At 55.3% G+C, this 112445-nt stretch carries 112 protein-coding genes and 1 tRNA gene (1 of these 113 running past the window's edge); 68 read left to right on the top strand and 45 right to left on the bottom strand.

Going from position 1 to position 112445, the window contains the following annotated elements; genetic code table 11:
- Nucleotides 1-61: the beginning of a hypothetical protein gene (locus tag C8N36_RS11950; RefSeq protein WP_097804482.1), read on the bottom strand. Its footprint begins 944 nt before the window's first position; the window shows 61 of its 1005 coding nt (coding positions 1-61); its start codon is at nt 59-61; its stop codon lies off the left edge, out of view.
- A gap of 106 nt (nt 62-167) precedes the next feature.
- On the opposite strand from C8N36_RS11950, the gene C8N36_RS11945 reads away from it, so the two are divergent.
- The 5 genes from C8N36_RS11945 (at nt 168) to C8N36_RS11925 (ending at nt 4098) form a co-directional block, all read left to right on the top strand.
- A complete protein-coding gene (locus C8N36_RS11945; protein WP_097804483.1) occupies nt 168-734 on the top strand; it encodes a hypothetical protein in 567 nt (188 codons plus the stop codon).
- Nucleotides 735-874: 140 nt separating this feature from the next.
- Nucleotides 875-1162: an Asp-tRNA(Asn)/Glu-tRNA(Gln) amidotransferase subunit GatC gene (gene gatC, locus C8N36_RS11940; protein WP_097804484.1), complete on the top strand. Its 288-nt coding sequence runs from the start codon at nt 875-877 to the stop codon at nt 1160-1162.
- Nucleotides 1162-2649, top strand: a complete 1488-nt coding sequence (gatA, locus tag C8N36_RS11935) for an Asp-tRNA(Asn)/Glu-tRNA(Gln) amidotransferase subunit GatA (RefSeq protein WP_097804485.1) — start codon at nt 1162-1164, stop codon at nt 2647-2649. Before gatC ends, gatA begins: the two co-directional genes overlap by 1 nt.
- A gap of 45 nt (nt 2650-2694) precedes the next feature.
- On the top strand, nt 2695-3393 hold the full coding sequence (locus C8N36_RS11930; protein WP_097804486.1) for a hypothetical protein: 699 nt from the start codon (nt 2695-2697) through the stop codon (nt 3391-3393).
- Nucleotides 3394-3405: 12 nt separating this feature from the next.
- Nucleotides 3406-4098 carry an N-acetylmuramoyl-L-alanine amidase gene (locus tag C8N36_RS11925; protein ID WP_176527080.1) on the top strand — a complete coding sequence of 231 codons (693 nt, stop codon included), beginning with the start codon at nt 3406-3408 and terminating at the stop codon, nt 4096-4098.
- Between the two features lie 2 nt (nt 4099-4100).
- Here C8N36_RS11925 and C8N36_RS11920 read toward each other — a convergent pair whose 3' ends face one another.
- Together C8N36_RS11920 and C8N36_RS11915 are read right to left on the bottom strand one after the other, a co-directional pair.
- Nucleotides 4101-5501: a helix-turn-helix domain-containing protein gene (locus C8N36_RS11920; RefSeq protein ID WP_097804487.1), complete on the bottom strand. Its 1401-nt coding sequence runs from the start codon at nt 5499-5501 to the stop codon at nt 4101-4103.
- A 44-nt stretch (nt 5502-5545) separates the two neighbouring features.
- Nucleotides 5546-6772, bottom strand: a complete 1227-nt coding sequence (locus C8N36_RS11915; RefSeq protein WP_097804488.1) for a multidrug effflux MFS transporter — start codon at nt 6770-6772, stop codon at nt 5546-5548.
- Between the two features lie 263 nt (nt 6773-7035).
- On the opposite strand from C8N36_RS11915, the gene C8N36_RS11910 reads away from it, so the two are divergent.
- The 8 genes from C8N36_RS11910 (at nt 7036) to C8N36_RS11880 (ending at nt 13615) form a co-directional block, all read left to right on the top strand.
- Nucleotides 7036-8568: an acyl-CoA carboxylase subunit beta gene (locus C8N36_RS11910; protein ID WP_097804489.1), complete on the top strand. Its 1533-nt coding sequence runs from the start codon at nt 7036-7038 to the stop codon at nt 8566-8568.
- Between the two features lie 8 nt (nt 8569-8576).
- The gene (locus C8N36_RS11905; RefSeq protein ID WP_097804490.1) at nt 8577-8945 is read left to right on the top strand and encodes a hypothetical protein; all 369 of its coding nucleotides are present in this window, start codon (nt 8577-8579) and stop codon (nt 8943-8945) included.
- Nucleotides 8942-9400: a DUF6497 family protein gene (locus C8N36_RS11900; RefSeq protein ID WP_141468031.1), complete on the top strand. Its 459-nt coding sequence runs from the start codon at nt 8942-8944 to the stop codon at nt 9398-9400. Before C8N36_RS11905 ends, C8N36_RS11900 begins: the two co-directional genes overlap by 4 nt.
- A 214-nt stretch (nt 9401-9614) precedes the next feature.
- Nucleotides 9615-9758 (top strand): hypothetical protein, encoded by a 144-nt coding sequence (locus C8N36_RS24170; protein ID WP_170125865.1) that lies wholly within the window; start codon nt 9615-9617, stop codon nt 9756-9758.
- Nucleotides 9759-9917: 159 nt separating this feature from the next.
- Nucleotides 9918-10280, top strand: a complete 363-nt coding sequence (locus tag C8N36_RS11895; RefSeq protein ID WP_097804492.1) for a hypothetical protein — start codon at nt 9918-9920, stop codon at nt 10278-10280.
- 352 nt (nt 10281-10632) lie between these two features.
- Nucleotides 10633-10836: a hypothetical protein gene (locus tag C8N36_RS11890; protein ID WP_097804493.1), complete on the top strand. Its 204-nt coding sequence runs from the start codon at nt 10633-10635 to the stop codon at nt 10834-10836.
- A 120-nt stretch (nt 10837-10956) separates the two neighbouring features.
- The gene (locus tag C8N36_RS11885; protein WP_097804681.1) at nt 10957-13002 is read left to right on the top strand and encodes an acetyl-CoA carboxylase biotin carboxylase subunit; all 2046 of its coding nucleotides are present in this window, start codon (nt 10957-10959) and stop codon (nt 13000-13002) included.
- A gap of 100 nt (nt 13003-13102) precedes the next feature.
- The gene (locus tag C8N36_RS11880; RefSeq protein WP_110767895.1) at nt 13103-13615 is read left to right on the top strand and encodes a hypothetical protein; all 513 of its coding nucleotides are present in this window, start codon (nt 13103-13105) and stop codon (nt 13613-13615) included.
- Nucleotides 13616-13619: 4 nt separating this feature from the next.
- On the opposite strand, the gene C8N36_RS11875 is transcribed toward C8N36_RS11880, so the two are convergent.
- Complete coding sequence (locus tag C8N36_RS11875) at nt 13620-14027, bottom strand: DUF4174 domain-containing protein (RefSeq protein WP_245910798.1); 408 nt, start codon at nt 14025-14027, stop codon at nt 13620-13622.
- Nucleotides 14028-14181: 154 nt separating this feature from the next.
- Between C8N36_RS11875 and C8N36_RS11870 the strand changes: the two genes are divergently transcribed.
- From C8N36_RS11870 to C8N36_RS11845, 6 genes are all read left to right on the top strand, one after another.
- Nucleotides 14182-15165 carry a hypothetical protein gene (locus tag C8N36_RS11870; RefSeq protein WP_245910797.1) on the top strand — a complete coding sequence of 328 codons (984 nt, stop codon included), beginning with the start codon at nt 14182-14184 and terminating at the stop codon, nt 15163-15165.
- On the top strand, nt 15128-17257 hold the full coding sequence (scpA, locus tag C8N36_RS11865) for a methylmalonyl-CoA mutase (protein WP_097804496.1): 2130 nt from the start codon (nt 15128-15130) through the stop codon (nt 17255-17257). Before C8N36_RS11870 ends, scpA begins: the two co-directional genes overlap by 38 nt.
- 223 nt (nt 17258-17480) lie before the next feature.
- Nucleotides 17481-18092, top strand: coding sequence for a VOC family protein (locus tag C8N36_RS11860; protein WP_097804497.1), 612 nt, complete (start codon nt 17481-17483; stop codon nt 18090-18092).
- Nucleotides 18093-18191: 99 nt separating this feature from the next.
- The gene (locus C8N36_RS11855) at nt 18192-18872 is read left to right on the top strand and encodes a TerB family tellurite resistance protein (protein WP_097804498.1); all 681 of its coding nucleotides are present in this window, start codon (nt 18192-18194) and stop codon (nt 18870-18872) included.
- The gene (locus C8N36_RS11850) at nt 18872-19879 is read left to right on the top strand and encodes an endonuclease/exonuclease/phosphatase family protein (protein WP_097804499.1); all 1008 of its coding nucleotides are present in this window, start codon (nt 18872-18874) and stop codon (nt 19877-19879) included. The genes C8N36_RS11855 and C8N36_RS11850 overlap by 1 nt, the downstream gene beginning before the upstream one ends.
- 8 nt (nt 19880-19887) lie before the next feature.
- Nucleotides 19888-20313, top strand: coding sequence for a hypothetical protein (locus C8N36_RS11845; RefSeq protein ID WP_306456912.1), 426 nt, complete (start codon nt 19888-19890; stop codon nt 20311-20313).
- 4 nt (nt 20314-20317) lie between these two features.
- Here the strand turns inward: C8N36_RS11845 and C8N36_RS11840 are convergent, their stop codons facing one another.
- The 5 genes from C8N36_RS11840 to C8N36_RS11820 all read right to left on the bottom strand — a co-directional run bounded on the left by C8N36_RS11840 (nt 20318) and on the right by C8N36_RS11820 (nt 27577).
- Nucleotides 20318-21859, bottom strand: a complete 1542-nt coding sequence (locus C8N36_RS11840) for a Ppx/GppA family phosphatase (RefSeq protein WP_097804684.1) — start codon at nt 21857-21859, stop codon at nt 20318-20320.
- A gap of 107 nt (nt 21860-21966) precedes the next feature.
- Entirely contained in the window at nt 21967-23265 is a 1299-nt protein-coding gene (locus C8N36_RS11835; protein ID WP_097804500.1) for a flagellin N-terminal helical domain-containing protein, read from the bottom strand.
- Between the two features lie 291 nt (nt 23266-23556).
- The gene (locus tag C8N36_RS11830) at nt 23557-25728 is read right to left on the bottom strand and encodes an RNA degradosome polyphosphate kinase (protein WP_097804501.1); all 2172 of its coding nucleotides are present in this window, start codon (nt 25726-25728) and stop codon (nt 23557-23559) included.
- A gap of 47 nt (nt 25729-25775) precedes the next feature.
- Nucleotides 25776-26474: a P-loop NTPase family protein gene (locus C8N36_RS11825; RefSeq protein ID WP_370739144.1), complete on the bottom strand. Its 699-nt coding sequence runs from the start codon at nt 26472-26474 to the stop codon at nt 25776-25778.
- Nucleotides 26474-27577 carry an AI-2E family transporter gene (locus tag C8N36_RS11820; protein ID WP_097804502.1) on the bottom strand — a complete coding sequence of 368 codons (1104 nt, stop codon included), beginning with the start codon at nt 27575-27577 and terminating at the stop codon, nt 26474-26476. The genes C8N36_RS11825 and C8N36_RS11820 overlap by 1 nt, the downstream gene beginning before the upstream one ends.
- A gap of 254 nt (nt 27578-27831) precedes the next feature.
- On the opposite strand from C8N36_RS11820, the gene proS reads away from it, so the two are divergent.
- Both proS and C8N36_RS11810 read left to right on the top strand, forming a co-directional pair.
- Nucleotides 27832-29175, top strand: coding sequence for a proline--tRNA ligase (gene proS / locus C8N36_RS11815; protein WP_097804503.1), 1344 nt, complete (start codon nt 27832-27834; stop codon nt 29173-29175).
- A 69-nt stretch (nt 29176-29244) separates the two neighbouring features.
- On the top strand, nt 29245-29760 hold the full coding sequence (locus C8N36_RS11810; protein WP_097804504.1) for a DUF2937 family protein: 516 nt from the start codon (nt 29245-29247) through the stop codon (nt 29758-29760).
- A 13-nt stretch (nt 29761-29773) separates the two neighbouring features.
- Here C8N36_RS11810 and glmM read toward each other — a convergent pair whose 3' ends face one another.
- The 6 genes from glmM to C8N36_RS11780 form a co-directional block, all read right to left on the bottom strand.
- Nucleotides 29774-31117, bottom strand: coding sequence for a phosphoglucosamine mutase (gene glmM, locus C8N36_RS11805; protein ID WP_097804505.1), 1344 nt, complete (start codon nt 31115-31117; stop codon nt 29774-29776).
- Nucleotides 31107-32129 carry a dihydropteroate synthase gene (gene folP / locus C8N36_RS11800; RefSeq protein WP_097804506.1) on the bottom strand — a complete coding sequence of 341 codons (1023 nt, stop codon included), beginning with the start codon at nt 32127-32129 and terminating at the stop codon, nt 31107-31109. Before folP ends, glmM begins: the two co-directional genes overlap by 11 nt.
- A gap of 51 nt (nt 32130-32180) precedes the next feature.
- A complete protein-coding gene (locus tag C8N36_RS11795; protein WP_097804686.1) occupies nt 32181-33119 on the bottom strand; it encodes a dihydroneopterin aldolase in 939 nt (312 codons plus the stop codon).
- Nucleotides 33120-33219: 100 nt separating this feature from the next.
- Nucleotides 33220-33846 (bottom strand): cell wall hydrolase, encoded by a 627-nt coding sequence (locus tag C8N36_RS11790; RefSeq protein ID WP_097804507.1) that lies wholly within the window; start codon nt 33844-33846, stop codon nt 33220-33222.
- Between the two features lie 125 nt (nt 33847-33971).
- On the bottom strand, nt 33972-36548 hold the full coding sequence (locus C8N36_RS11785) for a putative PEP-binding protein (protein ID WP_097804508.1): 2577 nt from the start codon (nt 36546-36548) through the stop codon (nt 33972-33974).
- Nucleotides 36549-36747: 199 nt separating this feature from the next.
- Complete coding sequence (locus tag C8N36_RS11780) at nt 36748-38613, bottom strand: serine protease (protein ID WP_097804509.1); 1866 nt, start codon at nt 38611-38613, stop codon at nt 36748-36750.
- 114 nt (nt 38614-38727) lie between these two features.
- Here C8N36_RS11780 and C8N36_RS11775 point away from each other — a divergent pair, with 114 nt between their 5' ends.
- From C8N36_RS11775 to glyS, 3 genes are read left to right on the top strand one after another with little or no spacing between them, the layout of a single operon-like run.
- Nucleotides 38728-39657 (top strand): glycine--tRNA ligase subunit alpha, encoded by a 930-nt coding sequence (locus C8N36_RS11775; RefSeq protein ID WP_097804510.1) that lies wholly within the window; start codon nt 38728-38730, stop codon nt 39655-39657.
- Nucleotides 39654-40220 (top strand): DUF6446 family protein, encoded by a 567-nt coding sequence (locus C8N36_RS11770; RefSeq protein WP_097804511.1) that lies wholly within the window; start codon nt 39654-39656, stop codon nt 40218-40220. The genes C8N36_RS11775 and C8N36_RS11770 overlap by 4 nt, the downstream gene beginning before the upstream one ends.
- Entirely contained in the window at nt 40220-42466 is a 2247-nt protein-coding gene (gene glyS, locus C8N36_RS11765; RefSeq protein WP_097804512.1) for a glycine--tRNA ligase subunit beta, read from the top strand. Before C8N36_RS11770 ends, glyS begins: the two co-directional genes overlap by 1 nt.
- A gap of 84 nt (nt 42467-42550) precedes the next feature.
- On the opposite strand, the gene C8N36_RS11760 is transcribed toward glyS, so the two are convergent.
- The 3 genes from C8N36_RS11760 to ilvC form a co-directional block, all read right to left on the bottom strand.
- Complete coding sequence (locus tag C8N36_RS11760; protein WP_097804513.1) at nt 42551-43117, bottom strand: hemerythrin domain-containing protein; 567 nt, start codon at nt 43115-43117, stop codon at nt 42551-42553.
- Nucleotides 43118-43192: 75 nt separating this feature from the next.
- Nucleotides 43193-44092, bottom strand: a complete 900-nt coding sequence (locus C8N36_RS11755; protein WP_097804687.1) for a DMT family transporter — start codon at nt 44090-44092, stop codon at nt 43193-43195.
- Nucleotides 44093-44188: 96 nt separating this feature from the next.
- Nucleotides 44189-45211 (bottom strand): ketol-acid reductoisomerase, encoded by a 1023-nt coding sequence (ilvC, locus tag C8N36_RS11750; RefSeq protein WP_097804514.1) that lies wholly within the window; start codon nt 45209-45211, stop codon nt 44189-44191.
- A 152-nt stretch (nt 45212-45363) separates the two neighbouring features.
- Here ilvC and C8N36_RS11745 point away from each other — a divergent pair, with 152 nt between their 5' ends.
- From C8N36_RS11745 to C8N36_RS11735, 3 genes are all read left to right on the top strand, one after another.
- Nucleotides 45364-45819, top strand: a complete 456-nt coding sequence (locus C8N36_RS11745) for an Lrp/AsnC family transcriptional regulator (RefSeq protein ID WP_097804515.1) — start codon at nt 45364-45366, stop codon at nt 45817-45819.
- A gap of 9 nt (nt 45820-45828) precedes the next feature.
- A complete protein-coding gene (locus tag C8N36_RS11740) occupies nt 45829-46284 on the top strand; it encodes an Lrp/AsnC family transcriptional regulator (RefSeq protein ID WP_097804516.1) in 456 nt (151 codons plus the stop codon).
- Nucleotides 46285-46352: 68 nt separating this feature from the next.
- Nucleotides 46353-47480: an aminotransferase class V-fold PLP-dependent enzyme gene (locus tag C8N36_RS11735; protein WP_097804517.1), complete on the top strand. Its 1128-nt coding sequence runs from the start codon at nt 46353-46355 to the stop codon at nt 47478-47480.
- Nucleotides 47481-47559: 79 nt separating this feature from the next.
- On the opposite strand, the gene C8N36_RS11730 is transcribed toward C8N36_RS11735, so the two are convergent.
- The 3 genes from C8N36_RS11730 to C8N36_RS11720 all read right to left on the bottom strand — a co-directional run bounded on the left by C8N36_RS11730 (nt 47560) and on the right by C8N36_RS11720 (nt 49743).
- Nucleotides 47560-48753 carry a UbiH/UbiF family hydroxylase gene (locus C8N36_RS11730; RefSeq protein ID WP_097804518.1) on the bottom strand — a complete coding sequence of 398 codons (1194 nt, stop codon included), beginning with the start codon at nt 48751-48753 and terminating at the stop codon, nt 47560-47562.
- Nucleotides 48754-48825: 72 nt separating this feature from the next.
- Nucleotides 48826-49005 (bottom strand): hypothetical protein, encoded by a 180-nt coding sequence (locus C8N36_RS11725; protein WP_141468035.1) that lies wholly within the window; start codon nt 49003-49005, stop codon nt 48826-48828.
- A gap of 93 nt (nt 49006-49098) precedes the next feature.
- Nucleotides 49099-49743 carry a pyrimidine 5'-nucleotidase gene (locus tag C8N36_RS11720; RefSeq protein WP_097804520.1) on the bottom strand — a complete coding sequence of 215 codons (645 nt, stop codon included), beginning with the start codon at nt 49741-49743 and terminating at the stop codon, nt 49099-49101.
- A gap of 101 nt (nt 49744-49844) precedes the next feature.
- Between C8N36_RS11720 and C8N36_RS11715 the strand changes: the two genes are divergently transcribed.
- The gene (locus C8N36_RS11715; protein ID WP_097804521.1) at nt 49845-50489 is read left to right on the top strand and encodes a GntR family transcriptional regulator; all 645 of its coding nucleotides are present in this window, start codon (nt 49845-49847) and stop codon (nt 50487-50489) included.
- A 3-nt stretch (nt 50490-50492) separates the two neighbouring features.
- Here the strand turns inward: C8N36_RS11715 and C8N36_RS11710 are convergent, their stop codons facing one another.
- Together C8N36_RS11710 and carA are read right to left on the bottom strand one after the other, a co-directional pair.
- Nucleotides 50493-52376 (bottom strand): glycosyltransferase, encoded by a 1884-nt coding sequence (locus tag C8N36_RS11710; RefSeq protein ID WP_097804522.1) that lies wholly within the window; start codon nt 52374-52376, stop codon nt 50493-50495.
- A gap of 73 nt (nt 52377-52449) precedes the next feature.
- A complete protein-coding gene (gene carA / locus C8N36_RS11705) occupies nt 52450-53595 on the bottom strand; it encodes a glutamine-hydrolyzing carbamoyl-phosphate synthase small subunit (protein ID WP_097804523.1) in 1146 nt (381 codons plus the stop codon).
- A gap of 185 nt (nt 53596-53780) precedes the next feature.
- Here carA and C8N36_RS11700 point away from each other — a divergent pair, with 185 nt between their 5' ends.
- The gene (locus C8N36_RS11700) at nt 53781-54245 is read left to right on the top strand and encodes a GatB/YqeY domain-containing protein (RefSeq protein WP_097804524.1); all 465 of its coding nucleotides are present in this window, start codon (nt 53781-53783) and stop codon (nt 54243-54245) included.
- Nucleotides 54246-54254: 9 nt separating this feature from the next.
- Here C8N36_RS11700 and C8N36_RS11695 read toward each other — a convergent pair whose 3' ends face one another.
- From C8N36_RS11695 to ctaD, 5 genes are all read right to left on the bottom strand, one after another.
- A complete protein-coding gene (locus C8N36_RS11695; RefSeq protein WP_097804525.1) occupies nt 54255-55163 on the bottom strand; it encodes a hypothetical protein in 909 nt (302 codons plus the stop codon).
- A 15-nt stretch (nt 55164-55178) separates the two neighbouring features.
- A complete protein-coding gene (locus tag C8N36_RS11690) occupies nt 55179-55718 on the bottom strand; it encodes a DUF2244 domain-containing protein (RefSeq protein ID WP_306456913.1) in 540 nt (179 codons plus the stop codon).
- Between the two features lie 32 nt (nt 55719-55750).
- Nucleotides 55751-56317, bottom strand: coding sequence for a hypothetical protein (locus C8N36_RS11685; RefSeq protein ID WP_097804527.1), 567 nt, complete (start codon nt 56315-56317; stop codon nt 55751-55753).
- 145 nt (nt 56318-56462) lie between these two features.
- A complete protein-coding gene (locus tag C8N36_RS11680; protein WP_245910796.1) occupies nt 56463-58874 on the bottom strand; it encodes an EAL domain-containing protein in 2412 nt (803 codons plus the stop codon).
- A gap of 390 nt (nt 58875-59264) precedes the next feature.
- Nucleotides 59265-60938, bottom strand: coding sequence for a cytochrome c oxidase subunit I (ctaD, locus tag C8N36_RS11675; RefSeq protein ID WP_097804528.1), 1674 nt, complete (start codon nt 60936-60938; stop codon nt 59265-59267).
- A gap of 391 nt (nt 60939-61329) precedes the next feature.
- Here ctaD and C8N36_RS11665 point away from each other — a divergent pair, with 391 nt between their 5' ends.
- A complete protein-coding gene (locus C8N36_RS11665) occupies nt 61330-61545 on the top strand; it encodes a hypothetical protein (RefSeq protein WP_097804530.1) in 216 nt (71 codons plus the stop codon).
- Nucleotides 61546-61597: 52 nt separating this feature from the next.
- Here C8N36_RS11665 and lipB read toward each other — a convergent pair whose 3' ends face one another.
- Complete coding sequence (gene lipB, locus C8N36_RS11660; protein WP_097804531.1) at nt 61598-62302, bottom strand: lipoyl(octanoyl) transferase LipB; 705 nt, start codon at nt 62300-62302, stop codon at nt 61598-61600.
- A gap of 80 nt (nt 62303-62382) precedes the next feature.
- Nucleotides 62383-62631: a hypothetical protein gene (locus C8N36_RS11655; protein WP_097804532.1), complete on the bottom strand. Its 249-nt coding sequence runs from the start codon at nt 62629-62631 to the stop codon at nt 62383-62385.
- Between the two features lie 210 nt (nt 62632-62841).
- Here C8N36_RS11655 and C8N36_RS11650 point away from each other — a divergent pair.
- Both C8N36_RS11650 and C8N36_RS11645 read left to right on the top strand, forming a co-directional pair.
- Nucleotides 62842-62928 (top strand) — tRNA-Leu (locus tag C8N36_RS11650).
- Between the two features lie 140 nt (nt 62929-63068).
- Nucleotides 63069-64031 (top strand): tyrosine-type recombinase/integrase, encoded by a 963-nt coding sequence (locus C8N36_RS11645; protein ID WP_097804533.1) that lies wholly within the window; start codon nt 63069-63071, stop codon nt 64029-64031.
- Here C8N36_RS11645 and C8N36_RS11640 read toward each other — a convergent pair.
- Genes C8N36_RS11640 through C8N36_RS11630 form a run of 4 tightly spaced genes read right to left on the bottom strand, consistent with a single transcriptional unit; the run spans nt 64015 to nt 65052 of the window.
- Nucleotides 64015-64239 carry a hypothetical protein gene (locus tag C8N36_RS11640; protein ID WP_097804534.1) on the bottom strand — a complete coding sequence of 75 codons (225 nt, stop codon included), beginning with the start codon at nt 64237-64239 and terminating at the stop codon, nt 64015-64017. The two genes, C8N36_RS11645 and C8N36_RS11640, sit on opposite strands and share 17 nt — an antisense overlap.
- Complete coding sequence (locus tag C8N36_RS11635; protein WP_211318240.1) at nt 64230-64562, bottom strand: DUF4031 domain-containing protein; 333 nt, start codon at nt 64560-64562, stop codon at nt 64230-64232. The genes C8N36_RS11640 and C8N36_RS11635 overlap by 10 nt, the downstream gene beginning before the upstream one ends.
- Nucleotides 64547-64705 carry a hypothetical protein gene (locus tag C8N36_RS24165; RefSeq protein WP_170125863.1) on the bottom strand — a complete coding sequence of 53 codons (159 nt, stop codon included), beginning with the start codon at nt 64703-64705 and terminating at the stop codon, nt 64547-64549. The genes C8N36_RS11635 and C8N36_RS24165 overlap by 16 nt, the downstream gene beginning before the upstream one ends.
- The gene (locus C8N36_RS11630) at nt 64702-65052 is read right to left on the bottom strand and encodes a helix-turn-helix domain-containing protein (RefSeq protein WP_097804535.1); all 351 of its coding nucleotides are present in this window, start codon (nt 65050-65052) and stop codon (nt 64702-64704) included. Before C8N36_RS11630 ends, C8N36_RS24165 begins: the two co-directional genes overlap by 4 nt.
- Nucleotides 65053-66121: 1069 nt before the next feature.
- Here C8N36_RS11630 and C8N36_RS11625 point away from each other — a divergent pair.
- Nucleotides 66122-67051, top strand: a complete 930-nt coding sequence (locus tag C8N36_RS11625; protein WP_141468039.1) for a hypothetical protein — start codon at nt 66122-66124, stop codon at nt 67049-67051.
- Nucleotides 67052-67242: 191 nt separating this feature from the next.
- Here C8N36_RS11625 and C8N36_RS11620 read toward each other — a convergent pair whose 3' ends face one another.
- The 6 genes from C8N36_RS11620 to C8N36_RS11590 form a co-directional block, all read right to left on the bottom strand.
- A complete protein-coding gene (locus C8N36_RS11620) occupies nt 67243-68100 on the bottom strand; it encodes a hypothetical protein (RefSeq protein WP_097804538.1) in 858 nt (285 codons plus the stop codon).
- Nucleotides 68101-68461: 361 nt separating this feature from the next.
- Complete coding sequence (locus C8N36_RS11610; protein ID WP_146227654.1) at nt 68462-68950, bottom strand: hypothetical protein; 489 nt, start codon at nt 68948-68950, stop codon at nt 68462-68464.
- Nucleotides 68951-69519: 569 nt separating this feature from the next.
- Nucleotides 69520-70887, bottom strand: coding sequence for a hypothetical protein (locus C8N36_RS11605; RefSeq protein WP_097804541.1), 1368 nt, complete (start codon nt 70885-70887; stop codon nt 69520-69522).
- Between the two features lie 120 nt (nt 70888-71007).
- Nucleotides 71008-72891, bottom strand: a complete 1884-nt coding sequence (locus tag C8N36_RS11600) for a UvrD-helicase domain-containing protein (protein ID WP_097804542.1) — start codon at nt 72889-72891, stop codon at nt 71008-71010.
- Entirely contained in the window at nt 72888-75089 is a 2202-nt protein-coding gene (locus C8N36_RS11595) for an ATP-dependent nuclease (protein WP_097804543.1), read from the bottom strand. The genes C8N36_RS11600 and C8N36_RS11595 overlap by 4 nt, the downstream gene beginning before the upstream one ends.
- Nucleotides 75090-75577: 488 nt before the next feature.
- Entirely contained in the window at nt 75578-75895 is a 318-nt protein-coding gene (locus C8N36_RS11590) for a hypothetical protein (protein ID WP_097804544.1), read from the bottom strand.
- A 330-nt stretch (nt 75896-76225) separates the two neighbouring features.
- On the opposite strand from C8N36_RS11590, the gene C8N36_RS11580 reads away from it, so the two are divergent.
- The 31 genes from C8N36_RS11580 (at nt 76226) to C8N36_RS11425 (ending at nt 101787) form a co-directional block, all read left to right on the top strand.
- On the top strand, nt 76226-76636 hold the full coding sequence (locus C8N36_RS11580) for a hypothetical protein (protein ID WP_097804546.1): 411 nt from the start codon (nt 76226-76228) through the stop codon (nt 76634-76636).
- On the top strand, nt 76620-76952 hold the full coding sequence (locus tag C8N36_RS11575; RefSeq protein ID WP_097804547.1) for a hypothetical protein: 333 nt from the start codon (nt 76620-76622) through the stop codon (nt 76950-76952). The genes C8N36_RS11580 and C8N36_RS11575 overlap by 17 nt, the downstream gene beginning before the upstream one ends.
- Entirely contained in the window at nt 76949-77161 is a 213-nt protein-coding gene (locus C8N36_RS11570; RefSeq protein WP_097804548.1) for a DUF7220 family protein, read from the top strand. The genes C8N36_RS11575 and C8N36_RS11570 overlap by 4 nt, the downstream gene beginning before the upstream one ends.
- A 364-nt stretch (nt 77162-77525) precedes the next feature.
- On the top strand, nt 77526-78170 hold the full coding sequence (locus C8N36_RS11560) for a hypothetical protein (RefSeq protein WP_097804550.1): 645 nt from the start codon (nt 77526-77528) through the stop codon (nt 78168-78170).
- Nucleotides 78171-78365: 195 nt separating this feature from the next.
- A complete protein-coding gene (locus tag C8N36_RS11555) occupies nt 78366-78953 on the top strand; it encodes a hypothetical protein (protein WP_097804551.1) in 588 nt (195 codons plus the stop codon).
- Entirely contained in the window at nt 78950-79633 is a 684-nt protein-coding gene (locus C8N36_RS11550) for a hypothetical protein (protein WP_097804552.1), read from the top strand. The genes C8N36_RS11555 and C8N36_RS11550 overlap by 4 nt, the downstream gene beginning before the upstream one ends.
- 131 nt (nt 79634-79764) lie before the next feature.
- Nucleotides 79765-80457, top strand: coding sequence for a hypothetical protein (locus C8N36_RS11545; protein WP_141468041.1), 693 nt, complete (start codon nt 79765-79767; stop codon nt 80455-80457).
- A gap of 135 nt (nt 80458-80592) precedes the next feature.
- Nucleotides 80593-81240, top strand: a complete 648-nt coding sequence (locus C8N36_RS11540; protein ID WP_170125862.1) for a terminase small subunit — start codon at nt 80593-80595, stop codon at nt 81238-81240.
- 10 nt (nt 81241-81250) lie between these two features.
- Nucleotides 81251-83386 carry a terminase gpA endonuclease subunit gene (locus C8N36_RS11535; RefSeq protein ID WP_170125861.1) on the top strand — a complete coding sequence of 712 codons (2136 nt, stop codon included), beginning with the start codon at nt 81251-81253 and terminating at the stop codon, nt 83384-83386.
- 7 nt (nt 83387-83393) lie between these two features.
- Nucleotides 83394-83594, top strand: a complete 201-nt coding sequence (locus C8N36_RS11530) for a phage head-tail joining protein (RefSeq protein ID WP_097804556.1) — start codon at nt 83394-83396, stop codon at nt 83592-83594.
- A gap of 1 nt (nt 83595) precedes the next feature.
- Complete coding sequence (locus C8N36_RS11525) at nt 83596-85023, top strand: phage portal protein (RefSeq protein WP_170125860.1); 1428 nt, start codon at nt 83596-83598, stop codon at nt 85021-85023.
- Nucleotides 85010-87106 carry a head maturation protease, ClpP-related gene (locus C8N36_RS11520; RefSeq protein ID WP_170125859.1) on the top strand — a complete coding sequence of 699 codons (2097 nt, stop codon included), beginning with the start codon at nt 85010-85012 and terminating at the stop codon, nt 87104-87106. The genes C8N36_RS11525 and C8N36_RS11520 overlap by 14 nt, the downstream gene beginning before the upstream one ends.
- Nucleotides 87107-87199: 93 nt before the next feature.
- Nucleotides 87200-87532: a DUF2190 family protein gene (locus C8N36_RS11515; protein ID WP_097804559.1), complete on the top strand. Its 333-nt coding sequence runs from the start codon at nt 87200-87202 to the stop codon at nt 87530-87532.
- Between the two features lie 3 nt (nt 87533-87535).
- Entirely contained in the window at nt 87536-87865 is a 330-nt protein-coding gene (locus tag C8N36_RS11510; protein ID WP_097804560.1) for a head-tail joining protein, read from the top strand.
- Nucleotides 87862-88269 carry a hypothetical protein gene (locus C8N36_RS11505; protein ID WP_097804561.1) on the top strand — a complete coding sequence of 136 codons (408 nt, stop codon included), beginning with the start codon at nt 87862-87864 and terminating at the stop codon, nt 88267-88269. The genes C8N36_RS11510 and C8N36_RS11505 overlap by 4 nt, the downstream gene beginning before the upstream one ends.
- Nucleotides 88270-88305: 36 nt before the next feature.
- Nucleotides 88306-88470, top strand: a complete 165-nt coding sequence (locus tag C8N36_RS24160; protein WP_170125858.1) for a hypothetical protein — start codon at nt 88306-88308, stop codon at nt 88468-88470.
- A 1-nt stretch (nt 88471) separates the two neighbouring features.
- Complete coding sequence (locus C8N36_RS11495; protein WP_097804562.1) at nt 88472-88915, top strand: phage tail tube protein; 444 nt, start codon at nt 88472-88474, stop codon at nt 88913-88915.
- A complete protein-coding gene (locus tag C8N36_RS11490) occupies nt 88915-89436 on the top strand; it encodes a gene transfer agent family protein (protein ID WP_097804563.1) in 522 nt (173 codons plus the stop codon). Before C8N36_RS11495 ends, C8N36_RS11490 begins: the two co-directional genes overlap by 1 nt.
- A 5-nt stretch (nt 89437-89441) precedes the next feature.
- A complete protein-coding gene (locus tag C8N36_RS11485; RefSeq protein WP_097804564.1) occupies nt 89442-92072 on the top strand; it encodes a phage tail tape measure family protein in 2631 nt (876 codons plus the stop codon).
- Nucleotides 92069-92695: a DUF2460 domain-containing protein gene (locus tag C8N36_RS11480; protein WP_097804565.1), complete on the top strand. Its 627-nt coding sequence runs from the start codon at nt 92069-92071 to the stop codon at nt 92693-92695. Before C8N36_RS11485 ends, C8N36_RS11480 begins: the two co-directional genes overlap by 4 nt.
- Nucleotides 92695-93555: a DUF2163 domain-containing protein gene (locus tag C8N36_RS11475; RefSeq protein ID WP_097804566.1), complete on the top strand. Its 861-nt coding sequence runs from the start codon at nt 92695-92697 to the stop codon at nt 93553-93555. Before C8N36_RS11480 ends, C8N36_RS11475 begins: the two co-directional genes overlap by 1 nt.
- On the top strand, nt 93552-93995 hold the full coding sequence (locus C8N36_RS11470; protein ID WP_245910794.1) for a C40 family peptidase: 444 nt from the start codon (nt 93552-93554) through the stop codon (nt 93993-93995). Before C8N36_RS11475 ends, C8N36_RS11470 begins: the two co-directional genes overlap by 4 nt.
- Before the next feature lies 1 nt (nt 93996).
- Complete coding sequence (locus C8N36_RS11465; RefSeq protein ID WP_097804568.1) at nt 93997-97974, top strand: baseplate multidomain protein megatron; 3978 nt, start codon at nt 93997-93999, stop codon at nt 97972-97974.
- 88 nt (nt 97975-98062) lie between these two features.
- Nucleotides 98063-98272 carry an HP1 family phage holin gene (locus tag C8N36_RS11460; RefSeq protein ID WP_097804569.1) on the top strand — a complete coding sequence of 70 codons (210 nt, stop codon included), beginning with the start codon at nt 98063-98065 and terminating at the stop codon, nt 98270-98272.
- A 4-nt stretch (nt 98273-98276) separates the two neighbouring features.
- Nucleotides 98277-98759 (top strand): lysozyme, encoded by a 483-nt coding sequence (locus C8N36_RS11455; RefSeq protein ID WP_097804570.1) that lies wholly within the window; start codon nt 98277-98279, stop codon nt 98757-98759.
- The gene (locus C8N36_RS11450; protein ID WP_097804571.1) at nt 98756-98983 is read left to right on the top strand and encodes a hypothetical protein; all 228 of its coding nucleotides are present in this window, start codon (nt 98756-98758) and stop codon (nt 98981-98983) included. The genes C8N36_RS11455 and C8N36_RS11450 overlap by 4 nt, the downstream gene beginning before the upstream one ends.
- Entirely contained in the window at nt 98967-99158 is a 192-nt protein-coding gene (locus tag C8N36_RS11445; RefSeq protein WP_097804572.1) for a hypothetical protein, read from the top strand. The genes C8N36_RS11450 and C8N36_RS11445 overlap by 17 nt, the downstream gene beginning before the upstream one ends.
- Before the next feature lie 2 nt (nt 99159-99160).
- Entirely contained in the window at nt 99161-99457 is a 297-nt protein-coding gene (locus tag C8N36_RS11440; RefSeq protein WP_097804573.1) for a hypothetical protein, read from the top strand.
- Nucleotides 99450-100097, top strand: coding sequence for a hypothetical protein (locus C8N36_RS11435; protein ID WP_141468045.1), 648 nt, complete (start codon nt 99450-99452; stop codon nt 100095-100097). The genes C8N36_RS11440 and C8N36_RS11435 overlap by 8 nt, the downstream gene beginning before the upstream one ends.
- 2 nt (nt 100098-100099) lie before the next feature.
- Complete coding sequence (locus C8N36_RS11430; protein WP_097804575.1) at nt 100100-100771, top strand: winged helix-turn-helix transcriptional regulator; 672 nt, start codon at nt 100100-100102, stop codon at nt 100769-100771.
- Nucleotides 100768-101787, top strand: coding sequence for a DUF6456 domain-containing protein (locus tag C8N36_RS11425; protein WP_141468047.1), 1020 nt, complete (start codon nt 100768-100770; stop codon nt 101785-101787). The genes C8N36_RS11430 and C8N36_RS11425 overlap by 4 nt, the downstream gene beginning before the upstream one ends.
- A 9-nt stretch (nt 101788-101796) precedes the next feature.
- On the opposite strand, the gene C8N36_RS11420 is transcribed toward C8N36_RS11425, so the two are convergent.
- Together C8N36_RS11420 and C8N36_RS11415 are read right to left on the bottom strand one after the other, a co-directional pair.
- The gene (locus tag C8N36_RS11420) at nt 101797-102984 is read right to left on the bottom strand and encodes an MvaI/BcnI family restriction endonuclease (protein ID WP_211318237.1); all 1188 of its coding nucleotides are present in this window, start codon (nt 102982-102984) and stop codon (nt 101797-101799) included.
- 83 nt (nt 102985-103067) lie between these two features.
- Nucleotides 103068-104519 (bottom strand): DNA cytosine methyltransferase, encoded by a 1452-nt coding sequence (locus tag C8N36_RS11415; protein ID WP_097804578.1) that lies wholly within the window; start codon nt 104517-104519, stop codon nt 103068-103070.
- Between the two features lie 310 nt (nt 104520-104829).
- Here C8N36_RS11415 and C8N36_RS11410 point away from each other — a divergent pair, with 310 nt between their 5' ends.
- Nucleotides 104830-105357 carry an AAA family ATPase gene (locus C8N36_RS11410; RefSeq protein WP_097804579.1) on the top strand — a complete coding sequence of 176 codons (528 nt, stop codon included), beginning with the start codon at nt 104830-104832 and terminating at the stop codon, nt 105355-105357.
- Here C8N36_RS11410 and C8N36_RS24755 read toward each other — a convergent pair.
- The 3 genes from C8N36_RS24755 to C8N36_RS11395 all read right to left on the bottom strand — a co-directional run bounded on the left by C8N36_RS24755 (nt 105335) and on the right by C8N36_RS11395 (nt 107983).
- Nucleotides 105335-105817 carry a GNAT family N-acetyltransferase gene (locus C8N36_RS24755; protein ID WP_342769578.1) on the bottom strand — a complete coding sequence of 161 codons (483 nt, stop codon included), beginning with the start codon at nt 105815-105817 and terminating at the stop codon, nt 105335-105337. The genes C8N36_RS11410 and C8N36_RS24755 overlap by 23 nt on opposite strands.
- Before the next feature lie 64 nt (nt 105818-105881).
- Nucleotides 105882-107171 (bottom strand): hypothetical protein, encoded by a 1290-nt coding sequence (locus tag C8N36_RS11400; protein WP_097804581.1) that lies wholly within the window; start codon nt 107169-107171, stop codon nt 105882-105884.
- Nucleotides 107168-107983, bottom strand: coding sequence for a uracil-DNA glycosylase family protein (locus tag C8N36_RS11395; protein WP_097804582.1), 816 nt, complete (start codon nt 107981-107983; stop codon nt 107168-107170). The genes C8N36_RS11400 and C8N36_RS11395 overlap by 4 nt, the downstream gene beginning before the upstream one ends.
- A gap of 315 nt (nt 107984-108298) precedes the next feature.
- Here C8N36_RS11395 and C8N36_RS11390 point away from each other — a divergent pair, with 315 nt between their 5' ends.
- From C8N36_RS11390 to C8N36_RS11380, 3 genes are all read left to right on the top strand, one after another.
- A complete protein-coding gene (locus tag C8N36_RS11390; protein WP_141468052.1) occupies nt 108299-108760 on the top strand; it encodes a hypothetical protein in 462 nt (153 codons plus the stop codon).
- Nucleotides 108761-110383: 1623 nt separating this feature from the next.
- The gene (locus tag C8N36_RS11385; protein WP_097804584.1) at nt 110384-111034 is read left to right on the top strand and encodes a GntR family transcriptional regulator; all 651 of its coding nucleotides are present in this window, start codon (nt 110384-110386) and stop codon (nt 111032-111034) included.
- Complete coding sequence (locus C8N36_RS11380; protein ID WP_097804585.1) at nt 111031-112059, top strand: AbrB family transcriptional regulator; 1029 nt, start codon at nt 111031-111033, stop codon at nt 112057-112059. The genes C8N36_RS11385 and C8N36_RS11380 overlap by 4 nt, the downstream gene beginning before the upstream one ends.
- Nucleotides 112060-112445: the final 386 nt, after the last annotated feature.

Raw genomic sequence — 112445 nt, 5'->3', positions numbered from 1 at the left:
GCCCCGATTGCCCAACTATGCAAATATTTACAGTTTGAGGACCGCGCGCTTTGCGTGCCATGCTGTGCCTGCCCGTGTTTGTCTTTTGCGGGTACTATAGGCACGATCCGTCAGGCTCAAAAGCATTGATCCGCCCTTAGTCCATGAATTCCAAGTAGGAGCGCGCAATGCTCGATGTTTTATTGATAGTTCTGGCAATGGCAGGTGGTGGCGGCGAAGGCGCTGAGGCGACCAGCACCGAAACCCTTGTTCTGGATACCGGAGACGCGCAAGCGCCGGTAGTTGCCAGCAGTGGAGAGGAACTTCCGCCCGGTGCCAAGCCCGAGCAAGCGCCAGAACCCGAAGTTCTTCCCCATGAGGCTGAGCAGCAGGTTGCGACAGGGCGTTTTACCACTGCGCTTGAGGTTAAACCGATCATGGATGTGACCCGATCCAATTGGGTGGCTGTGCGCGATTTCAACGGTCAGGATCTTGTTTACGTCACCCATATCTGGTCGTGGCGCTGCGGCTTGGTTGCAATGAAGTTTGCGATCAATGACAACCCGCTGGAAGAATGGCCATTGCCTGCCTGCCACGATGACACCAACAGCCCCAATGCAATGTTGCCCGAAGACGGATTGCCCTACCGTGAGTTCGCAGCGGGATCCGTGGAAACGGTGACCGTACAGCTGATTTACGACGACCTGACCACAGACCGCGCGACCTTCAACCGCAAGGGTGTGATGCTGCCCTAAACCATAGGGGGCACCGGCCCCCTTCACTTTTTCGCGGGCGGAGCCGCCGCAGAGTGCCATTTGCGGCGTAGAACCCTTGCAGGCCAAAGGCCGCCGCGCTAAAGCCAAACCCGACCCGAAACACGAAAGAGGCCTGCCAAATGTCGATCGACATCGCGACCGCCGCAAAGGTGGCGAAACTCGCCCGTATCAAAGTTGAAGATGACGCGCTGCCGGCGCTGGCGCAGGAATTCAATGATATCCTCGGCTTTATTGAGCAACTCAACGAAGTGGATGTTGACGGGGTCGAACCCATGGTTTCGGTCACGCCAATGCGCCTCAAGCGCCGCGCTGACGTTGTGACCGATGGCGACCAGCCTGAAAAAGTGTTGAAAAATGCGCCGGATGCGCGCGAAGGCTTCTTTGCTGTGCCGAAGGTGGTGGAATAATGGCTGATCTCAACAATATGAAAATTGCCGAAGCCCGCGATGCGCTGCGCAAAGGGGATGTGACCAGCCTTGAGCTGACCGAAAGCTGCCTGTCGGCGATCGAAGGCGCGGGCGCGTTGAACGCCTTTGTGCACAACACCCCTGATTTGGCGCGCGAACAAGCCAAAGCTGCCGATACCCGTATCAAAGCTGGCGATGCGCCCGACATGTGCGGCATCCCGCTGGGCATCAAGGATTTGTTTTGCACCAAAGGTGTTCCCAGCCAAGCGGCGTCGAACATCCTCAAAGGGTTCAAACCGGAATACGAAAGCAAGATTACCAGCCAGTTGTTCGACGCAGGCTCGGTTATGCTGGGCAAGCTGAACATGGATGAATTCGCCATGGGTTCGTCCAACGAAACGTCAGCTTACGGCAATGCAGTAAACCCGTGGCGCCGCGGCAATGATGAGACGGCTTTGACACCGGGCGGCAGCTCTGGCGGGTCAGCTTCGGCTGTCGCGGCGGATCTGTGTTTGGCGGCCACCGGCACCGACACCGGCGGATCTATTCGCCAACCGGCAGCGTTCACCGGCATCACCGGGATCAAGCCGACTTACGGACGGTGTTCGCGTTGGGGCGTTGTGGCCTTTGCCAGTTCGCTCGATCAAGCGGGGCCGATGACCAAAGACGTGCGCGATGCCGCGATCATGCTAGAAGCCATGTGCGGTCACGACCCTATGGACAGCACCTCGGCCGATCTGGCCGTGCCGAATTTTGAGGCAATGCTGACAGGCGACATCAAGGGTAAAACCATCGGTATTCCGCGCGAATACCACATGGACGGCATCCCTGAGGAAATCGAATCCCTATGGGCCGAAGGCCGTAAAATGTTGCAAGACGCCGGGGCCAAGATCGTCGACATCAGCCTGCCGCATACCAAATATGCGCTGCCCGCCTATTATGTGATTGCGCCTGCAGAAGCGTCTTCCAACCTTGCCCGTTATGACGGCGTTCGGTACGGCCACCGCGCGACATTGGACGCTGGTGACGGCATCACCGAGATGTATGAAAAGACCCGCGCCGAAGGCTTTGGTCACGAAGTGCAGCGCCGTGTGATGATCGGCACCTATGTGTTGTCGGCGGGCTTTTACGACGCCTATTACAACCGCGCCCGCAAAGTTCGGACACTGATCAAGAAAGACTTTGAGGATGTGTTCGCCCAAGGCGTTGACGCGATCTTGACCCCGGCAACCCCGACTTCGGCCTTTGGTCTGGGCGAGATGAAAGACGCTGATCCTGTTCAGATGTATCTCAATGACGTGTTCACCGTGACCGTTAACCTTGCGGGCTTGCCCGGCATCGCCATTCCGGCGGGTCTGGACAAAAAAGGCTTGCCCTTGGGGCTGCAACTGATCGGCCGTCCGTGGGAAGAGGGCGATCTGCTGAATACCGCTTATGCGCTAGAGCAAGCGGCCGGATTTGTAGCCAAACCCGCGAAATGGTGGTAAGCGCCGTCAATAGTTAACACCGATTGAGGTGAGGCAGGAGCGATTATGCGGTTTTTGATGTTGGGTGTGGCGGTTCTGGCCCTTACGGCTTGCGCAGGCAAAGTGCCTGACAGCGCGGCAGGCGTGGTCGACACTGGCCGCGGTGTCGGTTTCGGTGATTATGACAGCTACGAAGCACAGCGCGAAGCCAAGCTGAACGGCGACACCACCGCTATCATTGCGCCGCCCGTGGCGGTTCAAGCGACCGCGCTGGACAGCGTGGATCAAGCGGCTGTGCAGGCAGCGGCTGCCACTGCTGTTCCGGTCGCCACTGCGGCGCTTGAGAACACTCCGCCGGATCTGGTTCGCAATTCCGTGGGTATCTCGGGCGAGAACGATTTTGATGCGGTTGCCGCACAGCGTGGTATTGCTGAAGACGCCAATATGATTGCGCAAAACCGGGCACAATACACGGTGATTGCACCGACCGACTTGCCCAAGCGTCCGGGATCAAATGCCCCGAACATTGTTGAATATGCACTGCAAACGGACAATCCGGTTGGCAGCTCGCTCTATTCCCGTTCTACTTACCGGGCAGAGACCAAGTATGCCAAAGCCTGCGCTGGCTATGCGTCGTCTGATCTGGCGCAAGAGGCGTTTTTGTCCAAGGGTGGTCCGCAAAAAGACAACTTGGGCATGGATCCGGATGGCGACGGTTTTGCCTGTGATTGGAACCCGATGCCGTTTCGCGCGGCACGTGGCTAATAGGCAGACCTTATGATTGGCGCTTCGGACGCGACCCAGCATCCGTCGCAAAACTACGGGCCGCGGCGCAAGAGCGCGCGGCCCGAATTGCTGGTGCTGCACTACACGGCCATGACCGGCGCAATCGGCGCAAGGGACTGGTTGTGTAACCCCGAGTCGCAAGTCTCTGCCCATTACGTCTTGGCCGAAAATGGCAAGCTGTGGCAGCTGGTGTGCGAAACCCAGCGGGCTTGGCACGCCGGGGCAGGGGCGTGGGGCGATACCTGCGATGTAAATTCCCATTCCATCGGCATCGAGATTTCCAACACCGGATCACAGCCTTTTTCCGAACCGCAAATGGCGGCGTTAGAGCGGTTGATGACAGGTATCATGTCCCGTTGGGACCTTCCTGCAGAGCGTGTGATTGGCCATTCTGATTGCGCTTTGGGCCGAAAAATTGATCCGGGCGCACGGTTTGATTGGAAACGGTTGGCGATGCAAGGCTTGTCTGTTTGGCCTAAGGCTGCTGCAGCGGGCGATTTTGCCAAGGATTGTGCACGGTTTGGATATGTCGCCGATACTGGGCAACAAGACCTGTTGCTTGCGGCCTTTCGGATGCGCTTTCGGCCGTGGGCGATCGGCCCTTTGGACGATACGGATCGGGCGCTGGCAGCGGATCTCGCGGCGCGATGGCCTGCGCAGCCCTTTAACCCGCTGACCAGCTAAAGCTATTCCAAGCGGTAGGGTAGAATTCCGCGCATGGACGGGTCAATCGACAGGCGTTTCTCGAGAGGCGGTACAGACCGTTGATGGCATTTTGTCCGTTCGCAAATCCGGCATGAAATCCCGATTGGTTCAAAGGCTGACGCACGCGTGAATTCCATATCATCGGCATAGACCAGCGCCGCAGCGTGGCGCACTTCGCAACCCAGCGCGATGGCATAGCGCCTGTGCGGGGCTCCAAAGTGGCCGCCGGTTTTGGACACATCCCGCGCCAGTGAAATATACCGCACCCCATCAGGTGTTTCCGCCAATTGCCGTAAAAACTGCCCCGGTGTTTCAAAGGCGCGATGGACATTCCAAAGTGGGCAAGCCCCGCCAAAACGGGCAAATTGCAGGCGGGTGGCGGAATGGCGTTTGGTGATTGTACCGGCCTGATCAACCCGAACAAAGAAGAAGGGCACACCTTTTGCTCCGGGCCTTTGCAGGGTCGACAGTCGATGGGCCACTTGTTCAACCGAAGCGCCAAACCGCGCTGAAAGCAGCTCTAGGTCATGTCGGGTTTCCTGAGCGGCAAGTTGAAAACCTTTGTAAGGCATCATCGCTGCGCCGGCGAAATAGTTGGCCAGACCCAGTTTGGCGATGGCGCGGGCTTCGTCCGATTGAAAGCGGGCCAAGTCCAGAGTGGCATCCAGCAATTGATATTGCCCCATCAAGGCCACTTGCACCAAGAGTTGAAAGGTCTGGGTTTCAACCGGAGCCAGTCCGCTGAGCGTCAATTCGCGCCGTTCGGCATCATAGGCCCGCATCGGCGAGGTTTGTGCAAAGCGCACGGTGATGCCGTTGCGCGCCAACCTGCTAATGGCGGCAGATCGAATGTCGTGTTCGGTGGCGTGCAACTGCGCGTAATGCTCGGCTGCGCGGTCCACGGCATCAATGTAGTTGTCGCAATAGTGAAAGAAATCACGCACTTCTTCCCACGGGCTGGGGCGCAGTTGGGCATCTTCACGCCCTAGCGCTTCGTCCAGCGATGCCAACCGTTCATGGGTTTGTTTGTAGGCGCGGTGCAGGGCCAAAAACGCACGGGCAAAAGCCGGAGCGTTTGACGCGGTCAAGCGCAGGTCAGCCAATTGCGGCGGTGCTTCGCCAAAAACCGGATCTGCAAGGGCCTCGCGCATGTCAGATACCAGACGTTCAGCATCGCCTTGGCCCAGTTCTGTGACATCAAAGCCAAATTCCTGCGCCAGCGCCAGAACCACCGTGGTCGACACGGGCCGGTTGTTGTTCTCCATCTGGTTTAGATAGGGCAGGGAGATGCTCAGCTTGGCGGCAAAGTCCTTTTGCGTCAGGCCAAGCCGCGTGCGGATGTCCCGCAGTTTGGCCCCGGCATAGAGCTTTTGAGTCGCCATATTTGCACCTTTGCGATTAACGTGTCGCAAGTTTGCAATCTAATTCAGGAGGCGTCCAGCCCCCCAATTTGCTTTGTCCGCCGAATTACCAGAAGAATTACAAACACTGAGGCTGCAGAAGACCCCGCCATCATCCATAGCAGCGGCCAAGCACCCGTGCCGGGGTGCAGCAGCAATCCCGCTAATGCAGACATGGCCGCGCCTCCGCCCAGCATAATAGCCCCGCCGAGCCCGGACGCTGTGCCTGCCAAACGGGGCCGCACCGAAAGCATCCCTGCAGTGGCATTGGGGATGGTCATGCCGTTGCCGATGCCGACAAAGGTCATAAAGCCAAAGAATACCCAGACAGATCCATGCCCTGCCGCGAAAATACCCAGCAAGGTAATCATCGGAATGGTGACAATCAAACTGCCCCACAGAACCATTTTATTGACGCCAATGCGGGCCGCAAATTTTCCGGTGATAAAGTTGCCGAAGAAATAACCAACGGCGGGGGCTCCAAAGAAGAATCCCAACTCTGATGGGTCAAGCCCATATAGCTCGGTCCCGATATAAGGCGCGCCGCCGACATAGGAAAAGAACGCGCCGGATGATAAGGCTGATGCCAGCGCATAACCCCAAAACCGCGGCGAGGTGAGCAGTTCGGGATATTCGCGGACCTGCTCGGCCATGGTTTGACCTGTCCGGACTTTGGTTTCACCGACATCTTGGTAGGTCAGCCACAAAACAATCAACCCGACGATCAGCAAGAGCCAAAAGTTTGCCTGCCAGCCCATCAACTCACCCAGATAGCCGCCCAACACAGGGCCAACCATTGGAACAACGGACATCCCCATCGTTACATAACCGATCATCGATGCGGCTTGATCTTGGGGGTACATGTCACGCACGATGGCACGGCTAAGGACCATGGCGGTGGCGATCACAGCTTGCAGCATCCGGAACACCAAAAAGCTGTAGACATCCGGAGCTATCAAGCAGCCAACGGTGGCGACGCAAAACAACGCAATGCCTGCCAGCAAAACCGGGCGGCGGCCATAGTGATCCGAAATCGGCCCGATAAAGATTTGTAGCAAGGCATTTGATGCCAGAAATCCGGCCACCGCCAACTGCATCAGCCGATATTCAGTGTCAAAATAGGCTGTCATCATGGGCAGCGACGGCACAAAAATGTTCATCGCAAGCGCGGACATGCCTGCAAGAAGCACCAGTGTGACAATATGTGGCGGGGTTGTGCGGTCGCGAAAACGGACCTCAATACGGGTATCCATGCTCTTCGGTAGGCCTCAAAACCAGCTTTGTCTATGCAGGGATTAGTAAACAAAGGGGCTTTGCAGTTTTGCAATTATCCGCAGGGGTTATTTTCAGAATTTGCAAATTTGCCAAGAAACCCTTGAGGCAAGGGCTTTGAGCTGTATTTTGCCCCTCAGCATGATCCGCGCGGCACGGCCGTCTCCTGTAAATTGCACAGCCCCTGTGCGTCAATTTGCAAAAGACCTGACCAAAGGCGCGTTTGACACGAAAGGGACCGCAGATGAAAGACATTCTTCAAGAGCTGCATGACCGCCGCGAAAACGCCCGTTTGGGTGGTGGCCAGCGACGCATCGACAGCCAGCATGCCAAAGGCAAGCTGACAGCCCGTGAACGGATTGAGCTGTTGCTCGATGAAGGTAGCTTTGAGGAATATGACACATTTGTCGCCCATCGCTGCACCGATTTCGGCATGGAAGACAACCGGCCGTATGGCGACGGTGTTGTCACCGGCTGGGGTACAATCAACGGACGCATGGTCTATGTGTTCAGTCAGGATTTTACTGTTCTGGGTGGTTCGGTGTCCGCGACCCACGCAGCCAAGATCTGCAAGGTCATGGATATGGCGATGCAAAACGGCGCGCCAATCATCGGTTTGAACGATTCCGGCGGTGCCCGCATCCAAGAGGGTGTCGATGCCCTTGCCGGCTATGCTGAAATCTTTCAGCGTAATATCATGGCATCCGGTGTGATCCCACAAATCTCGGTGATCATGGGCCCATGTGCGGGCGGCGCGGTTTACTCACCTGCGATGACCGATTTCATCTTTATGGTGAAAGACAGCTCGTACATGTTTGTCACCGGTCCTGACGTGGTGAAAACCGTCACCAATGAAGTTGTAACAGCAGAAGAACTGGGCGGTGCATCTACCCACACTAAAAAGTCCTCGGTTGCGGATGGCGCATTTGAGAACGATGTCGAAGCGCTCGCCGAAGTGCGCCGCTTGGTAGACTACCTGCCGCTCAACAACCGCGAAAAGCCCCCCGTGCGTCCGTTCTTTGACGACGTGGACCGGATCGAAACCAGCCTTGATACGCTGATCCCTGAAAACCCCAACATGCCGTATGACATGAAGGAGTTGATCGCAAAGGTTGCCGACGAAGGGGATTTTTATGAGATCCAGAAGGATTTCGCAGGCAATATCCTGACCGGCTTTATCCGTCTTGAAGGGCAAACTGTGGGTGTTGTTGCCAACCAGCCAATGGTTCTGGCCGGCTGCCTTGATATCGACAGTTCCCGCAAGGCTGCGCGTTTTGTCCGCTTTTGTGATTGTTTTGAAATTCCAATCCTGACGCTGGTTGATGTTCCGGGCTTCTTGCCAGGCACTTCGCAAGAATATGGCGGCGTTATCAAGCATGGTGCGAAACTGTTGTTTGCCTATGGCGAAGCCACCGTTCCAAAGGTCACTGTTATTACCCGCAAAGCCTATGGCGGTGCCTATGACGTTATGGCGTCCAAACACCTGCGCGGCGATGTGAACTATGCATGGCCAACGGCCGAGATCGCGGTGATGGGGGCCAAAGGGGCCACCGAAATTATCCACCGTGCCGATCTTGGCGATGCGGAAAAGATCGCGGCGCATACTGCGGAATATGAAGACCGGTTCGCCAATCCGTTTGTTGCGGCCGAGCGCGGCTTTATTGACGAAGTCATTCAACCAAAGTCGACACGTCGCCGTGTTTCACGTGCCTTTGCGATGCTGCGTGGTAAGCAGCTGACCAATCCGTGGAAAAAGCACGACAACATTCCGCTGTAAGGATCGTCATGGGGCAGGGAAACCATAAGTCACGCGGTGGCTGGTATGAATTGCGCGAGGGCGCGCAATTCACGCTGTCGCGGCATTTGCCTGCACGGTTCGACGTGCAGGCCGAAGCTGTGTTTCCACCTGCGTTGCGGGGCCGTCTGGCACGTCAAATCCGTCAGGACCTATGGCGTGAACTTAGGGGCTTGCGCGGTTTCTCACCTGTGATATTGGTCTCAACTACGGAAGAGGGAATGACAGTAACAGCGGGCGGCCAGTTCTTGGTGCCGGGCTCTGTGCCGAAAAACCTTTCCAACCGAATCCAATCGCTGCTGGACAGCCCCGCGCATCGCGCAAGGTGGCTGAAATGGGCGAAAAGGCGGGCAACATGACTGTTGCCGTATCAGTTACATCCCAGGGCACGCCCGGGATTTTAGCAGCCCCGGCGGGAGGACCCGGTTGGGGTCGGGGCTGCGCACTTATTTCATTTTTGATGACCGCAGCGGTTGCAGGCCCTTTGTCTGCCGCCGAACCAATCACACTGCCGTCTGGCGTTGATGTTCAGTTTCACGACTGGATTGATGATACGCCTGCGCAAAGATTTCGCTTTGTGCTGCCCGGGCTTGGGCAGGGCGGCAAAGGGTTCGATGACCTTGCCGAGGGCATGACGTATCTGTGCGATCAGTTCGCGTTGCCGCAACTTGAAATCAATGGGGTAACACCGTCACAGATCACTGTGACCTTGATGGAAAAACCTGTTGAATTCGGGGCGATGAACCCGGATGTCACCCAGTTTTTCGAGAGTTATACCGTGGAAAACGGTCTCTGTATCTGGGAGGTTTTTTGATGCATACACAACATGTTGCGGATCGACTCTCATGTGGACAACTTTATGAGGCTTTGCAGTCACAGGATTTTCTCTCGGATTTGGGAGCATATCTTTTTGCAAACCTGTCAGCTAATTTGAGCCTCGATTGCTCCCAAGCAATCTTTACCTCGCAAAAGGGGCAGGCAGGGCCGTATGGCCGTGCAGGTCTCGTTGAATCTGACAGGAGTCTTAGATGTCCAAGAGCATCAAACTGCTTGCCATGTTCGCCATCGTCGCAGGCGTTTCCGCTTGTGGTGGCCAGCAAGAAGAAGAGTTCATTGTGGTTGATCCAGAGCCGATCACCATGGAACCCGTCTACACAGGCAAATACAAGTAATACGATCACGGGACGGGCTTTCGGGCCCGTTCCGCACTGCGCTACTTCCGAGACTGGCGCACAAAAGCTTTGCAAAGCTTTGGCAAAACTCTTGCAAGAGTTCTGTTCGCGATGCACCCACCGTTGGGAATACCAATCGGAGGGTACACAATGTTACATATGACCAAGCATCGCGGTTTCCCCGGACGCCTGTCCGGGACTGATTTTCAATTTGTTGTTCGGCGGCCAAATCCCAAAGGGGCGAGTGCCATTACACGGCGCGAACGTTTTCGCGATCGCCGGCCTGCGGATCGCCGGGCTGACTCCGCCTTTATGCAGGCGCTTTGGGATCATTTCGGAACAGAACCGTTTGAACGTGGCAATCTGGACGCTGGCCGCCTTAGCTGGTTGTTTGGCCGTGAAGTGCTGCCCTATGACGATCCGTTTGATGCCTCAAGCTATGAGGCCTTGCTGGTGATTGATGAGGCCGCCACGCGCGTTTCCTTTCCTGATATGTTCGACAAACCGGAGGAATGGGCGTGATCCTGCCATTGGCCTCTCATTTTGCGCAAAACGCTGCCGATTTCGGCGGCGGATTTGCAATGCGCTATGCGGCGGCCACTGGTTTTGGCAACCTACAGATGAAGGATGCAACGCGGTCCCAAGACGTGATCAGCCTTCATCGTGACCCTTTCCTAACGGGGCGGTTCGGACAATCCCCTGTTTGTCCGCCCCAATTTTTCGGAAGTGTCGTTCGGTCTTATCGTTCCAAAATTTCTATGCCTCGGCCAGGTTTCGCCGAAATCATCTCAAGTGAGCAGATGGGCTGGCCTGTGCCAGTCGCTGCATGGTCCAAGACGGTATCCGTCATAAGGATCCTTGAGGAGAGCATAACATGCAAAAGCATAAATGGATTGCGGTGGCGCTTGCCTTTGGCACGCTCGCTGCCTGTGGTGACACGCTTGGTGAGCAAGCGCTTGTTGGGGCTGGGGCAGGCGGTGCGGCCGCTGTTGTCCTGGAACAAGATGCGCTTGTCGGGGCTGCGATTGGTGCAGCCGGGAACATCGCCTATTGCCAGAAATATCCAGAACGCTGCTGACACTGTCAGTGGATTGTTCTGTGTTGGTTTGACCGCTCGTGCGCTTTGCGCCGGGCGGTCTTTTTGCATGCCGCGGAGCGCTTGGCGCTTTCGGGCTACGACATAAGGAAAGGGACAGACATGTTCGACAAGATCCTGATCGCCAACCGCGGCGAAATTGCTTGCCGGGTCATCAAGACCGCGCGCAAAATGGGTATCAAGACCGTCGCCGTTTATTCGGACGCTGACAAGCAGGCGCTGCACGTGCAGATGGCCGATGAGGCGATCCACATTGGCCCGCCACAGGCCAATCAGTCCTATATCGTGATCGACAAGATCATGGACGCGGTCCGCCAGTCGGGCGCGCAGGCGGTGCATCCGGGTTATGGTTTCTTGTCGGAAAACGCTAAATTTGCCGAGGCGCTGGCCGCCGAAGGCGTCGCATTTGTTGGCCCCCCGGTGGGCGCAATCGAAAGCATGGGGGACAAGATCACCTCCAAGAAAATCGCCCAAGAGGCCAAGGTTAGCACAGTGCCGGGCTATATGGGGCTGATCGAAGACGCGGACGAAGCCGTCAAGATTTCGAACGAAGTTGGCTATCCCGTGATGCTCAAGGCCTCCGCAGGTGGCGGCGGCAAGGGCATGCGGATTGCTTGGAACGATGAGGAAGCCCGCGAAGGGTTTCAATCGTCCAAAAACGAAGCGGCCAACAGCTTTGGCGATGACCGAATTTTCATCGAAAAATTCGTCACCCAGCCACGTCACATTGAAATTCAGGTGCTGTGCGACGCACATGGCAATGGCATTTATCTGAACGAGCGGGAATGCTCGATCCAGCGCCGCCAGCAAAAGGTTGTCGAAGAGGCACCGTCGCCCTTCCTTGATGCCGAGACCCGCAAAGCCATGGGGGAACAATCCGTTGCGCTGGCCAAGGCCGTTGGCTACGCAAGCGCCGGGACCGTGGAATTCATCGTTGATGGCGATCGCAACTTTTACTTCCTTGAGATGAACACCCGTTTGCAGGTGGAACACCCTGTGACCGAGCTGATCACCGGTGTTGATCTGGTTGAACAGATGATCCGTGTTGCCAATGGCGAGCCGCTGAGCATCACTCAGGATGATGTACAGCTGAACGGTTGGGCCATTGAAAACCGTCTGTATGCCGAAGATCCCTATCGCGGCTTCTTGCCGTCGATTGGCCGTTTGACCCGCTATCGTCCCCCTGCCGAAGTCGCAGCGGGATTGTTGTTGGAAAACGACAAATGGCAGGGCGATGCGCCGGCTGGCAAATATGCTGTGCGCAATGACACCGGCGTCTATGAAGGCGGCGAAATCAGCATGTATTACGATCCGATGATCGCCAAGCTGTGCACATGGGGCCCGACCCGTGATGAAGCCATTGAAGAAATGCGCATCGCGCTCGACAGTTTTGAAGTTGAAGGCATTGGCCACAACTTGCCTTTCTTGTCGGCCGTTATGGATCATCCGGTGTTCATCAAGGGCGAAATGACCACCGCCTTTATCGAAGAGCAATACCCTGACGGATTCCAAGGCGTTACCTTGGCCGACGCCGAACTTCGGCGTGTTGCGGCAGCTGCTGCTGCAATGAACCGCGTCAGCGAAATTCGCCGTGCGCGGGTGTCTGGCCGTCTTGATAACCACGAACGGGTGGTTGGGTCAGAATGGAACGTTGCGCTGCAAGATCAGGCGTTTGACGTCACAATCGAGGCCGATCAGCAAGGGTCTACTGTGCGCTTTGCAGACGGCGGCGAATTGCGGGTCGAAGGGGATTGGACGCCGGGCGATAGTCTTGCCCGGATGACAGTTGATGGCGCGCCATTGGTGATCAAGGTCGACAAGATCACCCAAGGCTTCCGGATGCGGTCACGCGGCGCGGATCTCAAGGTGCATGTCCGCTCGCCCCGTCAGGCCGAACTTGCGAAACTGATGCCGGAAAAACTGCCGCCTGATACGTCCAAGATGTTGCTGTGCCCAATGCCCGGCTTGATCGTCAACGTGAACGTCGCCGAGGGGGACGAGGTCGAAGACGGGCAAGCGCTGTGTACTGTTGAAGCGATGAAGATGGAAAACATCCTGCGCGCTGAGAAAAAGGGAGTCGTTTCCAAGATCAATGCAGCTGCTGGCGATAGCCTTGCGGTTGATGATGTCATCATGGAATTCGAGTAAACTTTGAACCGGGCCGCCACATATCTGCTTGCGAACACCAAGTGTAAATCTTTGCCGGGTATCTTTCCGGGAACGGATGCTTGGATTTTGGAGGCAGGCCATGGTGGCCCGATTCCCCATAGGGGTCATACTTGCGACGCTGTCGGCGTTGCTATCGGGCTGCGCGCTGGACGAGGAAATGGCGTTGCGCAGTCAGCTCTCCAAATGGATCTACCTGTCCGAAACGCTGTTCTTTACCTCGGAAGTCACGTGTACGGTGGCGGTTTTCGATTTGGCGCGTCCGGAAATCAGCAGCAAAATTCCGCGGGCCCGATCCATCGACACGGCTTTGATACGCGTGCGCAGGGGACAGCCGGTTTTGTTCGACATAGCCGAAACCAGCCCGAACGAGATTTCGGAACAACTGATGTCACGCGATCTGGGCAAAGGGCTGGGAATGCTGTCAACAGGGGTGGGACCGGTCAAGGATTGTATGGCGGACGAAATCGCCTACGGCTACTATCAAATATTGATGTCCCCAGACACGCGGACGGTCTACGACGCAGCCGGAAATGCCTTGTTGATGGTGTATCCTCCGTCAAATCTGGCGTTCTTTTTACGGGGCAATATCTAAGATGTTATCGTTCGCGGATTTCTTGGCGGCGCAGCGGTAATTTATCAATTGACCGCGTGATTTCCCGCACGTCCCAAGGGGCGGGTTTGCGGATCACCACTGAGCCATCCTTGGCCAATACAGCCAGCATAAATCCACGCGGGCGCAGCTTTTGCCGGACAGATGATTTTGCGTCCGGATCGGTATCGGTGATCACCACCACATCGCGTTCCAACAAAGCATCAGGCCGGGCTTCGATCAGGCGCATTTGTTCGATGAAGCGCGGATCATTCGCGTTGTCCGCAAAGACAATGACAGGCCGCTTCAACCACATCCAGTCGTCAAGCGTTGTCTCGTCCGCGTTTTGGATCAAGGAAAATGGTTGCTCGGTTTCTGAGGCGGAAACCGCCACGGAACCAAGAAATACGGGCACAAGTGCCGCTAAGGCCAGACGAGAAAATACGTTCATACACATAGATATAGGGTGCGTAGGTGGCCGTGCACAGGGCTATGCGCCTTATGACCGTGAAAATTTTAACATTAACGACATCCTCATAGGCACAGCGTCAAGGTTGCGGGCAATTGTAATGACCTGCGCCAGTGACAGCGCGGGCTGCCTGGGGGCCAGTTGTTATATGGACGTGATCTTGCACATCGGTGCGCACCGCACTGGATCAACCAGTTTCCAACAGTATCTGCGTGCCAACCGCACGGTTTTGGCAGCCGATGGAATCGGGTTTTGGGGCCCTTGGCGCACCCGCAAGGGAATGTTGCATGGCGTCTCGGAGCGCCCTCAAACAGCAAAGCAGACCCGCCATGCAGTGGGCCGTGTTAAACTTAACCTTGCCGGAGCCGATGCGCGGGGCATCCGCCAACTCATCGTGTCGGACGAAAACCTGATGGGAACTGCGCGCCGGAGCCTGCGCAAAGCCCGTCTCTATCCCGACATCGGTGAACGCATGGCGCGGATTCATTCCGCTTTTGAACCGGTGACCCGGATCATGGTTCAAGTGCGCACACTTGACCGTTGGTGGGGGTCGGCTATGTCGTATTTGATCCCACGCGGAGAAGCGGTGCCTAGCGCTGAAACACTTGACACAATTGCAAGTTCTGATCGCAGTTGGCGCCATGTAATCACCGATCTTGCCTGTGCCTGTCCGGATGCAGAAATCATTGTGACCCCTTTTGAGCGCTTTGCTCCGCACCCCGATCATTTGTTAGGCCTTGCTATTGCGGATGCTGAAATTCCGCCCGCCGCAATGGGTGCGTTTTGGGCCAATCGCAGCGACACATTGCCAGCACTTCGCAATACCTTGTTGGACCGCGGTGATTTCCCGGACCTGCTGCCCGAAGACACCGGGCGCTGGCAGCCCTTTACCCCTTACCAAGCCTCTGCACTACGCGAGGCTTATGCCGACGATCTGTACTGGCTGCGTGCCGGTGCCGAAGGATTGGCGAAACTGAGAGAAGATCCCATGCCCGCAAGACCAGCGAACAAGCTGGCGGCGGCGCTGACTGAGAGAGGACAAATACATGACTGGTCTGCCCGAAGATTGGAAAAAACTCGCTGAAAAGGAACTGCGCGGACGTCCCTTGGACGACCTGACCTGGAACACCCTCGAAGGCATCGACGTAAAACCGCTATATACTGCTGCGGATACCGACAATCTGGATCACATGGGCGGGACGCCTGGTGTGGGGCCGTATACGCGCGGTGTGAAGGCAACAATGTATGCCGGCCGCCCTTGGACAATCCGCCAATACGCCGGTTTTTCAACTGCTGAAGAATCCAACGCATTTTACCGCAAAAACCTGGCTGCTGGTCAGCAGGGGGTTTCGGTTGCCTTTGACTTGGCGACGCACCGTGGATACGACAGTGATCATCCACGCGTGGTTGGTGATGTTGGCAAGGCTGGCGTTGCGATTGACAGTGTTGAGGACATGAAAATCCTCTTTGATGGCATCCCGCTAGACAAAGTTTCGGTTTCGATGACCATGAACGGCGCAGTGATCCCAATTCTTGCGAATTATATTGTGGCAGGCGAAGAGCAGGGGCATGATAAAGCACTGCTTGCAGGTACCATTCAGAATGACATTCTGAAGGAATTCATGGTTCGCAATACCTATATCTATCCGCCCGAACCTTCGATGAAGATCATTTCAGACATCATCGAATACACCTCTAACGAGATGCCGAAATTCAACTCGATCTCGATCTCTGGCTATCACATGCAAGAGGCCGGGGCGAACTTGGTGCAGGAACTGGCCTATACGCTGGCGGATGGCCGTGAATACGTGCGCGCCGCAATCGAAGCGGGCATGGATGTCGATAAATTCGCCGGTCGTTTGTCATTCTTCTTTGCCATTGGCATGAACTTCTTCATGGAGGCGGCAAAACTGCGCGCCGCGCGGACGCTGTGGCACCGTGTCATGACGGAATTCGAAGCCAAATCCGAACGCTCGAAGATGCTGCGAACCCATTGTCAAACGTCGGGTGTGAGCTTGCAAGAGCAAGATCCCTATAACAACGTGATCCGCACAGCCTACGAAGCCATGAGCGCGGTTTTGGGCGGCACCCAGTCCTTGCACACCAATGCTTTGGATGAGGCGATTGCCTTGCCGACCGAATTTTCGGCGCGGATTGCCCGCAACACCCAGATCATCTTGCAAGAAGAAACTGGTGTGACCAATGTGGTCGATCCTCTGGCTGGGTCTTACTATGTTGAAAGCCTGACAGATCAGTTGATCAATGACGCTTGGGCTTTGATGCAAGAAGTTGAGGACATGGGCGGGATGACCAAGGCCGTGGCCAGTGGGATGCCCAAGCTGCGGATCGAAGAATCGGCAGCAAAACGTCAGGCCGCAATTGACCGCGGTGACGATGTGATCGTTGGTGTGAACAAATACAAACTGACAAAAGAAGATCCTATCGACATTCTCGACGTGGACAACGTAGCCGTGCGCCTAAGCCAGATTGCGCGGCTTGAAAAGATGCGGGCGGAACGCGACGACGCGGTTTGCACAGCGGCGCTGGCTGAATTGACCCGCCGGACAAAAGAAGGCGGCAATCTGCTGGAGGCCGCGGTCGAAGCGGCCCGTGCGCGGGCGTCTGTTGGAGAAATCAGCATGGCGATGGAAGAAGAGTTCGGCCGTCACCGTGCCGAGGTGAAAACATTGGCAGGGGTCTATGGCGCTGCTTACGAAGGCGACGAAGGTTTTGCAGCCATCCAGAAAGACATCGAAGCCTTTGCAGAAGAAGAAGGTCGCCGTCCGCGTATGTTGGTGGTCAAAATGGGTCAAGACGGGCATGATCGTGGTGCCAAAGTCATCGCAACGGCCTTTGCGGATATCGGTTTTGACGTTGATGTTGGTCCCTTGTTTCAGACACCGGATGAAGCTGCCCAAGATGCCATCGACAACGATGTGCATGTGGTTGGTATCAGTTCGCAGGCTGCAGGGCACAAAACACTGGCTCCTCAGCTGATCGCGGAGCTCAAAGCGCAGGGCGCAGGCGAAATTCTGGTGATTTGCGGAGGCGTTATTCCGCAACAGGATTATGAATTCCTGAAGTCAGCAGGTGTCAAAGCAATCTTTGGACCGGGAACCAATATTCCTGAGGCGGCCCAAGACATCTTGCGGTTGATCCGCGAAGCACGGGTCTAAACTAGAACCGGAACTGGCCTGTGTCTGCGGGCCACTTAAAGGCACCTTTGCATTGCAAGGGTGCTTTTTTTATCCTGCGTCGCGCGATTGCTGAATTTTTGGGCGCAATGACGCTCGATTTTGCGTTTGCATTGTGTAAGCTACCTTTGAAAAGCACCATTTAGACCTGCAAGGCTGGTCGCGGGTGCAGGGTTTGAGGGCTGAATATTCATGGTGCAAAACGATGCTTAGTCTCGATCATATTGCGGTTTTGGGCGAAACTCTGGAAGAAGCTGCGGCGCATCTCGAGGATGTTCTAGGCGATCCGCTTTTGCCGGGCGGTAAACATGCCCGCTATGGCACCCACAATCGTTTGCTAGGGCTTGCTCCAAACCTGTATATCGAAGCGATTGCCATTGATGCCGGTGCCCCGCCGCCGCCGGATGCACGCTGGTTTGGCTTGGACAGTTTTCACGGTCCAGCGCGGCTTGATAAATGGGTATGCCGTGTCGACGATCTGGATGCCGCTTTGCGGGCTTTGCCTATGGCTGGCAAACGGGTTGAGCTGTCGCGCGGTGATTTGCGTTGGGCCATGGCGGTGCCCGAAGACGGCTTGCTGCCCTTTGATGGCCTGTTTCCAGCGTTGATCCAATGGCATGGTGATTTACTTCCCGGTAAACTCATACCTGCGGGCGGTCTGAAACTGACTTCACTGACTGTGCAACATCCTCAGGCCGACCAGCTGGCAACCCTTTTGGAACCGCTTTTGGACAGTGGCATGGTCCGATTTGCAATTGGATCACCCGGCTTGGCTGCTGAAATCTCCACACCGCACGGGCCATGCATTTTGCAATAAAACGATCAAATTTTCCCAAAATGATCACAAGTCGTTGTGATCTAAAAAATTCTTAATCTGCGTCCTGACACTTGGCTTTGCTTGGCGTAACCTGCGCGCATGTCTATTTGGTCCCGTATTTCCCAAGCTGTTGCAGCCCTCGCGTCTGGCGAAGGACTGTCAGCTGTTTTCGACAAGCTCCGCAGCCCGCCTGAGCGATCTATTGCCTTTACCATCGCGGTGATCGCCCTGTCCGCCAAAATGGCCAAGGCAGATGGCTTGGTAACACGCGATGAAGTCACGGCGTTTCGCGAAGTCTTTCACATTGCGCCCGAGGACGAAGAGGGAGCTGCCAAGGTGTTCAACCTTGCAAGGCAAGACGTCGCCGGTTTCGAAATCTATGCGCAGCGCATCCAGCGCATGTTCGGAGATGAGCCTAGCACTTTGTGTGACTTGATGGAGGGCTTGTTCCATATCGCAGTTGCGGACGGGAACTATCATCCGGCGGAAGACGGCTTTTTGGCAGAAGTTGCCGAAATTTTCGGAATGGATGATCTGCGGTTTCGCACTTTGAGATCGCGGTTTGTCGAAGAAATGCCCGCAGACCCCTATACGGTTCTAGGAGTCACCCCCGACACGCCTATGCCCGAAATTCGCAAGGCATGGCGGCAACTTGTCCGCGAAAGCCATCCCGATATCATGATTGCCCGCGGTGTCCCTGAAGAGGCGGTCAAACTGTCTGAGCGCCGGATGCAAGACATCAATGAGGCATGGGCCGAGATCTCGGGCAAAGGGCGCTAATGCGGTTTGCAACCTATAACGTTGAATGGTTTGACGCGCTGTTTGACAACAAGGGGCGGCTGCAAAGAGATGGCCAATGGTCGGCACGGCACAATGTAACACGGGGCCAACAATCGGATGCTCTTGGCACTGTGTTCACGGCCATGGATGCAGATGCGGTTATGGTGATCGAGGCCCCTGACACCAATTCCAAACGCTCGACTACCAAAGCTTTGGTGAACTTTTCCGAAACTTATGACTTGCGAACACGCGAGGTGGTGACAGGGTTTGTCAACACAACACAGCAGGAAATTGCCCTGTTGTACGATCCCGATGTTTTGACGGTTAGTCATACCCCGAAAGGCGGCGAAGACGGACCGGCCCCCCGCTTTGATGGGGTCTTGCATATTGATCTAGATATCGATGCGACCAAAGACGCGGTGACGTTTTCGAAACCACCACTGGAAGTACATGCACGCACCACACAAGGGCGTAACTTGCACCTGATTGGGGCGCATTTGAAATCAAAGGCCCCGCACGGCGCGCGCAACCGGGATGAGGTCATGCAGATGGCCATTGCCAATCGCCGCAAACAATTGGCTCAGGCGATTTGGCTGCGCCGGCGGGTCGATGACCTTGTGTCCTCGGGTGGCAGTGTGATTGTTATGGGTGATCTGAACGATGGCCCCGGTCTTGATGAATATGAAGACCTGTTTGGGCGCAGTTCGGTCGAGATCGTTTTGGGGCAGGGGGACACCGCTTTGTTTGACCCACATGCTGACACTGCTTTAAGCGGCCGTTTGGCAGGTCGCCCGTCGACTGCCCGTTTCTTTTTGCCGCGTCCAGATCGCTTTTTGCAAGCCTTGTTGGACTACATTATGGTGTCCAAAGATTTGCGGGCTCGGCAAGGGGAGTGGCGTATCTGGCACCCGTTTGATGACCCGAAATGTTGGTCTGATCCGGTTCTGCGTGATGCGCTGTTGCTGGCGTCAGATCATTTCCCGGTGACTTTGGATATCGATCTTTAGGCGCTGCCATGCCCATTGCCCCGATGCCCGCAATTTCCCCTTACAACCGGCTCGGCGCTGCCTATATTCAAGGTATGAAACATTTAGCAGCCCCCGTTCTCGCCCTGTCCTTGATCGCCAGCCCCTTGGCCGCGCAAGACGAAGAACCCCCGTCTTTGATGGAGCAGGGAGCGAAACTTTTCCTAGAAGGTTTGATGAAAGAAATGGAACCGGCGCTGCAAGAACTGGAAAGCATGACGGACGAAATAGAGCCGATGCTGAAGGATTTCGCGGCGCAAATGGGACCAGCCCTGACCGATTTGATGGGGAAAGTCGAAGACTGGAGCGTGTATCACCCGCCAGAAATGTTGGAGAATGGTGATATTATTTTGCGCCGGAAAACGCCAGAAGAGATCCAGAAGATCGAAGAAGCCAACCCAGAGATCGATCTGTAACCGATTAGACGATTTCCATCTGATGTTGGTCAGCGGACAGCGTGGCTGCAAGGGTGTTGAAGCGCGCTTCGGTGACTTCGCCGTACAAAAGAGCTGCGTTTTCCGACAATCGAAGGGTCAAGCGGCGCTGCTCTGGATCCCAACGTAAATGCGCCTCTTCCTTGGTCAGTTTTTCCATCCAAAGCATCGCCCCGAACCGTAAAGCTTTGCCAAGAATTTCTGCTTCTAATTGGTCTTCTTGATCGAGCAGATCGAACAACTCTTCAAAATGGGTGCCTTCGCGTTTGTTGCGATAGCGGTGCAGTAGCGCAATGCCCAAGAACACCCGTTCAGAATGCTTCAGTCCACCCAAATTGGCGCGCGTGGCGTTGTCAAAACAGATTTCTGCCCGATAGTCTGGATGCGCGCGCCAACTGACATCATGTAGCAAACAGGCGGCTTTGAATAGGCGGCGGCGCGGAATATCTGCATTAGGAAACAGGGGCTTGACGAAATCATAGAGGCGCTTGCCAAATCCGGGAATACGGGCATCTTTGGCCTCGGCAAAACGGCAGGCTTCGATCAGTGGATCACGGTGGCGCAGCTCGCCGGACATCTGTTCATAGAGCATGCCTTCACGAATCCCATAGCTGGAAATCGCGATGTCCTTGGGATTGAAATTATCCAGAAGTTCTCCCAAAACTTCGGCGGCATATGGCAGCAATTCCCAGCGGGTTGATGAAATTCCACAGGTTTTGCGTAGCTCTTCCGAGTCGTTGTCGTTGAGATAGGCAATGGTTTTTGTGACTGCCTCGGCGCTCATCCGGTATTCATGCAAGACGTGAAGGGGATAGTTACGGCGCTGCATATCCACTTTGGCCAAGGCCCGCCAGCTGCCGCCCACAAGAAATAGACGGTCCCGTTGCGCGCCCATATGCGCCACAAGGTCCTTCATAACGGATTTGATTTCAGCAAGTCTGGCCGGTTGTCCGCCATCGATGTCGCGCAATTTCAAAGGGCCAAGCGAGGAGCTGATGCGGCGGCCAACTTCGCCGTCGTGAATTTCCGCCAGTTCCATCGATGATCCGCCAATGTCGCAAATCAATCCAAAAGATCCGGGCCAACCGAGCAAGACGCCCTGTGCAGACAGCCGTGCCTCTTCAACACCGTCAATGACCCAGACCTTAAGACCGGTCTCATCCTCGATCTGTTTGCGAAAGGCAGGGCCGTCTTTGGCTTCGCGCATGGCGGCGGTGGCGACGACCGTAAGTGGTGCAAGGCTCATCCCGTCAGCAAGGCATTGAAAACGCTTCAGGGCAACCAAGGCCCGCTGCTTGCCCTCGGGGTTCAAAAGGCCCGTTTCATTCATACCTGCGCCAAGACCGCAGAGAATTTTTTCGTTGAAAAAATAGGCCGGACTGCGGGCCGCACCATCAAAAACCACCAAGCGAACAGAGTTGGATCCAATATCAACCACACCTACGCGCGACAAAGCACGTGATTTCGGGTCATCAAACAACGGGCGGCCGTAGTGGCTCCAGTCATCTTGCGGAAGGGTCTCTTGCATGGTCCATTCACCCCCGGGCTTTTCGCCATATGGCCTGATGAACTGCCGGGGGTCAATCACTTGAAACAACCCAGTTTTGACGCATCAGGATAGATGCGTGTTTCGGGTTATCGGAAAAGGGCCAATAGAGTCTGCGGGGCGCTGTTGGCAATGGACAAGGCTTGGGTTGCCAATTGTTGTTGCACCTGCAAAGCCTGCATTTTTGCGGATGCTTCCTCAAGGTTGGTGTCGGTCAGTTTCCCGATGCCCATCTTAAGGGTGTCCGAGAGTTGGGACACAAAATTCGATTGGGTTTCTATCCGTCCTTGGTCCGATCCGAAGGCGGCAGCGGCTTCGATGGCAATGCCCATCAATCCTTCCATACGGCCCAGGGCCTCATCCGCACCGGCGGCTGTTGAGACGTTCAAAGTTCCCAAGTCTTCTAGCCCACCGCCCATAGTGCTGCCTGCATCAGCGCCTAACTGATTGATACTAATCGCTATCGTGTCAGCCGCAGAGGTTGAGGAGGAGGACGCATTGATACTGGACCCTGAAAACTGCAGGTTCAGGACTTCGGGATCATGATCGTTGCTATGGGCAAAGGCTTGCCACTTTTTGCCAAGTGCATTTATGACATCGCCCATGGTGTCGCCGTCACGCGCAACATAGCTCATGTCGCCGGCGGCCATTTCAGCCTGTGTTTCCGAAGCCGCTGCGGTGGACCGGTAATCGGCAGGATCAAAGGCTGAACTGTCTGCATCTGTGCCAAACACCGACAGTGAAAACACGGCCCCTGCTTCGGCAGTCAGGCCGCTGGCATCGATTGTGGCGGTTTGGGTTGCGGTCAGCGTCGCGGCGGCAGCGCCTGCGGCATATGTGCCGCCCGTGGCTGCAATGGTAGACGCGTCGGTGCTCAGATCCCGTTTGCGCACACTTAGGGATGTGGTGGACACGCTGCCTGATGTACGATCAATAGACGCCATAATGCTGATACTGCCGGTGCCAGCCGTTGCGTCTTTGTTTTGCAGCAAATTTAGGCCGTTGAACTGCGCCATGGCCGAGATGTCATTGATCTGCGTTGTCAGGGCTTCGATGTCAGCTTGGATTTTGCTGCGATCTACGTTTTCCTCTTGGGCGGCAACGACTTTGCCTTTGATGTCGGTCATCAAGTCGGTGATAGTCTCTGACGCTTGTCTGGCCACTGCCACGGTTGCGTCGCCAAGGCTCAGGTTGTCTGAGATGGTTTTAAAGCCGACAACATCCGCTTCCATGGTTTTGGAAATCGCCCAGATGGCGGAGTTGTCCCCGGATTGCTGTACTTTTTTGCCTGTCGCAATTTCGACTTGGGTGGTGCTGATTTGATCGTTAATTGATCGCAAAGTCTGGAGTGCCGCAGTGGCACCGTGGTTGGTATGGATACTCGACATGGGTCTCGCCTCACTATGGGTCAAAGGCGTTTTCACGCCAGAGCCGCAATTCACACGGCAGTCCTAGCGTCTTCTGACGAATGCAGTCCCAAACCACGGGCTGCGCCACTTGTTAATAAGTGCGCTGCCAATGTGCCCAAGCGACGTTAATTGGTCTTTAACGTTTCGCGGCACTGCGGTGATCATTTTGAGGCATAAATGAGGCAGGAGGGCGTTTTTCCCCCGAAAACCCGGCCTGTCGGGGCCGGGAGGTTTCACGCTTGATCAAGGGTTTTGTTGCAAAGCGCGCAACTAGTCGCCATGCGTTAACTTTGGCACATCTTTGGCGACAGCCGATCCGCGACCCGATAGAGACGGGTTTTCCATAAAGAACTTGTGGCAGTTAAAGGGTTTTTCGCCCTCTGGTACTGCGTGGCGGTTGAATTTTCCGTCCGGTTCCATCACCCAGCTCTGGGCCGTGTCGGCCAGATTTGCCGCCATGACCTGACTGACAATCTGCGCTTTGACGGTGGCATTTTCGATCTCGACCCCGGTTTCGACGCGGCGGTTCAAGTTGCGCCCCATCCAATCGGCCGAGGACATAAAGACCCGAGCCTTTTTGTGTGGCAGCCCATAGCCGTTGGCAAAGCAGACTATGCGCGAATGCTCCAGAAACCGGCCAACAACAGATTTGACACGGATGTTTTCGGACAGTCCTTTGACACCGGGCCGTAAACCGCAAATGCCGCGCACCACGCAGTCAATCCTGACACCGTCCTGAGACGCGGCATAGAGCGCGTCGATGATTTCAGGCTCGACCAAGGAATTCAGCTTGATCCAAATCTGTGCGGGGCGGCCGGCACGGGCATGCTCGGCCTCTGCGTTGATCAGATTAATCATCCCAGACTTCAGGGTATGCGGAGAAATCAACAGGTTATCCAGCGTCGCAGGACGGGCATAACCACTGAGGTAGTTAAAGATCTTGGCTGCATCGCGCCCGAGGGACGTATCGCAGGTGAAAAAGCTGAGATCGGTGTAAATCTTGGCTGTAATCGGGTGGTAATTGCCGGTTCCCCAATGGGTATAGGTGACCAGCTTGTCACCTTCGCGCCGCACTACGCTTGAGATTTTCGCGTGGGTTTTCCAATCGAGAAAGCCATAAACCACCTGCGCACCCGCCCGTTCAAGGCGGCGCGACTGACGGATATTGGCGGCTTCGTCAAAGCGGGCTTTCAGCTCGACAAGGGCAGTGACGGATTTGCCGTCTTCAGCGGCTTCGCACAGGGCTTCGACAATCGGGGATCGGTTCGAGGTGCGATAAAGCGTCTGTTTGATCGCCACGACATTGGGGTCCATTGCCGCCTGCCGCAAGAAACGCACAACCATATCAAAGGTTTCATAAGGGTGGTGCAGCAGCATGTCTTTTTGCTTGATGGATTCAAACATGTCACCATCATGGTCCTGAACCCGTTCGGGCACCCGCGGTGTAAACACCGGCCAGAGCAGATCAGGGCGTTCGTCGATGACCAGCTCCTTGGTATCGGCGATGCCGATCAGGCCTTCTTGCTGGATGACTTCTTCGGGCTCAACATGCAATTCGCGCATGACAATGCCGCGTAATTTCTCTGATGCGCCTGCAGTGACTGTCAAGCGGACCACTTCGCCGCGCCGCCGCCGTTTAAGGGCAACTTCGAATTCGCGCACCAGATCTTCGGCTTCTTCTTCAACCTCAAGGTCGCTGTCGCGCAAAACCCGAAATCCGAAATGATCCTTGCATTTGTAGCCGGGAAACAGCCCGTCGATATGGAGCAAAAGCACGTCTTCGAGCAGGATAAATCGGTATTTTCCGGTGTCGGCAGGCAGCTTCATGAACCGGTCGATTTGCGCCGGAATCGGAAGCAAAGCTTGCAAAGACTTCTTGTCTTTGGTGCGTTCCAATTGCAGGGCCAGACAGTAGCCCATGTTTGGAATGAATGGAAACGGGTGGGCAGGATCAATCGCAAGTGGCGACAACACCGGAAACACTTGATCCAAAAAGGCATCGCTTAGAAATGCAATGTCAGATTCGGACAGCCCGTCACGTGTGACGATTTCGATGCCTTCTTTTTCCATCCCTTCGCGAAGTTCAACAAAGACTTGTTGCTGCTTGGCCATCAAGCCGCGCGCGTCTTCGTCGATCATCACCAGTTGTTCGGCTGGGCTTAGCCCGTCAGCAGCGGGGGTGGTGTTTCCCGCGCGGGCCAATTCGCGAAGCCCTGCTACGCGGACGGTGTAAAACTCGTCCAGATTGGTGGCCGAAATTGACAAAAACCGCATCCGCTCAAGCAAAGGGACGCCGGGGTTTTCCGCTTCTTCCAAAACCCTCCAATTGAAGCCAAGCCAGCTTAGTTCGCGGTTATAGAAACGACCGGGCCCAGTGATATCCAGTTCAGGAAGATCAACGGCGTCGGACAGCGGGGAAGTCAGGAAATCAGCTTTGCTCATACGCTCTTATGCACGATGTTTCGCAAAGTTTTAATGACATGAATCACTTAACCTTGCGTTTGTGCGTTTTCCTTTTCAAAATCGGCGAGAACCTGAATCGCAAGTGGGCGATTTACGCCGGATGTGCGGGTCAATGCTGCGCGGTCTAAACGCTCCACAATCAGCCGGGCTGACCCGTAACTGCGTGGCATTTGGCGCAGAAGGTAGGGAATCACATCGCTGGCGGGCACGATCTGGCGATCCGAAAACAGTTTGATCAAGAGCGCCGAGAGCAGCATATCATCAGGGCCGGACAGCGCCGCTGACTGCGCCGCCAATATCCGGCTTGTCAGATCAGGCAGGTGGAGCGCCCAAAGATTGGGGGCCGCAGCCCCTGTAAGCATCAGCGAATGGCCCTGTGCCAAAACAAGATTGTGCAGGTGAAACAGCGCTTCTTCCGCAAGGGCGACCCCTGCGATTTGGTCAACGTTTTCGATGCAGATATTTGTGTCGGCCAAAGTCGGAATATCAGCGTATACCAGTTCTTGAGCGGCAATGATGCGGGCACCAGACAGGTTGGCCCAAACATGCGCCATATGGGTTTTTCCCGAACCTGCGGGGCCATATAGAACCATCTTGCGTGATGGCCATTGCTGCCAGCTCTCAATCAAAGCCACGGCGATGGCGTTGGATTCGCTGACGAAAAAGTCTTCTCTTCCCAGCGCCGTCAAAACCGGCAAGGGGATTTGCAATTGCTCAAGCAACATTAGGATTCCTTGCTAAGATCGGCGCTTGGTTCGGGGTTTTCATCGTGGCCATGGTCAAGTCCGCGATACAGCAGGCTGGCCGTATACTGCCCCGTGGCAAAACGTGCAAACACACCGATGGCGGCAGCCAGAGGAACGGCAATCAGCATACCGACAAAGCCGAACAACGAGCCAAAGACAGACAATGCCAAGAGCAGCCAAACAGGGTGCAGCCCAACAGACTGGCCAACCAGTCGCGGCGTCAAAACGTTGCTTTCCAGCACTTGGCCGACCATGAAAATCGCGGTGACAGCAAAGATACTTGGCCAGTCGCCCCAAAACTGGAACATCGCCAACCCAATGGCCAAAGCGCCGCCGACCAATGCGCCAACATAGGGAATAAAGGTCAAGATTCCGGCAACAACACCGACGACGAGACCGAAATTCAGCCCGACCAACCACAGTGCCGCTGCGTAAAAAATCCCTAAAATCAGGCAGACAGAACCCATACCGCGCACAAAGCCAGCCAGAACGTTGTCGACGTCTTTGGCCAGCATCCGCAGTGTCGGTGCATGGTCCCGTGGTACCAAGGCATCGATCCGCGCTATCATGTTGTCCCAATCCAACAGCAGGTAAACCGCCACAACCGGTGCAATCAACAACACGACGACAATGCTGAACAAGGAAATAGCAGAACTGAAGATTGTGCTGATAACCTCTGCGCCGTGTTCCTGAATAGACTGACCGATTTTGGTTAGTGTTTCACGGATGACGTTGTCTTCGTTCATCAATGTCGGAAAGCGCTTGGTAATGAATGTTTGGAGATCATTAAAGGCTTCGGGAGCGATCTGAACCAAAGCTGTGGCCTGACGGATCAGGGTCGGAATCACCGCCAGAATAATGACAAAGAACGACATTGCCGATATGACGGCAATCAGGCCGGTTGCGGCTGTGCGCGACAAGCCAAGCCTCTCAAGGCGATCTGCCACAGGATCAAGAAAATACGCAATCGCACCGCCAATTACAAAAGGCAGCAACACGTCGCCGAGGAACCATAGCATCAACGTAAAAAACGCTGTGGCTATTCCCCAGTATTTCACCTGATCACGAACCGGCAGTGCCATTTGATATCCTCTTCTTGCCCCTACATCGCGCGGTTGCGCCAGTGTTTCAAGTGTTCTCGGCTTGGAACGGGGGAATGTGGCGGCGTGGCGACCCCTGTCTGATCGAATTGTGCATTTGGCGCGGGTAGGGCCCTTGTCGGACTGGCAATTGGCATGAAAGATGTATCAAGGCCGGCTATACGCGCGGCACGCCCTTGCCAAGCGCGGCAGCATAGCTCAAAACCGCTGGGACTCGTATATCAAGGGACATATCGATGCGCCTTTCCCGCTATTTTTTGCCGGTTCTCAAAGAAACACCTTCCGAAGCCCAGATTGTCAGCCACCGCTATATGCTGCGCGCTGGCATGATCAAACAGGCAAGCGCCGGGATTTATTCCTGGTTGCCTTTGGGTCTGAAGGTTTTGAAAAAGATCGAAAACATTGTTCACGAAGAACAAGAACGTGCCGGACATATTCCGGTGCTGATGCCGACCATTCAATCGGCTGATCTGTGGCGCGAAAGTGGCCGCTATGATGATTATGGCGATGAGATGCTGCGCATCAAGGACCGCCATGGCCGTGACATGCTGTATGGTCCAACCAACGAAGAACAGATCACCGACATTTTCCGTAGCCATATCAGCAGCTACAAAGACCTGCCGCTGACTTTGTACCAAGTGCAGTGGAAATTCCGCGACGAAGTGCGCCCGCGGTTTGGGGTGATGCGTGGCCGTGAATTCTTTATGAAAGACGGCTACAACTTTGACCTCACCAAGGAGGACGCGCTGCACGCCTACAACCGCCATTTGGTGAGCTACCTGCGCACCTATGAACGCATGGGCCTTCAGGCGATTCCAATGCGCGCGGATTCGGGGCCTATTGGCGGCGAAGACACGCATGAGTTTTTGGTTCTTGCCGATACGGGCGAATCCGAAGTCTTTTATGACAGCGCGGTTACAGACCTGACTTTTGGCGACCGTGAAATTGACTATGATGACGTCGCTCAGTGCCAAGGCGTGATGGAAGAGTTCACCACCAAATACGCCCGTACCGATGAAACCCATGACGAAGCTGTTTTTGCAGAGGTGCCAGAAGAGCGCCGCCGCACGGCACGCGGCATCGAAGTTGGTCAGATTTTCTACTTCGGCACCAAATACTCCGAAGCGATGGGCGCAACCGTTCAAGACAGCGATGGTAACAAAGTTCCGGTGCATATGGGATCGCACGGAATTGGTGTCTCGCGTTTGCTTGGGGCGATTATCGAAGCCTCGCATGACGACAAGGGCATCATTTGGCCTGAAGGCGTGACGCCATTCCACTGCGGAATTGTGAACCTGAAATCCGGTGACGACGCGGCCGATGCGGCCTGTGACGAGATCTACAATGCCTTGACCGCCTTGGGGCTTGAACCCTTGTTGGATGACACCAAGGAACGCGCAGGCGGCAAGTTCGCCTCGATGGACCTGATTGGCCTGCCATGGCGGATCACTGTTGGCCCGCGCGGGTTGAAAAACGGCGTGGTTGAACTGACTTCGCGCCGGACCGGCGAGAGCGAAGAGCTGGCACCAGACGCGGCCATTGCGCGGATCGCCGAGATCTACGGTATATCTGCGGGTTAAGGCCGGAGTTTTCCCCCTGACAGAACGCCCGGCCTGATTTAGGCTGGGCGAAAACGACAGGGTGTGAGCATGGTTCTTCGCGTATTGGCAATGACAGGCGGGCTGTTTAGCGCGGTTGGCCTGTCGCAATTTCCCGAATTTTCACAACAGTATATGCAACGCCTCGGCGGCGCTGCTGAGGAAATGAACACCATCGTTTCCCAATATTCCGCGGATGCAGCTGCGGCACATATGAGTTTGGACACTTATGTGGACACCCTTTCGAAAGAGGGCCCACTGAGCCAGACACAGGCCCGCAACATGCAAGATCACATCAACCGCCATGCCTATCTGACGACAGCTTTGGAACAGTTAAACGGGGCAGGGCCGTTTATGCGGGCACGATTGGCGGCCTATATGGGCGATCGGGATGTGGCACAGCAGGCCTTTGAAATCTATAAACCTGCGGTCCCGGCCACATTCGAAGGTGCGGTGTTTGCAGGAACCGGTTTTTTGGCGGGCTGGTTGGGCCTGACCGTCGTTTTTGCAGTCTTGGCAGGTCTTTGGCACAGCGTCACCGGATTGTTCCGGAAACGCGCAAGGTAGCAGTCGCTGACAGTTAGATTACCGCCTGAACTTCTGTGACAATACCGCTAACGACCTGTTTCAGCAGGGCCGGATCTTCGCATTCCGCCATGACGCGGATCAACGGTTCGGTGCCTGATTTTCGGATCAACAACCGGCCCTTGCCGACCAACTGTTTTTCCGCATCTGTGATCGCAGTTTTCACTGCGGTATTGTCCAGCGGCGTTTGACCTGCGCTGAACCGCACGTTCTCAAGAAGCTGCGGCACCGGAATAAAGCTGCGCGTCAACTCTGATGCGGGGCGTTCACTGCGCACCATTTCAGCCAGAAACTGCATACCGGCCATCAACCCGTCGCCCGTGGTTGCATAGTCGGTCATGACAATGTGGCCGGATTGCTCGCCGCCTAAATTCCAGCCGTTTTTGCGCATGGCTTCGACAACATAGCGGTCACCGACCTGCGTGCGTTCCAATCGCAGCCCTTTGCCTTGCAAAAAGCGCTCAAGCCCGAGGTTCGACATAACGGTGGCCACCAAAGCACCGCCAACCAGTCGCTCTTCTTCGGCCCAGCGGGCGGCCATCAACGCCATGATCTGGTCACCATCCGCGATCTGGCCTTTTTCATCAATCAAGATGATGCGGTCGGCATCGCCATCCAGACAGATCCCGACATCGGCACCGTTTTCGATCACGGCTGCCGCAGCTTTTTGCGGTTTGGTTGACCCGCAACCGTCATTGATGTTCAGGCCGTTCGGCTCAACCCCCAGAGGGATCACCGTGGCACCAAGTTCCCACAAGATTTCAGGTGCAGTGCGATAGGCGGCCCCATTGGCGCAATCCACGACAACCTTGATCCCGTCCAGACGTAGACCAGAAGGCAGGGTGCTTTTGACCCGCTCTTGGTAGCGTGAACGCCCGTCATCGATCCGCTTGGCGCGGCCAATGTTCTCAGGATGGGCGGGACGCACACCGCTTGTGACCAGCGCTTCAATTTCGGCTTCGACGGTATCAGACAGTTTGAAACCGTCGGGGCCAAAAAACTTGATGCCGTTGTCGGCGGCGGGGTTGTGACTGGCGGAAATCATGATGCCCAGATCCGCGCGCATCGAGGGTGTCAAAAGACCCACGGCAGGCGTAGGAACCGGACCCAGCAACAAAACATTCATGCCCGTAGAGGTCAGACCGGCCGTTAGGGCATTTTCAAACATATAGCCCGAGAGGCGGGTGTCTTTGCCGATCACAACCCGGTGCACTCCGCCGCGTTCGTTGCGAAAATAGCGTCCGACAGCGGCCCCAAGCATAAGGGCCATTTCGGCAGTCATTGGAAAACTATTGGCGGTTCCACGGACCCCGTCGGTCCCAAAAAGCTTACGTGTCATAGTCTTCTCCTTGCCAAATGGCTTTCCACACATCCACGGCCTGCGCCGTTTCGGCAACGTCGTGAATGCGTAGTATTTGAACGCCCTGATTGATCGCAGCCAGTGCTGTTGCAATCGATCCCGGCATCCGGGCAGTCGCGGGGACTGCGCCAGTTATTTTGCGTATAAAACCCTTGCGCGATGCCCCAAGCAAAATGGGACAGCCAAGGCCGTGAAAAAGTGAAATACCGTTTAAAAGAGCTAAATTATGCTTCAGGCTTTTACCAAAGCCGATGCCGGGATCAACAATGATTTGATCCCGCGAAATTCCCAATTCACCCAGCATTGATATCTGAGCATTGAGAAAATCAAAAACGTCCAACAACACGCAATCGTAGTTCGGATCTATCTGCATGTCCTGCGGTTCGCCTTGGGAATGCATGATGCACACAGGCAAATTGTTTTGAGCGCAAAACCGGGGTAGCATACGGTCATAGGTAAAGCCCGAAACATCGTTGATAATGCTTGCACCTGCCAGCATTGCGGCTTCGGCGACGCTGGATTTGCGGGTGTCTATAGAGATCGGCAGGGGCTGATCAAACTGCACCGCGCGAATGACCGGCTCAATGCGGGCGATTTCAGCCTCGGCCGGAACGGGGAGCGCGCCGGGGCGGGTGCTTTCGCCGCCGATGTCGATCAGATCTGCGCCTTGCGTGGCCATTTCTATCGCCCGTTGCAGAGCACGTGTGGCGGTGTTGTGTAGCCCGCCATCCGAGAAACTGTCAGATGTGACGTTCAAGATGCCCATCAGGCGTGGTTGATCGAACCTGATGCCGGCAATGTCAGCGCGCGGGGCGCTAATTGCGCTTAGCCATTCGCTTGGCACCGCGTCCAGATCGACCACCGTGTGGCTGTCATCATCGCGTCGGTGCATCACTGCGTGCGTGAACCATCCTGCAGCGCCAGCAACCTGAAGCGCATTTTCGGGACGTGGAATTTCAAATCTTACAAGGGGGCGGTAATACTCGTTCATACGTCTTCCAAATTTGGTCCGGACACCTATGACATGGTTTTCACCTTGTCGCTAGAACAAGGGGTCCCGCAGAGCAAGGGCGCGGTTGGGCACCGTGCAGCTGGCAGGCAAAGCTTCGCCGATAACAAGCAGTTCGCTGGCTTCAAGTTCCTGCGCGAACCATGCAGCCAAGGCGACGGAATCACCGGGCTGGACTGCGGGTCCTTGGACTGCATCCAAAACGATTTTGGACGGGGCCCAAACACAGATTTGGTCGTTTTTCATTGCCCAATCCAGCTCGGTCCGCGTCGCAACGACTTTGCAGCGCAAATCGCGCGAGGCGAGGTGCCAGCCGTTTTGTTCAATTGCCAGCAAATCAATGCGGCGTTGGGTCATTTTATGCGCGGTTTGCGGGCGATCTGTATCGGGCAGGCCAACGCAGAGGATCACCGGAGCCGTGCGTGCTGCCAATGTATCGATCCAGCTCGATAGGCTTTGATCTGCAATTGCAAGGTTGGACAGATACACAACACGCGGGTGCGGTTGGTCCTGGGCAGCCTCTTCGGTGATCTCAGTTGTTTGGCCGCGGCCATCCGGTTTGGACCGAACGATTTCGACACCCAAAGCCCCCGGTCCGCGATCGATCTTTTCGATGCGGACAAATGTCCGCAATGCTTGCGGTTCCAGTAAAATCCGCTCGGCCACGCGCTCTGCCAGAGTTTCGAGCAGGTTCAGGCGTTCGGCTTCAAGCTCGTAAGCAATGGCTTCGGTGACTCGGTCGTAGGACAAAATGCGATCAACATCATCGTCCAGCGGGCCTTTGAAAGGCACAACTTCAACTACAACATTACACCGGATGCGCTGTGTCGTGCCGCGCTCGGCCTGAAAGGCCCCGATTTCGACTTCAACGATATGATCACGTAGGCTGATACGATCGCGCGGAGTGTCTCCGGCGGTCGCGATTGCGCGCTCGGACGGATGGGAAAAGGCAAGGCGGGTTTCACTGGCCATGTCACGGGGCTCCATTGGCGTCAGACGGTGGCCGTATACGCGCAAGGGCGGGCAATGAAAACCGTCTCAGGCGGCACCCTTGTCCAGATCTGCGACAAATTTAAGGTTTGTAGAACAGATGTACGCCAATCTTGGCTGTTTTGTCGAACTTACGAGACCATTTTGGGCTGACCGAGGTGGTGTGATAATAGGTGGCCCCTTTGGTCAATGGCCGTGATCCGCCATCAAGCATCAGTTTGGCGACTTTGCTGACACGGTCCCAAGCGGCCTTGTTGCCGATATCTTCGGGGCGACCGTCACAGGTATAGCTGAACTGGCAAGCATGTTTGCGGCCTGTCCCCTGATTGATAACCGAGCATACAGAGCCGGGGAAGCGTTTGCTGTCCACTCGGTTCAAGATCACTTCGGCCACCGCAAACTGTCCCTTCACGGTTTCCCCGCGGGCTTCGAAATACAAGGCTTCGGACAGGCATTGCCAGTCTTGTCCACCACTGGCGCGTGGCTGGCTCAGCAGCCAGTTTTTGTCGTAGTGTATTGGGGATCCGCCGCCCGTTGTGACAGAGGCCGGTACAACAGTGACCAGCTTTTTGAGATGACCGGCACCGGCACCAACAAGGGCACGTTGCTCAAGCGACATCAAGCGCTGGGTTTTGATATGAGTGCTGTCCGCCGACGCTGGAAGCGTGGCGAAAATCATGGCGGCCGCAAGGCTGAAGGCTCTGATCATGGGATCAACTCGGTTGTTATTAATGTGCGATTCGACCCAAGATTCCGGGACACGAACTCGCGTTACATACAAAATTCCTTAAATTGCGTAAAGACGGCCACATTTAGCGGTTGCGTTTGGCGCAATCAGCCTATCTTGTCGGCGATCGCTAATTGTGCTGCGGCCAATCTTGCGACGGGCACCCGGAAAGGTGAGCAGCTGACGTAATCCATACCGACGGCGCGGCAAAAGGCAATCGAAGCCGGATTGCCACCGTGTTCGCCGCAGATCGACAATGTCACATCTCGTTGAACCATGCGGGCACGCTCCGCGCCGATGGCCAGTAATTCACCGACGCCCTCGATGTCGAGAACATGAAACGGGTCTTCGGAAAACACGCCTTGTTGCACGTAGTCTGACATGAAACGCCCGGCGTCGTCGCGTGACAAACCATAGGTCATCTGCGTCAAGTCATTTGTACCAAATGATAAAAAATGAGAGTGCGGGACAATGTCACCAGCACGCAGACAGGCGCGCGGCGTTTCCACCATGACCCCGAGGCGATAGGTGAAATCTTTCCCCCGCTCGGCGCGCACAGCGGCAGCCACGGCATCAATACGGCCGCGAACCAGTTCAACCTCACGCTTCGCCGACACCAAAGGCAGCATGATTTCGGGGACAACCGGATCACCTTCTGCCGAGGTATCCAGCGTCGCTTCAAAGATCGCGCGGGCCTGCATGTCATAGATTTCGGGCAAGGTGATTCCCAAGCGCACGCCGCGCAGGCCCAACATCGGATTGTATTCGCCCATGGCCTCAACCCGGCGTGTCACATCGGACACAGGTAGGTTCAACGCTTCGGCCAAATCCCGCACACCGGCGCGATCTGTAGGCAAGAATTCGTGTAATGGCGGATCAAACAGGCGGATAACCACCGGTAGACCTTCCATGATACGGAAAAGTTCCGAAAAATCAGCACGTTGCATTGGGAGTAAAACCGCCAATGCAGCTTGTCGATCTTCGGGCGTGTCGGCGAAAATCATTTCGCGCATGGGCGTGATACGATCCGCTTCGAAAAACATATGTTCAGTGCGGCACAGGCCAATGCCCTGCGCCGCAAAGTTGCGGGCAGTCGCGGCATCAGCAGGCGTGTCGGCGTTAGCGCGAATCGAAATGTCACGTTCATCGTCAGCCCAAGCCATCAGTGTTTGAAAGGCGTCATCCAGCGATGCTTCTACGGTGTCCGGAGCGCCGGCCAGGATTTGACCAAGGGTGCCATCCAAGGTGATTATATCACCTGCGCGGAATTTTTTACCGGATTGGGATGTGATTGTGTTGCGCTGTTGGTCCAGTTTTATCCGGGCCGCACCAACCACACATGGCGTTCCTAATCCGCGGCCGATAACAGCCGCGTGGCTGGTCATGCCGCCGCGTTCGGTCAAAACGCCTGCGGCAGCGTGCATCCCGCGAATATCTTCGGGAGACGTTTCGCGGCGCACCAGAATGCACGGCTCATTGCGGGCGTGGCTGGCCTGCGCTTCAGCTGCGGAAAACACGATTCGACCGGTCGCCGCACCGGGAGAGGCCGCGATGCCGACACCAATGACATCGCGCGGTGCGTCAGGTGCAACTTGTCTGTGCAGCAACTCGGAAATGGCGCGCGGCTCAATCCGCATCACCGCTTCTTGACGCGATATGATGTTGTCTGTAGCCAGCCGCACCGCGATCCGAACCGCTGCACGGGCAGAGCGCTGAACACGTACACCATCCAGAATATGCACTTCGCCGCCGACCAGCGTGAATTCGATCTGCATTTCTGCCCGCAATCTTTTGCGCATCAATTCAGCATGCGCCTTGAGCTTGGCGAAAATCTCTGGCTCTGCCTCTTCCAACGAGGGGCCGCGCGGATCACGCACCAAATACAGGCTTTCGGTGTTTTGGAGTAAGGCTTCGCGGCCTTGGCTTTGGCTGAGGTAGCGGCCCGTGACCTGCGGTTGGCCACTGGTCGAGTTGACCAGTTGCAAAACACCGGACCCGCATTCGCCCTGACCCAAGCCCAATGCCATTTCCTGAACCACAAGCCCGAGACCGGCATCAAGCGGTGCCCCCTTAGCCTGACGTAACAAACGGGCAGAGGTGCCTTCCCATGCGCGGGCCATTGATCGCAAGACTTGGGTCAATTGTTCGGCGGGGGATTGGGGGAAAGGTTCTTCTGCCTCGTCCTCGTAGGTGCGCAAGGCGATCGCCAGACCTTCAGCGCTGCAGTCTTCCAGATCTTCGAACATATCCGGGTCGAGCCGCGCCACGTGAATGGCAAAACTCTGGACAAAGCGTAAGTATAATTCGCCAGCGGCTTCTGGTCCGTGTGTCTTGGACATTTCGGCGTAGCGGTCATCGTTCATACCGATATTCAAGATCGCGCCGGGTCCGCCCCAATCAGGGTCTTCGGAAGAGGGGCGCACGCAAAGCAACGCCCCGTCGGGAAAGGCCGAGACCAGCGCATCCATATCTGGCATGTCACCGCTGGCAATCCGGTGGACCATGTCAAACGACAGCGAAACCGTGCGCGGAACAGGTAGATTGAGCCGCACCAAACGCTGCAAACACTTGGCCCGCCCACCGTGGGTTGGCGTGGCCATCGGTGAGGTTTGAGTGATCAGCGTCACATCAGGGTTGTGGCTATCGGGTTTCTGCACTGCGGCACCTTTGTTTGCCCGCAGCATACGGTTGCAAAACCGTCTGGCAAGCGAGATTAACTATAATGGAAAATCTGCCTCACTTGTAGATCGATCTTGGTCACTGAAACATCAACGATAACCCCTAAAAATTTGCAAAGACCCGCAGGTGGATCTGTCAGCCGTAAGGGAATGAAAAAGGGCGACCTGATATAGCCGCCCTTTGAAACACGATGTCCGTGGCAGGCTATTCCCAGCAGCTGACCAAGACCGTGGTATCCGCAGCAAGGGCTGTCAGATCTTCCGGTGCCATGATGCTTGCGCCGCCGCCGGACTGTGTCCGAACACCCGCGGCGCGCAAGAAGGTCAAGACATCCGCTGTTTTCGCGACAAAGCTGACATCTTCTGGCAGGCGGCGCGTTCCCGCGTCGGACCGATCTTGCATCATACCCAAGACCAAACCTCCACCGTCAAAGACCGGGCCTCCGGCATCACCGGGCAAGGCCGCAAGGCTGAGGCGGGCGATATTGGTCTCTCCGTTGAGGCCCTGCAGGTCTTGGAGCGTGCCAAAGGTCAAGGTCGGTGCGCTCAGACGGCCGCCAAAACTATAGCCTGCAACGGCGACTTCGGATTGAAGGCGCGGTGTGTCTGACCGAAATGCAGCCACGCTGCGCGGTGACAAGGATTGTTCGGGGCGCAAGACGGCAATGCCCAATGCATCGTCTTGAGAGATCACCTTGGCTTCGAACACACCGTCCAAGGTCACGCGTGAGCATCCCGCGACGGTGGCAGCGCTGGTCAGAACAGCGCCGGTGTTGTCAACAAAAAAGCCCGAAGCAATTGCGCGGGGTTTGCGCACTTTGAGACCGGACACAAGATCAACGGCCTGACCATTGTCCGTCACAGCCCTCGGGTCCAACACGCCATCAATACGTTCCCAGCTGTCTTGCATCAGCGCCAAGACGCGGCTGCGGCGTTCTTCGTCGCCAGCGGGCCAAATCAGGGTAAAGCCTTTGATTTCATTGCGGCTCAGCCCGACTTCGGTGTGGCTTACGATGCGGGCGTTTTCGCCGGTGAGCAAAAACCCGTTGCTGTCGCGTTTTCGCGTCCCATCAAGGGGGACAATTTCCAAAGTCTGCATGATTTCATACAGGCCGTTCATGGTTTTGCGGTCACCGGGCTGGCTGATCAGCAAGACCTGAATGTCTGGATCGCCTTTGGCTTTGAACAAGGCAAACGGAGCCTCGTAGCGGTCGAATTCCAGCGCTCCAAGTGGCAATTGCAAAGCGATACCCGTGCGCGGGTCAAAATAGTTGGCCATACCCATGCCATCAAGAATGGCGTTATATTGATCAAACAACGCGGCACGCTGGCGGGTTGTCAAAATACCCGTGGTGTCAAATCCGTTTTGCGCTTGCCAATCGGCCATAGCGCTGCGGGTTCCGCGGCCAAAGGCCCCGTCGATTCCGGATGTATACACACCGGCCCATTTCAACGCTATTTGCAGGTCTTTGCGCTGGTCGCGGGTGAGGGCCGCTTCGCTGGCGCGGGCCTGACGCGGCGTTTCGTCCAGTTCTTCGGGCTCGGGCTCGGGTTCGGGGGCTGGCGCAGGCACGGCTTCGGCCACCTGCGCTGGTGCGGGTTCAGGTAGGGGGGCGGGGACCGGTGCCGAAACATCAGGTTGGGCAATTTCCGGCGCTGCAATTTCTGGAACCGGGCGCGGGTTCAAGGTGTCCAGCACTTGCGCACCGACCGGCCAAAACTGTCGGCCATAGGCGCGGGGCACTTCGATATAGGCATCCGCAGGGATCAACCCGCGGCGCTGCATATCAACCAGCAAGCGTTGCGCTTCGGGACGGCTGTAAGGGCCGATGGCCACACCGTACCATCCGCCGCCAAGCGAGAAGCCATTTACATCGGGCACTTTGGCCGCATAAGCATCAACACCTTGTTGCGCCCCATTCAGAGAGGTGCGTGCCTCGACCTGAATGAACACGCTATCGTCTTGTGCCGTTGCCATCTGAGCCAGCAGCATAAGCGCAACCAGCCCTCCAATCAGTTTTTGAATAATTCGCAAGTTCGACCCCTGGGTCACAATCGTTGTCCTGTTCATTCGAGTATTCTTAGCAGATGCTTGACCGGTTGCACGTCAAAAGTGCCCCACTCACATTGACCCCGGACGCTTGCGCGCCTAATCAGACGGCAACTTAACCTGGGGACATTAGACATGGCCGATACCTTGCCCAAACCCAAAAGCTTTCAGGAAATCATCCTGCGCCTTCAGTCCTATTGGGCGTCCAAAGGCTGTGCGATCTTGCAGCCCTACGATATGGAAGTCGGCGCGGGTACATTCCACCCCGCCACCACGCTGCGCTCGCTTGGCTCCAATCCATGGACAGCGGCCTATGTGCAGCCGTCGCGCCGCCCGACGGATGGCCGCTATGGCGAAAACCCCAACCGGTTGCAGCACTACTATCAGTATCAGGTTATCATCAAACCCAGCCCGCCCGATTTGCAGGCACTGTATTTAGGGTCGTTACAGGCCATCGGCATCGATATGGCGATGCACGACGTGCGCTTTGTCGAAGATGACTGGGAAAGCCCGACACTGGGCGCTTGGGGTCTTGGTTGGGAAGTCTGGTGTGACGGAATGGAAGTGTCGCAGTTCACCTATTTCCAGCAGGTAGGGGGCCATGATTGTGCGCCAGTCTCTGGCGAACTGACATACGGGCTGGAACGTCTGGCGATCTACATCCTTGGTGTCGATCACGTGATGGACATGCCGTTCAACGATCCGCAGTCTCCGTCGCCGCTGACCTACGGGGATGTCTTCAAGCAGACCGAACAGGAATACTCGCGTTGGAACTTTGACGTTGCCAATACCGACACCCTGCTGCGCCATTTCGAAGAGGCCGAGGCTGAATGCGCCAATATCCTTGCGCAAGAACATGACGACCCGAAAACCGGCAAGCGTATCATCATGGTCCATCCGGCCTATGACCAAGCGATCAAGGCCAGCCACATCTTTAACCTGCTTGACGCACGTGGTGTGATTTCGGTCACCGAACGCCAAGCCTATATTGGCCGTGTCCGGACGCTGACCAAAATGTGCGCGGATGCCTTTGTGCTGACCGATGCCGGAGGATATGCGGCGTGACGGCGGGCAAGCTTATTGCGGGGGCGATCGTTGTGATAGCGTTGGTTTTTGGTGGCTTTGTTTATTACATGCAGGTCTACCATTACTACGAAGAGGTGAAGGTCAGCGGCAGCAATGACGTTGAATTGACCGTCATGGCGTCCGGCGCAGTTGAGCCGATCCTGTATGAAGATTTCAAAGCCATTGACGCCGAAAGCTCTCCCATCCGGTTTCGCGGCTGTTTCTCAACTTCGATGTCCATTCCTATGTTGACCGAAACCTATGAGCCCTATGAGGGCGCATCACCCCGCAATGCCCCCGATTGGTTTGATTGTTTCGATGCCGAGATGATTGGCGCTGAAATTGATGCAGGCACGGCCTTTGTTTTCACAGGGCAGCGCAATTTTGAATGGGGGATCGACCGCGTGGTTGCGATCACAGACAGCGGCCGCGGCTATGTCTGGCACGAAATCAACGACTGCGGTGACAAAGCCTATGATGGCTCGCCCTTGGGCAAAGATTGCCCTCCCCGAGAAGTTACCCCAGACGTTACCCCAGACGTTACCTCAGACGGAGACTACTGATGGCCGACCTATTGATCGAACTGTTTTCCGAGGAAATCCCCGCCCGTATGCAAGGCAAAGCGGCGGCGGACCTTCAAAAGCTGGTCACCGACGGTTTGGTCGAGGCCGGTCTGACCTATGCGGGGGCACGCGCCTTTTCGACGCCGCGCCGTTTGACGCTGGCGCTGGATGGGTTGTTGACGGAATCGCCGACCTTGCGCGAAGAACGCCGCGGCCCCAAAGTCGGCGCACCTGAAAAGGCGCTTGAGGGATTCATGCGCGGGGCAGGGGTCACACGTGACCAGCTTGAAGAACGCACCGAGAAGAAAGGCGCGTTCTACTACGCCACGGTGGAAACCAAGGGCCGTCCGGCCGCCGAAATCACAGCGGAAGTGCTGGAAAAAACCATACGCAACTTCCCGTGGCCGAAATCCATGCGTTGGGGATCCGGTTCTTTGCGCTGGGTCCGGCCTTTGCACCGCATTATTTGCATCCTGAGCGACGAAGCGGGTGCGGAAGTGGTGCCGTTGGACATCGACGGGATCAAAGCGGGCAAAACCACCGAAGGGCACCGTTTTATGGGCGGCGCACCCTTCGATGTGGCCTCCTTTGACGATTACGACACCCAGCTAAAGCGCGCTCATGTTGTGCTTTCGGGGGAGGAACGTGCGGATGCGATCTGGCACGATGCCACCAACGCTGCTTTTGCGCTGGGCCTTGAGGTTGTCGAAGACAAAGGCCTGCTGCGCGAAGTTGCCGGTTTGGTCGAATGGCCTGTCGTTTTGATGGGCGATATCGATGATGATTTCCTTGGTCTGCCGCCCGAGGTGCTGCAAACCTCGATGAAGGAACATCAAAAGTTCTTTTCGGTACGCAACCCCAAGACTAGCCGGATCGAAAAATTCGTCACCGTGGCGAATATCGAAACCAAAGATCAGGGCGCCACCATCCTTGCGGGCAACCAAAAGGTTCTGGCAGCGCGTCTGTCGGATGCCAAGTTCTTTTGGGAAAACGATCTGCGGGTGGCACAGCGCGAAGGCCTGTCCGCATGGACAGACCGTTTGTCAAACGTGACCTTCCACCGCGAACTTGGCAGCCAAGCCGAACGTATTGACCGCATTGCCAAACTCGCCCGTGCGTTGGCTCCGGCTGTTGGGGCCGATCCCGATCTGGCCGAACAGGCCGCTCGTGTTGCCAAGGCGGATCTGTCTTCGGAAATGGTCTATGAATTTCCGGAACTGCAGGGACTTATGGGCCGGTATTACGCCGAAGCGGCTGGCCTCGACGCCTCTGTCGCGGCGGCTTGCCAAGATCACTATTCGCCGCTTGGGCCATCCGATGATGTGCCCTCGGCCCCGGTGTCTGTTGCTGTGGCGCTGGCCGACAAGCTGGACACGCTCACCGGATTTTGGGCCATCGACGAAAAGCCGACCGGATCAAAAGACCCCTATGCGCTACGCCGCGCCGCGCTGGGCGTGATCCGTCTGGTTCTAACCAATGGCGCACGTTTGCATCTGGACCGTTTCGTTGATGCGCAGCTGGTGCGCCACGAACGGTTCATCCAAAATGGTGCCGACGCTGGGGATCTGGAAGCATTGGATTCGCTGATTGATGAAATCGCGGATCACGGTGTGTTCGGGGCTTCTTTGCGGACTGTTTTAGATCTCGTCAAAGGCGAAGGTGCAGAAGCCGAAGAAGGGTCTGTCTTGCGCACCGTCGGCGATAAGGTTCCGGATCTATCGACGGATCTTCTGGCCTTTTTCCATGACCGCCTCAAAGTGCATCTGCGCGACGAAGGCATTCGCCACGACGTGATTGATGCCTGCCTTGCGATGGAAGGCGGCGATGATTTGCGTCTGCTCGTCACCCGCGCCGAAGCCTTGGCGGCCTTTTTGAAAACCGATGATGGTGTGAACCTTGTCCAAGGATTCAAACGCGCCAACAACATCCTGTCCCAAGCCGAAGAAAAGGACGGGGTGGAATATTCCTATGGTGCGGATGTGAAATTCGCCGAGGACGACAGCGAAAAGGCCCTGTTTGCTGCGCTGGATGCGTCTGATGCCAAAATCACCCCTGCGATGAAGTCCGAAGATTACGCTGCCGCGATGGAAGCCATGGCCGGTCTGCGCGCCCCGATTGATGCGTTTTTCGAAGCGGTTCAGGTGAATTCGGACAACTCGATTGTACGCCGAAACCGTTTGAATCTGCTGTCGCGTATTCGGACCACCTGCTTGCAAGTCGCGGATTTGACCAAGCTTGAAGGCTGATTCCACAGGGATGATATTGTAAAAAAGGGCGAGAGAAAATCTCGCCCTTTTGCGTTCCGACATCTGTCACAACTCCAGATGTGTTTACCCCCGCAGCGCGTGATGAAGCAAGATTGGCACGGCCAAGTCTTCTTCGTCCGTCAAATGCCGGTGCAAAAACCCGCCGACCTGCGTGATGATGCCATGCAAATCACCGGCTTCTGTTGCCATTTGCGCAGGCTCCAGCGCCGCAAGTTGCACGACACGATTGCCTTTGATGGTAAGGCGGTCCAGCAAGACATCGAGTTCTTGATGGTCCGTCTCCAGCATTTCTAATCCACGCGCAAAGCGGGGATCAGCCGCTTCAAGTTCGGGAAAGAATGCGCGGTCCTCCCATCCATGATGGCCATGCAAGTTTCCGACCAGTAGATTGCCAAACCGTGCCAGCCGAGCTGCATAGGCTGTGTCTTCCAGCGATTGGCCCAGAAAGCTTTCTGTGTCTTCGCGCACCAGTGTTGCAAGGTCGCGAAACATTTGATGTGCGCCCATCCAGTTCTGGATCGAGCGCGCGAAATTCGGATGGTCCTTCCAGCCATCGCGTGGAAGGGTCCGGAGCAGCGCTTGCATTTCGTTCGGCAATCCGCTGCGTGCCTTGATGTCATATTGGGTCATGCCCTGAGAGGTGGGGGTGCGTTACATTATAACAATCATTGATCGCCGCACAGGTTCGGGGCGCTTCCGCACGCTTTACCGGCGCAGCAGGGCGATCAGGGATCGCCATTGTCCCAAAGCCAACCCGCCCAGGATCATCACCAAAGCCACAAAGAACTGCCACGGCAGGTCTTCATTCAGCAGCCAAGCACCGTAGATCATCGCCCAGATCGGCACTTGGTAATTCACCAAGGTCATAAAGACCGAACCGGCGCTTTGGATCACTTGGATCCGCAAAAGGGTCATCGCGGCAGTTTGGACCAGCCCAAGGGTCAAGATCGCCAAGCCGGGGCGCATACCTGCCCAGTTTGGCACACCTTCAAGCCACAACATGATCGGGATCAGCGCGACGGCCCCAACGGCCAGTGTCAGCGCAGACATGCCAAGCGCATCAATTGGCGGGCAGCGCCGCACCAAAATAGACGACAAAGCGTAACAAAAGGCGGCGGCGATACAGGCCAATTGCCCCAAAGGCGCGTTCGAGTTGCCAATGTTGGCCAGATCAGGACCAATCAGCACCAATGCACCGCCAAAACCCAATGCTACACCGGCAGCGCGGCGGGCAATCATCTTTTCGTCAGACGCGAAATGAGCCAGCACCAGAACCATCAAAGGAATGGTCGCCATCGACAAACCGCCAAAGACCGACGGCACATGCTGCATTCCCCAAGACAACAGCAAGAACGGCACCGCGGTAGACAAAAGCCCGATGACGATCAGCATGGGCCACAGGCCCGGTGCCGGTTTGGGCATGGCGCAGCCCGTCATTGGCATGGCGATCAACAAAACAGCTGCGGCCAAGACTGTGCGCGCGGTGGCAACCGTGACAGGGCCATAGCCCTCAAGCCCGATCGACATCAGCATAAACGATGCCCCCCAAACCAACCCAAGGACAAAGATAGACAGCCAGTCGCGGGTGCTTGCAGTCTCGGACATCATCATTCCTTTTGGGGAAGGGGAATAGCAAAGGGGCACCCTGTCGGATGCCCCCTGATAACACAACATGTGTTGTTTGGATCGTGAAACGCGTGCTTAGTTGCGCTCTTTGTCGACCATTTTACCGGCAGAGATCCAAGGCATCATGCCGCGCAGTTTGGCACCGGTTTCTTCGATCATGTGCTCGTCGTTATGACGGCGCGCTGCTTTGATTGTTGGCTGACCAACAGCATTTTCCAGCATGAAGTCACGTACGAATTTGCCGTCCTGAATATCGGTCAGAACGTCTTTCATGCGGGCTTTGGTTTCGTCGTAATTCAGGATACGTGGGCCGGTGACATACTGGCCGTATTCTGCAGTGTTGGAGATCGAGTAGTCCATGTTGGCGATGCCGCCTTCATAGATCAGGTCAACTATCAGCTTCACTTCGTGCAGGCACTCGAAATAGGCCATTTCTGGTGCGTAACCCGCTTCAACCAGAGTTTCAAAGCCACAACGGATCAGTTCAACCAGACCGCCACACAGAACCGCTTGTTCGCCGAACAGGTCGGTTTCGCATTCTTCGCGGAAGTTGGTTTCGATCACGCCTGAGCGGCCGCCACCGATGGCAGAGCAATAGGACAGGCCGATTTCCAGCGCTTTGCCGGTTGCATCGCGGTCAACAGCCACAAGACAAGGCACGCCGCCGCCTTTGGTGTATTCGCCGCGCACGGTGTGACCCGGGCCTTTGGGGGCCATCATGATGACGTCGATGCCTTCTTTGGGCTCGATCAGGCCAAAGTGTACGTTCAGACCGTGGGCAAATGCGATGGCTGCGCCTTCACGGATGTTGTCGTGCACGTATTTTTTGTAGGTTTCGGCCTGCAGTTCGTCGGGCATTGTGAACATGATCACGTCGGCCCAAGCAGCGGCTTCTGCGATACCCATGGTCTTCAGGCCTTCGCCTTCGGCTTTAGCGATCGAAGGCGAGCTTTCGCGCAGTGCAACAACGAGGTTCTTCGCGCCGGAATCGCGCAGGTTCAGCGCATGAGCGTGACCCTGAGAGCCGTAGCCCAGAATGGCGACTTTTTTGTCTTTGATGATGTTAACGTCGCAATCACGGTCATAATAAACGCGCATGATGATATTCCTTCTTAAGGCAGTGTGCCTGCGTATGGGTCTTCGATTGAGGGCACTATACGGGATTCGCATCGGTGAAAACGGCATAACGCATAGAAAAACGCACTATAGCGGAGTTTTCATTCGTCATCTTGACGGTTAGGGTGGTTTTCATGCTAGATGACACGGATCGGCGCATACTGCGCTATTATCAATCAGACCCTGAAGCCCCCGCATCGCAATTGGCTGATGCTGCAGGCGTGACCCCGACAACCTTGTCGCGCCGGTTGGACCGGCTACGCGATACCGGTGTTCTAAAGGGCGTGCGCAACGTCATCAACTGGCCGGCTTTGGGGTATGAGGTCGAAGTGTCACTGCGCGTCACGCTGGACAAAACCCAGCCACGGGCTTTTGATGAGTTCATCCCCGCAGCGCGACTGGTTCCCGAGGTCATTGAAATCCAGACCTTCCTTGGGCAGGTTGATGTGCGTCTGTCAGTCATTGCCCGCGATATGGGCCATTACCAACAGCTTTACCGTGAACAACTGCTGGTCTTGCCGCATATCAACGACATCGAAGCCCTAATGCAGGTCGCCCGTGTCAAAGGCCAAGAAACGTTGCCAATATAAGGGGGCGCTATGATTGATCTCGATGACACGGACCGCGCCCTGATCCGCGCTTTGGCCAAAGACGCGACCCGCAATGCGGGGGCTTTGGGGCGGGATCTGGGCCTGTCACAACCGGCCTGCTGGCGGCGGATCAAGAGGCTGAAAGAAGCAGGGGTGTTTCGCGGTACCCGCCTTGAGGTCGATGCCGCTGCTTTGGGGTTTGGGGTGACTGTGTTTTTGGGGGTCAAATTGGCCACCAAAGGCCGCGTCAGCCTTGAGGATTTTGAACGGGCTGTGACCGCGATCCCCGAAGTGCAGACGGTGGAACATGTTCTGGGCCTGTATGACTACCGCTTGCGTGTGGTTGCCCGTGACATTTCCGATTTCGAACGTGTGCTGCGGCGGCGGGTTATGACCTTGCCGGGCTTGGGGAATGTCGAGGCAAATGTGCTTTTGTCTGAAGAACGGCGGCCCGGACCAATCTGAGCCTCTTTGATCCCCCTTTGATCCCGTGCCAAGCTGCGCTAGGCATGATTCCAACGCAATAGGAGATCATCATGGCGCTGCTTGATAACGTAGACCCGAACGGGCTCGAAGAATTCTCGGTCGTGTTTACCGACCGCTCTCTTAACCATATGTCGGCGGCGTTCCAGCAGGTGATGCGCGATATCTCGGGTATGCTTAAGGATGTGTACAAGGCGGATGCCGTCGTTTTGGTTCCGGGTGGCGGCACCTTCGGGATGGAGGCTGTGGCCCGTCAATTCGGTCACAATGCCAATGTTCTGGTGGTCCGCAACGGTTGGTTTTCCTTCCGCTGGAGCCAGATTTTTGACGCAGGCGGCTTTGCAGACACCACCGAAGTGATGAAGGCACGGCGAAGCGGTAATAGTGTCGACGCGCCTTTTGCTCCCGCGCCGATTGAAGAGGTCGAAGCCAAGATTGCCGAGTTGAAGCCGGATCTGGTGTTTGCACCGCATGTCGAAACCTCGTCGGGCATGATTTTGCCGGAGGAGTACATCACCCGAATGGCCGCCGCTGCGCATGACGTTGGCGCCCTGATGGTGCTTGATTGCATTGCATCGGGGTGCGCTTGGGTCGACATGGCCTCAACCGGTGTCGATGTGTTGATTTCAGCCCCGCAAAAGGGCTGGTCATCAACACCTTGCGCTGGATTGGTGATGATGTCTGACCGTGCCGTGGCGCGGATGGCCGAAACCACATCGGATAGTTTCGCCGTTGATCTGAAGAAATGGCACAGCATCATGGCGGCCTATGAGGGCGGCGGTCATGCCTATCACGCTACCATGCCGACCGAAGGTTTGGCGATGTTCCGCGATGCGATGATTGAAACCCGCGACCACGGTTTTGACAAACTGCGCGAGGCACAATTCGAGTTGGGTAACAAAGTGCGCGCGGTTTTGGCGGACAAGGGCATTCGGTCTGTGGCGGCAGAGGGTTTTGGTGCGCCGGGGGTTGTTGTCAGCTATACCAGCGACCCCGAGGTTCAATCTGGCCGGGCGTTTGCAGCGCGGGGCATGCAGATTGCGGCCGGTGTGCCCTTGCAATGCGACGAGGGAGAGGGATTTTCGACCTTCCGTCTGGGATTGTTCGGGCTTGATAAATTGTATGATGTTGATGGAACTGTGGCGCGGTTGCGCGGGGTTCTTGACGAGGTCTTGTAACCTTCGGGTGGGGAGGGGGCGCTGCCCCCGCCCGCCAAGGCGGGCCCCCCGGGATTTTTTGGGACAGAAGAAACGGGGGTCAGCCTTTGGCGCCGAGCCCCAGTTGCATCAGGGTTTTTCGCAGCGGTTTGACGCTGTAGAGAGCGCTCAGGGCAGCAGCACGGGTGTCGCGCAGCAGCGGATTTGACAGCATCGAGGTTTTGTTGAGGACTGTGATCCCGGCAACGCGCGCGCGGATGTCTGCAATGCGGGCTTTGTGATAGGCGTCGAGCATGTTTGCATCGCCAAGCCTGTCTGGATTGGTGGTCGCCAGATCGAGTAGAACGGTCATATCCTTGAGGCTCATGTTCAGACCCTGCGCGCCGATGGGCGGTACTACATGGGCGGCTTCGGCGACCAAGGCGAGTCGTTGACCGGTCAAACGGTCTGCTTCTTGGGCGATAATGGGCCATATGGTGCGTTGTGAAGCGATCTTGAGCGGCCCGAACAGATGGCAAGACCGTTCCGACATGGCTTGTTCCAGTTCGGTGTCTGGCAGGGCAAAGAGCGCTTCGGCTTTCGGGCCTTCTTCCATCCAGACCAGAGCGGAGGAGGGGCGCCCGTCTAGATCCGGAAGCGGCACCAAAGTGAAAGGGCCGCCTGTGCGGTGGATTTCAGTGGAGACATTGTCATGCGGGATCGGGTGGGTGACTGCAAAGGCCAGCGCTTTTTGGCCAAAACTGGTGGTTTTGACATCAATCCCGGCTGCCTTGCGCATTGGTGAATTGCGGCCGTCGGCTGCAATCACCAAACGGCACCGGACTTTGCTTCCATCACTGAGGCCGACGCGGGCCTCGGCTTCGCGGGTGAAGAGGGATGTTGTGGCTGTTCCGGGGCGAAAATCCACCGTGGATTGAGCGTGTAGCTGATTTGAAATCTCGCGGCGCAGCAGCCAATTGGGAAGGTTCCATCCAAAAGGCAGGTCCGAGATGTCCGCAGCGTCAAAGTCCTTGGTCACCCGCGGTTCCGGCAATTCACCGCCGGTATCGACAATGCGCATGGTTTGCAAGGGCATGGCATACGGCGACAGAACGTCCCAAAGCCCGATATCTTGGAGAAAGCGCTGCGCTGGTTGCAAAAAAGCCGTGGTTCGCAGATCAGCGCCTATCGCCTCTCGATCAACGACAGGGGGCGCGGGATCAACGCAAAGTACGTCGAACCCAGCTTGTCCAAATGCGGATGCAGCAGTTAACCCAGCAATGCCGCCGCCTGAAATGACAATATCGTAATCCATGGCCTGTCTCCTTGGCCTATATCTAGGGCGTTTGGAGAGCAGGTTCCATGCGGCGAAGCTGTCTTTTTTAGATCAGCCGCCGACTGTAATGATCAGCAAAACGATAAAGACGACCGGAACCAAGACCAGTGCAGTCATGGCCAAACCCGCAAGGCCAAAGACCAAAGTGTTGACTGCCAGCAGCCCCAACAAAGCCGCAGCAATCAAATAGGCCCATTTTTCGTACGAAGGGGTGTTTGTTGTCGAGGTCATTTCGCAATCTCCTGAAGATGTTGGGCTGTCATAGATGAAAATGCTGCGGTGCGGCATTGGCAAAAGGTCGCAATTTGAGGAAAGCAGACACGGTTAGGTCAATTTGGTCAAGAAGGCATTCAGGTTGTCGGTGTGATGATGAATGTAGTCAGCGGGATCGGGGGTTGGTGCGACATGCACAGTACGCAACCCCATCGCATGGGGCGCGGCCAGATTGCGAGGATCGTCTTCGAACATTGCTGCATTGCGCGGATCCAGCCCATCAATCCTGAACACTTTTTCAAAGGCTTGCTGTTCGGGTTTTGGGACATAGCCTGCGTGTTCGATCCCGTAAATGGCATCAAACAAACCGTCCAATCCACGCGCTTTGAGCACCTGTTTCGCATAAGGGGCGCTGCCATTGGTGTAGACAATGCACCGACCGGGCAGGGTATCAATCAGCGCGGCTAACTCCGGGTCAGCATCCAAGACATCAAAATCGATATCATGCACTTCGTGCAGATATTGCTCCGGCTCAATGTTATGTTCGCGCATCAGCCCGGCCAGTGTGGTCCCGTGCAGCCGCCAGTATTCACGACGTAGATAATCCGCATGGTCGGACGAAACCCCGAGCGTTCGCATCACGTAGGCGGTCATTTTCACTTCGATTTGTGGAAACAATGGTTGGCTGGGCGGATACAGCGTGTTGTCGAGGTCAAACACCCAGGTCCGGATATGATCAAAATGTTGCTTTGGCATGCACCAGCCATATGACAGGAAATGCGCTCTGGCAATGCAGTGCGCTTGTAACTTGGGGGCTGGCGCGGCTAACGTGGCGCGACACTATTAGGAGAAACCGCATGAGCCAAGCCAAAGCCAACAAAGATGCCTACACTTTGATACTCGAGGCGATTGATGGCGGGCTGTATCGGCCGGGTGATCGGTTGGTAGAAAGCGAGCTTGCAGAGCGGTTTGGAGTGTCGCGCACCCCGATCCGAGAGGCGTTGCAACGTCTTGAAACGCAGTCTCTTTTGGCGCGCGACGGGCGGTCTTTGATTGTCGCGTCTTTGGATCACAATCAAATGGCTGAACTCTATGCCGTGCGCACCGAACTGGAAGGCTTGGCGGCGCGTTTGGCTGCGCGCCATGCCACAGAAGAAGAGGTGCAAGTGCTGCGCGATATGGTCGAAGAGGATGAGGTCTTGATCAAGGATCCGACGGCTTTGGCACGTGCAAACCGCCGGTTTCACAAGATGATCCATTTGGCGTCGCACAACCGGTTTTTGGTTCAGCAGCTGGATTTGGTGCATCGGTCGATGGCCTTGATGGCGACTACGTCTTTGGCTGCAGAAGGGAGGGGCGAGGTCGCGATGTCCGAACATGCCGCCATTGTTGAAGCCATTGCCCGGCGCGATGAGGATGCAGCCTATATGGCGCTCAAGGATCACATTTCGGTTGCGTTTGTCACGCGGTTGAAACTGGATGCCAACCAGCGCTTGGACTAACCTCTAGTTGTGTGACAGATCGGCATCGGGCGAATCCGGCCGCGAGTGTCCGTGTTCGGTTTTGTCCCAATAAAATGGTTTGGTCAGGGTTTCCCAAACCGCTTTGTAGGCTGCCACTGTGGCCAAGGGGAAATAGGCGAACAGGGTGGGAACCCAAGGGATCAACGATCGGTGTGGGCTGCGCGACAGCGCGGCAAACCCTATGAAGACTGTAATCGCCTCAGCGGATAGGAACACGGCCGTCAAACTGCGTGCCAATGGCCCTTCGATGATGCCGGACAGGGGGTGCGGCAATCCCAAAAGGAGTAACCAAAACGACCACAAAATTGGTGCGAACGTGAACTGAATCAAGGTTGTCAAAAACAGCAGTTGAACCCCAAAGAATTTTTTTGGCCCCAAATCGCGCCACAATTGTATGGGCTTACGGCTGTGAACCCACCATGTGATCCCATAACCCTTGAGCCAGCGCGACCTTTGGCGCACCCATGGCCAGAACCGGTTGTTTGCCTCTTCGCGGGTCACCGTCTGGATCAGTTCCGTGCGATACCCATGGCGGGCCAGACGGATGCCCAAATCAGCGTCTTCGGTCACATTATGCGCATCCCAACCGCAGACGTGCTCCAGAACTGAACGCCGGAAAAACACCGTGGTGCCGCCCAAGGGGACGGCAAAGCGCATGCGGGCCAAACCCGGCAACAAAATGCGGAACCAGCTGGCATATTCAACGCTAAAACACCGCGACAGCCAGTTGGCGCGCGGATTGTAAAAATCCAGTATCCCCTGAAGGCAGCCCACATCCGGTGGAGCGCTGGCAAAGTGGTCAACAACTTTGTCGATCTGGTCAGGGGCCGGGGCATCTTCTGCATCGTAGATCCCGACGATATCACCTCGGGTGAAGCCGAAGGCATAGTTCAAAGCCCTTGGTTTGGTTGTAACTTCGCCGGTGGGAACCCGGATGGTCCGGATCCATGGCGGAAGGGTGGTTCGGGCAAGTGTTGCCAAGGTTGTCGTATCTTCGGCTTCCAACACCAAAACAACATCAAGCAGCGTTTTGGGGTAGGTCAGTCGCGAAAGCCGCGCCACCAATGTCTGGGCGATTTCTTGTTCTTTGTATAAAGGCACGAGAATGGAAACGCTTGGTGGGTTTGGCGGTAATTTCGGCACTCCGGCAGGCGGCTGTTTGGGAAGCGCCAGAAAAGCAGCAACCTTCAGGCCTTGGGCCATAATCAATGATCCCAAGGCCAGTGCCAGCGCCAGCGAAAAGAAAATAGTTGGTGAAAGATAGAGGAGCGTCAGGCACAAAAGTGCTGCTGCAATAGACAGATTTCGGGCGCTTTTTGTACTCTCGCTGAGATCGCGGCAGCTGGCTTGGGCAGGAACCCAGCTTTCGGCGTGGCGCACCAAAGAATCTCCCTGTCTCAAGGCGATTTCCGCATGAATATCGCCTTCAAGCGTGACTGCCATCATCACCGGGCCCAAGCCGGGGGGCAATTCTTTGAGAAGATCGGCAAATCGGTCGGGCCGGGAAGTGGCCAGGACCAAGGTTTCGCCAATGCGCATCCAAGGATAGACGCCTTTTTCCAGACAAAAACTGGCTGGTAGGCTATTGGCCAGTTTGGCCACCGGAGGGTTCACAGATCGCCGCAAGGCCAAGGCCCCATAGTGCTGGGCCTGCGCATCAAGAACTTCTTCGCGGCTGAGTATGGCTTCGGCTGTTAAGACATTCTCGATAGGCTGCGCCAGGCGGTGGGATTCGCCCAAAGCCTTTACCATCTCCGATGGGGCAACCTTGCCAGATTCAGACAGAATATGGCTAATTGGTTGGCCGCGCTTGCTGCCACCCTGCAAAAGCAGGGTTTCGGCTATATCCAGCGGGTGCGTACTCATAATCCTACCGTTCGTTACGGATAGATTAAAGTCACATGGCGTTGGTTAATAGGGGGTTAATTAAAGTTCTGCCTCAAGACATTGAAGAGGCAAAGCGTTCGAACAGATAATAACTGTCTTGCGGACCCGGCGATGCTTCGGGGTGCTGTTGTACTGAGAAAACCGGACGCCCTTCCAGTTTAATCCCGCAGTTGGACCCGTCAAACAACGACACATGAGTTTCAACAACACCCTCTGGCAGGCTTTGGGCATCGACCGCAAACCCGTGGTTCATTGAGGTGATTTCAACTTTGCCGGTGTCGATTTCCTTAACTGGATGGTTCGCACCGTGGTGGCCGTGGTTCATTTTTACCGTTTCAGCCCCAAGCGCCAGTGCAAGCATCTGATGACCCAGACAAATCCCAAAGATAGGCAGCTGAGTGTTGTCCAGCAGTCTGCGGATCATAGGCACAGCATATTTACCGGTCGCAGCGGGGTCGCCCGGTCCGTTGGACAAGAAGACGCCATCCGGATTATGGGACATCACGTCGTCATAAGTCGCTGACGCCGGCAAAACGGTCACGTCGCAGCCGGCAGAAGCAAGACAACGTAAAATGTTGCGTTTGGCACCGTAGTCGATGGCGACAACCTTGTGTTTGGCATCGGTCTGGCGGCTATAGCCTTCTGGCCAAGCCCACCGCATTTCATCCCAGCGGTAGCTTTGGGCGCAGGTGACATCTTTGGCCAAATCCAAACCTTGCAGGCCGGAAAAGGCGCGGGCCTTGGCGACCAAAGCTTCGATGTCAAAAACACCATCGGGATTGTGGGCCAGCGCGGCATGGGGCGCACCTTGTTGACGAATGGCACGGGTCAAGCGCCGTGTGTCGATACCGCCGATTGCGATGCGCCCGCGCGTTGCCAGCCAGTCAGACAGCTCTGAGACGGCGCGCCAGCTTGCGCTTTGTGTGGGCATCCACTTGACGACCATGCCTTCGGCGACGGGATCGCCGGTTTCATCGTCTTCAGGGTTGGTGCCGGTGTTGCCAATATGTGGAAAGGTAAATGTGACGATCTGGCCTGCGTAAGACGGGTCCGTCATGATTTCCTGATAGCCGGTCATTGCGGTGTTGAAACACAATTCAGCTGTGGTTTCGCCAGTGGCACCAAACCCTTGCCCCCAAAAGATGGTTCCGTCGGCAAGCGCTAGGCATGCGGTTGGCTTGGTCTGGGCAGCAGACATGTCTCATCTCCGAGTGTGGGCAAATTGGGCGGAAACTACGGCGCACGGCGGGCAGGGTCAAGGGGGGAACTGAAATGATAAATGCTTCCATTTCAAAGGGTTAGCTTTGCGCTTGTGGTGGTTGCCATGTGCAAGAGCTTGGGATAGGTTTCAGGCTTGTGCTGAACAAGGGGACGGGGACGCTCATGGAATTGCGCGCGCGAGTAATGGCTGCGGTAAAGCAGGCAATGCGAGACAAAGCGACAGCTCGGCTGTCGACACTGCGTTTGATTAGTGCCGCGATCAAAGATCGCGATATTGCCGCCCGTGGTGAGGGCAATGATGAAGGTGTGGACGAAGCGGAAGTGTTGGCAATCCTTGGCAAAATGGTCAAGCAACGCCGCGAAAGCGCCCGCACCTATGAAGAGGGCAATCGCCTTGATCTGGCCGAGCGAGAGCTGGCTGAAATCGAAGTGATCGGTGAATTTCTACCCAAGGCGCTGGATAAAGCTGAAATCGAAAAGGCGGTGGCAGATGCCATCTCTGAAGTCGGTGCAGAATCAATCCGCGACATGGGGCGGGTCATGGGGATTCTCAAAGGCAAATACACAGGCCAAATGGATTTTGGTGCTGTTGGTCCTTTGGTGAAAACCAAACTCTCAAACGGGTAATTCCGGCCTTTAAGGTTGGGGAAACCCCTCGGCGATCTCGGCCAATGTGTCGGGATCGTCAATCGCAAAGCGTTCGACAAAACGGGTTTTGAATCCGACCCGTCCACGCCGCGCCCCAAAATTCTCTCCATGATTAAGAACATAAAGCACTGCTGCCTGAGACAGGGGGGCAAGCTTGTGATCGGCCAAATCCGCGAGATAGGGAAACATGCGATGCTCATGCGCTGTCATGGCCCGCAAAAACGCCGTGCTTTCCGGCATCTCGGGATCATGAGCAAGTGCGGCGCACGACCCGCAGAGTTTCCAAAACGGTTTGCGCAAAGGTTCGCGCAACGTAGGGGCACCTGCCATGGCAATCACACCGGTTGATGCATCCATAACCAAGCCGGTTTCGACCAAGTAGCCGCCGGGCGCTTGGCGGGTCAGCATTTCTGATACCACGCCCTGGCGCAACAAATCATCAGCGTCGAAGGTCATGACGTAGCCGGGCGGCAGCTGCATATAGGGCAGGTGATCACATAGGGCAGCCAGCTTGCGCCATTTGTCATTGCCCGGTTCGGGATCGTCAAACGGCAAATAAGTGATGCGCGGGTCATCCGGCAATTCAGGGCGTTCCTGACAGCACACGACGACATTCCAATGTGGATTGCTTTGTTCCAAAATGCATTGCAACGTTGCGCCCAGCCGGTCGACGACCGCGGGCCAGTCCCCGACATGATGCGGGCCGACCAAGGGAATCAAAAACGTAACTTGCTTGCGCTGCGGCGGTACGTAGTGCGAAGAGGCTGCCCGCAGTTCTAGCGCGGCAATTTCACTTTCGACCGGATTTAGGCGCAAAATCAGATCCGTTAGGCCCGTCGCCGCAGCCATCCGCATCATGGTGCGGTGCGGTTTAGAAGTTGCGGGGGCTTGGGCCATTTTCTACATTCCACATTATAGGGTGGCCATTTGGCGGACCCGATCATTCAGATCAGCGTATAGATCTTTTCGTTCGTCTTCGCTCAGAAAAGCACCAAGCTCAACCTCTCGTCCATTGCCTTTGAGGGTAATATAGTTCGGAACCGGCCCGCTGGTGGGATGCATTGCCAGTTTGACCCAATAAGTTTGGGCTTCCCAAATTTTTGGCTGTGCATTCCTAGGCGAATGGCACAGCCGAATGGTTTCCGGTGTTATGGTCAGAACCTCAAGGGTTTGCCTGTCACGGTTGTTCTTACGCAACGCGTAATACAGCGCCGCGGTTGCCAGCAGAATAAATGGCAAAAGCCCCCAAAACACTTGGGTGCCCAAGACTGCGACCAGCGGCATCGAGGCAAAGCTGAAAAATCCTAAAACCATGACTGCAAAGCCCTTCGCGGACAGGGCGTTATGCGGCCACAGGTGCAGTTCTGCGCGGGGGGGCGATTGGGAGGAGGTGATCCAGTCGTAGGGCATGAGCCTGAAAATAGTCTCTTGAACATAAATGTTAAGGGACAAAGCGCCGCGTCTCCTCCCCCTCCAGGCAGGCTTTATTGCGGAGGTTTGCTCCAATGATTCCCTTTTGCTATCCAGGCGTTGTATTTGTCTTTGTAGCGCTGCAGCTCAGGCCTTGGTAACGGGTTGCGCGGGTCGCCACTCAGGGCATAGCCCATGCCTTCGATGTACCATTTTGGCAGGTTATAGCTGGCTTCGCGGACGCCAAAGCGTTCGTTCTGCAGGTGGTGGATCATTTCATGGCGCACTGTATAGCCGTGCCAACCGTCTTCACGGATCAAAATACCATAGGTGCCCAGTGTTAGTGCTTGGTTATCATCTTCGCCAAACTGGTCGGAGCACGCTTTGGTGCTGCAAAACAATACACGAGGGGGCGCTTTGAACGGTGCTAGATCGGCTTGGATTGAGCGCGAGGCCTGTGCGTAGAGCTGCTGGGCTTCCGTCTTGCGGCTGGTATCATCCAGACAAACGGTTTGGCTGACGCAGGTCAGCCCGTATTTTTCCGGCGCAAGGATACGTCCGGCTTTGTCCGGGGAGCAGGCTGAAATTAGAACGGCGCTGGCGGCCAGCACCGCAGATTTTGCTGGAAAGGAAAATGACATCACAAACCCTTGGTTAAGTTTGCGGTATCATTGTCTTTTGTGAGGACTCTCGCAAGGGGCACCTCGCACATCCGGATTCTTTGTATCTGGAGTTGGCTCGTCGCTCGTTTTCCTGCCTGCCACGCTGTTTCCAGTGTCTGGCACGTTACTCGGACATGTATCGCAGCAACTCCGGCAGGCGCATTGGCGGAGCAAAATAATGACCTTGCAAGCGGTCGCATCCGAGATCGGTCAAAATCCTGGCTTGTTCAAGGGTTTCAACAGCTTCGGCCGTCACCCCCATTTGCAAAGACTGGCCGATCTGCACAATCGAGCGCAGCAAGCGGACCACACCCTCACTTTTTGTGACTTGGGCAACCAGACCGGGTTCAATTTTTAAACGGTCAGGGCTTATGCGCTGCAACGCAACCACCGAGGCCCGTCCACTGCCAAAATCATCGACCTCAATGGCAATGCCTATGTCCCTTAGGCGTTTGAGACGACCGAGGAGCTGGGGGTCCTCTTCTTCAAACAGAACCGATTCAAGAAACTCAAAGCTGATCTGACCAGCATAAGATAAAACATGTTCGCGTATTGAGAGAAGATCATCATCCATTATCCGCTTGGTGCTGACATTGAACGATAGGGCGGGTGGGGCTTTCATGCCGCCAAAAGCGTGTTTACATTCCTGCATGGCCTTTTCAAATATCATCCGGTCCAGATCCGCGGCAATATTCAGGTGTTCGACAACAGGCAAAAATGCGGTTGTCTCCAAGACTCCTTTCTCCGGATGTAGCCACCTCGCAAGGATTTCGATGGCGACTAGCTGGCCGGTGCGGGCATCTGTTTGTGGCAGGTAGAATGGGACAAATTCGTTCTCAGCCATCCCCCGCATGATATCATCCGCCATGGCCTTGTTGCGCTGACCTTTCAATCGATCCACAGAGTCATAAACGCCGATCTGTCCCCGCCCGCGATGTTTGGCTTTGTACAGGGCGATGTCCGAGGTGATCAAAAGCTGGTCAACTGCGACCAGAGGCGTTGTTGCAACGCCAATCGACGCGCCAATCCGGCATTCTTTACCCTGATAAGGTATGGGGCGAGACAGTTCACTCAAAAGGGTATTGGCCAACTGAATGGGCCTCGGGCTGTTTTGGTGGGCATACAGCAAAACAATAAACTCGTCGCCGCCGATGCGGGCAACGAAATCATCAGGATCGACATGGCTTTGAATGCGTTTGGACGTGTCGAGCAAGACTTGATCGCCCGCGGAATGGCCCATTGTGTCGTTGATTTTCTTAAACCGGTCGAGATCGATGTGCAGCGCCGCGATCTCTCCTCCGTCTTCGGTGCGCCGCTGTGCGAGGTCTTCAAGTTTGATTTTGAGCAGCCTGCGGTTGCCCAGACCGGTCAGGTCATCGTGATGCGCAGCATAGGTGGTTTCGCGGTTTGCCTGTTCCAGCTTATGCGCATATTGCTCGACCGCCCGGCGTTGACGGACCAGTTCGGTCGTATCCAGCCGAACAATAACCAGATCGCCATTCTCGACCCGGGATCTGAGCAGGCGATGGTGGATGTCCCCGTCAAGTTCGATGTCTTGGACGGTTTTGGCCATGTCTTCCTTTTGATGTTTATCTGACAACCATTCATCTTCGTGGCCCCTCGCATTGACAATCTTACCGGCTTTAATCGCAACGCGCGCCACTTCCATTCGGTGGATTCCTGGGCGTAGCCCGTCTGGGTCGTCGGTCATCGAGCGGCGATAGGCGTCGTTCCAGACAACAAGGCAATCGTCGGAATCGTATATGACAAAGGGGGAAGGGTAGGCGTTCAGGGCGGCAATCAACCTTGATTGCACTGCTTCGGCCTGTCGCTTTTGCCGGACGAACTCGGTCGAGTTCAGGCGGACCACGACATAGTCACCATTGGTGGACCTTGATCTGAGCAGCCGGTGATGGATATCGCCATCCAGTTCGACGTCTTGATACGATTTGCCCAAGGTTTCGGGAGTCAAAATGGCATCAACCCAGGCCTTTTCATGACCAATGGCATCAGGATAGCGACCGTTTTTAACGGCTAAATACAGAACCTCCTCCAGATGCATCCCCGCTTCAAGGTCTGTGGGCGTATCCGTGACCGACAAGGAGTACCCATGATTCCAGCTGACAAGCCGCAAGTCAGGGCCATAGATAACGATCGGATCAGGGTATGCGTTGAGGGCCGCAAGCAAGCGATCCTGTGACAAGGCTGGTGGTTCCGGCATTGGTGTGGCGGCCATGGCGGTACAGCCGGTTTGATCCGGCTTTGATGAAATTCGAAACGTGGTGCAAACAAGATGGCCTTCACCGTCTTCATTCTCGACGATGATGTCTGAGGTGTTGACCCAAATTCGGGTGCCATTTTTCTGCGTAATTTCTGTGTGTTGGTCGGCGGGGGGAGAGGTGAATTCGCCTCCCTCAACAGAGTCTTTTAGCGAGCTGGAATTTAACAAGCGAAATGAAGTGTGGCTTGCGACATCGTCAAAGTTAAAGCCAAAAAGATCGGTAAATGATTGATTGATATAAATAATGCGTGGCATGCAAGAAACCGACGGCACCTGCCTGACCATGATCGCATCTCTTGAAAGCGCCATGTATTTATTTTTCAGAGTTTCAAAACTCAACGGCACCTCCGAACCAACTCACTTGATTGTAGAGTAGCGACGTTAACCAAACATTTACATGAAATTAACTTGAACTAACTTTCTGGTTTCGGATGGTTCGGTAAATGTCCCGAACTAGGAGACTTCGACTCATTTCCGTTTGGGGGGCACTCGGGTCTCGTGCCGACTGGCTAAGGCAACCCACATGCGTGTTGAGGCGGAGCAGGGCGCAGGACGCGCCACGCAATCCGGGCGCCGAGTACCGATGAGGCAATAAAAAAGGCCCCGCAAATGCGAGGCCTTTTTCCTTGGTTTGGATCAAACCGTCTAGTGAGACGGAGCTTTGTCCCAGTCTTCTTGCTTTGGCAGCTGCTCGAACGTGTGCTCTGGCGGCGGCGAAGGCAGGGTCCATTCCAGAGTATCTGCATACTCGTTCCAAGGATTGTTCTCGGTCACTTTGGCACCCGAACGCAGGGCCATAATGATGATCGCGAAGAACAAGAGGAATGATGCAAACGACAAGAATGCGCCCAAAGAAGAGATGTAGTTATAGGATGCAAACGCTTCGGGGTAATCGATGTAACGACGTGGCATACCCTGACGACCCAAGAAGTGCTGTGGGAAGAAGGTCAGGTTTGCACCGATGAAGAACATCCAGAAATGAATGTGCCCCAGTGTTTCGTTGTACATCCGGCCCGCCATCTTGGGGAAGTAGAAGTAAACCCCAGAGAAGATCGCGAATACCGCACCCAGCGACATCACATAGTGGAAGTGAGCAACCACATAGTATGTGTCGTGGTATGCACGGTCGACACCAGCTTGCGACAGGACAACACCGGTTACGCCACCAATGGTGAACAGAACCAGGAAGCCCAAGGCAAACATCATGGGTGTTTTGAATTCAAGCGAACCGCCCCACATTGTGGCAATCCAAGAGAAGACCTTGACCCCGGTTGGCACCGCAATGACCATCGTTGCCAGCATGAAGTAGGACTGCTGCTGCAGGCTCATCCCGACTGTGTACATGTGGTGCGCCCACACAACAAAGCCCAATGCACCAATCGCGATGATCGCCCATACCATTGGCAGGTAGCCAAAGACCGGCTTGCGCGAGAAGGTTGCGATGACGTGGGAAATGATACCAAAGCCCGGCAGGATCACGATGTAAACTTCGGGGTGACCGAAGAACCACAAGATGTGCTGGTACAAGATGGGATCACCGCCGCCTGACGGATCAAAGAAGGTGGTGCCAAAGTTACGGTCGGTCAGCAACATAGTGATCGCGCCGGCCAGAACAGGCAAAGACAACAAGATCAACCAGGATGTGACAAAGATCGACCAGCTGAACAGCGGCACTTTGAACAGGGTCATGCCGGGGGCACGCATGTTCAAGAATGTGGTGATCATGTTAATCGCGCCAAGGATCGAGCTCGCACCCGAAACGTGAACCGCAAAGATCGCCAGATCCATCGAATAGCCGCCTTCATTGGTCGAGAGCGGCGGATAAAGAACCCAACCAACACCGGACCCAAGCTGGCCGTTACCACCGGGCGAAAACACCGAGCAAACAGCCAGTGTTGTACCGGCCACATAAAGCCAGAACGACAGGTTGTTCATACGCGGGAATGCCATGTCCGGAGCACCAATCTGCAACGGCATGAAATAGTTGCCAAAACCGCCGAAAAGCGCCGGAATAACAACAAAGAACATCATCAAGATGCCGTGGCCCGTGATCATCACGTTCCACAAGTGACCGTTTGGCGTACAATCTGCAACGGCGGCAGCGGTCAAACGCCAACCTTCCATACACATGTACTGCACACCGGGCTCCATGAGCTCCATGCGCATGTAAACGGTGAAAATTACTGAAACCAGACCCACAAGGGCCGAGACGATCAGGTACAAAATACCGATGTCTTTATGGTTCGTGGACATAAACCAACGGGTAAAGAAACCCCGGTTGTCCTCATGCTCGTGGCCGTGAATGGCGGCGTCTGCCATATCGTGCCTCCCTTTTGTCCCAACAGTGCGGGCGCGAAGAGAATCCCATCGCGCCCGTAAATTCTATTCATGTTTTAGAAGGTGATCTTTTCGGCGGCAATGGAGGTATTTGACGCAGATCAAACAATTTTGTCGCACCCTGACGCCGCAAACCGGAAAAAGTCGGTTTTTGCCGTTTGGGGCAGCGGATTTTGCACCGCCGACCGCTCAATTATTGCGCAGCGGTTTGGGGGTAGAAAGGACGGGCAGGCATTTCAGGCCGAGGGGGCTGGCGTAGGTCAGGAATACCTGACGTGTGGTATTCCTGACTGTCGGATCCAGACGATTGACCCTAGAAAAAACCCAGTTGCCAAACACGGCCCATATTCAGGGCCACTCGGGGGAAATCGACATGGCTTATTTTGATCCAAGTTTTGAACATACGTCAGGTCTACGCGAAAGCCTGTCTGCCTTTTTTACACGTGTATTCGAGACGCCGTTTGACGCACGCCAGCGCCGGCTGGCCGCCGATGTAACCGAGTTGCGGGCATTGTCGGATGCTGAACTGGCCGCAAAAGGGCTGCGCCGCGAGGAAATACTGTTCCACGTCTTTGGCCAGAGGCGCTGAACACAGGCCGAAGCCTCTTTCAATATGTGCGCAGATGCATGCGCGGAAAGTGTCACTGGCTTGCGCAGTCGCTTTGCTTGGTCGCGTGGCCGAACACCTCTTCAAAGCTGTGCCGAAGCGCGACATCAACATCATCCAATGTCACAGGTAAACCCAGATCGACCAAGGACGTGACACCATAATCTGTGATGCCACATGGGACGATGCCCTCAAAATGGCTCAGGTCTGGTTCCACATTGATTGAAATCCCGTGAAAGCTGACCCATTTGCGCAGCCGTATACCGATGGCTGCGATCTTGTCCTCGGCCATCGCACCGGAGGCTGTCTTGGGCTGATCGGGACGTTCGATCCAAACGCCGACCCGTCCATCACGAATATGACCGGTCAGATTAAAGGTCGCCAAGGCCTTGATCACCCAAGCCTCAAGATCACGTACAAAGCACCGCACATCCTTGCCGCGTTTTGACACATCCAGCATGACATAGGCCACCCGCTGTCCGGGCCCGTGATAGGTATATTGGCCCCCGCGTTTGCTGGGGTAGACAGGAAACCGGTCAGGATCCTTCAGATCTTCGATCTTTGCGCTGGTTCCGCCCGTGTAAAGTGGCGGATGTTCCAGCAACCAGATGCATTCTTCGGCCTCACCTGATGCTATTCCAGCGGCACGGGTTTCCATGAATTCAAGAGCGTCCTCATATGAGGTCAACCCATCGCTGATCCGCCACTCTACCATGTCCGCGCCTTTTGCCGATGTCACTACAGATGGACATAAGGCAAGGGCAGGGGATTTGCTATATCGCGAACTGGTAAAGTGAACGACAGGTTAAACGCAGGGAATCAGCCTTGGGCCATGTTCTTGTCTGCCCAAGCTTTGCATTGATCCCATGTCGCTGGACCAAACAGGATATTTGCATAGCCCTTGGTAGAAAGGATCTGTGATCCAGACCCATAAGTCTGCGAACAGGCGATATTCCATTGTGAATGATCGTCGTACTTTGCACCTACCCAGCACTGTTGTTCTGCGGCGCAGGCCCCCGCTGCCAATGTGAGGCCAGCAGCCAAAATCGCGGTTTTTAGACGTTTCATCGTGTGTCTCCTCCTATGTAAACGTGGTGAATCTAGCATGGGTATCGCTTTTGGAATATGATGCAGGACAAAAGCTGATGCCTATAAAGGCAAAGGGAAGACAGAATGTTTTTTGCAGTCCCGAGCGGTGAATTTGAAATACAGTGATTTTACCCCTTCACATCGGCGGTGTGCTTCGTTAGAGAGCGCTCTACCAAGCCAGGTACAAGTGCGGTCGTGGCGGAATTGGTAGACGCGCAGCGTTGAGGTCGCTGTGGGGTAACACCCGTGGAGGTTCGAGTCCTCTCGACCGCACCATTTACTGAACGTCGATGCGTTCAAGTGAACGAAAACCCCTTAAAAACAAAGCCCTGTTAAGCAAGACAGCATTGCGTTGATTGCCTCTGAGCGTAATTTTGTGCATGTTATTACGCGTAGATTACCCGCGGTGCGTAAAAATGGCTTCGATTACCAAAAGCAAAACTGGATGGCGGGCGCAGGTCGCGCGGCGAGGCATCCGGACCTCAAAACATTTTCCGACTCAGAAAGAGGCCAAGGATTGGGCCACTCGTACCGAGTATGAGATCCTGAATGGCGATAAAATCGCGGCAAAGTCCTTGCTGGCAGGTCTTTTCGATCGATACGCGCGGGAAGTTAGTACCACTAAAAGGGGCGAGCGTTGGGAGGTCATCCGGCTCAAAAGCTTGAGCAAGGACCGGATCGCAAGGATCAAGCTGGAAGACCTCGCTGCCAAGGATTTTGCAGATTGGCGTGATCGCAGATTGAAGGAAGTCGCGCCCGCGAGCGTTATTCGTGAGATGCAGCTGATGTCCTCAGTCTTAAATGTTGCACGTCGGGAATGGGGCATGATCAACAGCAATCCCTTGAGCGACGTCCGCAAGCCACCCAAACCTGCGCCGCGCGATAGACTTCCGACCGAGGATGAAATCGAGCGCATGCATTATTGCGCTGGCGATGATCTGACCAAGGCGACAGCTCGGGCCTATCATGCGTTTCGATTTGCCGTTGCGACGGCAATGCGGGCAGGAGAGATTTGCAACCTCACATGGGATTGTGTTGACCTGGACCGACGCGTCGCTCATCTAAAGCAAACCAAAAACGGCCGTCCCCGAGATGTGCCTTTGTCCTCTCAAGCCGTTTCGCTATTGGAAGCGTTGCCCAAGAATGAGAGAGTGTTTGGGTTGGAACCTCGCCAGCTCGATGCCTTGTTTCGAAAGACGCGCGATCGAGCTGGTGTGGTTGGGTTGACGTTCCATGACAGCCGGCATGCGGCGATCACGGCATTGGCGAAGAAACTGGAAGTTTTGGAACTTGCCCGAATGGTCGGGCATACCGATCTTAAAATGCTGATGGTCTATTATAATGAGAGTGCGGAATCCTTGGCTAAGCGTCTGGGTTAGCCACTAGCTTGTCCTTGCGTTCCAGAGACCCTTCTCTGATCCAGCGCCGGACGGTCCCTTCGGTTTTTCCAACCCGTTTGGCGTATTCAGCCACAGTGATCCACTTTGGGGGCGGGGTGATGTGCGCTGCATCTAGTTTTTGTTCCAAGCGATCAATCTTGTCATGAAGCCGATCGAGGGCTGCTGCGTCTACTGCGATCATCTGCATGATCGATCTCCCATTTGTGATGCCGCTTCAACTGCAGTGCGTTCGCCCAGGTCGGCGAACCATTTTGTTCGGTAGCGCTGTTTGACCTCGACGAGGGCGCGACGGTCGACTTCGATCGCGCCGGCTTTAACAGCCAAGACGCGTTTGGATTTACAAATGTCAAAATGCGGGTGGCTTTGGGGTTGGAACCATTTTCTATCGATGTCGATCGTGTCTGCCATCGTGAGCAGTTCGGCCATGCTATCGGCCAGCATGTGGCACATGACCATGCGGCCTAGTCGGTGCTGCGGTTTGTCGACATAAACGCTCACAGCGGCCACCATGGGCCAAAGCTGTCGTTGGTTGCGTCCACCCAAACTGTCAATTTCCAGATTGCGTAGGGGAGGGCGATGAAAGTCAGCGCCCCGCTTCCGATCAAGATCGCCAGAGTGAACAACCCGCATAGGCTCAATCTGAACCGGGTCAAAATGAAACCTCCAGCATTGCTAATTGAACATTGCGTAAAGCGGTTTGCTGATGCTTCGCGAGCCGGCGGAAATCTGCGACTAGCAAAGCTTCGTCTTTGTTGAACACGTCCGTGTTGGGCGCAGCGCCGTTTTCAATGCCTTCAAAGAAATAGGCGACGGGTTTCTCCAACGTCGCTGCAATGTCCCAAAGGCGGGATGCGCTGACACGGTTCGCGCCGGTTTCGTATTTCTGAATTTGCTGGAACTTGATGCCAACAGTCTCGGCCAGCTGCTGCTGGGTGATCCCTTTGAGCCAACGCTGGTGGCGGATACGTTTTCCAACATGGATGTCAGCCGGGTGGGTCATTGGTCACCGCACTTCGGACCAGTCGTAGGGAGGGACTGAAAGCCGAACTTCTGGCAAAGGAGATTGCGGCGACTGGAAAGGTGGTGGATCTCAGCCGATCCGGCTCGATCCATTGGTGTGCCGTTGATCATACCCGAAAGCCGGTCCATCCGATCGTGCTGGATGCAAGCCGATGTTCCATCTTCCAATAGCTGTCGTTCTTTTGCTCGTAGCCATGCGTCCTGCATTAGGACACGTGGCGGCAGTGGGCCGGTGGTCGGGGCGATTAGCCAGGGGCGGATGTGTTTCGGAATGTAAGTCGAGGGACGTCCGCTGGGGTGGTGGGGGTGTTGCATGTCGATCTCCCATTTGAACCGCGCAATGCCGAAAGGATTACGGTGCTCAGGTAGAACATTGCGATATTCGCAACTTGTACGCAACCTCAAAATTGCGATAATCGCAATTAATTGCCGCTTCAAACCGCTTGCGTTACTTGAACCCGAAAGTTCTGCGCCGGAAGGGTTGTGTAGACTGCCGGGCATGGAACGGGCGGAGAGCTGCCGTTCGCTGCTTGTTGCACCGAGGACCACAAGGCGGACGAAGCCGCCGTCCACATCCGCAACAGCAATGCCTGCTATCGAACGTATGGTCAAAAAACGGTGGTTCTTTCCCAGTTTCTAAATTCTTTGAACAAAACTACCAGAAGTCATCGAGGGTAGAGAAGATTGCCTTTGTCTGTCAGTGCTCATGATCTGCTGATAACCTTAAACTCGAATAGAGCGTCTTATCAAACCGTTGCTACCCTCTATGACCCGAACTACGCATTTGCTATCAATAAATTATTGAACTGGTTAAGCCCATGACGGCGGTGTGTTTTTTTTGGAGGAACGCGAAGGTGGCAATATCGGATGAGGACAGCGCAAGAGCGTGGCTGAAAACCCAATCGCACCCGGCATCGGTTGCGTTTTCGGCACGTGCAGCGTTGCGGGCTCTTCCAAGGTTGGGTGATGAAAGCGTAAATGAGATTTCCAAGCTTTTGTGGCGTGTTTTCCGGTCTTTAATAATCTCCACCGTTGCAGCGGCGGAGGTTTTGGATGGAGAAGAAGATTTCCTTAATTCCGCCTTCTACTCAACGGCGGCGGATACGTGGTCAGCATTCGCTGACGCCGTATTCTCTGCACATTACTCCGCTCTTGGCGAAAACAACCCGGAAATCGCAGCGGGTGTGTTGAGCTCATCTGTGCTGTTGCGAGCTGCGGGCTACGATGACGACGATGAGGCGGACAAAGAGATGGTGGATTGGAGCGAACTCGCCTACCGCCAAGCAGAATCGGACGCCAGGTTCCTTGAAAATGGTCCTCCCGCACAGTTGTTTCAGCAACCGCTTTGGCTGAGCGCGTCTATGCCGGTAACTTTGGCAACCAGCTACGACAAATTGACAGCGTACCGTTCGAGCCAAAACGAGCAGTGGGGAGATTTCCTTAATTTCTTTCTCGAGTGGTACTCTGGAATGTTGGACGGGCAGCCAATGTCTTGGGATTTGCAGCGGCGGGTGGCTCTAATCGACGACGCAATCTGGGAAATCGGACCCGAGGCCGTAGCCGAGGAAATTGCGAAGATCCGTGCCAAATTCGACCTTGAGAAGCGCGTTGAAGAGCTTGAGGCTGAACTGCGCCGCGCCACTGTCAACCGGCACGGCATTGGTGGCAACATGCCGCCCGAACGCCTTCACGATGGGCCTATCGCGCAGGAACTGGGTATCGTTCGGCAGCCATTGGAAGACCTCAAAGACGAAATCGCCAAAGACGATCCTGACCCAATACGCCTTCAAAAGATCATCGAGGCGCTGGTCATGGCCTTCAAAAAAGGCTTCGCTTGGTGTCTGAAGAAAGGCGATATGATCGTCGATACCGCGATTAAGTGGGCAGTCCCCACGGTCGGAACGGGCTACCTCGCGCTCAACCCAGAGAAACTCGAAGCCGTGATAGAAGCTGTGAAGAGATTGCTTGGTGCCCTTTGATGCCAAACGAACAGAAACCCCAATCACCCGCATTGTCCGCATTCCGGCCATTAACCTCGGGTCAAAACAGCCAGCCATAAACCCTTGGATAAACCCAGTTTGATTTTGTCACCTTTTTTGACCTCGTCCGAAGACTGGACATTCGACATAGAGCGGCGATTTCGTAGGAATGGGCTCTTTCCTGCCGTTATCTAAGTTTCGAGGTCGGTGAGAACCTTCTCGACAGCGTCTTCTATTTGAAACGCATCGCACTCGAGGCCCCAATCCATTTTCACACGAGTAGTCACTTTGGAAACGAGCCGAGGACGCGTTAGATCTTGGTTATTTCGCTCCAATCGGATTTGCATGACGGCCCACCGCACTGTGTCAGAAAGAGATAGGGATTCAGCAACCATTTCGTCTATCTGACGCAGGCAAACACGTAGGAGGTTCATGATCCCAAAGCCAAGCTCCGGTGTAAGGTCGGTGGTTGGGAGGGACTTGAACTCTACCCCGTGGAGGCCGGTCACCCCGTTATCCCAGAAGGAATTCAGCGGTGTGCCATAGGATCTGACATAGGTCTCGAATGCATGAGTAGGTTTATCGTTAACGTGCGCGTAATGGTTTCGCAAATACCGAAAATAGCCCAAAGTGCGAAAATAGTTGATGGCAGGAGGCTTACTTTGCCACCGTTCAATCTTTCGACGCAATTGTTCTTCATCCGCATCTTCGCGAATAGTTTCTCCTTTTTCGGCAACCAGATCTTGACGGAGATCTTGCACGTCCTGGATATAAGCAAGAACATGTTCGACAGATGCAACGACGCCGGTCTGAAGAGCGACTATCTGAGCATCACGCGAAAGCGCGGGAAGTTCCTGAGCTCGTCGATGTATCGCTTTCGCGTAAGGATTGTTGTCGAAAATTTCCGTTGAGAAAATCTCCGGGTGGTCCTTCGCAAAAGTCTCGAGTCGTTTCGCTGAATCCCACTGCTGTAGAGCGGCGAAGCAAATCTGGTCGTTCACGCGAATGAGCTGCTTCGTAAAACGGGCCGCGAGCGGTGTCTTCCTCATCGTGCAATACTCTCAGTTTATGTAGGTCACGTCCCATACCCATGAAAATGCTTCGCAACCAGAGAAACATCGACGTCTGGCTCTTTGTCAGGCTTTCGCCGGGTTTATGGTTTACAAAACGGACATTCACGTATTGCGCAGCATTCAGCACTTTTGGCAGTGGTTTCAACGGGTCGAACCTGACGTTCGCCGCGATTCGCGCGAAGGTCCGGTTTGGGCCGGGCGCGTCGGTGTTGTTGGGCCCTTGGTGCGAGAATGCTACGACCGATCTAATGGCGGCAGTGAGCCGGTTGTGACCGATGCTTCAAATTGCGCGAACAGCAGCTTTGCTAAGTTGTACGTCCGCATGGGATGGATAATGCTAAGTTCGTGATCCTACGGTGGGGGTTAGATGAAGTTTGAACTCATTTTCGAAAATGTCTGCTAAAACCGGAAACCGCTCAGGCAATTGGTAGATATCCGTTTCAAACCTAATTTTTCCTTCGGTCCACCGACACAGATGAAGTGAACCTGTTCTTGCACTGTTGCTTTCCCAATGGTTTTTCATCCGACCGTAGAGATTTCCTCTAACCTTGCCTACATAGAAGACCTCATTCGGGCTGGCGTGCTCGGTGATGCCGGTTAGGTTGTACTTATCCTCCCGACCATCTGTAGCATGGTGGCTATCTCGGAATGTTCTAAACATTTTCAAAGCCTCCACCGGATTACCTTCTACTATCCTAAAGACATAGACTGCGGGTATAGATGACCTTATTTTTCTCGATTCCTCTGGGCCGGAAATCACCAATGGCTTTAGATCCTGACATTTAGCGATATTTTCTTTCATTTCATCCAAGAATTCCCAATTCAATAGTTCATTCTCCAAAATACCCTTTTGACGTCACTCACCATGCACTCCCGCCAGTGTTCTCCGTAACCGCAACAGCTTCAACGTACTATTTGTCCAGAAAGTGGTTTAACGCCGCGCCAAGGACCGCTTATCCTCCCAAAGCGGTCATTATGGCATCCGCAGCGAAAGCTGACTATGTCTGCAGACTGTGAGTTTGACCAAGCTCAAATTTTGCAGACGCGGCGAATGTCAGGAATGCGGGCTGCGACCGCAGCATTGGGGTGACACGGCCAACGGCTGGTTTGGGCCGTTCGCTTCATCGCTTGAAATTGGAAGTTGGCACCCAGTTTCCGAACTCGTCAGTGGCGGCGATCAATGGCGTCAATGTTACTTCCGGCCCAAGGCCGTCATTCCGCGCCCGGTCTGGATTCCGCGACAGCAGTCCGCATTGCAGACATTCGCCGCGCGAGCAAAGTAAACCTCTACGTATTGAAGCGTCGGGTAAACGATCACTTTGAGATCTCGCACCCTTTCCATGTATTACATTGGTCAACATTGGCAGCACCGCAGCATTTTCCGCATCAAGCCACTTATTCCTTCGCAAACGGGGGCTTAGATTTCACCTTCGTGAACGAGTTTAGGACCCGAAACGGTGCGCCCCGCCAAACTAGTTCGTCATCTACCTGCCGAAAGTGGGTCGCTGCGGGCATCAGGTTCTCATCTGGCCATGGAATAAGGGCATTCGGATTGTGATAAACCTCAAGCTCATCTGCCCAGTTTTCCTTGTACTCACCATTCTCAATGTTCAGGTCGAATGGAATTCCTTCAAGAGCTCCGGGCTCAGGATTAGAAAGTGTGCCGGTTCTTCTAACCGCAACTGTTGGGTCTCCAAATCCTGCAAGAGTTCCCATGCGAGTGAACTTTGCTTTTGTACCCGCATTTGAAAAGATCACAGCCGAAACATTCTCGCTACTAGGCTGAGCGAAGAAATTCGCTGGAATTGATTTCTTGCCCTTGATATGCGCTTGAAGCGGTTTCGCCATCGCGACCGGCTGCCCGTCAGGACCCAGGACCTTCTCAACACTGGTTCCGTACAGATAGATTGAAAGCGCAGTATGGGACCAGATCATGGAACCCGGCGCGTGGAAATCGGCAATGGCAAGAGCAAATGGATTGCCCTTCACATGCTCCTTCTCCCAATAAGATTTCTGCATCTTTGAATAGAGCGGCGAACCAAAGATGATCGGCATGTCGTTTTCGATGAACTTCCAGAAATCGTCCGGCCTTGGTGTAGGGCCAGCCGTCAAGTCCACAACCTTTTTGCCACGGGCGTTCGCAGTGACCGCTTCGACAAACAATTTCTGGCCATCTAGTTCCAAAGCAAAGTCGGGAATCGCGACCGCTTGGTCAACTTTCATGTCTAACGCATGAAACACCCTAAATAGGTACAGCTCCCAAAGACGCGCGTCCGTACCGGCTGTTTGAAACTCTCTTACAAAATTACCGTCTCCATCAACGAACCAATGGGCGATCTCCTGGAGCTGTCGTTTCGCTGCCTGCGAATGCTTCGTATCCCTGATGTTGACGAAGACAGGGCTCAATTCTCCGTCATGACTTGTTGTGAAAAGATCGACGCCCGGCTTTCCCTCGCCGGCGGGACAGACCAGATCGGTAGTCCTCTCTTCAATTTCCTTGAGTTTCTGACAAATAGAGGCCTCACCCTCCCGCAAAGTTCGGAACGGGACCAATGGTCCGTAAGGGACAAACCTGTGTTGATCGTTTCGCAGGCACAGCCTCCCTAAGTAACTATCAGCTTTCTCTACATAAAAAAGCGCTGCCAAGGCGTCTGAGCCGTGTGTCGACCAGTATGCGACCTCGCTCCAGTTCTCTTCGGCACCCGAGCCTCTGAATCCAAATGTAAACTCATCAAATCTTTCTTTTGTGATCCGCGTGGGCATTCAATATCTCTTTGATTCAAAAGGAGTTAAGTAACACTACTTATGGTTTTCAAAAGCCGAAGCCTCTTGCCCGTATACAAGATGCTTCTGTGAGCCATCACTTCAGACCAGTAGCTTGCCCTACCCGAGTACATAGATAGATTCCTGTTCGAAGAAGCCCTTTGCTAGAAGCGCCTCACGCATCTGCGCCGTGTCTTCTGCGAAGACGACAACAGCGAGGTCGGACAGTGCGCGCGAGCAGCATACATAGAACAAGCGTCGCGTTCGATCGATGACGCAATCCCTCCCGGCATCGATATGCCCCCGATCCGTTGCCGATATTGGCGCTAAGCCGAAATATTTACCGTAGGAGAAGGTGTTAGTTCGCCCTTCCTGATCATCAACGACGACGATCACCTTGTCGAACTCAGCGCCTTTGATGCCTTGCTGCGTGGCGAACGGAGACATCTTCTCGATGTATTTTCGATATCCCCACAGCTCCGTTGCATCGCACTGCATGAAACGAAGAGCGGCATTTTCGGTGGCTGGCTCGGAAATAGGTTTAGCCGTAACTGCGTAGAGGTCGATAAGCTCGAGGTAGCGCTCATCGAACGCCATCAAGTTATTGTCTCTCATGAAGCGGAGGATATCGCCGATGCGCACGTCGCTTCCCGCTTCCAACATCGCCACCAGTTCGCCGATCTGTCCTTGCAGGCTATTCAGAAGTCCCGCGGTGTCGGCACCGGCCAGCGCATCCGGCTGCAACCGCGGGCAGTGTTTGCGAAGTAGGCGCATAATCTCGAACTCTCGCCCTTTGTGACGCGCAAGCACCGCTGGAAGGACGTACGACAAAAATGGGCGCGCCACCCAGGCAGTCCCGTCAATCAGGCCGCTACTAAGGTCCTCCGGCGATCTGTCATTAAACGCGCTGTAGAGGTTTGGAAAACCAAGACGGGTTGCCGCCATCCTGTGGACCAGTACCAAGAGACGCAACGCTTCCTCGTCTGCTTCCTCCAACCAGCCTTCATCATCGTCCTGTTCTGCCAGCCAGCGACGCGCCTTTTCCAGACGTTCCTGTCGCAGATCATCGGCGGGCAAGATCAATACTCTGGCTGACCCTTCGACGGGAGCGTCTTCCCCGTTCACCACAACGTGGCGTCCGCGCGTTTGCTCAAGCTGGTCGTCTTCTGCCCTGATCCGGTTGATGACGCGAAGGACGGCCTGCGGACACCGGAAATTTTCCGGCTTTTCAAGCGTCTCCCATCCTTCTTCTGATGGAATGGGTCCGGCACCTTGCATGTAAATCTTCTGAACTGGATCGCCGAAAAAGCCGAGACAGAAGCCTAGCGGAACTGCCCGCGCCACTTTGCGGAGCGCATCCACAAACGCCGGGTCGGTGTCCTGACTCTCATCGACAAAGATAACCGGAAAGCGACGTGTCAGAAGGGTCTGCATCAATGCATGTCCAGCGATAAAATCCGGGCCGATCTTCAGAATATCGCTATGGCCGAGAACGCCGTTTGCGTAGTCGCTACCAGTCCCGTACCGGAAGCTCTTCACCGCACCGATTTCCGTAAGTTGACGTTTGTACCGTTCCATATTCTCCGCAGAACGGATCTTCGTCGCTTCTCTCGTTCGCGGCTTGTCTATTTTCTCTTGCTCTTCGGCAATCTTCTCGTGCAACCGGTTTCCTACCCAATCGCGCAAGTCGTTTTGAAAAGGTTTGATGACAGTCCAGAGAAAGCTGTGGATTGTAGAAACATGGAATAGTTCGTCATTTCCGACGTCTCCGCGAATTTCGTCCACGGCTACTTCGGTGTAGGTGACGCAGGCGACTTGTTGCCCGTTGCGGCGCAGGTCGGGCCCTTGGGTGCGTTCGATTTCTGCAAGGGCTTTCACGAGCGAAGTTGTCTTTCCCGAACCTGCTCCCGCGACCATCACGAAATGCCGATTGCCGTCACCCGCAAGCCGATCGTGAAGCGCCGTGTCGGTATCTGTATTGGGCTTACCGATGCGGCTTGTCATGCGGTGTCACCTTCTTGTTGGTCGTTCTCGTCCACTGCTACGCCCAGAGTGGCTTCGAGCCATTCCAAGCCTTCGGCGATGTAGAGAGGAACGTTCCAGGCGTCAGGGTCTTTGGCGAGCAATGCGAGCGCGAAATCCGTTTTCCTGTAGCTTGAGCTGTGCACCTTATTGTGCAGTTTTTCTACGAGGTCTTCCAGATTTTGAGGTGCGCGCACCCGAAGTTTTAACTCGCGATTAACAGCTTGCTGTGTCCAATCCAGATTATCGAAAGCGAAGGCGACTTCGAGCGTACGACCCGCACGCTCGATCTGTTCGCCGTTGTGCTCCAAGGGAACGGTGCCTGGGTAACAGACGCGAATGGCTCCAATCCTCGAAAGATCGGCGGGGAGTTCTTTGCAACAGTCTTCAACCGAAAGTAGTTCATCGATTCTATGCCTGCCGGGCAACCATTGGGCAAGCATCTGGTTCGACGTCACCGCATCCGGAGTTTCGGGCGTGCAAGTGCTGCCTGCCGCGACTGCTTCCTCTTCGTCGTTGCCGTCCACCGGTTCGGCATCATTCTCGTTTTCCTCGTCGGTAGGTCCGTTTACGCTGTCCAGATCGGTGACTACGAGCGTAGTTATCCCGATGTACTCTATAAGTGTCCGGAACAGGTGAGCGTAGGCTCCACCGATTTCGAGAACGCTAAGATAGCAGGAACGCAAACCGGGCGCTGCTTTTGCGATCATCTGAGGCATCACCAGCCGTTCGACATTGCCCTCGACGAGCACAGCCGCGTCGGCAAAGAAAAGGTCACAGTGCGTTAGCTTCAAATAACGTTCCAGAAAATCACGGCTCGGGTTGGCTGTAACACGGTAGAACTCCGACAGGTTCAGTACCTTGGACGCTTGTGCAATGCCTATACCTTCACGCCTGAAATAGCGAATGGGCTGGAAACCGCGCTCGTACAGGATGTGCGGAGAATGCGTCGTCAACGCAAGTTGCGTGTGGAAACCATCTGGCGCGTCATCCTCCGCCGCCAGAATTTCTAACACCTTGTTGACGAAGACTTGCTGCAACTGGGCATGCAAATGGGCTTCCGGCTCTTCGACAAACACCAGATGCAGAGGCGGCCGCTTCTCTTTCGTTGCCAGCCACTGTGCGTGAAGATCAAGAAGTTCGACCACCATATAGATCAGATTTTTGAATCCGAGCCCGTTATATTTGTCAGGGAGTGTCAGACCCTCATTGTTTAGGGCGTAGTGAACATGGGCACCGTCTTGGCTGTTCATCACCGTCGCAGGATTAAGCGCGGACTTAATCATCAGGCGCGGATTAGTCAGCCCCGGATATCCCAACTGAGCTAACCGCTGGAGTGTATCCGCGAAAACCTGTTCAAGATGTTGGTTCAGCAGTGTCTCCGAATCCGCTAGCGCCCTGATCGCATTGTAATCGTCACCGTGGCGTTCAAGATTTCTTTGGTAAAAGCGGCTAAGGTGCCGGGATAGTTCTTCGGCGCGGCTGCCTCCCTCACTATCTGAAAGATGGCGTTGTGCGTGCAGAAAATCGACTTTGATCAGCGAGTTGACGATGTCCTTTCCCGTGCGCCCCTGATCCCGCAGCAGTTCTTGCGGTTCGTAATCTTGGTTTGGCTCAAGCTTTTCGTTGAATTGGGCTTCATCAAGCACGAAATACTTGAATTCATACTCTCGCTGTAGCTCGTCTTCGAGATACTCCCGCAGCGTTCGCGGCGGCGCAACATACGGCTCCTCACTTTCCGGATGCCCTAAGGCGGCCACCGCTTCTTGTGCTTGTACATGTCGCTCCTGAAAGCGCGTCAAAGTCTCAGCTTCGTTGCGCGGAGCGAAGGCGATACGAACGCCGACCATCGTTCCTTGCCATTCAAGATTGGGAAGAAGATCGATGACACGATGTAGGTCTGCTTGCTCGACGCTGAACCACAGATCAAGTGACAAAGCCGGAAGTGCAGAGTCTGCTTGACCGGCTTCGAACAAATCGATGTCGCTCCATCGGCACGCGCTTATGTCATGAAAGCTGACACGGTCACGGGCACCGCCTGTGAAGAAGTGCATTGCGTGTGCAACGGAGGTCTTGCCGCTGTTATTCGCACCAACGAAAATTGAGATTTCGCGGTCGAGATCGATCTTGACGTCTGCGAGGCGACGGTAATTCTTAAGTCTAATCTTGCATAAATGCATTACATGCTCAATCTTTGTTGACTCGACACATTAACAACACTCTAGGTTGAGCTGCAAAGCTTGGAAATACCTTTCGTCTACTTGGGCATGAAATGTTCTTTTTCCCAAATGTCGGCTATAAGGAAACTGAGACTGACATTTCGCACCCGCAGCGAATGACGGCAATCCGTCCTGATCGCAATCTCGGAACGGCATTCAGATGCTAACGGGAGCAGCTAAAGTCCGATATCGCTCAAGGTGGGGCGTTTCCAATGCTGTTGAGTCCTCTGAGTGCTCGCGGTTTTTCCTGACGCCAATTAGCGTCTCCGTTAACCAAGCCATGTGACAAAACAAGCACAAAGACGCCACAAAGAAGCCCAATCGAACGAGTTTCTATCAGTTTAACAAAGTGTTAACAGCGGTCGTCAGGTCAAGAATGACCGCTTGGTTTTGTTCGCGTCGACGGCGGGCTGTTACAAGTTTGGGGGATTCTATGACTGACGATGTGCTTATTCGGAGTCTTCAGGAGGTATTAGAGGCTGAGACTCTCGAGCAGAGATTTGAGCTTTTGCGGCGTTTAGAAGAAACAGACGTTCCGACGGCGTTAGCTTTTGCCATACTGCCTGAAGCTCTGGATCTGTGGTCGCGGTCGTTTCACCAAAAAAGGCGAGAATAGTAGGGATTTCCTGTGCTTGCGGTTTTCTGGTTCCACCAAGCATTTTGGAAATCTTGTCGTTAGACAAGCCTAATGCCTCCGCCAACGCAGCTTTTTGTCCTCGATCAGTTCCCAGTCGAGCCTTAAGCCATTCAGGTGTGATTTCATCCATGGGCGTATATTGCGATTTTCGCACTAAATAGTATATTTCCAAATTCGCAATGTTTGCTGTTGCTATAATTTGCGAATATCGCAATATATGAAGTATGATGGAGCCAGCAAAAACCGTTATCGAAATTTGTGGTGGTATAGATGCCGTCGCAAAAATTTGTGCAAGAGATCGCTCCCGCGTGACCCGCTGGGGTTATCCAAAGGATCGAGGTGGAAGTGATGGAATGATTCCAACTCCGATTGCAAACCGCTTGTTGGAGTTTGCGAGGGAGGAAAAGCTTCCCTTGAGGGCGGAGCACTTTTTCCCTGCAACGCTTGCGAGGGAGGTACAATGAACCGTCATTTGCAAAAGCCATTTCCATCCACTGACAATCACACAACGCAGTCGGAAACTTCTTGTCCAGATCAGCTTCAAAATCACCTGAAACAAGAAACATCTTTCCAAATTGACCGCCTCAGCCTGCAAGATGTCGCGCGGGCCCGGTTTCGCGATTTGCTGAAAGACACCTGGCCGGGAACCGATCGGGAGACCGCACGCCGTGCTGCCAAGTCTCTAAACGTGCATGAAAAGACCGTTCTCAACTGGTTGGCCTGCACGCATTCTGCACCGTTTGAAATCGTCTTTGCGATCGGCTGCTTCACCGGTGTTTACCGCGTCATGGACGTGATGACACGCGGGCAGGGGCGGATGCAGGTGTTGAACCTCTTTGCAAAAGGGGTGCGCCGTGTCCTGGGAAAATGACATTTTCAGTCTGATGTATTCGGACTTTGGCGCAGTTGGCGTCGAGGAACTGACCAGCCAGTTTGGCCTTTGGGTCCGAAACTCGATCATCCACTTGTGGGCCGGTTATGTTGGCTTTCATCAATGGTTTTACCACCCTGATTTGCGCGGGACACTACAGGCGGTTTTGATCGCCTATTGCTTGTTGCAAGTTGTCCAATTGTGGACTCCGGGCGATTTCACCTTGGTCGCACTGGACAGTGCCTGGGACATTGTCGCGGTTGCCATTGGTATCAGTTGGGCTTGGTCGGATGCCATGCGCGGGGTGCCGAAATGAGTTTCATTGAAGCTCTGACCAACTCAATTATTGGCCTTTGCGTGGCGGTTCTGCTGACTTTGTATGCGCTGCCATTTTGGGGATATGAGCCAACGATCGTGGAGTCGTTTGAAATCACGGCGTTGTTCTTTGTTGCCGGGTTCATCCGAAACTGGATCATTCGGGCCGTGTTTCATCGCTATGTAAATCGCGGGGGTCAGGCAAAATGACCGCCCAAATCTTGCAACACAACACCGGTCGCACTCACGGACAAACCGGTCAGGCGCGCAACCTGCGTTGCCGCCAAAGCAGCGGGGTGTCTTCCTCCTCGATCCTCCCGACACCTTGCTGCTTTTTGGATTTTCAGATGTCGTGCCTTTGGCGCGGACGCCTGCGCCGGGCTTCGGCGTGCTCACTCCCTGAGTTGGATACTTGGCCGGTGCTGCGGCATCGGCCGCTTTTTTCCACCAGGGAATGGGGCCCAATTATGCGCCGGGCCATGCGCGCCGCCTTGCCTAAACTGTCCGGATATCCCGGAGCCCAGCCTGCGCCTGCTCGCGCGGCTGGGCGATTTTTTATGAGCGAGGTGGGGTGATGGTCGCGCATCTGCAGGCAGTTGATGAAGAATTGGACGTCTATCCAATCTCGGTGAATGACCGACTGGATTCGCACTACTTCCTGCAATTCAACCACGACCGATATGAGCGCAGTGAGTTTCGCCGCAAGTCATACCGCGACCCTGAGGTTGGGTTTTTCGGGCTGGAATTGTTCTTCAAATCGCACGGGGAAGCACCGCTTGGCACCTTGCCTCAAGACCACGATTCATTGGCCTTTCTGCTTGGATTGCCGCTGGAAAAGTGGATGGGATTGGTCGAGCGCAAGTTTAACCCGCTCTACAATTGGAAGCCGGTCATGTGTGACAACGGTCAAATCCGGTTGGCGCATCCCGTTGTCCAGGAAGTCATGGAAGCTGCGCTGCAGGGGCATCGGGAACACAAGGCGAGCAACGAAGACAAGGCGGTTTGGACCCGGCGCAAGCGGTTGAAAGAGGCGCTGAAATCCTGCGGCTGTAGCGATGATTTATGCAGCGACGATGTGGCCGTTGGCTGGATCGATGACTGGCTGAATGAGCATCACCATGGGCAACGCCGCATGCCGCAGTTCCAAGTTTCGATCGGGCGTGCTTTGAAGGTGGCCGCGCAAGAAGGTGTTTTGAGCCGGACGCGGATGGGCCATTGATATTAATAGATAAATCGAAGCGTTTGTAGACGGAACAGTTCTCCACAGTTCCGGAACAGTTCCGAACAGAATGGAACAGTTCCAGACATAAGAGAGGACACGAAATGAAATAATAACGATAGCCGGCCGCGCCACCAAACGAGCGTAAGGCCAGTGGAAAGCGAAGGGAGCCTAAAGTGCTGAGAAGGGGTTGGAATGCAAAGCGCAGTGGCTTTGACCAAAGAAAAGCCGGAAGCGGGACGGGCGCGGGTGCGTCGGTTACTGATCCGGCGGTTGAATGATGTGGGCTTGCAAAAGCGGCATGGAATGAAGGCGGAAGCGCATTTGGATATGCTGGGCCGGTTGGAGGCCAAGCTGGCCTATATGAGTGAGGTCAACCTGAACGGCTTGGCCGATCTGGTGATTGCCAAGGCTGAAAATGAGCGCTGGCCCAAAGAGGTGACGATCTTGCAGTTTGGCAACCGGCTGCAACTGCCGCCACCGCGCCGGGTTGATTACGCGGTGTCGGTGATGCGCTCGGCGATGGGCAAACAGGCCTTGGCCGGCGGCTATCATGTCGAGTTGCTGGACATCGCGCGGCGTTGGGGCCCGCCACCCTCGAAATATGAAATCAGTCAGCTGCAGGTGCGCTCGATCGAGAATGTGCGCAAACATGATCAGGTCATGGCGCGGGCGCAAAAGAATCTGGCCAGCCGCGATGATCAGCAATGGCTCGCTTGGTATCTCGGTCTCAAAGAAGAATGCGAGGCAATCATGAGTGAAGCGACAGGAGTGGCGTCATGATGCAGATGACAATTGAGGCGGGTGAACATGTGCAACCAGCGACTGGCACAACCAAGAAACCGATTGCGGTCTGGGACTTGCTGCAATGGGCGTTTCGATCGGAATGTGCACAGCTCGACTTTGATGAGATTGGCAGCGAGGCGGGTGGTCGGGTTGGTATCGGCATCGAGTATGTTCTGATGCAGCAAAGCATTCTGGGCTGTCGGCCTGATGGTGGGGGCTCATCTGCCCCACATCATGACGCCGACATCGTGGCCTCGGCTTTGTCGGCACTGCCTGATCATGTCGGCGGGCGCTCGATGGCAATCTCGATTGCTGAGCTGGCGCGGGCCGGGCAGGTGCCTGATTGGATGCCGGATGCCAGGCCCAAAATCGTTCCCATTGAGGTGCAGACAAATCAACATGGGTGGCGGTCCAAAACTGTCGACAGCGCAGAGTTTGGGAGTGAAGGGTGGCCACGCCAGCCGCGCCGCAATCGCAAGGGGGTGGTTGTTCATGACGTGGTCAAATGCTGCCCCGTGGAAATCCGGCCAACGCCGGATCAGATTGGCCGCGCACATCGTGGCTATTTGGCGTGGTGGGGCGCGTTGTTGGACTTGCGCCAGGTGCTGCATCAATCGGCCATGTTGAGCAGGTTTACCGTGACCGATGCCATGCCTCCCTTGCAGCCGTGGAAATAATCCTTGACGAAAACCTGCCCCCGTTGACATAGTGCCGTTGAACCGAAGAGCGCCCGCATGAAACTGCCGGGCGCTTTTTCGTATCCTTTTCCCAAATCTTGGTGGTGCCCATGCTCACGGTGAACGTGAAGATGACCCAATTTGATATCGGCCTGACCGATCGGCTAGCCAAGCAGGCTCCGTTTGCCTTGGCGCAAGCGATGAATGATGTGGTCTATGACGGGCAGGATGCGGTTGAAGACGAAATCGCGGCGAGCTTTGATCGGCCCACGCGCTTTACCAAGAAGGCGTTCCGGGTGCAGCGCGCCAGCAAGAGAGACCTGACTGCTTCGATCTTGCGCAAGGATATGGTGGCGGGTCGGCATTATCTCGAAGTGCAAGAGGAAGGTGGGGCGCGACCACAGACCGGCCTCGAGAAACTACTTGCCCGGCGTCTCAACTACGGTGGCATTGTTCAATCTGTCATTCCGGCCAAAGGCGCGCGGCTGACGGCGGCGGGCAATTGGTCACCGGGCCAACGCAACCAAGTCCTATCGGCCATCAAAGCGCAGCGCGATGAACGCACCAACACAACCAAAGCTTCCAAGGCGCGCAAGACGGGGCAGTCGGGCTACTTTGTGCCGCGTGATGGATCGAAGCTTTCGCCGGGTGTGTATCAGCGCATGGCGCGGGGCAAGGTGAAGAAGATCCTGCACATCACCGATCGTGTCGCGACTTATCAAAAGCGGTTTCACTTCTATGAGCGCGTCTCGATCCGGGTCAATCGCAAGCTGGCCGGTCACTTTGATCGCCGCTTAAAGCAAGCATTGGCGACGGCGCGATGAGCAAAACACCCTTTGGGTCCTTCCTGGCAATGCTGTGCACGGGGGTAATTCGCACCGCGTTTCATGCGGGATTGTTTTGTTTTTTGGGTGTTTGGGTTGGGGTTCTTGTTGTTGATGACGGGGAAAGAGACAGAGATGACTGAGACGATCACACTCATGGATGGGGAGGTTTTGGACTTGTCCCTGTTTCCTCTGCCTGAGGGGATCGAGGATGATGTGTTCAATGTTGACCTGATGGCCAAGGCCATGGGCGTTTCCACTGTCACGCTTGGCAAATGGATCGATCAAGGCATGCCGGTGCAAAAACAGGGCGGCAATGGTCAATCTTATGAGCTGAAGTTCAGCCAGTGTTTTGCCTGGCGCAAATGGAAAGAGAACCAAGACCGATCGGCTAAGCGTTCGATGGAACGGCGCGCCGAGCAAAAGGCGATGTTGTTTTTGGGAGACGACAGTGCCGCCCCGGCCAGCACCCTGTCTGCCAAAGAGATCCGCGAATGGTCTGAGGCTGAGCTGCTGCGCAACAAATTGGCCGAGCAAAAGGGCCAGCTGGTGCGGGTCGCCCCAGTTCAGGACTTGCTGGATGGGTTGATGGTGACGCTATGCAACGGGTTGGCAAACGCGCCGGATTATCTCGAGCAGGAGTTCAGCCTGTCGCCGCCCCAGGTCGTCAAGGCGCAGGTCTATTTCGACAACCTGCTGGCTGAGATCAACAAACAGATCTCGGATGGTAATTTCCGAGCCGCAAGCGTTGTGCCGCTTCAGAAAGTCGAAGAGGCGGGCTGAGGTGACAGAAATGAGTGATCGCGCGCTGGGGCAGGTTTTTGATCTGCCCCCATTGCCTCCCTTTGTTCAAGCACAGGAATTGCTGGCAGATGCTCTGCCTTTGTTGAGCGCGCCCAACCGCATTTTGACCTCAGAGGCGGCAGAGCGTTATGTGCGCGTGGAAACCCGCGGCGTTTGGCAAAACTTCGATCCGGATGTGACGCCCTATATGGTCGAACCGGCGAATACCTCGCAATCGCGGCTCTACAAAGGTGGCGCATTCCTGGGCCCGGCGCAGTCTGGCAAAACCATGTCGCTGATCACTTTGGCCCTGCGGCCAGTGGTCTGTGAACCGTCGCCTGTATTGATCATCCACATGGATCGACCAAGTCGGGATCGTTGGGTCGAGGAATCGCTCAACCCGGTGATTGCCAACAGTCCAGAGATTGCCGATCGTCTGGGAAAATCGCGTGATGACAATACGTTCAGCCGCAAACGGTTTCGCGGAATGCGGCTCAATCTGGGCTATCCAACGCCGCAATGGTTGTCCTCGGCCAAGTACCGGTTGGTCTTGCTGACCGACTTTGACCACTTCCCGCCAGAACTTGGGGTGCGCAAAGATGCGCCAGAGGGATCGGCCTTCACCATGGCGCTGCAGCGGATCAAAACCTATCTATCGCGCGGTTTTGTGTTCGCTGAAAGCACGCCGGCATGGCCAGTTGTTCAGGGCGAAGATGTGCCCGATGCCACCGGTCTGCATGAGATGCCCGCGGTTCGCTATGGGATTGTGCCGCTGTATAATCGGGGCACCCGCGGGCGTTGGTATTGGGAATGTCGTGATTGCGGCGAGCTGTTTGAGCCAACGTTCGACAAGCTGCATTTCAACGAAGACCTGTCGCCCCGCGAGGCTGGCGAAAGTGCAGAAATGGAATGCCCCGCCTGCCATTGTTTGATCGGATCGCAGCACAAAAACGAGTTCAACCGATCGGCTTTGCATGGCACCGGCGGCTGGCTGCACGAAACCGAAGATGGTCAGGACCTGGTGCCTTTGGCTGATAGCAAAGTGCGCGGAACCGAGATCGCCAGCTGGGCGTTGAACGGAGCGGCTGCGACCTTTGCCAATTGGTCGGATTTGGTGGCTCGCAAGATCGATGCCGAGCGGGAATATGACAAACTGGGCGATGATCTCGATCTTGCGCGGTTTTACTACACCGACCTTGGCCAGCCCTACAAACGCGAAGCCCGCGCCAATGATGATGAGCTGAACCTGACGTTCCTCAAGGACCATTTGCAGGAGGCAGAAAAAGGTATCGCGCCAAGCTGGACGCGCTTCATCACAATATCGGTGGATGTGCAGGGCACGTATTTTCCGGTGCAGATCACGGCCTGGGGCGAAGACGGGCAGGCGCAGGTTGTTGATCGCTTTGATTTTACAGTGCCGCCCAAAGACGCGCCGAATGTGCAGGTCGGAGATGAAGGCGAAACCCGCACGCTCGATCCGGCGCGCTACTTTGAGGATTGGCAGGTTCTCGAAGCGCTGGCGCAGCGGGTCATTCCGGTTGCCGGCGCTGGCTATGGGCTGCGAGCGATCCGGGTTGTTGTGGATTTTCAAGGCAAGCCCGGCGTCAGTGACAATGCCGAAAAGTTCATTCGGGCAAGGCGGCGCGCCAATGAGGGTGATCGCTGGCGCACGTCGCGCGGGCAGGGCGGTTGGAAAGTGCCGTTTCGCTACAAATACGATTTCCCCGATCGCGGTCACGGCGGCAAACAGGCCCGCAATATCAAGCTTTTGACCGTTGCCACCGATCGTTTGAAAGACACGCTGGCCGCCAGCTTGAAGAGAGCGCTTGGAGGCGTCGGGGCGTTTTGGTTGCCCAGTTGGATGCGCAAAGATGAGGCGATGCTTGGCGAATATGTTGCCGAGGAACGCCTGTCAGATGGTTGGGACAAAAAGCCCGGCCAAGTGCGCAATGAGGGCACCGATCTCTCGGTTCTTGCCCGTGCAGTGGCGGAAGAAAAAGGTCTGTCGCGCGTCGATTGGGCTGCACCGCCGCGTTGGGCGCTTGGCGGTCCCCAAAACGAGTTTGCCGTTTTGAGCAATGACCAGGGCGACGAGAAACAAAAGCCGCGCGCGAGCCAACCCGCGCGGATCAACTTTTTGAGCTGAGGGGCGCATGGCGTACACGCAAGATCAAATCGACAAAGCCAAAGAGCAATACGCCAAGGGCGCGCTCGAGCTTGAATTAAACGGCGAGCGGGTGAAGTTCGTCAGCGGCAAAGAATTCCGGCGCCGTATCCAAGACATGGAAGATCAGGTTGCCGGTGGCAGTTCCGGCATGTCGGTTTCCTATGCTTCATCGAGCCGAGGTCTTTGACATGAGCTTTCTCGACAAGGCCATTCTTGCGATCAGCCCGGAGCGCGGGCTGCGCAGGGTCAAAGCGCGCTCTGCGGCTCAGACGGTGATGAACTTTGACGCTGCCAGCCGTGGCCGGCGCACGCGGGGGTGGAAAGCGCCGGGCACATCGGCGGATGCTGCTGGAATGGGCAGCCGATCGCGTTTGCGCAACCTGAGCCGCGACATGATCCGCAACCGGGCCTTGGCGGTGCGGGGCCGCGATGTCATCACCGGCAATGTTGTTGGCACCGGCATTTTGCCGTCGGTTCGTATGGACAACCCAAATGACGCCGAAGCCGCGATGGATGTGTTGCGCCAGCATCTTTTGACCGCGGCCATCGATGCCCATGGCACCTGTGATGTTTTGGGATTGCAGCGGGTGGTCATGAACACGGTCTTTTGTGATGGTGAGGTTTTGGTGCGCCGGCGCATGCGTGATCCTCGCCTTGATCCGGACCTCACGCTGCCGTTTCAGATCGAGTTGTTGGAAGCGGATCACCTGGACGAGACGCTGACCAGTCACGGCAAAAACGAGGTGATTGAGGGCATTGAATACGGGCCAACGGGACGCATCGAGGCCTATCATCTCTTTCCCCGTCATCCCGGTGAAATCGGACGCCTTCGCAGCCTTGGCCTGAAAAGTTCGCGGGTGCCGGCCAAACAAATGCTGCACATTCGCCGCGTTGATCGGCCCGGCCAAATGCGCGGCGTGCCTTGGCTTGCGCCGATCATGATGACCCTTGGTGAAATCAGCGACTACCAAGAGGCGCAGATCCTGAAACAGAAGATTGCGGCTTTGCTGGCTTTTTTCATCTCGGCCAGCTCAGACGGGAAAGTCTATGACGGCAAACCCCTGCAAGACTTGCAGCCTGGGGCAATTGTTGGCCTGGAAGAGGGGCAAACCGTTCATCCATCACAGCCACCAACCGTAGATGGCTATCAGGAGTTTATGAACCAGGCGATCCGCACAATCGCCATGGGTTTGGGGCTCAGCTACGAGAGTTTTGGCGATCTGCGCGGCGTGAACTACAGCTCGGGCAAAATGGGCCGTCTGGAAATGGATCGCTTTGTCGAGGTTTGGCAAAAGCAGCTGATGATTGCGCAGTTTTGCACCGGCGTTGGCAATTGGGTTTTGGAGGCTTGGCCATTGGTGCAGCGCCTGCCAGCCGCGCCAAAAGAGATCGCTTGGACGGCTCCCAAACGCCCACTGATTGATCCGCCAAAAGAAATCAAAGCCGCGGCTGAAGAGATCAAATCCGGGATCACCAGCCGCCAGCGCAAGCAACGCGAAATGGGCTACGATCCAGACGTCATTGAGCGCGAGCGCCGAGAAGATGCGGCGCGAGACCAGGCGATGCCTGACGACACCTCCCAATCTGAAAAGGATGAGAACAATGAACGGGACTGACCTGATCCTAAACGATGAAATCATCCTTGAGGGCCATGTGCTTGAACATGATTGGTGCCAGTGGATGGATGGCGGATGCTTCTCGGCCCGGATGGTGCGCGAAGCGCTGGCTGAGTTTTCTGGCGATGTCACTGTGCGGGTCAACTCAGGTGGCGGCGATCCCTTTGAGGGGGAAGCGATCCGGGTCGCCTTGGCGGCTCATACCGGTCAAGTCACTGCGATTGTTGGTGGAGTTGCGGCGAGCGCTGCGTCTTTGCTGATCATGGGCGCGCACCGCATCGAGATTTCTGAGGGGTCATTTATCATGATCCACGACCCATCGACACGTTTGTTTGGCGGAGCAGATGACCTGCGCCAAGAAGCCGATCGGTTGGATACGTTGGCTGCAACATATGCCCAGGTCTATGCCAGCCGATCGGGGCAACCGTCTGAAACCGTCGCGCAAATGATGGCTGTCGAAACCTGGCTTGGCGGCGCTGACGCTGTGAGCCGCGGGTTTGCCGATGGCTTGGCCGGCGCGGAATCCGACGACAGTTCAGAGGCCTTGAGCACGGCGCAATCCATGCACAGCTTGTCGCGCCAAGCCATGCAGCGCTGCCTCACCCATTTCTCCGCTTCAGGCCAAGCGCCTGTGTCGAAACCGTCCGCACCTGCGGCTCACCAACAGGCCAGCATGGCCGCAACTCAGGAGGCACCTATGCCAGAAGAAAACCCGGCGGTTGAAACGCCAACCACCCAGCCGCAACCCGCGGCCGTGACCATGTCAGCAGGTGATACAACCGCAGCTGAACAGCGCGGCGCAACGATGGAACGCACCCGCCAAAACAGCATTCGCGAGATGGCACGCCCCTTCATGGCCGCGGGCCAGTTGAGTGAAGCGCAGGTTGATGTGCTGATCAACGAAGGCACACCCGCGGAAAGCGCTGGCAATCGGTTGATGGCGGTGATGGCCGCGGCAGAACAACCAATTGCACCGGGGTCGGACAGCCCGGCACGCATCACCTGCGATGAGGTCGACACCCGAATGGAAGGTATGATCCAAGCGATGATGCGTGACTTTTCCGGGCCGGGGGAGCAGTTTCGCGGCATGAGCGTGCGCGGTTTGGCCATGGAACTTGGCGGATCCCGCGGCTTTAACATCAACCAGCAGATTGCCACGGGCATGCGCGCGACCTCGATGATGGGCGGTGCGCATGGGGTCAGTGACTTTGCGTATATCACCACCGAAGTCATGAACCGCTCTTTGATTGCGGAATATGATCGTCGCGGCGCAGGTTGGGATGTCGTGACCGGCACACCCTTGTCAGCCAGTGATTTTCGCGAGCTGCACAACGTGCGCTTTGGCGGTGATTTCCAGCTCAAGACCGTCAAAGAAAACGGCGAGTATGAAGAAGCCACTCTGAAAGACGAAGCCGAAGGTCTGACGATCGAGCGCCGCGGCCGCACGATCAGCCTGACTTTTGAGGCCGTGGTCAATGATGACATGGGGGCCTTTGGCCGGATCCCGCGCGAGTTCGCCATGGCGGCGCGGATGATGGAAGCTTCGATGGTTTGGAAGTTGATCCGCTCTAACGCGGCTTTGAAATCCGATGGCACCGCCTTGTTCCATGCTGATCACAAGAACCTCGCCTCGTCGGGCAGTGCTTTGTCGGTGAGTTCGGTTGGAGCCGGGCGCAAATCCATGTGGCGGCAAACGGCCTTTGGCTCCAAAGACGAAGAGGATTTCTTGAATATCACCCCCAATATTCTGCTGGTTCCGGATGCTTTGGAAACCGTCGCGCTGAAGTTCACCTCTGATATCACTCCGGCCAAGGGTGATGATGTGAACCCCTATCGGCGCAGCCTGACGCCTCATGTGGTGCCCAATATCGGTGCGGCTGTGACCGGCGGGTCTGACACGGCGTGGTATTTGATCAGTTCAGACCTGCCACCGATCTCGGTTGCCAATCTCGAAGGCTACGAAGCGCCAACAGTGCGCACGATTGAGGGGATGAACCCAGACAAGGTGACGATGAATGCGCGCCATATCTTTGGGGCGGCGGCAACCGAGCACCGCGGTGTTTACAAGAACCCCGGACAATAATTGGGCCAGTAATCTGACTTGAAAACCAAGGACAAAGGGGCGGCTCGGTGCCGCCCTTTGTCGTTCTAACCCACTGATGTCAGGAGATTTGACATGAAGAACTACATTCAACCGGGGGGACATCTGACCCTGGCTGCCCCCCGCATTTTGAAATCCGGAGAAGGTGCGCTGGTTGGCGACATCTTTGGTGTTGCGCAAGCTGCGGCTCAAAGCGGCGAGGACACGGTCCTCATTCGTCACGGTGTTTTTGAACTGGCTAAATCCAGCGCTCAGGCTTGGACCCGAGGGGCCAAAATCTATTGGGACAACACCAACTTTCGTTGCACCACCGCGGCCAGTGGCAACACACTGATAGGCGCGGCAACCGCGGTTGCAAACAACCCATCTGACACAGGCCGTGTGCTTCTTGATGGGGTGATCCGCTAGGTCATGTCGAGCTTGTTTGAAGGCCTATCCGGATTGCTGAACGATGTGTTTGGCGATCCGGTTCAGATCGAAACTGCAGCATCCGGCGTGGACATCGTTCAGGCGGTGTTTCGGCGTGATCCCGTCAGCGTTGCTGATGATGATGGCCGAGAGTTCCTGATCATTTCACCCACTCTGCGCATGCTCAAACAAGATGCTCAGGCGCTGGCCAAAGATGATCTGGTGCATCCGCCCGGCGCGCAATCTTACGCGGTTGTTGCCAAACATCTGACCAATGGCAACCCGGCCGAGGATGCCTTTGTCTACATCCAGCTCGAAGAGGCTTTCCTATGAGTGGGTTTCAAAAGCAGCTTCGCAGTGATTTGCGTGCGGCAATTTCAACCCATGCTCGGTTCGCGAATTTTGACGACAATATCGGGTTTCCGCGTGATTTTGATGCGGACGGGTTGCCGTTTTTTGTGGTGCGCACTCCGCGCAAACAAAGCAGCCGGGCGGCCTTTGACGTGGTCGATCGCACAACATTGGTGACGATCTCACTGCGCCGCAAAGGGGGCGATGATCTCGAAGATCAATTCGACGATGACGAAGAGGCGATCGAAGCGCTGGTCCTGCCAATTCTGGAAGCGGCCGGGCTTGAGGCGTTTCACGAGCTGACCGAAAGCGAGGTGCTGCGCGCCGGCGGCACCCGATTTGGGCAAGTCGATCTGACATTCCGCGTCATCCACAGCACCGGCTGATCTGGTGTGACTTCAATCTCAAAAGAGGAGGCCAGCATGAAAGTTCGGTTTCACGAAGACCACGATTGGCGGGTGACACCGGCGGTGGTGAAGGCGTTTCGCAAGGGCGCAACCGAAGACCTGCCCAAGGTCAAGGCCTTGGCGCTCATCAAAGATGGCATTGCCGTCGACCCTACAAAACCTTTGAAACAGGAGAGCTGAAATGTCTGGACCAACGTTGAGCAATCACTTGCTGATCCTTCTTGGTGATGGCGCAGCCACCGAAACCTTTGCTTTTCCATGCGGGGCCAATGCCCGCTCGGTCAAGTTCACCAACAATACTGGCGAAGAAGTCACGCTTGATTGCAATGATCCTCTTAATGCGATGGCTGCAGTGCGTCGCTGGGTCGAAAGCCAAGATACCGAAATTAGCATTTCGGGTCGGGTGTCAGTTGAAAGCTTTGAGGCCTACCGAGCGTGGTCAGACGGCGGCGCGACCAAAAATATCCGCGTTGAGATCAACAACACGATCATTCTTGCCGGAGGGTATTACAGCCTGCCTGCCATTCTGCAGGACTTCGAAATCGGGGCCGAAGGCAAGTCGACCATGACGTTTTCCGCAACCATTGTTGGTGCCGATCAACGGATTTGGACACCAGCATCGTGATGGATGTTCTGATTTTGGATTTTGCCGGGGCGGAGCGCGGGTTTCGCCTTCGCCTCGGTGAATTTATCGATCTCGAAGAGGCATGTGGCACTGGAATGGGCGTTTTGTACCAACGCTTTGCCACCACATCTTACTTCGCGTCTGACGTGATGAACGTGTTGCTGCGTGGGCTTGTAGGCGGCGGCATGAAGGCGGTAGACGCCAAACCTTTGGTCGAAAAGCAGATGAATTCCAAACCGTTGATGGAACTCGCGGCTGTGGCGACGGATGTGATTTTGCAAGCGATGTCGGGGATTGCACCCGATGACACCACGCCAGATGGGGACCTAGATCAAACAATCGACAAGGGGGCTTTGTTTCATTCCTTTGCCCAAGTGGGTCTCTCGCCAGATCAGGTGCGCGAGATGCGCTACGCAGATTTTGTGGCACTGATCCGCGCGGCTGGCGGCAAAGACGTGCAGCCTCCCTCCGAGGATGAATTCGCCGACATGCTGCGCGATTGGGAAGATCGGCAGGGGTAGCGGGCATGTCAGCATCACGCGAAAAACTCAGAGTTGATCTTGAGGGCAATTCCTCCAAATTCATCGCCAGCCAACGGCAGGCGCGCAAAGCGGGTCGGGAGACAGCAACCGATCTTAGCCGCTCGTTCAACCGGGCCAATGCGGACATTGCGCAAAATTCGCGCAAGTTTGCCAAGGCCTCGGCAGCGGTCTTTGAAGCTGACATGAAGCGGCGTCGGGCCGGGTATGATCGGCTGATTGGTTCAATGGATCCGGTCCATGCCGCAGGTGTCAAACTGGCCGAGGGGGAGCGTGAGCTGAGCGCCGCGATGCGGTTGGGGGAGATCAGCAGTGCAGAACGCGCTCGAGGTCTGGCTTTGCTTCAGGCGAAATATGATGAGGTGGCCAAAAGTGCAGCGGCGGCGGCCAAACCGAAATCGGCACAATCCTCGGCGGATGTCTTCACGGCTGAACTTGACCGCCAGCGTTTGGGATATGAGCGGCTTCGCGCATCCATGGACCCGATGTTTGCCGCAACGCTGCGATTAAAAGAGGGCGAGCGCCAGCTATGTAAGGCCTTCCGGGATGGTGCAATTTCCACCGTGCAACACAAGCAAGCCTTGAAGCTTTTGCGGGCCGAATTTGATGCGGTCAAAATTGCTCAGGGCAATGTCGCCAATAGCGCCCACCGCGCCCAGACCGGCATGGCCGGCGCGATCAATATCAGCCGCCAGGGGCGGTTTGTGTTCCAAAACACCGCAAGCCAGCTCGGTGATATGGCGGTGCAATGGGAAATGGGCACCAATGCGATGCGCATTGCCGGGCAACAAATCCCGCAGGTCTTGGGCGGCTTTGGTGCGCTCGGTGGAGCGCTGGGGGTATTGGGCCCCGCGCTTGGTGTGATTGTGGCCATTGGGGCACCGATGGCGGCGATATTTATGTCGCAAGGCAAGGCCACCAAAAGCCTGCAGGAAAAGGCTGATCAGTTGACCGAGGCGATGAATGCCTATCGCGCAGCAACGGATGGGGCTTTGGTTCCGACGCAAGAACTGGCCGAGAAATATGGCCGTGCCACTGAGGCAGCGCGCGAATTTGCAGAGGCGCTGCGCGTCATCGCAGAAACCGACGCGATCGAAAGTCTGGGTGCCTCGATCGGAGAATTGATTTCCAAAGCCTTTGGCGGGGACCTGAGTTTTGCGGCGCAGTTTGAAAGCCTTGCGCAGTTGGAACAGCGGTACCGTGAGGTTGTTCAAAATATTGCCGAGGAAGCCTCAAAGGTTGGGCGCGATCAACAGCTATTGGGGGACCTCGAAGATGAACGTCTGGGCCTTCTTCGTTTGCAAGAACAGATCAAAGACCTCGCCAAATCTTTGAAGGTTAGTGAGACAGAAGCAGTTGGCCTCACAAGTGCCTTTGCGGCTTTGAAGCAAGCTGATGGCGCTATGGCACAAGCTGATGCTGCGCAGGTTCTTCTGGAGAGGCTCGAAGCCGCATTTGGGGCCTACAAAGACATGACGCCGGCGGCGCGTGCTTTGTACCGCGAAACGCAGCGCATTGGGGATGCCGCCACAGAAATGCAGGTAGAACTTGATCGCTCGCAGATGACGGTTGAGGATTTGCACAACGCCTTTGTTGCGGCCAAAGGTGGCGCAGAGGGCCTGTTGATCATCGCCAATCAGTTGCACGCATCCATGGCTGATGTAGCAACGGCTGCTTGGGATGCGGCCAAAGCGATGGCCGCGCAGCGCGCTGCCAAGATCGCGCGCGGTCCGGATGGGGCTGTTCAAGATACGCGTGAAGAGTTCCTGCCAAATGGCATTCGTCGCGATGATATCGTCTTCAAACGTACCTACAATTCTGGCGCGCGCACTACATCGCGGCGTGGCGGAGGTGGCGGGTCCAAACGCGGTGGTGGTGGTTCCGGCACTGACAAGGCGACGCCGCAAGGTGTTCTTGAAACAGCACAAAAAGAGATCGAGGCCTTGCAGCGTCGGATTGAGCTTTTGGGCAAGACAGATGCCCAAATCGCCGAGCTGACCTTGAAGTATCAGCTGCTCGATGAAGCGAAAGAACATGGTCTTGATTTCGATCAGCGCAGCGCTGCAACCGGTGAAACCCTGCGCGATGCGATCGACAAACAGGCCGCGGCAATGGCCAAGCTCACCGAGGAATATGAGGAGGCAAAAGACCGACAAGAGGCGTTGAATGCGCTGAATGAGCGGTTTGAGGATGCCATTGTTGATGCTTTTGATGGCGGCTCGGATGCGGTCCAGAACTTCCTGAACTGGATGAAAAAAGCCGCCATTCAATACGCGCTCTTTGGTAAAGGACCGCTGGGTGACATCTTTGGTGGCGGCTTCAACGGGATTTTGGGCGGCTTGGGGGGATTGATTGACGGCGCTCGTGCCTCTGGTGGGCCGGTCAAATCGGGTGGTCGTTATGTGGTTGGCGAAAAGGGGCCCGAGCTGTTTGTGCCCAAGGTATCGGGCACCATCATTGCAAATCATCAAATGCAGACGGCGGGCAAAACCGCAGCCGCGCCCGTCAATATCGTGATGAATGTCCAAACGCCGGATGTGCAGGGGTTCCAGCGCAGCCAAGCGCAGATCGCCAGTGATATGTCACGCGCCATGGGTGTTGCGGGGCGTACAAGATGAGCGATTTTCATGATGTGTCTTTGCCTGCCAAGTTCTCTCGCGGTGCGGTTGGTGGGCCAGAGCGGCGCACAACGATTGTTGAGCAGTCAAACGGATATGAGCATCGCAACGCCACGTGGAAAAACAGCCGGCACAAGTTTTCGATCTCGATGGTTGGGCGGGATTTCAATGAGCTGCATGTGTTGAAAGCCTTTTGGGAAGCGCGAGGCGGGGAGCTGTATGGGTTCCGGTTTCGCGATTTGAGTGACTACAAATCTTGCCCGCCTTTGGATCAAATTACTTTTGCGGATCAATCTTTGGGGCAGGGTGATGGGGTGCGTCGGTCCTTTCCATTGTGGAAACGCTACGGCGATCAATGGGCGCATTGGGATCGCCGGATTTCCAAACCTGTGATTGGCTCCATCCTTGTTGGTGTTGATGGCGTCCAGGTCAGCGGCTGGTCGTTTGATGAATCCGAATGTGCCGTCTTGTTTGATGTCGCGCCAGGCGTTGGTGCCGAGATCACCGCGGGCTTTTTGTTTGACGTTCCGGTTCGTTTTGATGTCGCGGGCTTGCCGATGGATTTCTTGTCGATGTCCCGCGGTGCTGTGACCAGCATTCAACTGATCGAGGTGCGTGTTTGATGTCTTTGCCAAATGATCTGCAGCAACACCTCGATGGGCGCGCAACGACAATGTGCGTGTGCTGGCGGGTGGCGCTTCAAAACGGAACCACCTTTGGTTTCACCAATTTCGATGAAGAGATCAGCTTTGATGGTGTCAGCTATGAGCCGCAGTCGGGGTTTGCACCAACCGAGTTGCGCGAGGGCACTGGGCTGGAAGTGGATAGCCACGCGGCTGAAGGGGCGATCAGTTCGGATCGGATCCGTGAAGAGGATATTCGCGCCGGTCTTTGGGATGGGGCCGAAGTTGAGATTTGGCGGGTCAATTGGGCCAATCCGGATCAGCGCTATTTGGCGCGGCTTGGCGCGATTGGAGAGCTGCGCCGTGGCACGCAAAGTTTTGAAGCTGAAATGCGATCGCTGGCACATGAACTGCAGCAGCCGGTTGGCCGGATATTCCAGCCCAAATGTGATGCGGTGTTGGGGGATACGAAGTGCGGCGTGGTTTTGGGCGCACCGGCAGCGGGGCAAGTTGTCATGCGAAATGGGGCGCGCCGGCTCACGATCAGCGGGTTGGATAGCCATAGCGATGGCACTTTCTCCCGAGGCCAATTGACCTGGACCAGCGGGGCCAACTCAGGCCTGATCCGTGATGTGCTGGATCATCGCTCGGGTGAGTTGGTCATGGTCGAAGCGCCAGCGGCAGTGGTTGAGCCGGGCGATGCGTTTGAACTGCAACGCGGTTGTGATGGGTCGATCGACACATGCCACACGGTGTTCAACAATGCCGCGAACTTCCGTGGCTGTCCGCATATTCCGCCGCCAGAAACCCCCTTCATTCGCCCAAGCGAGGGTGGTGCCAATACGGGGAAAGTGCTGTGAGACAGGAAGGGATTGTGCAGGCCGCGCGGGCTTGGATCGGCACGCCTTATCATGACCAGGCTTCACTCAAAGGCGTGGGCTGCGATTGCCTCGGGCTATTGCGCGGCGTGTGGCGTGAATTGATCGGGCCGGAACCTGTGGATATGCGCCCCTATGCCCGCGATGTAGGCGAGGCGGGGGCTGTTGAATTGATCGCCAATCCAGTGCGGGGCTTCATGGATGAGATCGCAGTGTACGATCGGCAGCCCGGCGATGTGCTCTTGTTCCGCATGCCGCATATGAGGTTCGCCAAGCATTGCGCGTTCCAAGCCGGGCCGGGGATGATCATCCATGCCTATGAGCGGCGCGGCGTGGTCGAGATGCGCATGCCGGTGGAATGGCGGGGGCGCATCGCCTTTGTGTTCCGCTTTCCCGACCTCGTGCAAAAAGGGGTAACCTGAGATGGCGACAATCGCATTGGGGGCCATTGGCGGAATGATTGGCGGCTCGATCGGGGGCAGCATCTTGGGCGTCTCGGCCATGGCGATCGGCACAGCTGTTGGCCGAATGGCTGGGTCCTATGTCGACAATTGGGTCGCGGCCAGTCTTGCGCCGGCGCAAAAGGTCGAAGGGCCAAAACTCGAAAACCTGACAGCCACCAGCTCGACCGAAGGCGAGGCAATCCCGCGCATCTATGGCCGGATGAAATGCGGGGTTCAGCTATTATGGGCGACGGATTTTGAGCATGACCGCAACACCAAAACCAGTGGCGGTGGCAAAGGCGGCCCAAAACCGAAAGTCAAAGAAATCACCCATCACTATTGGGCGCATTTTGCGGCGGCGCTGTGTGAGGGCGAGATCACCGGCATTGGTCGAATTTGGATCGAGGGCGAAGAGGTCTCGCGCGATGACTTCACTCTGCGGGTCTATCACGGGAGCGAGACCCAAGAGCCTGATCCGCTGATCGTTGAGAAGACTGATGGTCCGGTGCCAGCCTATCGCGGCATTGCCTATGTGGTGTTTGAGAACTTCCCGATTCACAATTATGGAACGATTCCGCAGATGTCGATCGAGGTGTTCAAAGCTCCGACATCCAGCACCTCGATGGAAGGTCAGCTACAAGCAGTGGCGATGATCCCGGATGGCGAATTTGTCTTTGCCACGCAAAACGTGATGAGCGATCAGACCCCGCAATCGAGTTACTTCAGTGACGCATTTGAGCTCATGGGGTTCGATGGTGATTTGCTCAATCGGGGCCATTCCACGCCAGAGGTCAATCACGCGCGCCGCGATGCCACGGATTTTGAGGTCTCGCTGGAACAGCTGAATGCACATTTTCCGAAGGTGGAAAGCGTCAGCCTGGTGGTGACGTGGTACGGGTCTGATCTTCGGGCTGGGACGTGTCTGGTGCAACCGGGCGTGAACCACGCCACTAAGGTCAGCGAGCCAGTTTGGAGTGTTGGTGGGCTGTTGCGCTCTGAAGCCTATCAGGTCAGCAAAAAACTCGATGGCTCGGCCAACTACGGCGGCACACCGGCGGATTTTGCAGTGATCCAGGGCGTGCGGCACTTGGTGTCGATGGGCAACGCGGTGACGTTTTACCCCTTTGTGATGATGGACATCCCGCAGGGCAACATCCTGCCCGATCCCTACAGCGACAATGCCGCGGCGATTGGTCAGCCCGACATGCCCTGGCGCGGCCGCATCACCTGCAGCCCGTCGATGGGATATGTCGGTAGTGTTGATCAGAGCCAAGCAGCCGCTGATCAAGTCGCGGCTTTCTTTGGCGCGGCGCAGGCGTCTGATTTTGCGATCAGCGGTGACAGCGTCACCTATACCGGCGATCCCAATGATTGGGGATATCGCCGGATGATCCTGCACAATGCGTTTTTGTGCCAAGTAGCGGGCGGTGTTGAAGCCTTTCTGATTGGGTCCGAGCTGCGCGGGCTGACGCAAATCCGTGGGCCGGGGAACAGCTTTCCAGCCGTTACGGCGCTCAAAGTGCTGGCTGTGGATGTCGCGACAATCTTGCCGGGGGTGCAGCTCAGCTACGCCGCTGATTGGTCGGAGTATCACAGCTATCGCCCCGATGACGGCTCGGGCAATGTCTTCTTCCACCTTGATCCTTTGTGGTCTGATGCCAACATCGCCTTTGTTGGCGTGGACAATTACTTGCCGCTCACAGATTGGCGCGATGGCTCGGATCATCTCGATGCCGGCATCGCCAATTCGATCTATGATCTCGACTATCTGCAGACGGGCATTGAGGGCGGTGAATACGCCGATTGGTATTATGCTAGTGCCGCTGATCGCGAAATCCAGAACCGCACGCCGATCACAGATGGGCAAGGCAAGCCATGGGTCTTTGCCAACAAGGATATGCGTAGCTGGTGGTCCAATCCACATATCGATCGCATTGGCGGGGTTGAGATTGCCAGCGCCAGTGATTGGGTGCCGCAATCCAAGCCAATCACCTTCACAGAAATCGGTTGCGCGGCGATCGACAAAGGCACCAATCAACCCAATGTCTTCTACCTCGAAGATGGAGGCTCCGAGAGCTATTTGCCGTACTTCTCACGTGGGTGGCGCAATGAGGCGATCCAACGGCGCTACTTTGAGGCGGTGCTCGGCTATTGGAATGATCCGGCCAACAATCCGGCATCGGCTGTCTACGGCGGGCCGATGATTGATGTCAGCCGCAGCGCTGCCTGGGCCTGGGATGCGCGGCCGTTTCCGTGGTTCCCCGCGCTGTCCGAGGTTTGGTCTGATGGTCCCAATCATGATCGCGGTCATTGGCTCAATGGGCGGGCAGGGGCGATGCCGGTCGCAGACCTGTTGCAGATGCTCTGCGTGCGATCTGGCATGGATTTGGCGCGTATCGATACCTCAGAAATCTGGCAGGTCATTGATGGCTATTATATCGGCTCGATTGAGAGTGCGCGGGCCTCGATCTCGGTGCTGGCGCAGTATTTTGGCATCGATGCGGTGGAGAGTGACGGCAAGATTGTGTTCCGCAGCCGTGATCAGCAGGCGCATCATCCGCTGCACTTGGGGGAACTGGTGCATGGCCGCGAGGATGATCCGTTTGAGATCACCCGCGCCCAAGAAACCGAACTGCCGCGTGCGCTGAAGTGGACGGTGCTCAACAGCCAGGCAGGCTATGAGGCCATGCCGGTTGAGGAGCGCAAAGGGGCTGCGCAAAACGTGCGGGAAAGCGCCACGAGTATGATGCTGGCGACATGGTCGGGCGGGGCAGAACAACGTTGCCGGGTGGCATTTTGGGAGCAGATTGTCGGGCGTGAGGCGATCAACCTGAGCCTGCCGCCAAATCGCCAGGCGCTTCGAGCCGGGGATGTGATCTCTCTGCCTGAGCGCGATGGGTTTGAGCGCTGGCGTATCCAGCGTTTGAACCAGGGCGATGCGTTGAAACTCGAGGCGGTGCGCCATGATCCGGAGCTGCATGACATGCCACCGGGGGCGGCGCGACAAACCAAGATGCGGCCGCGCGCGTTGATAGACGGGCCCCCATTGGTGCGCATTCTCGATCTGCCGCAAATCCATGAGGATGTGCCGGCACATCGCCCCTTTGCTGCGGTTTGGGCTGACCCTTGGGGTGGTGGCTATGACATTCGTAGCAGCACCTCGGTGGATGGCTTCACCTCGATCGCAACGGTAGAAACGCGCGCCTCGATTGGGGTGTCGAAAACCGATCTGCCAGCTGGGCCGCTTTGGCTCTTTGATGAGGCCAATGACATGGAAATTGAGCTGCTGTCGGGCAGTCTGACGGCGGTTTCGGACACAGAGCTATTCGCCGGGGCCAATGCCTTGGCGATCGAGGTTGCGCCTGATCAGTGGGAAATCCTGCAGGCGGGGCAGGTCGAGCTGATTGGGTCGCGGCGTTATCGCCTGTCACATCTGCTGCGCGGCCAACGTGGCACCGAGTGGCTGATGCCAGATGTGATCGCGGCCGGGGCGATGATTGTGCTGCTTGATGAGAACTTGGTGCCTTTGCCGATTTCGATGGCTGACATCGGCGTGCCGACAAATTGGCAAGTCTCGGGCTATTCGGCAGCGGCGAAAGTGACCGAACTCGCTTTCATGTGTGAGGGCACGGGCTTGATCCCATTCGCACCGGCGCATCTCAAAGCAAAGGCCAGCGGTGCTGACATCGAGCTGAGCTGGTTCCGGCGTGATCGATTGTTGTCCTCAGAGAGTTGGGCCCTGAGCGAGGTGCCTGTCTCTGAAAGCAGCGAGCTTTATCAGGTCGAGATTTTGACAGCGGCCGGCACCGTGATCCGGACGGTTCAAACAGATCAGCCGAGCGTCACTTGGACGGCGGCGATGCAGACGGCTGATATCGGAGCTGCGTGGTTCCGCGTCGCGCAGATCGGCGCGCTAGGACCAGGGCGAACAACTGAAGCGGACCTAACAGACATCTAAATCGAGGCTCGTTCAACACGGCTTTGGCCGAGGCGGGCACAACAGCGGCAAAAGGCGTGATGCTGAGCCGCACAGGAGGCGTGTGAACATGGATGACAAGGTTGGTGGGGTGATCTCTTCCACAACATGGAGCGGGGCGGTGATGGCTGTGACGGGCACTTTGACGCTCACCGATTGGATGGCCGTGGTTGGCTGTCTCTGCGCGGTGGGTGGCTACATCTCAAACGTGCTGCACAAGCGCGAAATGCGCCGCTTGGCCCGGCTCGAGATCGAATTGAAATACGGCAACAAAGGATAGACCCATGCAAAAACGTGTTTTGGCTGGAACGGCCGCTGCCATCGCAGCGGCCGTTTCTTTTATTGCGCCTTGGGAAGGTCTGCGCACCAAGGCCTATCCCGACATCGTTGGTGTCTGGACGGTCTGTTATGGTGAAACCCATGGGGTGAAACCCGGTGATCAATACTCCAAAGCGCAGTGTGATCAGATGCTTGGCGATCAGGTTGCCGCCTTTGCCGGGCGTCTGAACACATGCATCGATGACGACATCGAGGCGGTGATGCCTCAGGGCATGAAAGTCGCGCTTTACAGCTGGTCCTACAATGTTGGGACGTTTGCGGCTTGTGGTTCGACCCTGATGCGCAAGGCCAATGCCGGTGACTTGGTCGGGGCTTGCAATGAGCTGCCGCGCTGGAACCGGGCAGGGGGCCGGGCTGTACCCGGTCTGTCAAACCGACGTGCCGCTGAGCAAAAGCTGTGCCTGTCATCGCTGGAAATCACGCAATGATCCGCTGGCTTGTTCTTGGCGCCATCCCGCTGCTGTTGATCGCGATCGGCATGGTGCTTGGCTCCGAACGCGCGGGCAGCAAAGCCGCGCTCGATCAGGCCGACCGCGATCTGCAGCGCACCCAATCCTACATTCAAACTCGCAAAGGGATCGATGATGAAACCTCTGATTTGCCTGTTGTTGCTGATGTCCAGCGTCAGCGGTTGCGTGACCTGGCGCAATGAAACACCGCGCCCGCAAGGCGAGGCTGCCGCCATTTTGGACGCGGCGCAAACACCCGCCAAAGCCCATGCCTCTGCCTTGGCCGATGGCACGTTGCAAGAGGCCCGCGACACCGGGCTTTTACTGATCACCATCCTGTCGTGCCATTGGCGCACCTGCCCGACAAAGGAGCACTAGACATGGCCTTTAAAGGCGACATTCCCGCGCCCGCTGGCGTGCCGGTCCTGATTGCAGGGCCGGTCAGTGGTGCGGTGTTTTTCCAGAACCTCGGGGCCAATGCTTTCCGAGTTATGGCAACGGAAACTGCCACTCCACCAGCCGACTTCGCTGGCGGCTGGCGCTATCGCACTGATGCGCCCGAAAGCCTCGACGTGGCGGCGCTCATGCCCGGCGTTCCTGGCGCGCGATACCTCTGGGTGTTGAGCGAGGGGCAAACCACCCTGACGGTTCAATATGGAGATATTGAGGATGCGTAACACGATGTTTCCACATGCGAAGGCCAGCTCTGGGCCATTGATGCTGTCCAAACATTTGGGCGGCGGTGTTGTTCCTGCCGATCGCGTTGAAGCTTTGATCAGGCGGGCAGGGCGCGAGGGGGTGATCGCCCTGATTGACGATGACATTACCCTTCACGGGGACGTGCTGATCGATCATCCCGTGCATCTGAAAATCGCGCCTGGTGTCACAGTTTTAGTGGTCGACACGCCGACTTGGACGCGCGGTGTGCAGATGACAGATCGCTCGAACTACTATGCCGGCATGTTCACGTTCCGGCCGGGATCAGAGGGGTCGGTGGTTGAAATCTGGGGTGTGTTGGATGGAAATCAAAGCACTGCCGGCACGGTTGAAAGCGCGCCTGTGAGTGTTGGCGGGATTTTGGTGGTCGGGCATGGCTACGATCTCGGGCACCCGTCGTTGACCTACCTTGGCCGACCTCAGTTTGTGAACGTTGCCGAGGCTGGAACTCTAATCAGGACCAGCTTTTGGGGGGCAGGGGAATGGCAGGGAGCAGAGTTCCTCTCACCGCAACTGCCGACCAATTCAGAAGACCCGTTTCCACGCACACCAACGGCGCAGTGGGATGATCCGGACCTGCCGCTGATCGAGGAGGCCTAGCGATGCTTGCCCTATTGGTAAATCCGGATGTCACCACCGCCTGGACCTGGGCTGATCTTTTGGTAAGTGAGCGGATCCCTTGTGAGATCACCCCGTCCGGCGCAGATGCCCTCAGCCATGCGCGGTCTCTGACCTATGATGTCATACTGGCTGCTCCCTGCTTGGGCGACATGTCTGCGATCACGCTTGCAGAGCGCAGCGCGCGTTTGAGCCGCCCAGTACCTCTGGTCATCTGGGGGGATCGCATTGCGCCCGATCTGATCACCAGGGTCTTTGCCAGCGATGTCACGGACTTTTGCAACGGAGCTGCGCATATCGCTGAGGTGGTGGCCCGTTTGCAAATTGCGACCAGCCGGGTGGAAAAGCCAACGACAGACATTCGAATGCTCAAAGTTGGATCAACCATCAACCTAAAAACCGGTGACGTGACCATCGGGGAGAAAACTGGGCGGTTGACCCCAAAGGAAGCGGCCATTTTAGACGCTCTTATTCAGGGCGGGGGGCGCGTTTTGTCCAAGCAGGAGATTTTGAATGCTGCCTATGGGCATCTGGATCAGCCAGAGTTGAAAATCGTCGATGTCTTCGTGAGTAAAATCCGCAAGGCATTGGGTGGTCCTGCGATGATCGAGACGGTCTGGGGACGTGGCTACAGGTTCAACGGGGAATGGGCATGAGAGTGCCCAGCTATCTGCCCGATCCGGTGACGGCATATATCGAGCATGTTGGGTTTGGAAAACCGATGCGCCATCTCGCCCGGAAACGCGACACACATGCCAGCACAATCAAACGTCAGATCGACAGGATCACCAAGATCGAGGCCAGCAGCGCTTTGGTTGCAGCCGCGTTGCAGGAGGCTGATTTGGACTGGGCGCTGTGGGTCGAAAACCTGCCAAGTGCAGATGAGTGGAACAGCACCTGTCAGCTTATTCTGATGGCTTTGGGTAAGCCGGGCACTTTGTTGGCCTGGTCCAGCGGTTTGGACACGGCGGCGGTGATGAAAAGCCAAAGCGGCACGGAGCTTACAGTTTTGGCCCGATGCGCAAGCCGCATTGCGGCGCTGCTTCAAATGGCGGGGTGGATTGTGCCCACCGACGCTAAAGCAAAGGTGTATTGCTTGAAGCTGTCACCAGCCGGCCGCGCCCATTTGATCGCGCACACGGCGGAAATCGAGAACCAACAAACGCCCCAACTCAAAGACGCGCGTCATGGCCCGCAGGAGTATGACCCGCTCGAGACCCTTTGGCAGCGCCGGCATCGGCAGGGCCAATTCAAGATCGATCCCGAACTGCAAAAGGTTGGCCTGTGGATCCGCCAGGACGCAATCCAAACCCGCGCCAAATCTTTGAAAGCTGTGTTGGGGCAGGTGGGACGTGCAAACGCATCAGACGCCATGGCAGCGGCGCGTCTGGCCTCCGTGATCCAAGACCTCGGCCCAGGTGTCATGCCAGAGGTGGTCTGGGCCTATTGCGTCACCAAAGAGCCAATCGAAGAACTCGAAGCCCGATTGGGACTACCAAATCGGAGCGCCAAGGCCCTGTTCCGGGAAGCACTTCGACGGGTCCAAAAAATCTACCTTTTTGCGTTTTCAGAAGAGTGCATTCAGGAGCAAACATTGGCGGACCGAAAAGGTCAGGATGAAGTTCTAAAAATGCTAAAGGTACGGGCCTCTCAAAGGCAATGTATCGAGTGACCAACGTCTCTAAGCTGCCATTACTGGCCTTAGATCGTGGCTGATGCTAGGTGGAAACAACAATGGCAAAGATACGCTGTCAATTTTGAACAGTGGACCCTTTTCCGCGACACGACCTCGCTGATTACGCTTTATCAAATGATCCATTGTGATTTCGCCTTGTGACAGCAAGATCTCAAATTGGGACAAGATCGGCTTTTGGGTGTGCAACACACTTTGAAGTTCAAAGTGCTCTCGGCCATCAACCATTTCCGCAGTCGCGCTGACCCAGAACGTCTCGTTGTGCTTCTCAGCCAAAGCTTTTCGGAGGTCTTCTAAAAACCACGTCGCAAACACTCCAATCTGCTTCTGGTCGGACCGTTCGTTCAGCTTCCCCAGCCTGTCATCGAGTTCAAATGACAGCCCCTGAGAATTTATAGTTTTTGCACTTACGGTGCAGTAAAGCTTGAAGTCTTCTTCCCGTTGGTATCCGAAAGCATCGAGGATTTCTCGACTACTCTTAAACTTGCTTTCTTGCCAGTTGGCGACTTTGGCAAACAGTGTTTTTCGGTTCTGCCGGCTTTGACCAGAAGCCTTGCGAAAGGCTTTTAGTTCGATGCCTTTGTAGTCTGGGTCTTTTCTGGAATTCATTTGAATTCCTAGCGCGGTTTCCAACGTTCTTCCAATTGCAGTATCGGCGCGGTCGGGCATCACAGACATTAGCGGCCCCTTTGCGGCCAACTGTCGAAGTTGACCAAGTAGTTCATCCGAAGTGCTTCGTGCGTCTCCGGACAGGGTCTGCATCCAGGACAACGCAGGACCTTCCAGTCTTTCTTGAAGTATGCTGCCTAAGTCATCGCGAGTGATGTTGAAGCAAATCAGCTGTCGACCGTATGCAACTATTGCCACCAAATCATCTGGTTGGACAAAGTTAGGAAGGCCAGAAAACCATATCCGAGGATCCCCGCCCTTACCTTTGGCTTTAGGTCGATAAAGCGATGTTCGGGACGTGCTTTCAGTTGCTTTGCCAACCAAGAGAGATTCAAGCTCGACCCCGTTGTCGCGCGCACCTGTTCCCTGAAGCTCATAATCATGAAGGCCGTGGCGGCGCAAATAGTTCCGAATTGGAGCCGTAGCATCCAGTATAGATTTTCCCAGTCCAGTTTTTGTTGGTTGGATCAGCGTCGCATCAATTGATTGCGACGTCAGAACTGTCAAATTGTTCTTCTCGAAATCCGAGAACGCTCTTAGGGGCATGAATACTTCTGCTTGGAATTGATTCCTTGCAGAAATATACGCTTTTAGCTTGCGCGTCGACCTTCTGTGATTGCGGCCAGCTCAAGTGCCGACCTTATCGACAACCCAACCGCTCTTGCCATTTTGGGGGGAACAGCGTTTCCGACTTGGGTGTATTGTGGTACTTCAACACGCCGCCGTAAACTACCAGTGGTTTCCTTAGCGCGAAATTCGAAGTTATCTGGGAATGATTGAAACCTCGCCATCTCTCGCACGGTCATTGTACGTGGGATGTCCGGATGAACATAATCGTCAGGCAAGCTGACAACAGTTGGGCTTGGTGAAGTCCATGAAAGCGGCCTTTGACTATGCTTCTTGGTCCCAAGGGACAAGACCAGCTCAATCAACTCCTCGACGGAATGGGCCAGAATTTTACCATCTGGCGCTTTTGCCGGGTACTTGGCATCTTTCAGCGCTTCATGCAGCAGCTGTCTCTTTCCACCGGTAGTAAGGTCTTCGTTTTTAGGGATCGCAATCGTCTTATTGTGAACGCCCTGATCGCGGAAAAACTGGTAGAGCCGAAACCTGTCCTTGATGTGTTCCGCATGTTTTCTCAAGGTATGATTGGGCAACCCCTTATTTCGACGCTTTGAAGCGGCGTCTCCGGCCGGCTCCCAATCGGCTCCCTCGCGCATTTCCTTTGCAAACTCGGAAAGGTTTGAAACGCGACGATACCCACTGTCGTTTAGATCTGCGATCGCATCAGCCACGGTGAGTATGTCGTCACCAAAATGGGTTAGGATAGGGGCGATCTCAGGTTTTTGCGAAAACTCAACGCTTCCCAGCTTTGCAAATTCTGAGCGCCAAGTTTTATCGCTGAACTTAAAACCCGTTGCGTCGGCAACATCTTGTCTCAGGCCCAGCAGCATTACGCGGGGGCGGTGCTGAGGCGCTCCGAAGTGCATAGCGTTCAAGTGAACTGGCTGCACTTGATACCCCACACCAGTTTGGATCAGAGCCTGACGAAGCTGATCAAAAGGTGATTCCTGATTATGCTTTTTGAAATCTTGGCTCATGCCCGAGACGTTTTCAATAATGACAGCTTTAGGGGAAACTGCCTCGACAAACTCAAGGAATTCCCAAGGCAGTTTGTTTCGAATGTCTTCAGGGTTTCTTCGGCCGGCTAGAGAGAAACCCTGACATGGAGGGCCCCCTGCAACGAGATCTATTTCGCGGCTTTTTAGGTCTTGGAGAAGTGGTTTGCAGTCGAGTACGTCGCTAAGCTGTTTGACCACAACGCCTTTTTTTGCCTGCTCTTCGACCGGAGTTGAAGGCGCACTGAAGGACTTCCATTCCTTTTGATCCGAAATCGGCTCAATGAAGTTGTGGAAGAACGTCTCAGCAGCCATGTCAGATTTCTCGACAGCCAACTCGAGTGCAAACCCTGCTTGTTCCAAGCCCAACGAAAGCCCTCCGCAACCAGCGAATAGATCCACATATGTTAGTTTGCCTGGCATTTACGGGCCTCCCTTTCTGGGCGGCATAAACAGATCGAGCTGATTTGTCCAGGGGATGACCCCCAGGAATTCCTACAAGTCATCAAAGTGTCGCCCATAGTACTCTGGGTTGCTCTGGTTCGTTTGTGACTTAGATGTCGACATACCTTGGAGGGAGATTTGGTAAGGTGGAGTTCAATAGTTCCTCTATCAGGCATCCGAAATGCAAGTTCGACGCGAAATTCGAAAGTTTTTTGACAGGTCGATTGTAGGCTGACGCATCACGTAAAAAGCATTACTCGTTCGGCTGAGTAGCTATGCGGAGAGTGTTATGATTCTGGTGACTGGAGCATCGCGCTCCGGAAAAACATCAACTCTGAAACAACTTGTTGCTTTAGAGCCCGGGTGGGAACACGTTGTCGCCAGTCGAGTACTAAGGCAGATCGGCTGCCCCCTTGAAAACCTTTCTCTCGAAGAAGCTGTTAGCAATCAAAAACTACTGATAAGGGAGTTGGCGCTTCGGGGGCAGCTTCGTGAGCCAAACTTACTACTTGATGGGCATGCTGTATTAGAAGTTCAATCTAAGCCGGTTTGTCTAAAGGACGAAGTCTTCGACGCTCTTAACCCTGATGCCGTTGTCGTCATTTACGACAGCATTCAAAGCATTCAGTTCAGACGTCGAAAGGCCGGGCGCGGCGAGCTGTCGTTGCAAGACATTAGCCATTTTCAGAAGTGTGAAATTGAGCATTCAAAGTCTCAATCTGAACGGCTGAATGTGCCCTGCGCGTTGATCGAGTCAGGTGATGTTGCGAAGATGTCTGAATGGATTCAGTGTATTAGGCGTCAATTTTTGTCTTGAGTGTTCCATTGTACACATGTTCAACTCTCCCAGTACCGTAAAGTTCATGAACCGTTTGTTCTAGTTGAAAGCCAAACTTCTTTACAATGGCTTGGAATTCCTGCTTGCGGAAGCTGGGGACAGAAAAAAGAGGCTTTTCTGAATCTAGCCACTCCATAGCATCTTCCATCAGCCTCGTAGCAACCAATTGCCCCCGAAACTGCTCGGGAACCCAGACAGTGCAAATCTTTTTTTCACCTTCGGACTTGGCGATAACAACACCGCTCAAAACACCGTCACATTCGGCAGACAAGATTCTACGATGACCGGTTGTTACTCCCGGTACAACCTTGCCCCAGTACCATGATCCGAAACCTGAGTACGTGGTCTCTAAGTGTTGGAGATTATGCCACACTTTACAGGCATCCACTTGCGAAGTTGGAAGCAGCGTTGGTGAAGAGCAAATCGACGTAAGATTCATATTTGGAACTCGAGTTAGCATGACGGGAGACTACAGCATTTGAAGGTGAGCGGAAAGGGGGCGGTCATTTGCTTTTTCTGTTTTTGCTCAGACAGGCGCAAGCTCTGCTACAGAGTCTTTGCAAAAAGGACGTTGGTCCAGAAATCGCTTTCCAAGCCTTCCAAATGACGCCGGCGGAAATGAGCAAAACAACAAGAATGGATACCCAGCCAGGTACGCGAAACTCTAAGGATGGTACGACTTCAAAGCTCTCAATAAACGGGATAAATTTCCCGAATGGGATATCCGGAATATCTGGCAGAGTGGAGGATGCCCAGCTGGCAAAAATCCCTAAGAAAATGGCCATTACCAAGAATGCCCATAGTCTGTTTATGCCGGTGCGGAAGCTGGCAAAGGCAACAAAGTCGTCAATTGAATCGTCCCCTTTTGCATCGTCCCTCCAGTGGTAGATTACCATTTGATCAGCAATATCTTTGTAGGCTTTCTTTTTTTTAGCACCCTTGTCGCCGTGCAACTTGTCTCCTAGTAAATAGTGAAGCCATAGATTGCCTTCTAATCGTCGTACTTTTCTGAAAGATTTGTGTTGCATTTTTAATTCGTGTCGAAGACTTCGAATCAAAAAGTAGTGTATTTGCCGAACATTAAACTGAGTGTTTTGAGAGAGTTTGGCAATTTTAATTGGAAAACTTCGTCTTTCATTTAGTCGAAATTCGGTGAGTTCAAGTTGTCCAACTCTGGAAGTGTCAAAGTAGTTTCCCATTGTTACTTCTTGACTGAAAAGTTCCGCAGATGGACCTGAAAGGCTCAATCGAAACCTTATGTATGAGTTGACGCAATCTTCAGCTTGTTGCGCTCGGATTCTCTCGCAAAGTTGTTCAGTGAAGATGATCAAAGTTCCCGTACTTCCATCATCATTTCTGAATTCCTCTACTTTTACATCACTGTCCGGTCCGAATTCTACACTGTGAATAGTCGTGAAGTCGCGCCCAAATTCGGATGTCTTAAAGTGTCGGTCTCCTTGTTTTCCAGGCTCGATGACCGAATTAAACACAGCGTCCAGAGTCTGGCCGAATTTTAAGATGTCACTTAAGTCACTCAGTTGTGCGATTGAAATGGGGCGGGGAACGTAAAGGTAGAACTGCTTCACTTGTTCCAGTGGGGTTCGAAAACGCATTCCAATGTCAAGAAAATTTGTTTCTAAAGAGTTTGTAAAATCTCGCCAGAGATTGAAGTGTAGTTCCAGCTCAGGGTGTACTTCACCATTTTGTTCAAGGCCAAGTACACGTTGGGCTTCCCTAGTAACTTTTGTCCCTTGATCACGTTTGTCATACCAAAGTGCGAGAGTTCCGTTCATTTGTTTAGCTCCGAACTTGAAGGTATTGAATTCGGCAGGCTCGCAGACAGTCGGATAACCTTTTTCATTAGCAATGACTTGGAGTTGTCGATACTGTCCGGGTTGGTTTGACGAGACAAAGCACTCTTCTCCTTCCGGTCCAGAAAGTAAGCTATTCTTTCTGCATTTGCGCCGCTCGGGTGTGGGGCACCGGATAGAAAGTGGTCGTCGTTTTCGAGATTGTGATCGGACAGCTCGACCATCGCGTCAGTTACCTTCGGACCCAAAGGTACAATAATCGGCTTTCCAGTAATGTCCTGAATTTCTTCAAAAAGCGTACTTGATGCAAGACACCGCAACCATGGATTAGAGGTCGGGTTTGGGGTGCCGCTGTAGTTTTTTCCACCAAGCAAGACAGGGTTTCGCAATAAAGATGTAAAATGAGCTAGATCATTTGAGGTGTTGAATAGGTCAGAGCAGCTGGAAATTCCTAAATGGTTATGTACGCCGATATAGTCTAATATTCGAACTAAGTTGTTCCGCATTGGACCGCTAAAGCTTGCATATTTTTTCGCAGATTTCAGTGCGGTGTCCCACTCCTTCGTGGCTTTGAAGGACTTCTGCAACGCGTCTAGTGCATTCGCGGCTTGAACTCGACCAGGTGTTATTCCCACTATAACGATTTTGGCGTTCTTGTTGACGAACTCAAACGGCGCATAATAACTGGCAAGCCGGCCGGACGACGTCATTAAAAGTGAACAAGGATCTCCAGAACGAAACTCTTCTGGGTCAGTCTCTATCGCTATTTTTCGCATTGCTTCATTTGGATACATTCGAGACCGTCACCACTCATTATCAATGATGGACACTGATCAGTGCGAGGGGGGGGGGGCAACAATAATAAGTGTTTGAGAACCATCTGGGCCGAAAGCGTTGCGCCAACTCTACACTCTATACTTGTGGCGGACTTGTGCGGGGAGGGGGCGGAGCTCCCGATCCGATAGAGTGAAAAAAACGGGTTTTGGGATCAGGTTTCACCAGTTTTGATCAGGCTGGTGCCAACAGCATAGTCAATTGTGTTTCCTTCATCCATCTTTCCGACCTTTTTCACGCCATTCATGTTGTATTCCACAACTGACAAGAGATGGATGCTGCTTGCACATCTTTCAAAGCATCAAGCGGCGCGGGACAAGATGCTGTCCGTTCATTGGGATCAACAAAATCTCTTTCGACACATCGGAAAGGGTTCCCTGTTTGAAATGGGTTTCGATCATCGACTTCTTGAAAGTAAAGATGCGCTTTTTTCTTTCCGTGAGGATGACGAGAAGAAACTCATTGTTGAACTGGTAAATGAGCTCCCCCGTCGAGTTGTGAACAGTATGGATCAAGGGGTACTTTCAGTTACCGAGCTATTGTCACAGATCGGAAATCTAACAACCGCCCAAAACGAAATGATTTTTGGAGTTCCTCAAGAACTGGCATGTGAGGGGGAGTTGGAGATAGAAAAGAAGGATGGAGGGCGTAAGAAAACCAGCACGCGAATCCAAGTTTCAGACAAACTGGTACGGCCAGCTCAGCCTCTTTTGTTCTCAAAGTTTGGTCAGAGGTGAATTCTATAAAGGGTACCTACTTTTCCGAAGTGCTTTTGGAGAGTGATTGAATGCTCCTTGATACTCAGTTTTTAAGCTTCGAATGAAATCTTGGAGTAAATTGGTGCTTTAAACCTTTAGTTCCAAGGCAGTAGTGTGCGATCTTAGCTGCCTCTCGACCGCACCATTTTTAAGGCGTTCCATTCAAGTACCGCAAGGCGCTGAATGGATGGACAGTTTTTCTTGTCAAAACGTTCTGTTTTTGGACGCAACCAGACGGGCGGATTAAACCGGTCCGATAACGGTCCTCTTCGTCTCCAAGTCCATTTCTACATACCTCTTACCTGCCGCGAAGGCGGCGCAGGAGGTGTTGAAGGCCTATTGCGTCACGGAACAAAACATCGAGACGTTAGAGTGCCGGCTGTCGCAGCCAGTTAGACTTGGAAGGCTGTTGTTTCGCAAAGCCCGAGTGCAAGCCCCCCTTATTTATCATGTGAAGTACGCTCTGGAAGCCGGGCGGTCCAACGTCAGTATTTACTAGTGCCGCTCCGTGCTCGTGAAACATAGGAGTAAGCATTGCGTTCCGCAGGCTTGCTGCTGAAACTAACCAATGAGCTGAAGCTGGTCTATGACCCAACACGGTCCCAAATTATCGTGGTTCCATCACAGGCGTTTTGATATCCGATTCCGCCAGTAATCTTCTTCTTGCGACTTCGATCCATGCCCGCAGTCACCTTGACAAGTGGGCCAATGATTTTTGAAGGCCCATGCGGTCCTGCCGCAGAATAATGCCGCTCCTTTGATGGCATTTACTGCAACACAGGAGACAGGCCATGGAACCGAAACGGAGGGTCGACCGCCAAGACGCGGTGCGGAGGTAGGCGGTCGCCGTTCTGGCAGGCTGATACGCCAATCCTGAAGCGGGCAGGCGATATCAGGGGGCAGAAGCGTCAGGGCCGTCTGTATCTAGTGCGCGGTAACACATGCTTTTGCATGTGAGAGAGCGAGGCCTGTCAATCCGGGCAATGAAGATGGCCATCTTTGAATAACCCAAGTGTTTCGACCCACCGCAACGGCGACATTCCACCCCGGGCTGGAAAAGCCACGTCGCAATCGACCGGAAACTGGCCCAAGACGGGCATGGCCGTCGGAGCGGTCGGCAAAGGCACGCCAATCGCATGTCAATAACCACTCCCTCATCTGCAAGTTTGGGAGCTGTCAAAAGAGGCGGCGGATTTAGCCTATGATATCTGGCCAAGATCCGGGCGAGAAATGTATTTAAACCAACTCAAAGGCAACTTAGGTCCGGCCTCCGCCCGATTGCGTGGAACGAGCATCTCAGAAAGGGCGCGGAGTGGTGCCGTGTTCGAATTTGGAAAGCTCCACGCCAACGCAGCTAAGTGCATTGATTGCCTGCGCTTGGCATTGTTTTCCCCTTCCGGGGGAGGGACCCACCGGGGAAATTCAGCCTGATCGTTGGCCTGGGGTGCAACAAAACGTTCGCTATTAAGCACGGCACAAGGCCGCCAAAGTCCCGACTTTGGATGCGGAACGTGCAGATATCAAAGCACAGGGTGACTTTGCCGTTGGCTTTTCACTCAATTCGCGGCATTGTATCCAAGTGGATACAATAATGGATGCGGCATGGCACAAACTGAAATACAAGATATGTCCCAAGGCGAAGCTGCTTACCAAAAACTGCATCAGGCCATTCGCGCCGGTGTCTTCAAACCCGGTGATAGACTGCGCGAGATCGATGTGGCCGACCGGCTTTCCTTGTCGCGCACACCGGTTCGCGAAGCGCTTCGCAAGTTGGAGAACGAGGGGATTGTTGAACATCGTGCACGCATTGGTGCTGTGATCCGCACCTTGTCCCAAACCGAAGTTGTCGAACTCTATGAGATGCGGGTGGTGTTGGAACGCACGGCCGCCGAAATGGCTGCAAAACATATTAGCCCTGCTGAAATCGACTTTCTCGAATACCTGAACACACAGATTCACAAGGCCCGAGGCGAGGCACCGGCGGCGGCAGCGATCAATCACGACTTCCATCGATGCATTTATGAGGCAACACGCAACCGGTTCTTGCAAGAGGCCGCCCGCGGTTTGAACAACGCCTTGTTGTTGCTTGGCCCAACGACGCTGGCCGATGACGCGCGGATCGAAATCGTCTGCAAACAGCACGCTACAATCATCACGGCAATCCGGGGTGGCGATTCAGACGCTGCGGGAGATGCCGCTGAAACCCATTTGCAAACCTCGCTGCGCCATAGACTTAAGGTGATGAACGGATGAAAAACACTCTGTATCCGATCGTGATTTCAGTGCTCGGTGTAGCGGTATTCCAAACGACGGGCTTGCCGCTGCCTTTTTTGCTTGGACCAATCGTCGCCTGTTTGATCGCGGCCTTGGTCGGTGTGCCGATGCGCGGCAATGCGCTGCTGAACGATGGGATGCGCACGATACTGGGTGTCGCTGTCGGTGCGACATTTACGATGCCCTTGCTGCTGTCGATGACTTCGATGTGGCCCACTTTACTGCTGATACCGGTGATGATTGCGGCGATCGGAGCGATCGGCGTTCCGTATTTTCAACGCCTCTGGGGGTATGACTTTGCCACAAGCTATTACGCGTCGATGCCGGGCGGTTTTCAAGATATGGTGCTGTTCGGAGAAGACGCCGGTGCAGATGTGCGGGTTCTGTCGCTGATACACGCAACCCGCGTCATGGTGATTGTCATCGCGTTGCCCTTCATTTTGCGGTGGGCGTGGAACGCTGATTTAAGCACCCCGCCGGGCGACCCCGCCGCGACCATCGCGCCGTCTCAGCTGGCACTGATGGTGTTTTGCGGCATCGCAGGCTGGCGACTTGCCTTGCGTTTGGGCATGTTTGGCGCGTCCATTTTGGGGCCTCTCATTCTTGCGGCCAGTCTTGCGCTGACGGGTGTTTTGCAACACCGTCCACCTGCCGAAGCGATCTGGGCGGCCCAGTTTTTCATCGGCATGGGGGTCGGCGCAAAATATGCCGGCGTGACCATGACCGAAGTGCGCACCTCTGTTACCGCAGCCATCGGATTTTGTGTGATACTGCTGATATTGACCATATGTTTTGCCGAGTTCATTCATTTGCTTGATTTGGCTCCGGCGATGGAAACGATCCTGGCCTTCGCACCGGGAGGGCAGGCGGAGCTGACCGTCTTGGCGCTGATTGTTGGAGCCGACATGGCGTTTGTGATTGCCCACCATGTGTTGCGGATTTTTGTGGTCATTATGGGGGCTCCTTTGTTTGCGCGATTGTTCCGGACTGATACGCCTGATTAAAAGGGGGTTGCGTATGACTGTCTTCAAAGAGTTGCAGAAACGGTACCCATGGGCTGTGATCAATGCAGGCACGCGCGTAGCGGTTTGAACGCCCGGCGGCAGTGACGCAGACAGTAACAAAACCAACCCGATCACCCCAAACCCATTGCTGTTGAATTTACCGGGGGCTGCCGCGAAGCAGGCCCAAATGGCAAAACGCTTGTTTGAACCAGCTTGGGCACCAAAGACGGATTTCGCGGTTTGGTAGATGATGCGCCTGATCTCAAAGCTCGATGTATGAGCAATTTTCCGCGACTTTTTCCAAAAAACAAATTCCAGTACTGCAATGTATTAACCTGCGCATGTTAGGTCGGCACAAGGAGCCGCGAAAACTGTGAATTGAGGAA

It is taken from the genome of Pelagimonas varians, from assembly GCF_003208435.1.
GTDB classification, from domain to species: Bacteria; Pseudomonadota; Alphaproteobacteria; order Rhodobacterales; family Rhodobacteraceae; genus Pelagimonas; species Pelagimonas varians.
This window is presented reverse-complemented; position numbering and strand designations above follow the sequence as displayed.

Excerpts from the sequence above, each read along its gene's own strand:
- C8N36_RS11945 (WP_097804483.1), top strand. The coding sequence starts at position 168 with ATGCTCGATGTTTTATTGATAGTTCTGGCAATGGCAGGTGGTGGCGGC.
- gatC (WP_097804484.1), top strand. The coding sequence starts at position 875 with ATGTCGATCGACATCGCGACCGCCGCAAAGGTGGCGAAACTCGCCCGT.
- gatA (WP_097804485.1), top strand. The coding sequence starts at position 1,162 with ATGGCTGATCTCAACAATATGAAAATTGCCGAAGCCCGCGATGCGCTG.
- C8N36_RS11930 (WP_097804486.1), top strand. The coding sequence starts at position 2,695 with ATGCGGTTTTTGATGTTGGGTGTGGCGGTTCTGGCCCTTACGGCTTGC.
- C8N36_RS11925 (WP_176527080.1), top strand. The coding sequence starts at position 3,406 with ATGATTGGCGCTTCGGACGCGACCCAGCATCCGTCGCAAAACTACGGG.
- C8N36_RS11920 (WP_097804487.1), bottom strand. The coding sequence starts at position 5,501 with ATGGCGACTCAAAAGCTCTATGCCGGGGCCAAACTGCGGGACATCCGC.
- C8N36_RS11915 (WP_097804488.1), bottom strand. The coding sequence starts at position 6,772 with ATGGATACCCGTATTGAGGTCCGTTTTCGCGACCGCACAACCCCGCCA.
- C8N36_RS11910 (WP_097804489.1), top strand. The coding sequence starts at position 7,036 with ATGAAAGACATTCTTCAAGAGCTGCATGACCGCCGCGAAAACGCCCGT.
- C8N36_RS11905 (WP_097804490.1), top strand. The coding sequence starts at position 8,577 with ATGGGGCAGGGAAACCATAAGTCACGCGGTGGCTGGTATGAATTGCGC.
- C8N36_RS11900 (WP_141468031.1), top strand. The coding sequence starts at position 8,942 with ATGACTGTTGCCGTATCAGTTACATCCCAGGGCACGCCCGGGATTTTA.
- C8N36_RS24170 (WP_170125865.1), top strand. The coding sequence starts at position 9,615 with ATGTCCAAGAGCATCAAACTGCTTGCCATGTTCGCCATCGTCGCAGGC.
- C8N36_RS11895 (WP_097804492.1), top strand. The coding sequence starts at position 9,918 with ATGACCAAGCATCGCGGTTTCCCCGGACGCCTGTCCGGGACTGATTTT.
- C8N36_RS11890 (WP_097804493.1), top strand. The coding sequence starts at position 10,633 with ATGCAAAAGCATAAATGGATTGCGGTGGCGCTTGCCTTTGGCACGCTC.
- C8N36_RS11885 (WP_097804681.1), top strand. The coding sequence starts at position 10,957 with ATGTTCGACAAGATCCTGATCGCCAACCGCGGCGAAATTGCTTGCCGG.
- C8N36_RS11880 (WP_110767895.1), top strand. The coding sequence starts at position 13,103 with ATGGTGGCCCGATTCCCCATAGGGGTCATACTTGCGACGCTGTCGGCG.
- C8N36_RS11870 (WP_245910797.1), top strand. The coding sequence starts at position 14,182 with ATGACCTGCGCCAGTGACAGCGCGGGCTGCCTGGGGGCCAGTTGTTAT.
- scpA (WP_097804496.1), top strand. The coding sequence starts at position 15,128 with ATGACTGGTCTGCCCGAAGATTGGAAAAAACTCGCTGAAAAGGAACTG.
- C8N36_RS11860 (WP_097804497.1), top strand. The coding sequence starts at position 17,481 with ATGCTTAGTCTCGATCATATTGCGGTTTTGGGCGAAACTCTGGAAGAA.
- C8N36_RS11855 (WP_097804498.1), top strand. The coding sequence starts at position 18,192 with ATGTCTATTTGGTCCCGTATTTCCCAAGCTGTTGCAGCCCTCGCGTCT.
- C8N36_RS11850 (WP_097804499.1), top strand. The coding sequence starts at position 18,872 with ATGCGGTTTGCAACCTATAACGTTGAATGGTTTGACGCGCTGTTTGAC.
- C8N36_RS11845 (WP_306456912.1), top strand. The coding sequence starts at position 19,888 with ATGCCCATTGCCCCGATGCCCGCAATTTCCCCTTACAACCGGCTCGGC.
- C8N36_RS11840 (WP_097804684.1), bottom strand. The coding sequence starts at position 21,859 with ATGCAAGAGACCCTTCCGCAAGATGACTGGAGCCACTACGGCCGCCCG.
- C8N36_RS11835 (WP_097804500.1), bottom strand. The coding sequence starts at position 23,265 with ATGTCGAGTATCCATACCAACCACGGTGCCACTGCGGCACTCCAGACT.
- C8N36_RS11830 (WP_097804501.1), bottom strand. The coding sequence starts at position 25,728 with ATGAGCAAAGCTGATTTCCTGACTTCCCCGCTGTCCGACGCCGTTGAT.
- C8N36_RS11825 (WP_370739144.1), bottom strand. The coding sequence starts at position 26,474 with ATGTTGCTTGAGCAATTGCAAATCCCCTTGCCGGTTTTGACGGCGCTG.
- C8N36_RS11820 (WP_097804502.1), bottom strand. The coding sequence starts at position 27,577 with ATGGCACTGCCGGTTCGTGATCAGGTGAAATACTGGGGAATAGCCACA.
- proS (WP_097804503.1), top strand. The coding sequence starts at position 27,832 with ATGCGCCTTTCCCGCTATTTTTTGCCGGTTCTCAAAGAAACACCTTCC.
- C8N36_RS11810 (WP_097804504.1), top strand. The coding sequence starts at position 29,245 with ATGGTTCTTCGCGTATTGGCAATGACAGGCGGGCTGTTTAGCGCGGTT.
- glmM (WP_097804505.1), bottom strand. The coding sequence starts at position 31,117 with ATGACACGTAAGCTTTTTGGGACCGACGGGGTCCGTGGAACCGCCAAT.
- folP (WP_097804506.1), bottom strand. The coding sequence starts at position 32,129 with ATGAACGAGTATTACCGCCCCCTTGTAAGATTTGAAATTCCACGTCCC.
- C8N36_RS11795 (WP_097804686.1), bottom strand. The coding sequence starts at position 33,119 with ATGGCCAGTGAAACCCGCCTTGCCTTTTCCCATCCGTCCGAGCGCGCA.
- C8N36_RS11790 (WP_097804507.1), bottom strand. The coding sequence starts at position 33,846 with ATGATCAGAGCCTTCAGCCTTGCGGCCGCCATGATTTTCGCCACGCTT.
- C8N36_RS11785 (WP_097804508.1), bottom strand. The coding sequence starts at position 36,548 with ATGCTGCGGGCAAACAAAGGTGCCGCAGTGCAGAAACCCGATAGCCAC.
- C8N36_RS11780 (WP_097804509.1), bottom strand. The coding sequence starts at position 38,613 with ATGAACAGGACAACGATTGTGACCCAGGGGTCGAACTTGCGAATTATT.
- C8N36_RS11775 (WP_097804510.1), top strand. The coding sequence starts at position 38,728 with ATGGCCGATACCTTGCCCAAACCCAAAAGCTTTCAGGAAATCATCCTG.
- glyS (WP_097804512.1), top strand. The coding sequence starts at position 40,220 with ATGGCCGACCTATTGATCGAACTGTTTTCCGAGGAAATCCCCGCCCGT.
- C8N36_RS11760 (WP_097804513.1), bottom strand. The coding sequence starts at position 43,117 with ATGACCCAATATGACATCAAGGCACGCAGCGGATTGCCGAACGAAATG.
- C8N36_RS11755 (WP_097804687.1), bottom strand. The coding sequence starts at position 44,092 with ATGTCCGAGACTGCAAGCACCCGCGACTGGCTGTCTATCTTTGTCCTT.
- ilvC (WP_097804514.1), bottom strand. The coding sequence starts at position 45,211 with ATGCGCGTTTATTATGACCGTGATTGCGACGTTAACATCATCAAAGAC.
- C8N36_RS11745 (WP_097804515.1), top strand. The coding sequence starts at position 45,364 with ATGCTAGATGACACGGATCGGCGCATACTGCGCTATTATCAATCAGAC.
- C8N36_RS11740 (WP_097804516.1), top strand. The coding sequence starts at position 45,829 with ATGATTGATCTCGATGACACGGACCGCGCCCTGATCCGCGCTTTGGCC.
- C8N36_RS11730 (WP_097804518.1), bottom strand. The coding sequence starts at position 48,753 with ATGGATTACGATATTGTCATTTCAGGCGGCGGCATTGCTGGGTTAACT.
- C8N36_RS11725 (WP_141468035.1), bottom strand. The coding sequence starts at position 49,005 with ATGACCTCGACAACAAACACCCCTTCGTACGAAAAATGGGCCTATTTG.
- C8N36_RS11720 (WP_097804520.1), bottom strand. The coding sequence starts at position 49,743 with ATGCCAAAGCAACATTTTGATCATATCCGGACCTGGGTGTTTGACCTC.
- C8N36_RS11715 (WP_097804521.1), top strand. The coding sequence starts at position 49,845 with ATGAGCCAAGCCAAAGCCAACAAAGATGCCTACACTTTGATACTCGAG.
- C8N36_RS11710 (WP_097804522.1), bottom strand. The coding sequence starts at position 52,376 with ATGAGTACGCACCCGCTGGATATAGCCGAAACCCTGCTTTTGCAGGGT.
- carA (WP_097804523.1), bottom strand. The coding sequence starts at position 53,595 with ATGTCTGCTGCCCAGACCAAGCCAACCGCATGCCTAGCGCTTGCCGAC.
- C8N36_RS11700 (WP_097804524.1), top strand. The coding sequence starts at position 53,781 with ATGGAATTGCGCGCGCGAGTAATGGCTGCGGTAAAGCAGGCAATGCGA.
- C8N36_RS11695 (WP_097804525.1), bottom strand. The coding sequence starts at position 55,163 with ATGGCCCAAGCCCCCGCAACTTCTAAACCGCACCGCACCATGATGCGG.
- C8N36_RS11685 (WP_097804527.1), bottom strand. The coding sequence starts at position 56,317 with ATGTCATTTTCCTTTCCAGCAAAATCTGCGGTGCTGGCCGCCAGCGCC.
- C8N36_RS11680 (WP_245910796.1), bottom strand. The coding sequence starts at position 58,874 with ATGCCACGCATTATTTATATCAATCAATCATTTACCGATCTTTTTGGC.
- ctaD (WP_097804528.1), bottom strand. The coding sequence starts at position 60,938 with ATGGCAGACGCCGCCATTCACGGCCACGAGCATGAGGACAACCGGGGT.
- C8N36_RS11665 (WP_097804530.1), top strand. The coding sequence starts at position 61,330 with ATGGCTTATTTTGATCCAAGTTTTGAACATACGTCAGGTCTACGCGAA.
- C8N36_RS11655 (WP_097804532.1), bottom strand. The coding sequence starts at position 62,631 with ATGAAACGTCTAAAAACCGCGATTTTGGCTGCTGGCCTCACATTGGCA.
- C8N36_RS11645 (WP_097804533.1), top strand. The coding sequence starts at position 63,069 with ATGGCTTCGATTACCAAAAGCAAAACTGGATGGCGGGCGCAGGTCGCG.
- C8N36_RS11640 (WP_097804534.1), bottom strand. The coding sequence starts at position 64,239 with ATGCAGATGATCGCAGTAGACGCAGCAGCCCTCGATCGGCTTCATGAC.
- C8N36_RS11635 (WP_211318240.1), bottom strand. The coding sequence starts at position 64,562 with ATGGTGGCCGCTGTGAGCGTTTATGTCGACAAACCGCAGCACCGACTA.
- C8N36_RS11630 (WP_097804535.1), bottom strand. The coding sequence starts at position 65,052 with ATGACCCACCCGGCTGACATCCATGTTGGAAAACGTATCCGCCACCAG.
- C8N36_RS11620 (WP_097804538.1), bottom strand. The coding sequence starts at position 68,100 with ATGAGGAAGACACCGCTCGCGGCCCGTTTTACGAAGCAGCTCATTCGC.
- C8N36_RS11605 (WP_097804541.1), bottom strand. The coding sequence starts at position 70,887 with ATGCCCACGCGGATCACAAAAGAAAGATTTGATGAGTTTACATTTGGA.
- C8N36_RS11600 (WP_097804542.1), bottom strand. The coding sequence starts at position 72,891 with ATGACAAGCCGCATCGGTAAGCCCAATACAGATACCGACACGGCGCTT.
- C8N36_RS11595 (WP_097804543.1), bottom strand. The coding sequence starts at position 75,089 with ATGCATTTATGCAAGATTAGACTTAAGAATTACCGTCGCCTCGCAGAC.
- C8N36_RS11590 (WP_097804544.1), bottom strand. The coding sequence starts at position 75,895 with ATGGATGAAATCACACCTGAATGGCTTAAGGCTCGACTGGGAACTGAT.
- C8N36_RS11580 (WP_097804546.1), top strand. The coding sequence starts at position 76,226 with ATGAACCGTCATTTGCAAAAGCCATTTCCATCCACTGACAATCACACA.
- C8N36_RS11570 (WP_097804548.1), top strand. The coding sequence starts at position 76,949 with ATGAGTTTCATTGAAGCTCTGACCAACTCAATTATTGGCCTTTGCGTG.
- C8N36_RS11560 (WP_097804550.1), top strand. The coding sequence starts at position 77,526 with ATGGTCGCGCATCTGCAGGCAGTTGATGAAGAATTGGACGTCTATCCA.
- C8N36_RS11555 (WP_097804551.1), top strand. The coding sequence starts at position 78,366 with ATGCAAAGCGCAGTGGCTTTGACCAAAGAAAAGCCGGAAGCGGGACGG.
- C8N36_RS11550 (WP_097804552.1), top strand. The coding sequence starts at position 78,950 with ATGATGCAGATGACAATTGAGGCGGGTGAACATGTGCAACCAGCGACT.
- C8N36_RS11545 (WP_141468041.1), top strand. The coding sequence starts at position 79,765 with ATGACCCAATTTGATATCGGCCTGACCGATCGGCTAGCCAAGCAGGCT.
- C8N36_RS11540 (WP_170125862.1), top strand. The coding sequence starts at position 80,593 with ATGACTGAGACGATCACACTCATGGATGGGGAGGTTTTGGACTTGTCC.
- C8N36_RS11535 (WP_170125861.1), top strand. The coding sequence starts at position 81,251 with ATGAGTGATCGCGCGCTGGGGCAGGTTTTTGATCTGCCCCCATTGCCT.
- C8N36_RS11530 (WP_097804556.1), top strand. The coding sequence starts at position 83,394 with ATGGCGTACACGCAAGATCAAATCGACAAAGCCAAAGAGCAATACGCC.
- C8N36_RS11525 (WP_170125860.1), top strand. The coding sequence starts at position 83,596 with ATGAGCTTTCTCGACAAGGCCATTCTTGCGATCAGCCCGGAGCGCGGG.
- C8N36_RS11520 (WP_170125859.1), top strand. The coding sequence starts at position 85,010 with ATGAACGGGACTGACCTGATCCTAAACGATGAAATCATCCTTGAGGGC.
- C8N36_RS11515 (WP_097804559.1), top strand. The coding sequence starts at position 87,200 with ATGAAGAACTACATTCAACCGGGGGGACATCTGACCCTGGCTGCCCCC.
- C8N36_RS11510 (WP_097804560.1), top strand. The coding sequence starts at position 87,536 with ATGTCGAGCTTGTTTGAAGGCCTATCCGGATTGCTGAACGATGTGTTT.
- C8N36_RS11505 (WP_097804561.1), top strand. The coding sequence starts at position 87,862 with ATGAGTGGGTTTCAAAAGCAGCTTCGCAGTGATTTGCGTGCGGCAATT.
- C8N36_RS24160 (WP_170125858.1), top strand. The coding sequence starts at position 88,306 with ATGAAAGTTCGGTTTCACGAAGACCACGATTGGCGGGTGACACCGGCG.
- C8N36_RS11495 (WP_097804562.1), top strand. The coding sequence starts at position 88,472 with ATGTCTGGACCAACGTTGAGCAATCACTTGCTGATCCTTCTTGGTGAT.
- C8N36_RS11490 (WP_097804563.1), top strand. The coding sequence starts at position 88,915 with ATGGATGTTCTGATTTTGGATTTTGCCGGGGCGGAGCGCGGGTTTCGC.
- C8N36_RS11485 (WP_097804564.1), top strand. The coding sequence starts at position 89,442 with ATGTCAGCATCACGCGAAAAACTCAGAGTTGATCTTGAGGGCAATTCC.
- C8N36_RS11480 (WP_097804565.1), top strand. The coding sequence starts at position 92,069 with ATGAGCGATTTTCATGATGTGTCTTTGCCTGCCAAGTTCTCTCGCGGT.
- C8N36_RS11475 (WP_097804566.1), top strand. The coding sequence starts at position 92,695 with ATGTCTTTGCCAAATGATCTGCAGCAACACCTCGATGGGCGCGCAACG.
- C8N36_RS11465 (WP_097804568.1), top strand. The coding sequence starts at position 93,997 with ATGGCGACAATCGCATTGGGGGCCATTGGCGGAATGATTGGCGGCTCG.
- C8N36_RS11460 (WP_097804569.1), top strand. The coding sequence starts at position 98,063 with ATGGATGACAAGGTTGGTGGGGTGATCTCTTCCACAACATGGAGCGGG.
- C8N36_RS11455 (WP_097804570.1), top strand. The coding sequence starts at position 98,277 with ATGCAAAAACGTGTTTTGGCTGGAACGGCCGCTGCCATCGCAGCGGCC.
- C8N36_RS11450 (WP_097804571.1), top strand. The coding sequence starts at position 98,756 with ATGATCCGCTGGCTTGTTCTTGGCGCCATCCCGCTGCTGTTGATCGCG.
- C8N36_RS11440 (WP_097804573.1), top strand. The coding sequence starts at position 99,161 with ATGGCCTTTAAAGGCGACATTCCCGCGCCCGCTGGCGTGCCGGTCCTG.
- C8N36_RS11435 (WP_141468045.1), top strand. The coding sequence starts at position 99,450 with ATGCGTAACACGATGTTTCCACATGCGAAGGCCAGCTCTGGGCCATTG.
- C8N36_RS11430 (WP_097804575.1), top strand. The coding sequence starts at position 100,100 with ATGCTTGCCCTATTGGTAAATCCGGATGTCACCACCGCCTGGACCTGG.
- C8N36_RS11425 (WP_141468047.1), top strand. The coding sequence starts at position 100,768 with ATGAGAGTGCCCAGCTATCTGCCCGATCCGGTGACGGCATATATCGAG.
- C8N36_RS11415 (WP_097804578.1), bottom strand. The coding sequence starts at position 104,519 with ATGCCAGGCAAACTAACATATGTGGATCTATTCGCTGGTTGCGGAGGG.
- C8N36_RS11410 (WP_097804579.1), top strand. The coding sequence starts at position 104,830 with ATGATTCTGGTGACTGGAGCATCGCGCTCCGGAAAAACATCAACTCTG.
- C8N36_RS24755 (WP_342769578.1), bottom strand. The coding sequence starts at position 105,817 with ATGAATCTTACGTCGATTTGCTCTTCACCAACGCTGCTTCCAACTTCG.
- C8N36_RS11400 (WP_097804581.1), bottom strand. The coding sequence starts at position 107,171 with ATGAACGGAACTCTCGCACTTTGGTATGACAAACGTGATCAAGGGACA.
- C8N36_RS11395 (WP_097804582.1), bottom strand. The coding sequence starts at position 107,983 with ATGTATCCAAATGAAGCAATGCGAAAAATAGCGATAGAGACTGACCCA.
- C8N36_RS11390 (WP_141468052.1), top strand. The coding sequence starts at position 108,299 with ATGCTGCTTGCACATCTTTCAAAGCATCAAGCGGCGCGGGACAAGATG.
- C8N36_RS11385 (WP_097804584.1), top strand. The coding sequence starts at position 110,384 with ATGGCACAAACTGAAATACAAGATATGTCCCAAGGCGAAGCTGCTTAC.
- C8N36_RS11380 (WP_097804585.1), top strand. The coding sequence starts at position 111,031 with ATGAAAAACACTCTGTATCCGATCGTGATTTCAGTGCTCGGTGTAGCG.